Below are 105,510 nucleotides of genomic sequence, written 5' to 3'. Positions count from 1 at the left end.
GGATAAGACAGGAAGGACGCCGTTAGAGGAAGCGGAGGCAATGCATGATCCAGAGATATTGTCGGCCTTAAGGTCAAAAGGAAAGGTAAAAAAAGAAGCGAAAAGAGGTACAAATAAAGGAAGGGACAGAAAAAGTCAGTAACTTTTTTCCTACAGACAGGGAAGCCTCTCCTATATCCCTTATTTAGGCAAGACTGCTGCAGGGTTGGAGGAGGTGATCCGCCTTCTCCAACCTTGCCAATTCCAATGAACACCATGGAGAGAAAACGTGACCGAGGAAACAACTCCTGAGAAGATCGCCTCAATGGACTTCGTTCTTCGAGCGAAGAGGGGACGCGAAAAGATCCCCGTGACGTTGTGTTTAGGAAAGCCCTATAAAGATGAAAAGTCGGGCTGGTGGGAATGCCCGTGTTGGATAGAGCCAGTATGGCCACCGCGCCAAACTCAAGTGGGAATAGGAGAAAATGCTATCGAAGCAGTTCAGGATGCACTTAAACTTCTAGGTCTACTGATATGCTCTAGCTGCCGGCTTTACAAAGTAAAGCTAACGAAGTCGGACGCCGATACGCTCTATTTTCAGTTTCCTGAGGCATTCGAGAGCAGATTTCCTGAGGAAGCTGCCGAGATAAAGGAGGATCTAGCAGAGATAGCGAGAAAGAATGAAGAGCGGGAGCGGTGCAAAGCGATGAGGCGGGGTTCTCTTTCAGAGCCACTCTATTGAGCGGTGGGTTCTCGTGGCCGTGTGCCATAGGTTTGCGGGGCTGTTATGGTGGGGGTAGAGGATAAAGGATATCCTCAGGTAGGGGTTGATAGGCAACAGCGGGGATGAAGCCTCCTGCTCGTTGGGGGAGAGCGGTGCCTACCTTCTCTGTGTGGGGTAGCCCTTGTTGTGGGATGCAGGTTGCCCTTTTCCCTTCTTTTGGGCTGGAGGGAGGCCTTGTAGAGAGGCACTCGTGGAAGGGGGGCAAGAGCCTCCAGATCCCGTATCGTCCAGCAGGGCTGCTGTTGGATGTGGAGGGTTTGGATTTCAGCGGACCTCCGATAGCCTGCCCTGCGTATGCCAACAGGGACTTGGTACTACAACCGATGTGTACAGGAAGAAAACGGCGAAGGCCGCCCCACAAGCCAAAACCGCCTCATCCGCACCTACACCCACCCAAAAAGCCGGCGCCACCGACGTTGCCAATATATCATCCAACTCCAATCCCGAACCCATTTGGTGGTATTGGCCAATTCAATTTCGGTTTTAACCAACTACCTCCTTGTAAGCATTGGAGCGGCTGTAATAGCGATATGTGGAGACTATGTGAGGAGAGTTGCGAAAGTAGAGCAAGAGTAGAAGGAGCTACAATTGGCTATGCCATAGGCTGTATTTACTGTTGGCCACCAGACCCGTATGAGGGAGTATATTGTGCGTGTCGTTTAGAAGAAATATGGTAAGGAGAACCGAGTATGTTCGAGATGGCGCTAGTGAGAATTCATATCAAGCCGGATCTTTCCCGTCTTCCGGTCTACCGCAGGGCGGCAGAGCGGTATCCAACCGATGGGATGATCCAGTCCCTTTACAGCCTAGCATTACGAATGAGCGGGCAAGAGGAAGAGGCAAAGCGTGTTTGGGATGCCTATCAAGAGCGCGTAGCGCAAAGTGAGCCGGTTCCAGCTATCCCTCATGGGCTATCCTGTCCTGGCTCAACGAAGTTAGGGGATCAGAGCCAAGACTCGCTAAAGCGCTATGAGGAGCTTTTTGAACAGATTGAGGAGGAGATGCGGCGCGAGAAAAGTACAACAGAAAGAGACTGCGAAGATGAAGGGACTGAGAGCTGATAACGGACGGGAGTGGGAACGTGCTATCGAGTAATGAGGGGAAGGGCGTCGGCCTTGGGTACGACCATTTCGGGGTGAGCATGTACACGAGCGGTAGCGCCCAGAGCCCCTGGAGGCCAGCTAGCGGCCAGCTGGATCATGTATAGCTAATATAGCTAAATGCTTGGAGAGTCAAAATCCATCTTCTCCTTCACCTCCTGAGGGTGGAGGCGGGTATCCTCAGCCTCTCCCTGGTGGTTGTGGCCGCGGCACTTCGTGGCTTGTCATTCGCTGTAAAAGTGGGACAGCAGCAGGCTGCTACAAGATCGGATGGGTAGGATGCTGTTTGCGAGATAACGGGAAGGGGGTGCCCTACCCTCTCTCGAAACATGGAAATGCTTTTAAGAGATGATGGAATTGCAAAATGTCGTTCTTAAGGAAACGCTATGAGCTTCGGCTCAGCCTTTCGCCCTTGAGCCTGCTGATAGGTTTTGTCTTAGGAGGCCTTCTGTTTTCTGTGGTTGAGGCCTGCTCGGCCCCTTGGAGATAGGGCAAGATAGTGTTCTTTTTTTGCTTCTAACGGGCTGGCACCAAGGCTTCCCTCTTCTGTCTTGCCTTTTTATAGGTCAATCTCCTACGACAGACGCACGCGGCAAGCTATCCGCAAAGGGAGAGATAGGTACCGCTACTCCTTCTCTGATGCTCGTTCGGTTCATGAGAGCCTCTCAGCCGAACGGACAGTTGAAAGCGTTGAGCATCATGGGGCTAGGTTTTTCTGATACCGACCCATCGAAGGCAGCTCCCGCCTTGGGATTAGGAGAGGCTCCAGGGATAGAGTACATGCTTCAGATGCGGCGTATCCGTTTGGAGGTAGTGGGCAAGCAGAAGGTATCCCAAGTGGAGATGGAACACTTCATCCCTCCGCAGCTAGGTTCCTTCGATAAGTAGCTGCTGTTAGGAGAAGACAGCCGTTGATTGGAGCAACAAGTCTGTGAACCGTGTGGGAACTAAGAGGAGCATCTGACTCCGTTCCTATCTCTACATGGCTCATAACGAAAGCAATAAACATCCCTCTCCTCCGATCCCCTCTGCTGCAGCGGCAGAAGAGCGAAGGAGAGGGGGTATTAGGCTTAGATCCGAGCTTTAGTCTCGCGTGAACATGGCGTCGGTAACCTGTGACTGATGCAGAGGTTTCACATGCCCGTCACCCCATACGATGTTCGCTAACCCGTACTCGGTAATGGTCTGCGTCTGAGTGTTTACGGTTTTGTGCGAGTCAACATGGCGGAAATCCATCGTTGGGGTGCCGTACCACTGACTTGGCGGGTCAATGGCAGGAGTCTCCACCATCTGGCCGTTTCCGCCGTACCAAGGGGCGTTGTAGTAGCCCGAATCGGAGAACACGATCTTGTCAGCAGGGGCGCTAAGAGAAGCTAAGGAGGCTGGGTTGACCGGTGGCCATAGTTGTCCGCTCATGCAGGCGGTGTTCATGTAACAGTCCGAGCCGAGATAGCCCCAGTTGTAACCGTAGCCGATGTCGGCCCCGTAAAGCAGCTGTCCTGTCCAATCGGGGCAGCGCTGCATCTCCTTGTTCTTCATATAGGGATAGAGAGGGCCTTTGGTTAGGTCGCACGTTTCGTTAGGATAGGTGCCGGTAATGTGGCCCATCCAGTATTCGGCACCCGTGGCATCGTAGTAAACGTAGAGGGGAAAGGTTTCATCGTAGTCTTCGAGGTACATTTGGGTGGCAAGGCCAATTTGGCGCAGATTGGAAGCGCAGCTGATCTGGCGCGCCTTTTCCCGCGCTTGCGCGAAGACGGGAAAGAGAATAGCTGCTAATATAGCGATTATCGCTATAACAACTAGCAGCTCTATGAGGGTGAAGGCGCTCTGGGCGCTCTTCGCAAAGGGTTTGACTTGCATACGGTTCGCTCCTTTCGTCGTTTTGAGTTTCGTTCGGTCTGGCCTCGGAAGAGGCAGATCGGACTTCGAGGAGCGAGGGGATGCTCGAGGGATGTACTAGCGAGGCTAAAGGAGCCAGAAATCGAGTTGCCGGTACACGTTCGTGCATCACACCCTCTCTCTCGAAGGGCTTACGTGATGCGTCGCAGGCGGGCATTCGGGCTTACCCACGTCCGAGAGGTCGGAGTGGGATACCGCAGCGGGACTGCGCCGGATTCTCACCGGACTTCCCCCGTATTTCAGCCACGCGATGACGCGCAGCCACTGCGACCGAAAAAATTGTCAAGGGGCTATATTATGGCGAGGTGAAGGGCCATCTGTCAAGGGGTGAAGAGCCTCTTAAACACGAGGCCTTTTCAAAGGAGAGGCTTTTGAGGTAATTTAAATGGTGCGTGCGCCTGTAGCTCAGTGGATTAGAGCACCAGTCTTCGGAACTGGGTGTCGGGGGTTCGAATCCCTCCAGGCGCGTTCTTTCTTCATAGAACCTGTTGCTTTCCTCGGTAAGCACGGCAGCCCCTAGATCGGGAAGCATCGGTAGGTGTGGATGCCGGTAACAGACCCATAGATGGCCCAAACGCTGCCGGTAATGTAGTCCCCTAAAATAAGCCCGATGAAGAAAGGCAGATAGCGCCGATAAGAGCTCATGCCGCCATACCGAATGATGAGCGCTTTCAGTAGCCAACCGACAAGGGTTGCACACCACAGCCACGCCATGGTGAATGTGCCTGAGACCGCATAGCCTATCGGGTGAAACGGCCACCAAACAAACCGAGAACGCATAAAGATAAGAAAAGCGGTTACCAACATGCCGACCCCTACCCCCTCCATGCGAGCAAGGTTGGGACGCACGGGGTTGTCCAGCCAGTCTTTCATGGTCGTCCAAGGCACTTTGCCCATGTAGGTACGCCAGTCGTTGACCTTGGCCGTGGCAGCTCCATACTGATAGTAGCAGGTGAGCACAGCAGCCCAAGAGGAGAGGGTGCCCACCACAATCGCCACCATAATGACTGCGGCCACATGGCGCAGATTCATTCGTGTGCTCTCCCCGATCTTCATGGCCTCTAAGTGATTGGGCATCTGAGTGGTGCGCATATCAAGGTCTTGCCACAGCAGAATATTAAGCCCGATTTGGTTGGCAGGGGTAAATGCCTGTGTACCGCCGGCGGCTCGCATGAGGTTGTGTACGTTCATATCCGGCCCAAATCCCCATGGCAGGCCGGCCTCCGCTCGCATCCGAGTAAAGGTGATGACGTAGAAATAAAACAGAATGAAGAACAAAACCGGCACCCACCAACTCATTCCAATGGCCATGCCGAAGACCACCAAGAAGATCAGCCCTCCAATCGTTCCCACTAAGGCAAGAGGATAGGGCAACGGTTCGTTGGCGTCGTCGAGTTGCCGTCGTTGAACCCTGGAAAAGAGGCTCCGCGCCGCCGCTTTAATATGCCGCCTAGCTCCGTAAAGCGCGAAAAGCGCCACCATAATAAACGCACCTGCGGACTGCTCCCCTAAATAAGGCATATCGGCGGCGGCCATGCTAGCACCGGGCTGGTGGTAGCCGAAAGCGGTAGCCATCACATTCTCCATTTTGCCAAAGAGATAGAAGAACCAGAGCGAAAACGCCACATCTAAAGGCAAAAAGTAGGTTAGCCCGATGACAAGGGGGTAGAAAGAGAGTTGCAGCGTGCCAACCCCATTCCAGGGAGGATTGCTAAACAGAGGCGTGAGATCGAGCCGCGGATCGCTTGGCTTAATGGGGATGAAAGGGATGTTGGGGTACAGGTAGTTGAGCGAGGCGAGCGACTCCAGCACGACGGGAATAAGAAAACCTATCCAGAGCAAACGATTAGAGAACAGATCGCTCGCCCATCCCTCCTTGCTGATTTCGAGGGGCAGCTGCGTGATAGGAAAACTCAGTCGCTCCTGATCGGCCCACTGCCGCCGAAAAAGCGCCGCCATGCAGAGCATCACTCCCAGCAAAACAACGATATAAGCCGACCATACCAGAATGGGAGAGAGCCAACCTAGAATGTGATCGAGGCGCCAAAAGCTCGATTGACCAGTGAAGTAGGCTTTAACCACGCTCTCCTTCGGGAGTAGCCAGGGTCTCACTGCAGGTAGCAGCTTCTCCTTCCAGTGGTTCTCCGGGGTGCCATAGTAGAAGACATCCGCTAAAAAGGTATTGAGAAACTGCATCATACCGATGCCAGAGATGCCAATGGAGGTCGTCTGCATGATGTAGATGTACATGATCTCGGCCTGGGTGAGCGCATATTTAGGCAGATAGCGTTTGAGCATAAAGTTGATAAGTAAAATAACGAAAAGAGCAAAAACAACAGCAATGATCAGCGACATGGCGGCCAGGTCGGTGGCCTGTGCCACGATCTCGGTGTACTCGTTCCAAAAACACATGAGCGGAATCAGCAATACCCCGATGACGAGAGCGCGACGCGTAATGCCGATTCCTCGTTGAGAACGAGGAGTAGAAATTTGTGCTGTCGCCTTAGCGCTAGGCGGTAAGGTTTCGGCGCTCACGAAAGTCTCCTACGTGACTTGGGGAATTAGGGAAGATTTTAGCACACAACCCATTAGACCGTTGCCATAAAAGGTCATGGAAAGATAAACAGAAAATATGGTCCCGTCAAGCGTTTGCAAAACCGGCGCAGAACGCTTGACGGGAAGCAGAATACTCATACACGATGGGCTTTCATTCCTTTGGAATTGGCCAAAGCCTGCTCCCACAGCGCACACCATTTCTCGTAGTCCCATAGCACGCTTTGAGGGTTTTTGCGGCTTCTTACCACAAAATCGGGATGGAAAGGGCGACCAGTTGGCTCACCGGTAGGCTGATAGCGTAGATCGAGGCTCCAGCGCACCTGGTCGGTGTAGTTAGGGGTAGAGCGGTGTGGGGTATGGCGGTGCATAATCACCATGCCGCCCTTGCGCACAGGTACCGGTCTGGGTTGGATGTTTGGAAGGCACTCCGGACGAATCGTGGTACCTCCTTCGGCCTGATGAGGAAGGTAGCCAAGTTTCCATGCTTTGGGCATCACCTCCATACAGCCGTTTTCTACCGTGGCATCGGCTAAAGGAATCCAGAAGGTGATGATGTTGGAGCTGTCGGCTTCTTCCCAAGTAACGGCGGCATCCTGATGCCAGGGCACGTTGTAAAAGCCACTTCCTTCTCCTGTAAGCGCTGCTGGTACTTTAGAGCGGATATGTTGAATGGGATTACAGGTGATTTCCGGCCCGATAAGCTGCTCAGCGATATCGAGCAGGCGCTCATTATGAAGAAACGTGAACGTGGCAGGCCCTCGGACATACATGATATCCAACCCTTCGGTAATTTGAGGGCACTGTGCGTAGAGAAGGGCGATGCGGCGTTCGAAGGGGGCCTCAGGGTAGAGGTCTTTGATTTTGCCTTCCTCTGCAAGCTGTTTGGCTTTCCGATCGATCCAGTCGGCGTACTCCGCTATAACTGGGGCGAGATCTGCTTCGGAGAAGACGTCTTCAACGACCAGAACCCCTTCTTCTCGGAAAGCTTCGATCTGTTCTGTTGTTAACAATCTCATAGATAGACCCTCCGTCTGTATGGCGTCTATACGATCGTTTCGAGAACGCACTAGGGTTTTCCTGGCCCGAAATTTTGATGGCTACGAATTTGGTTGATTGCTGCGGCTTTAGCTGCCGGTGGGATGTGAGGGTTGTTTTCTATTTGTTGAATTTGCTGATTTGCGAGGCTACTGGCCCCGTTAGATAGCTTTTGCTTAGAGGAGTCGATATAGGCGTTATTGCTGCCGCTGCAGCCGGCTAGAAGGCCGAAAAGCACTAAGGCAAGGCCGAGTCTATAGATAGGATATTGCATTTGAACGTCCCTCCTAAGTGGAATGCAAGAAGAGAATGGGGTTGGCCATCCAGAAGGCCAACCCCTATAGCCTACTCACACGTTTTAGTAGGGTTCATAGATGGTAGGCCCAACACCGGTAGGCCCGGGATAGATGTTGTAATACCAGTTGATGCTTCCACGGGTCATCGCTTTTGCGTGTCCGTCGCAGAAGGCTACGTTGGTGGTGTTGGTATGCCGGTAGCGTGGGAAGAGGCCACACCCATCCCAAGTCCCTGAGCCATTGGTGTTTGTATAGTCGCAGTCGTGATTCATGCTCTGGTCAAGATCATAGTGGGGGCCGTTGTGCGTGGGAACACCGTTTACCGGCGCCACATAGTCCGTCCATGCCCACTCGGCAGAGTCGAATACCGCAAAGCCCCAGGGGGCGTCATTTTGTCCTTTTTCCGCGATCACAATGGTGGATGCCGGGGTGGGCAGCGCTGCTTCGGTGGCGACGTGCACGTTGCTCGGAGGGTTCCAAGGGCACCAACCATCATTGGAGATGCTGTTGTTGATGCCGTACTGTCCGCTTTGGTTGCTAGGGAAGGAAGGACAGTGGAAGATGCCACCCTGTCCCCAGGTCACCAAGTTACCGGCCGCGTTGGCATAGCGATCGCCGTTTTTGATGTAGGGGTAGATCGAGTCGTGCCAATAGTGTTGATCTTTCCAGGTTCCTGGGTCAGAGAAGTACTGATCCATGGGGTAGGTTTCATCATAATCCTGTAGGTACATCATAAGCCCGGTACCTATTTGCTTCATGTTGGAGAGGCAAGTAATGGCACGCGCCTTTTCACGGGCTTGGGCAAAGACGGGAAAGAGAATAGCTGCTAATATCGCTATAATCGCGATAACCACGAGCAGCTCAATGAGGGTAAAACCTCGCTGTTTAGGGTTCATAGAGACCTCCCTTGGTTAAAATGATAGAAGAATCGAAACGGTTCGCTTTTTGCGGAATCGAACCGCTTCGTATTAATATTATACCACAAGTTTCAAAAGGGAGTTTCCCGTTTCTACTAAAATTTTGCGAATCCTACACTAGAACAGCAACTGATGCTTGTGCACGGAGATGCTCTCTAACAGCCCAATGCTAAATAGGGTAACCAATACGTTGCTTCCTCCGGCAGAAATTAGCGGCAGAGGAACGCCAGCTACTGGCACAATTCCGACGTTCATTCCGATATTCACAACCACATGGAACGCGATCATGGTCACAACGCCGGTTGCTACAAGTTTCCCATAAGTGTCCTCATCTACCTCGGCAATGATCTTATACCCTCGCCAGAGCAGTCCCCCATACAACAAAATCACCCCAATACCCCCTACCAATCCTAACTCCTCACCGATATCGGTAAAAATGAAGTCTGTCTGCTTCTCTGGAATGAACCCCCCCTTCACTTGGGTGCTATGCAATAGCCCCTTGCCCCAAATGCGACCGGAACCTATGGCGATGCGGGCTTGCACCACATGGTAGCCCGATCCCGACGGATCGGCCTGGGGGTCAAGGAAGATCGTGAGGCGCTCTTTTTGGTAGGGACGAATGATCTTGTTGGAATGCCATACGAGGGCAAAGAGCGCCACACCGGTGAGGGCAAGGACACCTATCTTGCGCGGATCGGCCCCAGCAAGGAACACCATGCCCGCCCAAATAGCCACAAGCACCAGCGATGTGCCGAAATCGGGTTGTTTAAAGATCAGCAGGGTGGGTATAAGAATATGACCAAGCGATGCAAGCAGCGTACGCCAGCTACCTATGGTCTCTTGATGCCTCGTAAGGTAGGTTCCTAACGTCAATATCGTAAAGAGTTTTGCCGTTTCGGAGGGCTGAAACTCGAAGCCGGCGATCCGTATCCAACGGGCAGCTCCATTCGTCTTATGCGCAAAAATGAGCACGAGAGTCAGTAGCAGCAGATTCACCACATAAAAATGGCGTGCCGTTCTCTGGTAAATATGGTAGTCTATCCATGTTGCCGCGATCAGCCCACCATATCCTAATACCATCCACAGAATCTGCTTTTTATAGGCGGGACTTGGATCGGCATGGGTAACGCTGTAGAGGACAACAAGTCCCACAACCGTTAGAAGAGATGTAAACAGCAAAAGAGGCCAATCCAGGTTCTTTCGCAGGCGTCTTTCTAGCATAAAGTTGTTTACCTCGTTTCCTTCCAGTGACCTCTGTGTGGTCACCAAGGCTATATCGGCAGGAGGTGCAACCGTGAGATGTCTTTACACGATAACCCTGCTGCTTTTGGGCGGTTGGCTCTGCTTACCGGCTAACGCTCAAAACGATCCGTTTCTCGGCCCTAATCGCTATCCGCAATACCGTAATCTATCTGGGCTGGCAGGTGGAGGGTTTGGCGTGGATGCCGAAGGCTATCCCTCGCTGGTAGGGCCAACAGCTTACTCTACCCCCATCGCCTATGTGCCCGGACACGATCAAATACGGATATTGGGCGCAAAAATGAGCTTCACAAGCCTGCCAGATGTTCGCGTCGGTCACACAAACGGTAGCGGCGTTTTCCTCTATGGGCACACCTTCGGTCGCATGAACGTCGCCTTCTCCGACCTCATTAAAAGCTCACAATGGGATCAAGCGCTTAACCTACAGCTTGGCTGGATACCTTCCTCTCCTACCGAACCTGCTTTCTCTGTGGGCGTTCAAGATATCTTTGGGCATGGCGGAGCCGCCGGAGAAGGAATTCCCGGCGATGCCGCCTCCACCCGCTCTGTGTTTGCCGTTGCCACATGGTGTGTGCCCTGGCACCATCCGCTCTATTTAAGCGCTGGCATCGGCAGCTGCCGATTTCGCCAGGGGTTTGCATCCGCAAGCATGCCCTTAAGCCGCGGGCTACGCGGCTGGATCGAATACGACGGATTCGGATTCAACGAAGGTCTCCTCTTCGCGACCTGGAAAACGAAGATGGGCGTCCGTGCTGAGACGGACTTCACGGTGGGCTTTATTCGCGGCCGCTATTTTCTTTTAGGTGCCGGCATCGGGTTCTAAAGGCCTCGCTTTAAGGAGCGGGCGCACCGCCGTTAAAAGCCGGTCGGCCACAGCGCTTTTCGGCAACAAAGGTAGCGGCTCCTGACGCCCATCCGGCCACAGCAGCGTCACCACGTTGGTGTCCTTCTCGAAACCGGCCCCTTCCTGGGTGACGTCGTTGGCAACAATGAGATCGAGCTGCTTTGCCTCAAGCTTATGACGGGCGTGCTCTAGCAGGTTTTCTGTTTCGGCAGCAAAACCCACCACGACCTGGTGGGGGCCTTTTTGCCGAGCCAACGTGGCCAAAATATCGGGGGTGGGGCGTAGAGTGAGAACGATATCGCCATCTCTCTCCGATTTTTTGAGCTTGTGGGGTGCCCTTTGTGCCGGGGTATAGTCCGAAACGGCAGCTGCGGCTATGAAGAGATCGCACATCTGGAAGTGGCTTTGGCACGCTGCAAGCATCTCGTGGGAGGTCTCTACCCAAACCACGTTAACGCCAGGCGGCACAGCAAGGCTGGTGGGGCCGCTGATCAGGGTGACCTTTGCCCCACGGCGCTGGGCGCGCTCCGCGATGGCGTAGCCCATCTTGCCGCTCGATCGGTTAGAGAGGAATCGCACGGGGTCGAGTGGCTCACGTGTGGGACCGGCTGTCACCAAAACATGAACGCCCGTGTAATCGCGCAGCGGGAGCAGCGTGTCCACTACGCGCCGAACAATGGTGTCCGGCTCGGCAAGCTTGCCGACACCTACATCCTGACAGGCAAGCAGGCCATACTCCGGTTCGATCATGTGAACTCCACGCTCTTGCAAGAGGCGTAGATTGGCCTGTGTGGCCGGATGCTGCCACATCACCGTGTTCATGGCCGGAGCCACAAGGAGCGGCGTAGAGGTAGGCACGGCCAGAAGGCAGGTGGTGAGCATGTCATCGGCAAAACCGTGAGCCATGTGCGCCAAAATATCGGCGGTGGCCGGTGCCACCAACACCAAATCGGCCGATTGTGCCAGCTCAATATGGGCAATGCGGCGCGCATGAGGCTCCTCAAACACGTCGGTAAGGACGGGATTACGGGTGAGGGCGCGAAAGGTGGCCGGCCCAACAAACTGCGCCGCTGCTGCAGTAAGAACCACGTGCACGTCGGCCCCCAGTTTCCCGAGACGACTGCAGATATCGGCCGCTTTATAGGCGGCGATGCTTCCGGTAACCCCTAAAAGAATCGACTTTCCCGCAAGCCACGTCTCTTCGGTGCTCATGCGTTTCGTATCCTTAAGCGTTCGGCGAGGACGATAGCACGGAGTCCCTCGCAGGCCGTTTCCACGAAGTCGTTGACCACATAGTAGTCGTAGCGCGGCCAAGCCGCCAGCTCCTCAAGGGCGATGCGAAGTCGCTCTTCGATGCGCTCCTCGCTCTCTGTCCCTCTTTGAGTCAGGCGACGCCTCAGCTCTTGCAGAGAGGGCGGAGCTATAAAAATCAGGATCGCATCCGCAAATAGCCGCTTTACCTGAAGGGCTCCCTGCACCTCGATTTTCAATACGACGTCTAAGCCCTGTTGAAGTTGCTGTTCCACCGGCGCTCTAGGGGTTCCGTAATAGTAGCTTCCGTAGCGCGCATATTCCAAAAACTTTCCCTCCTTGATGGCCTCTTCGAACTGCTGCGAAGAGAGAAAGAAATAGTCTTGGCCGTCTCGTTCTCCCTCGCGCGGTGGGCGTGTTGTGGCGCTGATGCTGCGGACGACCCCGGGCGTTTGGTTCAGAACCTTCTCAATAAGGGTATCTTTCCCTACTCCGGAGGGGCCAGATACCACAAGAAGGTTCCCACGCCGCCGGGGCGGCAACAAAAGCGCCTCGCTGGTTGGTTCGTCGTCTCCCATGATGCAAGCAGTATAGCACAATCCGAAAAAGGGGTGCACGAGCTTTCACCACTTGACAGAGCCGACGTTTTGCGCTACATTGAACCTTGGCGATGGAGGCCGCCAGGGCGCTTGTTTTTGCTGCCCAAACCGCTCTCTTTTGAGCTGATGGCTCCTAGCTCACACTCTGATCAATGGCCTTGTGGTGGGCCTAGGAGGAGAGAATGTTAAAAAGGCTGCGTCTTGGTGCCGCCTGGCGGAACATCGCCTCTTTGGTGCAATGGCGTCTCCGAAAGCGCCGTGTGGATAAGCATCTTCTGTTTTACGATCTCTTCTCTGCAGTCCAGCAGCCAGGATGTCCCCTCTGCCGTCTCGTTGCCGATGCTGGGGCGCGTCGCCTCGCTTACCTCTTTCATGAGGAGGTAAACGACCCGCCCACACGGCTACGACTGCGCGCTTCCCTCGGTTTTTGCCCACGACATGCCCGACAATCCGCCCACCCTGGAAACGCGCTTGGCTTGGCTATCATCTATAAAGACCTGGCGGAACGCGCTTTAGAACGCCTTCAAAGCCGAGATCGCTCCCTCTTTCAGCAAGGTTGCCCAGAATGTGAGGAGGAGCAGCGCGACGAGGAGCGCTTTACGCAAGCCCTTGCTATCAGCTTGCTCGAACCCGAACTGCAATCGGCCTACCTCAAAGGGGATGGGCTGTGCATGCCCCATTTACAGCTGGTTGGTCGCTGGGCCCCGCCGGAAAGCTGGCGTTTTCTGCAGAGGGCGGAGCAAGAGCGCTTGCACCGACTGGCCGAAGAGCTTGGCGAGTTCATTCGTAAAAACGACTATCGTTTTAAAGACGAGCCGATGGGCTCCGAGCGTAACGTGTGGCTGCGTGCGCTTTGTAAGCTTTCAGGCCTGCAGCATAAGGAGGGAGATGCACTGTGAGCCACTCGCTCTTCACCTCCACATTTCGCCTGGCCTGCAGCCAGCCGTGTTGCCCTTTCTGCTGGATGCAAGACGAGGATGAACGGCGCTATCTACGCTCCCTCCTTCATGAGTACACGCTCGCGCCCGATATTCATGCGCGTCTGTCGGCCTCCGCCGGCTTTTGCCTGCGTCATGCACAGATGCTTGTCGAAACAGAGTGGGCCATGGAGAGAGATGGTCTAGGCACAGCAACCCTCTATGAAAGCGTGCTGAGGCAACTAGAAGCCGTGACGGCACTGGCGCTCGAAACCTCCTCGAAGCGCCCGATGCTCCGCAAATCGGAACCAGATGAGACGATCAGGCGCATATTGGCAACGCTACGCCCGCAAGAAACCTGTCTAGCATGCCAACACGGTCGCCAAAATGAGCAGTTTGCACTGAAAAGTTGGGTCGAGTATCTCTTGGAAGAGGGGCTTGAGGCCAACTTAGCCCAAACCTATCTGCAGGCGTGGGGCGTCTGTTTTCCGCATCTACTGCGCTTGTTAGAACAAAGACCCTCCTTGGAGGTTGCCAGGTGGTTGTTGAGCGACTTTCAAAGCAAACTCCGGCAGCGTTCTGAGCGATTGGAAGCCTACATTCATAAGCATGACGTACACCATCGCCACGAGCTAAGGGAGGAGGAACGCCTTGCATGGATAGAGGCCGTTGCGCTAACGGTGGGCGACTTCCATAAAAACCTCAGAGGTGTTCTATGACCGACGGACATAAGCGTCACCTCATGGCGACACTTTTGGCGATAGAAGAGGCAAGTCGTCAAATCGAGCAGGTCGCCCGTGAGGGGCGTAGCCCTTCTGGCAATAACAGGCTCACCCCCCTCGATCCTGCCTCTTGGGCGGTTTTTGCCGACGCGTTACAGCATATGTACGTCGACCTACAGGCCTGCATAAAACAGCTTTTGCCGCAGGAGCTGGCCGAGCAGGAACATCGGGAGGGGTTGTCGGTAACCCTCTACTGGCTTTCGGTGCTGTTGCTGCATCTAGACGAAGAGATCGTTGAGGATCTAGACCCCAAAAAGACGATACCAAAGTTCGGGCCTCTGGAGCCGGCAGAGCGTGAAGCGCTTGAGGCGGTTGTTGCCCGCCTCCATGAGGCCGTCGAGCGGATGCGCCGGCAGATTGAACGCCTTCGGCACCCATCCGAGCAGGAATAGCACACGGTGGGGATGAAAGTAAAAGAGAGCTTAGAAAGGAGGAAGAGCGTTCCGAAATTGAAGACCTATCGCGTTGGAGTGGCCTGCATGTCGCACGACCATGTGTGGGGCGAGCTGCGCCTGTGGCAACAGCAGCCCAATGTGCAACTGGTTGCAGGCGGAGATGACGAGCCAGAGCTTTTGACCAAGCTGGAGAGGGAGTTTGGCGTGAAGCGCCTTTATCCTTCATGGCAGGAGATGCTCGATGCCGAAGAGTTGGACATTGTGCAGATAGCAGGAGGCAACAGCGAGAGCGCCGACATCGTGGAGGCGGCAGCGCAACGCGGCCTTCATGCGGTTGTGGAAAAGCCGATGGCCGCCACGCTTGAACAGGCCGACCGTATGTTACAGGCCGCAGAGCGTGCCGGTACCTTGCTGCTTATCAATTGGCCAACCGCTTGGGCCGCCTCGTGGCAAGAGTTAGAACGGCGCGCTTTAGCCGGCGACATAGGCGAGATCCGCTATGTGCGCTATCGTAGCGCCCATAACGGCCCCATCGCCATAGGGTGCAGCCCCAACTTCGTGCGCGACCTTACCACCCCAGAGATCAACGGGGCCGGCGCCCTTATGGACTACTGCTGCTATGGTGCTAATTTGGCCGCTCGCCTGCTGGGGCGTCCGGAACAGGTAACCGGACTGCGAGGGGTTTTTGGTACAGAGCCGGCTTATGCCGCCTCCGACGACAACGCGGTGATCGTAGCCCGCTACCCCCACGCCTTCGCCGTCTGTGAGGCGAGTTGGACGCAGCCCGTAGGCTATATCGAGACCAACCCCCTGCTTTATGGTAGTGAGGGTGCCTTGGGCGTTTGGCATGGAAAACTGATTCTTCAACGGCCGGGCAAACCGCAAGAGACCATTGAGCCTCCACCAACAGTCGCTCCACGTCGTTCGGCCCCAGAGTATCTGCTGCACTGCCTTGAAAATGGGCAGAAACCAGAGGGCTTCTGCTCGGCAAAGGTCAGTAGGGACGCGCAGGAGATTTTGGAGGCCGGTTTGCGCGCTGCAAATAGCGGCCTACATCAATCGCTGCCGCTTTAGGTAGTATCTTTGGTTGTTGCAACCTCTTTTCTAGCACCTGCGGATGCCGCATGTGCCCATCGCCTCGCAGCACGGCTTACCTTCTAGGTGATACGGCGTCTCTACATCGTTTCCACGCAAGGTGGCCCGCTCTCGGTTGCGCCGCATAGTGCGAAGGACGGTTAGGGAAAACGCATAAGGTCAACAGGACATTCGCGCGAATAAAAAGGCGTAGGCTGGCTCCTTTGAGGGGTTCGATGAGAAGAGATGGCTAAATAACGTCACGGCGTTCAAAGAGCACCACTCCAAGTATAAAGAAAGCGATAAGGTAAAGTAGTACATAGAGGGCATCGAGGCGCGGAAAATGGAGGTGCTGTGCTCCCCACTCGGTGAGAAAGCGCGGCGATGACCAGGTGCGAGGCCCTCCGGAAAATACGATGTCCGAGGTGACATCGTCTACCCAGTAGCCAACATAGCCCTGCGGCACGATGAGGCCGGCGATGATGGCGAGACGGTGAAGCACGTCAATGTTAAAATTGACGCTAAGGCCTTCCATAACTCCATCGAACCAGGCGATAGCGCAGAGCGCGATCGCAAAAACCGTGCCGAGCAGGCGAGGGGCCACGGTGGAGAAGGCGAGGGCGATGGTGCTGACTAAAATCGGATAGAGGCACAGATAGAACCCCGCTATCAGCAGTGCAGTGAGCGATAGATGGGTCTGAAGGGTAAGGGAGGTCCACGCGATGAGCGTCCAAAAGAGGGTGCTGCCGCAGAGAAGAAGGTTAAGTCCAAGCCACTTGCCGGCCACGATCTGCCATCGCGGGTAGGGCCGTGGAAGAAGAAGGGCCATGACCCCCGTTTCAATTTCGCCCGATATGGCGCCGCCTGCCAGAACTGCGGCGAAGAGCGCCCCAAAAGCCTTGATAGCGCTTAAGCAGAGCGCGGTGATGCTGCGACGTACAAAGGGGTAGCGTATGGCCTCCTCTTGTGGGGACCACCGGCCGATAGCGACAAAATGCTCCATGCGCATATGGGCGATAGCTAAGAGCAGGGTGATGCCCAATACTAAGAGACCGCCAAAGAGGATGGCCCAAAGCGTTTTTCTGCGGAGAGCCTCCTTGAGGGTTAGCGTGGCAAGGGCGGCAACGGCCATGGATTCGATGTTCCTAACAGAGCTTGCGTTATAGGTTCCATCCATTTTACCCTTTTTATCCTACCTAGAGGCGTGGCTTCTTGCAGGACGCTTGTCGTTGCCGACTATGTTGGCCTATTTTGGATGCTGGGTGTGACGTTAGTGAGCACCCCCTGCAAAGCACGGTCAAGTCGCTTCAACGCTCTCTGGCAGGAGGGGAAGTCTTGCAGGACCAGAAAGGGGGCGGTCGCCCGTATCTAAATCTCTCTTTTCCCAAATTTGATGGAAGCGGACCTCTTTGTTTCGTTATAGAGTAAACTTGTTTAGAGTACAATAGAGACGGCTAGCAAGGATAGGAAACGGTATGCCATGGGATCCCCCCTAAAGAGAGGGCTGTTGAGAGCCAATAATTGCCAAAAAAGGAACATCTTCTCCGCTCGGCTCCGAAGGCTGCAGTATCACACGGAGGTGAACGAAGGTGTATCCTCTAATAAATTCCGCGCCACGGAGGGCTCAAAATGCTGGTGTTAACTCGCAAGCCCGACCAGTCTATTATGGTCGGCAACGACATTGAGATCACCGTTCTTGAGGTTCGCGGCGAGCAAGTCCGCCTAGGAATACGCGCTCCGCGCACCATCGCCGTACACCGCAAGGAGGTGTATGAGCAGATACTCCAAGAGAACCGCAACGCCGTTTCCGCCCCAGTTCTGCCCGACCTTAACCAGCTCCTTTCGACCCCAGAAGACGAGTAGGCGTTACGTTTGTGGGGTTCCGCGCCACCAGGCCACACCAAGCCGCTCCAACATGTGGCCTAATGTGCAGAGGGGAAGCCCCACGACGTTAAAGAAGTCACCATCTATCGCCTCGATATAAGGAGCAGCGTAGCCCTGTGCGCCGTAGGCGCCTGCCTTATCAAAAGGCTCTGATGTGGCGATATAGGCCGCAATCATGTCGTCGCTGAGCTCTCGAAAACGCACGCGTGTGCAGACGACCTCTTGTAAAGGCTCCTGTGGGCTTCCATCCACGACCGGCACAAGCGCCAATCCGGTATAAACGTAGTGAGTGCGTCCGGACAGAGCATGCAACATAGAGGTGGCCTCTTGAGGGTTTGCCGGCTTACCGAGGGGCAGCCCCACATCGCCCTCCAACGACACCTCCGTATCGGCCCCTAAAACAAGCCCTTCCTCAATGCGGTGTGCGACCTCGTGCGCCTTTGCTGTGGCAAGCTCCACGACGAATCGGGGTAGCGAGACGGGCGAGGTAGGAGACGAGGGCTCTTGGTAGTGGCTTGGCACAACCTCAAAAGGAAGGCGTAAAAGCGCCACTAACTCGCGACGGCGAGGGGAGGCCGAAGCCAAGATGATCTTTGGCCTCCCTATAGGAGAATGGGGAAGGGTCATTCTCTAGTGACTAAAGACGGCTTTCTTCCTCATAGGAGTTCAGCGGCCGTAATGATAGATTGGGCGATCTCCCGCATTTTTTTATTTTGATTGCGAGCTTGAAAATGGATGCGTTTGAAGGCCTCTTCTTCGGTCATGTGGTGTCGATCCATAAGAATTCCTTTAGCCCGTTCGATCAGTTTACGGGTCTCTAGGCTCTCTTTCAGCTCTTCGATCTGTTTCGCTTGAGACTGCATTTGCCGGAATCGGCGCACAGCTATTTCCAGGGCAGGGCCTAGGTCCTCTTTACGGAACGGCTTCATCAGGTAGGCAAGGGCACCCGTCTCGCCCGCCTGCTCTACCAGCTCCTCTTCATTGAAAGAGCTCAAAAAGAGGATGGCACACGGGTTTTCCGCCATCACCTGCCGAGCCGCCTCGATGCCATCCATCACCGGCATCTTGATGTCCATCACGATCACGTCGGGGTGGTAAAGCCGCGCCGCTTCCACAGCTTGCAACCCATCGGCAGCTTCGGCCACCACCTGATGCCCCAACTTTTCGAGACGGGCGCGAACAATGGTACGTGTCAACTGTTCATCATCGGCAATAATCGCTCTCAGAGATTGCATAAGCGCTCTCCTTATCCCTCGCGGCGCTATCGTTTGATGCTCTCAAAACCCTTTTTGCGATCTTGAAAGCCTCCCATCGCTCAAAGGGATGTGTCAACGTCTTGGTCGAAATCGAGCTTTTGGCAAAGATTCTTCCTCTTCTGCACTCTGTTTGGACGGAGCGGGCAGCGACCCTGCGGGGCGCTGTGAAGGAGCAGAGCCTCCACGATGCCCTCCTCGATCTTGGGAACGGCCTGTGCCACGTGGTTCCTCATGCCGTCGAGCCATGCTGGGGTCGAAGGGCTGATCGAGGTTAATAGCTGAGAGGTTCACGCGTCCTTGGCTATCTACCTCAATAACACGGACGGTTATTTCGTCGCCTACTTTCACCACCTCTTCTGGCCGGCGCACGGGCGGAACACGCAGATGGCTTACATGAACAAGGCCTTCCTTGCCGTGTAGAAACTCCACAAAGGCTCCCATTCCTATAACGCGCGTTACGCGCCCGGTGTATATCTGGCCGACCTGCACCTCAGCAACAAGGCTTTGGATGGTCTCCGCTGCTTTCTTTCCGGCCTCCTGATCCACCGCCATAATATAGATTTTGCCGTCCTGTTGAATATCTATCTGAGCACCCGTGTCGGCGATGATCTTCTTGATGGTCTTGCCGCCAGGGCCGATGATATCTCCAATCTTCTCCGGGTCTACTTCAATGGTAAAGATAGAGGGCGCGTACTTGCTGAGGTGCGGACGCGGCTCCGGAATGACTTCTCTTATTTTATCAAGGATAAACAGTCGTGCACGACGAGCCTGTTCCAACGCCTCTTGCATCACGTGCCTTGGCAAACCCTGAATTTTACAGTCAAGTTGGATGGCGGTAATGCCTTCAGCGGTTCCGGCCACCTTAAAGTCCATATCGCCGGAGAAGTCTTCCATACCTTGAATGTCGGTGAGAATGGCGTACTTATCGTCAAGAGTCATAAGCCCCATGGCGATGCCGGCCACTGGAGCCGTTATCTTTACACCGCCATCCATCAAGGCGAGCGTCGAGCCACACACAGAGGCCATGGAGGTGGAACCGTTGCTTTCCAGCACTTCGCTCTGCAGTAGCAGCGCGTAAGGGAACTCCTCTTCGGATGGCAGCACAGGCAAGAGGGCGCGCTCGGCGAGCGCACCGTGGCCTATCTCGCGCCGTCCAGGGCCGCGAAGGGGACGTACTTCCCCTACCGAATAGGGCGGGAAGTTGTAGTAGTGCATATAGCGCTTGCGCTCGTCCTCCTCGGTAAGCGTATCGAGCATTTGAGCTTCGCTCACCGATCCGAGAGTAAGGGCAGTAAGCACCTGCGTTTGCCCGCGTGTGAACATGCCGGAGCCATGGACGCGTGGCAGGAGACCCACCTCACATGTGATGGGACGTATCTCATCGAGGGCGCGTCCATCGGGCCGTATGTGTTCGTTAACCACCAGATTCCGCACCTGCTCTTTAATGGCCTTTTCGGCCGCCTCGGCTATTTCGGCCTCACGCTCCGGAAACTCCGGGGCCAACTGTGCCACGATCTCCGCTTTCAGCTCCTCGATGGCGTTTTCCCGGGAGGCTTTGTCAGGGTTCAGAATGGCCTGTCGAATGGCATTATCCATGCGCTCGTGGATAATGCGCAGGATTTCGGGATCGGGCAAGAAGAGAGGTACTTCCGCTTTCTGTGTGCCGACCTGTTGGGCTAGAGCCTCTTGCAGATCGCACTGCGCTTTGATCACTTCGTGGGCGAGGTCTATGGCAGTAAGCAGATCCTCCTCTTTCACGAATTTCGCTCCGGCCTCGATCATCAGCACGGCCTGTTTTGTGCCCGCCACCACCAGGTCGAGATCGGACTGCTCGATCTGATCGTAGGAGGGGTTGATGAGATACTCTCCGTTAATACGCCCTACGCGCACAGCGCCGATGGGGCCGTTGAAGGGGATGTTGGAGACGGTAAGGGCTGCGGAAGCTGCCACAATGGAGAGCACGTCGGGCGGGCACTCCATGTCTACCGAAAGAGGCATGGCAATGATCTGCACATCGTTGCGCATGCCGGCGGGAAAGAGAGGGCGCAGGGGACGATCGATAAGGCGCGAGGTGAGCACCGCTTTTTCGCTGGGTCTGCCCCCACGCTTCACATAGCCTCCAGGAATACGTCCTACGGTATATTTACGCTCCTCATAATCACAGGTGAGAGGAAAGAAATCAATCCCTTCGCGCGGCTCTTTGCTCATCGTGGCCGTCGCCAAAACGATGGTATCGCCGCAGGTCAGCCAAATAGCCCCATTCGCCTGCTTGGCTACCTTGCCAGTTTCTAGGCGTAGCGTTCGTCCGGCCAGTTCGCGTTCAACTACGTGGATCAAGTTATTCAATCTCCTAATTCTCTTGTTGGTTTTCTTACGTTAACTCTTTACCAAACCGTTCAGGTAAGAGAACGACCTTTTGCTGTTCGGTCGCAACACCGATTGCAAAAGAAAAGGGCAGGCATTCACAGAAGGCCGGAGAACTTCGAAGGGGTCAGAGAAAACGGACTTCCACTCGTTCGATAAGGAAATCCCCTTACTCTGAACCCTATGCGCCGTTCCGACATCCCTTCTGCTGTGCCTGCCCTCATAGGCATCGAATCCGTAACGATGTGCGGCGCTTCATGGTCGAAGCACCAAACCTCTAGATTTTGCTACGAATACCTAAGCGCGCCACAAGTGCACGAGCCCGATCGAGGTCTTTTTTACTTAGGTACGCTAACAAACGGCGACGGCGTCCCACCATCATAAGCAGACCACGACGAGAATGGTAGTCATGCTTATGAACACGAAGGTGCTCTGTAAGCTGGTTGATACGGGCCGTAAGAAGCGCTATCTGCACTTCTGGCGAACCGGTATCGCCCTCATGAGTGGCGTGCTCTGCAATGATCTGCTGGCGAGTTTCCCTCTTTAACGGCACAGAACTGTTTTTCCTCCTTATCAATGCAACCAATTCTACTTCTTAGTTTATCCGCTTTTGAGGCTTTCTGTCAAGCAAGGCAGATTTTTCAGCTTTTAGGAGAAGACTCCTCCGCAACAGCTAAAAGCGGTTCGGAGCTCCCGTCGTTAAACTGCGCCGCATAGAGGCGCGCATAGGCGCCGTTTTGGGCAAGCAGCTCTTCATGACGACCCCGCTCCACAATGCGTCCCTTTTCGATCACAAGAATCTGATCGGCCGAGAGAATGGTCGAAAGCCGATGGGCGATGGCAATGGTGGTGCGTCCGGCGAGCAGACGCTCTAAGGCCTCCTGGACGAGCCGTTCAGAATGCGTATCTAGCGAGGCGGTGGCCTCATCGAGAATGAGAATACGTGGATTCTTGAGAATGACACGTGCAATAGCGATTCGCTGTTTCTCACCCCCTGAAAGCTTGTAGCCTCGCTCTCCTACCACCGTTTGGTAGCCCTCCGGCATGGCCATAATGCGATCGTGGATGGCAGCCGCCCGTGCGGCCTCAATCACCTCCTCTTCGGTAGCGTCGGGCTTGGCATAGCGCAGATTGGCCATAATGGTGTCGTGAAAAAGGTAGGTCTCTTGCGTTACCATTCCGATGATCTGAGCCAAAGATTCAAGTTTAATTTTGCGCACATCGTGGCCATCAATGAGAACGCGCCCCGATTCCACATCGTAGAGGCGCGGAATAAGGTAGGTAATGGTGGTTTTACCAGCCCCGGAAGGGCCTACCAGCGCAAGCAGCTCGCCGGGCTTGGCACAAAAGCTGATGTCGTGCAAGGCGTAGTGGGGTTGCTGCGGGTCATACCGAAAGAAGACATGTTCAAAAGCCACCTCGCCTCGCACCTCTTCTGGTTTTAGCTCAATGGCATCGGGCGCATCAACGATGTCGGGCTGCAGGTCGAGATACTCGAAGATGCGATCGAAAAGCGCCATGGCGCTGCTAACCTCCACCTGCGTGTTGAGCAGGTTGGTAAGGGGAAAGAAGAGGCGGGCTTGCAGGGCTGTGAAGGCAACGATGGTGCCGATATTGATTGGATGACCAAGGTGGCGCACGGTGATGTAGCCGGCAAGCCAATAGACCAGCGAGGGTGTGATGGAGAACGTGAGGCCGATGAGGTTAAAAAAGAGGCGCATGATCACGTTAAGCTGCACCTGCAGTTTGGTGAGCTGTTCGTTCTGCTCTTTAAAATGTTCGAGCGCATAGGCCTGACGCCCGCTCACTTTCATCAGCAGCATTCCAGATACTGAGAGGTTCTCCTGCATAATGGCGTTGAGATCGGCCAGCTTTTGTTGGGTGCTTTTACGAATGCGCCTCAGCATGCCCCCCACTTTCGCGGCGATCAGCGCAAAAAACGGTAGAATGCCCACGGAGAGCAGAGTAAGGCGCCAATCCATATAGATCATGGCGACCAGGGTGGAAAGCACGGTGGTGATATTGGAAAGCGCGTTGGCCGCCGTGTCGCTCACCACATTCTGTACACCGGCCACATCGTTGGCGAGGCGCGACTGGATCTCTCCGGTTCGTGTGGAGGTGAAGAAGCGAAGCGACATTTTTTGGAGATGTGCGTAGAGCTGATTGCGCAGGTCGCGCATGATCTGCTGCCCTACCAGCGTGCTCAAGTAGTTATAGAAGATCGTAAAGGCTGTACCGGCAAGCGTGGCCCCGACGGCGTAGAGCGTGTAGACTGTAATGATGGGCAGGTCGTTGCGCTCTAGGCCCTGGTTGATGAGTGTGCGCAGAAAGAAAGGCGAGAGCAGCCCAAGTGCCGCTGCGAGGAGCACGGCTATGGCCGTTAGCGCCACCTCCCATCGGTAGGGACGGAAGGTAGCGACCACCCGTAGAACGGTCTCCCGTTTTATTGGGCGCTTTGGCCCCTCGTAGTAGGCTGCACGCATCATATGTCCCATTGCCCTTTAGTCCCTCCCCATCAAGCCGTCGTGGTTTCAGATGTTTCGGTTATACAAATAATACCAAAATCTACAGGATTTCTATGTCTCTTCTGCATTTTCTGCTACCGTGTAGCTGCGTGGTGCCCTCCACTTGGTCCAACACGGCTTGCCACAGCCTACCTCGCCGTCATACGAACCAGAAAATGTGTATTGCCGAGGGCATACAACGTATCCCGGTACCAGCCGTAACAGCACAGTTTTGGTATGGGAGTGACAATTTTGTGGAGGAGTGGCAGCTCCTATTGACGGTTACACCGTTGTACAGCTAGAATAATCCGATTTTTTAGCTTGCATCCCTTAGCGCAGCTTAGGTTAGGTGAAAGTAGACTATAAAGGAGAACCTCGATACAGAACGCTATGCAACAGGCATCTGCTAACCGAGTGGAACGACTGGTACAACAGTTTAAAGAGCTGTACGGTGTGGCGCCGGAGCTGATGGTGCGTGCTCCGGGAAGGGTAAACCTTATCGGAGAACATACCGACTACAACGAAGGCTACGTGTTTCCTGCAGCCATTGAACGAGATATTCTCATTGCGGCCTCCGTGCGACCCGATAAACAGGTGCGCCTCTTTTCGCTCGATATGGGCCTCTCCGCGACCTTTACCCTCGATGCTATCGAAAAGGCCTCCATTGAGGAGGAGCGTTGGAGCAACTACCCGCGTGCCATGGCGTGGGCGCTGCAAAACAAGGGTTTTTCCCTGCGTGGTGTGCAGGCTGTACTTCAAGGTGATATCCCACCAGGAGCCGGGCTCTCCTCATCGGCGGCTTTGCTCGTGGCTTGCGGGCTGCTGTTACTGGCTGCCGCTCACCAAACGCTAGACCTCGTGGAGCTGGCTCTCTTGGCACAGCAGGCCGAGCGAGAGTTCGTTGGGGTAAATGTGGGGATTATGGACCAGTTCATCTCCGCACTCGGCCAAAAAGATCATGCCCTTTTTATTGACACCCGTACCCTGCACTACGAAGCGGTGCCCCTGCCCACATCCGGCGTCTTTCTTGTTATTGCTAATACCAATAAACCGCGCGGATTGGTGGATTCGGCCTACAATCAAAGGCGTGCGGAGTGTGAAGAGGCTCTGGACTGTCTAAGACGCTTCCTTCCCTCCATTCGTGCTCTCCGTGATGTAACCCTGGAGGAGTTCACTCGATGGGAAGCAAGGTTGCCGGAGGTGCCGCGCAAACGAGCACGTCATGTAATCACTGAAAATGAGCGCGTTCTGCAAAGTGTGGATGCGCTGAAAAGAGGAGACATCGCTCTGTTTGGCAGTTTGATGAACGCCTCGCACCGTAGCCTTCGAGATGACTATGAGGTCAGCTGCACAGAGTTAGATGCGCTTGTGGAGGCGGCATGGGCTTTGCCAGGGGTCTACGGTTCCCGAATGACGGGCGCCGGCTTTGGTGGCTGTACCGTGAGCCTGGTGGCAGAGGAGGCTTTGGAGCGGTTCTGTAAGGAGGTGCCAGAGCGCTACCAGGAGACGACGGGAAGAGAGGCTTCCATTCTTATTACACGCGCTGCACAGGGTGCCGAACGAATCCTTTAGAGGCTGTCCGTCCAGGCCGGTACAAGAAGGCCGAGAAAATCTTATGATTTGCTAGGACAAGGCGCCCGTCTCTTCAGACAGCATCGCTCTTTTTACAACACTGCGCACGCGCGGATCGGGGTCGAACTGCAGCGCCCGCAGCGTAGCCTGCACAGAGGGCTGTTCGGCCTCCTTCACAAGACGTGCAATCGCCAACGTGCGCAATTCGGGTGCGCCGGCACGCGATAGGTAGATCAGCTCATGACGCTGCACCTGGCTCAGCGGCCTTTGGGCCGGAAGCAGCAAAGCTCGCTCGACCTCGTGCGATATCTGGAAGGAGAGACAGGCGGCTTCGACGACGAAGGAGTAGGCCGTAGATATCTCCGTTTCGGTACGCCCCTCTGAGAGGAGCTGTGCAGCCCAACGCAGACGGTTCGCCATACGATGCCGTTTTTGGCCTGCTAGCTCCTGCAGAAACGCCGCTGCTACATGCCGTATGGGCAGATCGAGAGGTGCAATGTACGGGAGGCGACTGGGAAAGGCCACGATAAAGGCGGCATAGCGGCGCAGCGCCTCCTGTAGATGCCGTGAGAGCCGGCCCTTGCGTGCCGCCCTCCGCAAAGAGAGCAGAAGCAGAAAAGGGGTCGTCCTTAACGCTGCTTCAAGTTTTATAGTGGGAAAAGGCACCACGTCCAACCTTGAGAGGCAGTGTTGGTATAGAAGTGGCGAGGCAACGGGTGGCAAAGGGGGAGAGAGCTTTTGTGCGGTCTCGCTCGACTCTTGCGCCTCCTCCGGATAGAGCGGTGGATCGGGCTCTGGGCCGCTGCCAAACCCGAAGAGGACTTTTGGGTGTTGACCCAGATGCCGGCGCAGTTTGGCCATAGTGCACGGTGTTGTAAGGGCGGTGAGGCGGCCCTCTATGCCCAAACCGGCTAGGCCGGGAAGCAGTCCTAAAGTGACGTCTTCAAAGAGGAGATCGGCATCGGCTTTAAGCGCTATCTCACCTGTCAGTCCAGCCCAGATGGCCAAGGGAACATGCGGGGACAGAAGGTGCTGTGCCGCCTGCCAGACAGCAGGCCACCGAGTTACGTAGGTTGATTCAGCGGGCATTTGCACTGGGAAGAGAACCTTTGTTACCCCCAAGGAAAGGAGTCGGACTAGAGGGGGCATCTCGTTCAGGGTAGAAAGGGAAACCACCTTTGGAAAGAAGCTTCCAAAGGTGGTGCTATTAAGCGAAGCAGGAAATTTACCAGGCGTACTCTTCCGGAGCGGTTTTATAGCCTGGGAAGATGGCCTCGATGCGTTTGTTGGTCTCCTCGTCCAGTTTAATTTCAAGCGCGCGCACGATGTCATCGAGCTGTTCGATGGTGCGCGGCCCAATGATAGGCGCGGTGATCGCGGGGTTTTGCAGCATCCAGGCAATGGCCACGTTCGCCGGCTTCTCGCCAAGCTCTCGGCAGAGATTCTCCCAGGCCTCTAGCTTCTCACGGTGTGCCTCCACCTGCTGTTGCATGCCCTCAGAGGCCCTACGGCCTTCGCTTAACTTCTGCAGCACGCCGCCGAGCAAACCCCCACCCAGCGGGCTCCAGGGGATGATCCCCACACCATAGGCGACGCAGGCAGGGATCACCTCCATTTCGATCTGTCGGCGAAGCAGATGATAGATGGACTGTTCCGATACGAGCCCAAGAAAGTTACGACGCTTGGCTGCCTCGTTGGCCTGCACAATGTGCCAACCTGCGAAGTTGGAGGAGCCGAAGTAGAGGACCTTGCCCGCAGCGTGAGCCCATTCGCAGAACTCCCAAATTTCGTCCCAGGTGGCCTCGCGCCAGACATGGTGGAACTGATAGAGGTCAATGAAGTCCGTTTTAAGGCGGCGCAGGCTGTCGTCAAGTGCTTTGCGCATATGTAGCTTTGAGAGGCGGCTGGTATTCGGCCAATCGCCCATGTCTCCATAGACCTTTGTGGCGATGACCACTTTGTCGCGGCGTCCTCCACCCTGTGCCCACCAACGGCCGATGATCTGCTCGGTAACGCCCTCTCCCTTTTTCCAACCGTACACGTTGGCCGTATCGAAAAAGTTGATACCGAGCTCTAGCGCACGATCCATAATAGCATAGCTATCCTGCTCGCTGGTGAGAGGGCCGAAGTTCATGGTGCCGAGGCAGAGGCGACTTACCTTGAGAGCCGTACGTCCGAGGTTGACGTATTGCATGTTCGCACTCCTTTCTTTGTATTTTGTATTCGCATTTGGCGAATGCCAAGCTTAGAGCCTACCGAGTTACAGCCCGTTTCACTACCTGTTCTTATGGACAGGTCGTTCTTCAGAGTCTACCCTATAGGGCTCATTCAGTAAAATGGGCTGTTGGGGAGATGGTTGTTCCGAACAAACACCCTCCGTAGCATAGACTGCCGCAAAGCGCCTCTATTGCCAATGGGAAGAGGTTTTTGATGGTAGACCATGCAGAATGGGCAAAGAGAAGGTAAAATAGAAAAGATAAGAAAGCAGCATGAAAGGGAATGGCTGTTTGCGTCGCAGATTGTGATAAACGTCACAAATTCGCAAAATGGCAATCTCTCGTCGAAGCGCAGCGTAAACAGATAGGGAGGAGGCTTAGGAAACGGTGGATAGCTATATCCCTGTTTTCGTAATGATCGTTATTGGCGCTCTGATCGCGTTCGTCATGGTTTTTGGATCTGCCTTGCTCGGCCCTAAAAAGCCTGGCGCGGTGAAGGCCTCTCCGTACGAGTGCGGAATGACGCCGGTGGGTAGCGCCCGTGAGCGCTTCCCTATTAAGTTTTATCTGGTCGCCATGATCTTTATCGTTTTTGATGTGGAGACCATCTTCCTCTACCCTTGGGCGGTGAACTACCGTCATCTGCCCTACGCGCTCAAAGCCTTTAACTACATCGAAATGGTCATTTTTGTTGCTATCCTTTTCGCAGGTTATCTCTATATTCTCGGCAAGGGCGCCCTTGATTGGGGTGAAGAGGAGGCTGTGGCGGAGGCCTTAAAGCGCGATCCGATCGTGCTTGCCCCACGGCCTGCCATTCGGTTTGGGAATGAGAACTCCGGGCCTGTAGACCTTGAAAAAATACCGGTTGGGCCTCGGGTACCTGTGTATGGGGCGAGCGCACAAGAGCTTTGCCAACCCCTTGAACAGACGACCGTACGACTACTACCGACGGGAGAGGAGCGATGACAGAGGCGGCCGAGGTAACAACAGAAGAGCTCCTGGAAGTTCAGAAGATCCGCCAGCATTTCCCCGACGCTATCCTTCAGGTACAGACCTTTCGCGGAGATACCCGTATCCTTCTGCGCAGAGAGTATATTGTGGAGGTTTGCCGCCTTCTGCGTGACGATCCCGACCTACAGTACAACTTCTTCTCGGAATGTCTAGGAGTAGACTATCTCGACAAGTACCCCGATCACCGTTTTGAGGTTGTCTATAACCTCTACTCGGTGCGCTACGAACAGGGTGGGGTGCAAAAAGGAACCGGTAGGCGAATCTTTCTTAAAGTTCCGGTGCCGGAAGAAGACCCTGTGGTGCCGAGCGTCACCGAGGTCTACCCAGGGGCGAACTTTCCAGAACGAGAGATTTTTGACATGTTTGGCATCCGCTTTAGCGGACACCCTGACCTACGCCGCATTCTTATGCCGGAAGACTGGGTGGGGCATCCGCAGCGGAAAGACTATCCGCTGGGCGGAGAGCGCGTGCAGTTTCCGGAGCGGCGATTCGGCCCCTCGGTGGGCGAGCCTCTGGTAGCACACCCCGGCGAGTCGTATCATGGAAAGACCGGGGATGTGCTCGGAGAGGAGACGACGCCAACTCGCCCCCTCCCCGAATCCGAGCAGATTCAGGCGCGTTCACCGTTAGAGATTCAGCAGCTACCGCCTGAGAGACCTTAGCGTTCGAAAGAGGTGGGAAAGGGCTTCTATGTGCGCCAGATTGTGATAAATTGCACAAACTAGGCCTCTGCTTCGCTCTCGCTACAAGGGCGTGACGTGAGCACAAAGGGATAAGAACCATGCGAACCGAAATAGAACAGATGCAGCGGACGTTTCAGCACAGCGCAGCCCTCGCGGCTCAAGGGGTACAGCTGGATGTGCTCGACGACCAGACCATGGTGATGAACATGGGGCCGCAGCACCCAAGTACCCACGGCGTGCTGCGGGTTGTGCTAGAGCTCGACGGCGAGATCATCGTGCGGGCAACTCCCCACGTGGGCTATGTGCATACGGGCATTGAAAAAACCATCGAGTACAACAGCTACCTCAAAGCGGTTCCTCTTACCGATCGCATAGACTACGTCTCCGCCCTCATCAACAATGCGGCCTATTCGCTCGCGGTGGAGAAGCTCCTCGGCATTGAGATACCGCCGCGCGGACAGGCCCTACGCGTGATGCTGATGGAGCTGCAGCGCCTTGCCAGCCATCTCGTGTGGCTTGGCACCCATGCTCTTGACATCGGGGCGATGACCGTCTATTTCTACGCCTTTCAGCAACGCGAATACATTCTTGACCTCGTAGAGATGATCTCCGGCGTGCGCATGATGCCTTCTTGGATCGTTCCCGGTGGGCTGCGCGGCGATGCTCCCGATGGATGGTTGGAGCGTGCCGCTGATTTCATTAACCAGTTCCCAAGCGCGTTAAAGGAGATGGAAGACCTCCTTAGCGCCAACCCAATCTATCGCGAACGCACGCAGGGCATCGGCGTGATCAGCGCCGAAGAGTGCCTTGCATTGGGTGTAAGCGGCCCCACATTGCGCGCCTGCGGCATCGCCCACGATGTGCGCAAAGCCGAGCCTTACTGCGGCTACGAGCACTACACCTTCTACGTGCCTACAGCGGAGTTCGGCGATGTGTACGACCGCTATCGGGTGCGCATTGCCGAGATGTATCAGAGTCGCGAGATCGTGAAACAGTGCATCGAAAACATGCCGCCTGGCCCCATTAATAGCGACGACCGCAAGGTGGTGCCACCGCCACGGCAGGAGTTGGATAACAGCATGGAGGGCGTAATCCATCACTTCAAGCTGTGGACAGAGGGGTTCCATCCGCCGGTGGGAGAGGCCTATGTCCCTCTCGAATCGCCAAAGGGCGAGATAGGGTTCTACATTGTAAGCGATGGCTCCAACTGTCCCTATCGTGCCCATCTTCGTCCCCCCTGCTTTATGAATCTGCAGGCGCTTTCCAAGATGTGCGAGGGACGCCTCATCGCCGATGTGGTCGCCATCATCGGCAGCATTGACATCATTCTCGGAGAGATAGATAGGTAAAGGGCCTATGTCTGCAAATAACAACCGACTAGGTGGCGGAGGGTACGCCCCAAGAGAGGAAGAACCCGTCTTTGAAAAGCGTTTCTCGCCTGAGGCGCTGGCCGAACTAGAGGAGATCGCCAGTCACTATCCGGAGCGCAAGGCGGCTTGCCTGCCCGCCCTCTGGATAGCACAGAGGGAATATGGGGGCCATCTTACCCCATCAGCGATTAAAGAGGTGGCCGAGCTGCTTGACATGCCCTGTGTGGAAGTGGAGGGAGTTGCCAGCTTTTACACCATGTACAACTTGCGCCCGCGCGGCAGACACCATATCGAGGTCTGCACCTGTCTTACCTGTGCTGTGTGCGGTGCCTATGATGTCGTGCATGCTCTGGAACACGAGTTGGGCATACGTGTGGGCGAAACAACGGAGGATGGGGAGTTTACGCTGTCAGAGGTAGAGTGCTTGAACTACTGTGCGGGCGCTGTGGTGGCTCAAATCGGCGATCGCTACTTTACCCATCTTACCCCCAAACAGGTGCCCGATCTCCTCGCCATGTTGCGCGACACATCGAACTACACGCCTGAAAAACTGGCCGACTCCATCGTCAAGCTTCACATCCCTGGCAGTAGCCAAAAGCGCGGTGGCAGTTGGCGCGTAGAAGAGGTGCCGCCATCCCAGACTTCGGAGGTGGAGTGAGCCATGGGAATACGCAATCTGTTGTTTGCCCATCGCGATGTGGAGGGCATTGACCATATCGAGGTCTACGAGGCGCACGGCGGTTACACCGGCCTGAAACGAGCTATTGAGATCGGGCCGGAAGCCACCGTGAACGAGATAAAAGTTTCTGGCCTTCGAGGGCGTGGAGGCGCCGGGTTTCCTACCTGGATCAAATGGAGTGGCGTGCTTTCGGACAAATCGGGGAAGCCGCACTATGTGCTCTGCAACGCAGATGAAGGGGAGCCAGGTACCTTCAAAGACCGTGAACTAATGCTTAAGCTGCCCCACCTCGTGGTGGAGGGCATCGCCATTGCCGGTTTCGCCACAAAGAGCCAGAAGGGCTATATCTACATTCGTGGGGAGTATGTGGAACCGGCTTGGCAGATACGTAAGGCGATAGACCAGGCCTACGCGAAAGGCTATCTTGGCAAGAACATCCTCGGCAGCGGGCACGATTTCGACCTCTATATTCACATGGGTGCGGGAAGCTATGAGTGCGGTGAGGAATCGGCCCTTATGTCGAGCCTCATGGGCGAGCGGGGACAGCCACGTCTCAAGTTCCCCCATGCTCCGCTTCCAACCGTGGAGGGTGTATGGCAGGCGCCCACTCTTATCAACAACGTGGAAAGTTACTGTGCAGCCTCGTGGATATTGCAGCACAGCGGTGCAGAGTACGCCTCTTATGGCACCGAGAAGAGCAAGGGCACCAAGATCATGTCGGTCAGTGGCCATATCGCTCGACCCGCTAACTATGAGGTGGAGATGGGCACACCGCTGATGGAGTTAATAGAAGCTGCAGGAGGGGTGGTCAACGGACGTCTTAAAGCGGTTATCCCCGGCGGTTCCTCTGTGCAGATCATGACAGCCGCCCAGTGCGAGAAAGTCACATTGGACTATGAGGGCTGCATGGCCGCAGGCACGCTGCTTGGCTCTGGAGGCTGTATGGTATTTAACGACACCACCGATATCGTGTTGCTCATGCGACGCACCGCCGAGTTCTATATGCACGAGTCGTGTGGCAAATGCACCCCCTGTCGTGAGGGAACCCGCTGGATATTCAAAACGCTCGACCGCATCGTCTCTGGGGGAGGACGCCCTGGTGACGTGGAGCTGCTGCTCGATATCTGTAAGCAAATAGATGGTCGCTCCTACTGTGGCTTAGGAGATGCGGCCGCTTGGCCCATTGTTGGGGCCATCAAAGCCTTTCGTGAGGAGTTCGACTACTGGATCGAGCACAAGCGTTCGCCCGTTGGGGCCCACTGTGTGCCGAAACTGCCGGAGTTCTCTCAGCAACTTCTATCTCTGCTGCCGGCAAGATAAACTGATCTCGACAACCTAAGTTTGCCGAAAGCGGCTCTATAAAAAGGAGAGAGATTCGAGGTTGAAACCTATCTGGCTCTATCTTACACAAGAAGATATCGCAACGGAGCGCCTGCAGTGCGAGCAAGAGGGAAGAGATCTTAGTACGCTTGAAGAAGAGTTCGCCTACGTTCAATCTCTTGACCTCGAAAACCTTGCCAACCAGCCGGCAGCGCAGGCCTTGCTCGATAAAACCCTTCAGGCCCCCATCCGCCCCGATTTTCCGTTTGAGGAGCCGTCTGACCTACAAGCTATTCGTGCGGCACGGCCTAAAACAGCTCCCTCTCTGCCCAAGCTACAGCTTAGCGATGCGGCTTTAGAGGACAAGGTTTATGGTGCCTGGACAGGGCGCGCTGTGGGCTGTTTACTCGGCAAGCCCGTAGAGGGTTGGCGCCGACCACGTATGTGGGGCTATTTAAAAGACCTTGGGCGCTGGCCGCTTTCCGATTTCTTCCGTTACCATGTGCCGCAGGAGGTACAGGAGAAGTATCAGCTTTCGGAAAGGGCTCCGTTTGCCGACCTTGTAAGCGCCATGCCGGAAGATGACGATCTGAACTACACCACCACGGCACTGGCCATTATGAAGCGCTTTGGGCCGGATTTTACCTCTGAGCAGGTGGCCCAGTTTTGGATGAGCGATATCCCTATTCTGCACACCTGCACGGCTGAACGGGTGGCCTATCGCAACTTTTGCAACCTTGTTTCTCCACCGGCCTCCGCCTCCTTCCGAAATCCCTATAGAGAGTGGATAGGTGCTCAGATTCGGGCCGATTTTTGGGGGTATGCTGCTCCAGGCAACCCGGAGCGCGCGGCAGAATGGGCTTGGCGCGACGCCTGCATCTCCCATGTGAAAAACGGCATCTACGGGGCTATGTGGGTTGCCGCTATGACGGCTGCAGCCTTCGTTACGGAGGATATCCCCACGATCATTCGCGCAGGGCTGGCTCAGATCCCGGCAAACTGCCGCCTGGCCGACGCCATCGAAAGCCTTTTCGAGTGGCAGGAGGTGGGCGTGGACTACGATACGGCGGTCTATCGAGTTCATGAGCTGTGGGATGAGACACGTGCACATGATTGGTGCCATACCATCTCCAACGCCCTGATCGTGGCCGTCGCCCTGCTGTGGGGTGAGGGCGACTTCGCAAAAACCATCTGCCGTGCGGTGCAACCCTGCTTCGATACAGACTGCAACGGCGCCACCACCGGCTCCATTTTGGGCATCCTGTACGGCAGAAAGAACCTACCCACCCACTGGACGGAGGGAATAAACGATACCCTCCATACCGGTGTGGCAGGCTATCATACGGTGAAATTGGCCGATATGGCACACGAAACGATGCGACTTATCGAAACCTTGCGGTAAACTTTACGGCGGCGTGTGAACTGCCGCCCAAGGCCAGAGGACGCTATGGCTGAGTATAGACTAACACAAACAGAACCCTCGTTAAACCCTCCTTCGCAGGAGTTGGTAAATATCACCATTAATGGTATCGAGTTGAAGGTGCCAAAAGGTGAAAACATCATCGAATCGGCACGGAGAGCCGGCATAGATATCCCCTACTTTTGCTACCACCCACGCCTCTCCAAAGGGCAGGCGGCGAACTGCCGTATGTGCCTCGTGGAGGTCGCCACGAAGGCGCCGGACGGCTCCGTGCGTAAAATGCCTAAGCCGCAGACCAGCTGTACCCTACCCGCCTCGGAAGGCCTGATCGTTGAGACCGAAACCGAGCAGGTGGCCAAAGACCGACGCGGTATTCTCGAATTTTTGCTGATCAACCATCCGCTGGACTGTCCGATCTGCGATCGAGGAGGCGAATGCCCGCTCCAGAACAACACGCTCTTCTACGGGCCGGCCACCACACGCTATATTGAGGAGAAGCGTCACTATCCCAAGGCCTATCCTCTCTCCGACTATGTTGTGTTCGACCGAGAGCGCTGCATTCACTGCGCGCGTTGCACCCGCTTCACCGAAGATATCAGCGGCGATGCACAGCTCAACTTCTTGAAGCGCGGTGCCGACATGGAGGTGGCGACCTTCGCTCAAACCAAATTCCATAGTCGCTTCAGCGGAAACGTGATTGAGCTGTGCCCTGTAGGCGCTCTCCTATCACGCACCTATCGTTTCAAGGCGCGCCCATGGGATCTCTTCACCACCCCCTCTATCTGCACAAAATGCGCCAACGGCTGCAACGTTAAGCTCGACTACCGCATGAGCACGTTGGTTAGGGTGAATGCCCGCCTCAATGAGGAGGTGAACGAGGAGTGGACATGTGATAAAGGCAAGTTCGGGCACGACTATGTGTCGTCCGAATCGCGCCTTAAAACCCCTTTGGTGCGTCATGGAACCGAGTGGCGCCCCATCTCTTGGGCCGATGCCTATCAGCTACTGACCATGCATATGAAGATGGCCGGCAAAAGTATCGGCGGCATTGGGGGGGCACGCTGCACAAACGAAGATAACTTTTTATTCCAAAAGCTTTTCCGTGAGGTACTAGGCGTTAACAATCTCGACTCTCGCACGGGGCGCTGGCAAGGACCTACCAACGCTCCCCTCTACGATCGTTACGGCTTTCACAGCATGGGCAACGCCATCGCCGAGCTTGAACAGATGAAAACGATCTTCGTGTTCGGCTCGGAACTGGTGGACGAGCAGCCCATCATCTACCTGCGCGTACGTAAGGCCTGGCGCTATAAGGGGGCTACCGTGTTAAACGCCAACTCCGCACCGCCTACAGGCGATCCGCCTCACGTACGTGACTTCGCCAAAGTAGACCTCCTCTACAAACCGGGAACCGAGATCGCCCTGCTGAATGGCCTGCTGCACGTGCTGTTTGAAGAAAACCTACTGCCGGTACATGAGGAGAAGCCCTTTGTCGCCCTTCAAAAGAGTGTGGCGCGTTGGACACCCGAGCGGACAGCCAAAGAGACCGGGGTCTCAGAAGAGGCGATTCGCAAGGCCGCTCATCTGCTAATCGGCAAACCAATGGCCATCATTGCTGGGCGTACGGTGATGGAGCACCCCTTCTACGCAGATGTTGTGGCCGCTCTTGGCAACCTTCTGCTTGTCACGGACAACCCAGTAACTAACCTCAACGTGCCCGTTCTCGAATGCAATGCGCAGGGTGCCATGGATATGGGTGTATTGCCGGACGTAGGCCCTGGCTATCGGCCGCTGGAAAACCCTGGCCTCAACACGCACCAGATGCTGGAAGCGGCGGCGAGGGGGCAGCTGCATATGCTCTGGATCGTTGGGGCCGATCTCATGGCCAAATATCACGATGCCGACCTGGTGCAAAAAGCGCTCGCTAACTGCCCCTTCGTGGTAGTGAACGAATTAACGCTCACGCAGACGGCTCTGCAGGCGCATCTGGTCTTACCTGCCGCCAGTTTCGCCGAAAAAGACGGCACATTCACTAGCTGCGAACGCCGCGTGCAGCGAATTCATCGCGCCTTCGAGCTGGCGCCGACCATCAAGCCTGATTGGCTTATCTTCGCCGAAACGGCCGATATCCTCGGCCATCCAATGCCCTACGTCTCCGCAAGAGACATTCTTCGCGCCATCGCGGCAGAGGTTCCGCTCTATTGCGATATAAACCCGCAGACGTTAGGGGAGGGTGGCCGACGGTGGGAGTATCCGGCTGGGCAAAGAACCGCTCCCGCACCTATTCCGGTGGATTATCACGCGAGCTGAAAGCGATGAAGTAACACCAAAGCGATTTTTCGTTCAAGGTAGGCGCCGTATCGCTCCATGTGCAGGAGGGTGCGTGCGCTGCTTAGGAAGTTGACAATGACGACACAAGCCGGTCTTCTACAAAAGTGGTACAACCTATTTATCTTCCCTGAGTATTGGCACGGCATCCATTTACCGAGTCTCGTGCCTTATCTGGGGCTAGTAGGCATTCTTGCCTTTGCTCTCGGCATGTTGCCCTTCCTCATCTGGATTGAGCGTGTGGTGGTGGCGCTTATGCAAGACCGTATCGGGCCAAACCGTGTTGGTCCGCGCGGCCTCATGCAGCCTGCCGCCGACGTAATAAAGCTCTTCTTTAAAGAGGATATCCGCCCACGAGACGTAGACCGATTTCTCTACTTTTTGGCGCCCTTTCTCAGTATGACCATTGCGATCTCTGCTGGCGCCGTGTTGCCTTGGGGTTCCATAGCCTTCCGCGATGCAGCTGGACGGGTTTTTCTTGTCCCTATAACCGCGGGCAACATCAACGTGGCGCTGCTGTATGCTCTCGCCATGTCCTCTCTGAGTGTCTATGGGTTGGTGTTGGCCGGTTGGTCCTCCAACAACAAGTACTCCTTGCTAGGAGGGCTACGAGCCTCGGCTCAGGTGATCAGCTATGAGTTGGCGATGGGCGTGGCTCTGCTATGTGTGGTGCTATTGGCCGGTTCACTAAATTTGGGGCAGATCGTGGAGGCACAAAACCAGCTACCTTTTGGGTGGCATCTGCCGGCCCTCTTTAAGGGCAGCCTCTTTTCCTGGTTCTGGCTGCAGTCGCTTGTCGTGCCCGTGGTTATCTACACGATCGCTATGGTGGCAGAGACCAATCGCCCTCCCTTCGACCTTCCCGAAGCCGAATCGGAGCTTGTAGCCGGTTATCACACCGAATACTCCGCCATGAAGTTCGCCACCTTCTTCGCTGCGGAGTACATCAACATGTTGCTTATCAGCGGGCTTAACGCCACCATCTTCTGGGGGGGCTGGCTTCCCCCATTCAACTGCGTGCCCTTCACCCTCATCCCCGGCTTTGTGTGGTTCGGCATCAAGATCATGATGGGCATCTACCTTTATGTGTGGTTACGGGCCTCCTTGCCCCGGCTGCGCTACGACGCCCTTATGCAACTCGGTTGGAAGCGCATGTTACCTATAGGACTTATTTGGCTCTTCCTGCTCGGCGGTTATAGCCTCCTCCGTACACCGAAAACCGGAACCGCTCTGCCAGCCCCAACGCCCTCTATCGTGCCAACACCGCCAACCCCTCGACACTCCATTCAATTTATGCCCATCTCTGCACGACAAGGAGGAGGAAAATAGGCATGACACCTGCGCTCGTGGTCTTCTTCATTTTGGCCGTCATCGCTGTAGGCGCCTCCCTCTACATGATCGCCACACCGAACCCCGTTCGTAGCGCGCTAGCGCTGGTGGTTACCTTTTTGTGTGTGGCCGTCTACTACATCACGCTTTCGGCGCAGTATCTCGCTTTTGTGCAGATCATCGTGTATGCCGGCGCCATCATGGTGTTGTTCCTATTTGTCATCATGCTTTTAAACCTAGGAGCACCACAGGCGCTGCAAGAGAAGCGCTCTGTGCAACCTTTGGTGGCCCTTGTGCTCTGTGTGGTGCTGATGGGGGTGTTGTTACAGGCCGGCGTGTTCTTCAATCTGCCGCGATCTACCACAACGCCCCTAATCGCCCACGATTTGGGCACCGTAGAGAGCGTTGGACGCCACCTCTATGCGCCCTCTGAGCCATGGCTGTTTCCTTTCGAGTTAACTTCGGTGTTGCTGCTGGCGGCCATGATGGGCGCCATCGTCATGGCGAAGCGCAAGGTGTAGCCCATAGAGAAAGTTTTGAGGAGATTGCAATGGTACCAACTTCTTACTATTTAGTGCTTTCGGCACTCTTGTTCATTATTGGGACGGCGGGTGTGCTCGTCCGTCGTAATCCCATCCAAATCTTTATGTGCGTGGAGCTTATGCTCAATGCAGCAAATATCGCATTTGTTGCCCTGGGTCGCCACTTTGGCCAGATCAACGGGCAGATGTACGCCATCTTTTCGTTGGCCGTTGCCGCCGCCGAGGTCTCTGTGGGGCTTGGCATTATCGTGGCCATTTTCCGTCTGCGTGAGACCATCAACATAGACGAAGTAAATCTCCTGAAACAGTAAGGATGGGCATGTCATGATGAGCGCATCTTTGGCAACTTGGGTGGTTCTGCTTCCTTTAATCGGGTTTGGCTTCAATGCGGCTTCCGGCCTGCTGTTCAAAGATCGGCAGCTACAGAAAAAGATGGTGGCCTATGTGGCGCCTGGTGTGGTACTGCTTGCTTTTGTGCTCGCTTTGGGGCTTCTCGGCGCCCTAGCAAGCGCCCCCGATCATCGCCTTTTTGCGCCCCTTGTCCCCGGCACTTCCTTACAGCATCCGTGGCTATCCATTGCCGGCTTCAAAGCCGATTTCACGTTGGTGGTGGATCCGCTCTCCGTGCTCATGGCGCTTATCATCACAGGGGTTGGAGGACTTATTCACGTCTACGCCACGGGCTATATGGCTGAAGATCGCGATCAGCCGAGGTTCTTTACCCATTTTAACCTTTTTATCTTCATGATGCTTCTGTTGGTTATGGCCAATAACTTTCTGCTGATGTATGTTGGGTGGGAGGGGGTTGGCCTCTGTTCGTATCTGCTGATCGGGTTTTGGTACGTGAATTCAGATAATGCGCGAGCGGGAAACAAGGCGTTTATCGTGAACCGAGTAGGCGATCTCGGCTTCACTTTGGGGGTTCTTGCAACCTGGTCGGTGTTCGGCACCATCTCGTTCTTTAACCCCGCAGGGGGTGGGGTTATGCAGATGGCTGCCCATGTAGGTGGGGCGGTAGATGCATTGGGGCATCCCGTTCCCCAAGCCATGCTCACGCTCATCTGCCTACTGCTGTTTGTGGGGGTGGTTGGAAAATCGGCTCAGATACCGCTGTTTGTATGGTTGCCCGATGCCATGGCCGGCCCCACGCCTATTTCGGCACTCATTCACGCGGCCACTATGGTGACGGCGGGGGTGGTGCTGTTAGTTCGCTGCTCTTGGCTGTATGTTCAGTCACCTTTGGCGCTTCACGTTGTGGCGTGGGTGGGGGTGCTCACAGCCTTTATAGGGGCCACTATTGCCCTTGTACAAACCGATATCAAGCGCGTGCTGGCCTACTCCACCGTTTCCCAGCTCGGCTACATGGTACTGGCCTGTGGTGTGGGCGCTTTTAGCGCAGGCATGTTCCATGTGCTAACCCATGCCTTTTTTAAGGCGCTGCTCTTTTTGGGTGCCGGTGCCGTTATTCATGCCATGCTCGGCGAGCAGGATATGCGCCGTATGGGTGGGCTCCGCAAGTATCTGCCGGCCGTTTGGGGGGTTATGCTGGTGGCCACCTATGCCATCGCCGGCGTGCCTCCCTTCTCCGGCTTCTTCAGCAAAGACCCCATTTTGGATGCGGCCGCTCGCGCTTTCTCTGGCGACGGCGCTGCTCTTTACGCCATAGGGCTCTTTACGGCTCTAATGACCGCCTACTACATGAATCGGCTCATGTGGAAAACATTCTATACCGAGCCGCGTTTTGTAGATGGGCAACTGCCCGACAAACACCCCACCAACTACCCGGAAGAAAAACACGAAGGCGAGGGACACGGACATCTCCATTCGGTTCCTCCTTCGATGATGATCCCACTCTACATTCTCGCCGTGCTTTCGGCCATCGGCGGACTGGTTTTGGGGCCGACCGGCGTTTTCGAACGTTTTCTTGCCCCCTCGGTCGCCCCTCTAAGCTTGGGAGGCCTTCAGGAGGGTCAGCCCCTCTTCTCCACAACCGTGGGCTACATCGTCTCGGCCATTGTGGCTATCGTTGGGCTTTCGATAGCCGCCTACCTCTATCGGCAACACCTGCAAACCGGAGAGTTGTTACCAGAGGAGGCAAAACGCAGCAATCTGCTCTATCGTTTCCTGGACGCACGCTGGGAGTTCGATGCGGTGTACGAATGGCTTTTCGTACGAGGCGGCGCACAAGTGGCCCGCTTCCTGTGGAAGAGTTTGGATGAGGAGATCATTGATGGCATCGTGGATGGCATCGGAGCCCTTGTCGCTTGGGTGGGGCGCACGGGGAGGCGTCTACAAACCGGTTATGTGCGCAACTATGCGCTGATCATGTTTCTCGGAGGCGTTATCTTGGTGATAGGACTACTTGCCGGATTGATGAGGTACTGAGATGCAACCGATTTCGGGTCTACTGAGCGCGCTTATTTTTCTGCCGGTTCTTGAGAGCATCATCATCATGCTCTTGCCCCGTCCTGGCACCGAGCAAAAAGAGGGGCAGCTGGGGCCGGGCGGTTTCGACTTTGCACGCGATCTGCTAGTGAACTCCGCCCTTCTGTTTACAACTATCAACCTTTTGTTGGCCATCGTCCTCTTTGGGGCCTACCATCCCAACCCTCTTGCCCTTCCGGTACGAGGGCTTGGGCCGGTAATGCAGTTTAGAGAGCGTCTGAACTGGATTCCTTTAGGCGGGGGGCACTGGGTAGAGTACCACCTGGGCGTAGACGGCATTAGCATTTTGCTGATTCTACTGACCAACTTGGTGATCCTGGTAAGCGCGGTTTACGCCTCACAGGCCAAGCGGGGGGCGCGTGAGATGGTAGCCCTGCTGCTTCTGCTGGAGGGTGGGCTTATTGGCGCCTACAGCGCGTTAGATCTGGTGCTGTTCTATCTTTTCTACGAGGCCACCCTCATTCCCACCTACCTCATTGTGGGGCAGTACGGCGGGCCAGAACGCGGCAAGGCGGCGATTAAGTTCTTCCTTTACACGTTTTTGGGCAGCGTGCTGATGCTGGTGGCCATTGCAGCCATCTATCACTACACCGGTACGTTCGATATTCTGGCGCTCTCCAATCCGAATTCAGCAGCCTTCGCCGCCCTACATAGGCTAAGTCCGCATCTGCTTATGCTGCTTTTTGGCGCCTTCGCGTTAGCTTTTGCCATAAAGACCCCTCTGTTTCCATTCCATACCTGGCTGCCCGATGCGTACGTGGAGGCGCCGGCGGTTGGGAGTGTGGCGCTCGTGCTATTGAAGACGGGTGTCTACGGCTTTGTGCGTATCTGCCTTCTTATCTTCTCTGCACAGATAAACCAACTTGCCCCCTTCTTCATTGTGCTTGGAATCATCGGCATCGTCTATGGCGCTATTGTGGCAAGTATTCAGAACGATGCCAAGCGTCTGGTGGCCTACTCTAGCGTCTCTCACATGGGGTTTGTGGTGGTGGGCATCTTCAGCCTAACGCGCATTGGGCTGATGGGCGCTCTGTTGGCCAATCTAAGCCATGGACTGACCACGCCCCTCCTCTTTTTAGGTTTAGGCATGTTAGAGGAGCGATGCGGCACCCGCCTTTTCCGCGATTTGGGTGGTTTACGTAAAGTGATGCCCACCTTAGCGACCCTGCTGCTCATTGGTACTTTCTCCAGCATGGCAGTGCCCTTCTTCAGCGGGTTTGTGGGCGAATTTCCTGTTCTCCTCGGCAGTTGGATATCCTCGCAGACGGCCACAGTAGGAAATTTTTGGCCTACCGCTGTGGCGGGCACCGGTATGATCTTTTCAGCGGTCTACATCTTATGGTGGTATCAACGGCTGATGCTCGGCCCGCTGCCAGAAACCTATCGGAAGCTGCCCGATTTGGGGCGTTACGAATGGCCGGTGCTCGTGCCTCTGGCCGCGCTTATCTTCTGGTTGGGAATTGGGACGCACTATTGGGTTCGCCCTATGAGCTTACCCGTGGAGCAGACGATTCCGGCTTCCTCCGAGGCTGTTCGTGATGACTTGCCCGTCGCCACGTTGCTGAACCAACAGTGGATTGAGGAGACCTACCAAGCTCATCGGGAGCATGGAACGATCCGTCTGGCGCCCACAGGGATCCCTACTCACTTTCCACCTGGGGTGCATCCTCCCTCCTCCATGATGCCACCTGGTGGGCGCATTCCTGCGGGTTTGTCGCCTAATCCGCAGCGCCGATCGGTGCCTCAGGGGTTGCCGTTCAGCAACTCTCGTTTCTCTAGACCCATGGTATCGCCGCCCAAAACGCCTCGCGCGACGACACCGGCTGTGCCTTCAGGAGGTAACGCGAAGTGATGACGAATTCGCAAAGCCTACACGCCCTTCTGCCCGTTCTCATTGTAGGAATAACCGGCATTCTTGTGATGATTGCCGAGCCTTGCATGTCTTGGTGGTGGCAAGACCGACGCGCTCCCTCGCGTTGGCTTAGCAGTAGCCTCAGCCTTATCGGCATTGGCCTTGCTGCCTGTTATGCCGTCGCCCAGATCAATGCCTATGCGAGAAACATCTACGCCTTCAACGGAGCTTTGGTGATCGATCATTTTTCCCTATCGGTGAGCCTTGTGCTGCTAACGTCGGCCGCTTTGGCCGTCCTGCTAGCCATGAACTATCTGGAAGAGCACAAGCTGAACTTGGGAGAGTACTATGCTCTCATCCTCTTCTCGACGGTAGGGGGAATGCTGATGGCGATGGCCAACGATCTCATCGTGCTGTTTGTGGCCTTAGAGACCCTATCGTTGGCGCTCTATGTGATGGCCGGTTTCCTGCGAACAAGTGCGCGCAGTGAGGAGGCCGCCTTGAAATATTTCCTGCTCGGCGCCTTTGCGGCAGGCTTTTTCCTCTATGGAACGGCGCTTATCTATGGCGGCTCGGCACAAGCGGCAGGTATGGGTGGCACTACATCGCTTTCTGAGATAGCCTTTCGACTACAGCACGGTGAACCGACCTTCCTGTTGATGGCCGGCATGGCGTTAGTGCTTATTGGTTTGGGCTTTAAAGCAGCCCTTGTGCCCTTTCATATGTGGACCCCCGATGTTTACGAGGGTGCTCCCACGTCGGCTTCGGCCTACATGGCCTGCACGGCGAAGGTCGCGGCCTTTGCAGCCCTGCTCCGTTTTCTATGGGTTATGGCGCCCGCCCATGCCTTTTGGATTGGAGCTGTGGAGATCATCGCGGTGCTGAGTATGTTTGTGGGGAATCTGTTGGCCATCACGCAAGAGAACGTTAAGCGAATGTTGGCCTACTCCTCCATCGCCCATGCGGGCTACTTGACCACCGCCTTAGCGGCCATTACCTCTACCTCGGCGCAAGGTGCTGCCTTCAGCGCAGCGCTGTTTTATCTTCTGGCCTATACCCTCATGACGATGGGCGCTTTCGGGGTGTTGGTCTATCTCTCTCGACGCGGGCACGACTGCCAAACCCTTACTGATCTGCGGGGCATTGTGCAGCGTGAGCCCATTGCGGCCTACCTGCTGGCCATTTTCATGCTATCGTTAGGCGGCATACCGCCAACCATGGGGTTTGTGGGCAAGTGGCTCCTCTTTGTGGCGACGCTGCAGGCGGGGTTGCCAGGCTTAGCCATCGCGCTTGCCTTGGCCAGTCTCATCGCAGCCTACTACTATCTACGGGTTATCTGGGCCGCTTGCTTTCAAGAGCCGCTCGAAGCAGCCCCAGCCTCTTCCGAGCCATTGCCGACTTGGGCAACCGCCTCGATCTGCATCTCTGCCGTCTTTACGCTACTGCTAGGTATCGTGCCGGTTTTCGTTAATACCTTAATGACAGCGGGGCGCTCTATGTTTCGCTAGAGGGCCAATGACGGCGAGGTTGGGCGGCAGGGCATCTAGCGATTCCGGAGCTCTTAAGAAGAATCTTCTATCTTTGCCTCCCGATAGTATCAGGATACGCCCAATGGTCGCTTCTTGACTGCATAAGACGACGGCTGCTATTTCCCCTTCTTCAATCTCTTGCGTACAAAAAAGAGCAGCAAGCTCCTGTTACCGCGTGGTGGACAAAACGCTCTTTACGGCCGGTAGGCTAGTTGGCATTTAGGCTTTGTTGCCAAATAACCTGCCGTGTTTGGGAATTGTGATATAATATAACCAGCGTGTCGAACGGTATCTTAAGTTCGTTGCCCCCCAGAACTAACCAGCAGGTTTTTTGATAGATTATTGCGAAACTAGACAGTGAAGAGCGCATCCCCCATGCCTCAAACTACGAAAAGGATGCCGCTGTGCCGAGAGCGTGGAAAAGGGGCTATGTTCTCAGTTCGTAAAAAACCTTCTACATTGGTGATGGCTCTTCTTTGTATGGAACCCGTGCTGGCCAAAGCGGGAGATACCGCACCTGCGGCCCCACCACAACCGGCGGCCACGCAGTCGGCACCACCGACCCGTGCCTCCACGGGCTCCGCGCCTCGTCTGCCTGCGTTCTCCGTTGCACCACGCACCCTTTGGGAGGCCATGCGCGCTCTGGACATCGCCAGCAAATACGGCAATGGTGGGCAGGTGCTAGACACCACCCGTATGGGACCACCGAACGTGCAGCCAGCTCGCATCCCACTCGGTGTCTTACCAGGCTTTACCCTGCCTGCCGCCACTGCTGCAGCTGCGTCCTCTACATCAGCGAAGCCCCGAACCCAGGGCTTTCTAGGCTCTTTGGGAAGCTGGCTCGCGAAGCTGGGCAAGGAGACCGGATCGGAGATCAAGATCAGCGGCCACTCAACCTTCACCTTGCGCGACGACAACATACGGGGAGGAAATCAGGCTAGCAGCGCGTTCTATAGCGATGAGTACTTTGGCCGTGGAGGCGGAGGGTTCTACAACGATACCGACATTACCATTGATGCCACTCTGTTTCACGCCTTGCACTATCAAACCCATATCAGCAACTATCTTTACCAAAGCCCCGATCAAAACCGAGTTCAGATAGATTATAAAACACCCTCTTTGCATCTGCTTGCAGGCGATATCAACGCCGGCATTCATGGCAACTCTCTCATAGATTTCAATCGCTATCTCAATGGGGTTGAGATCACGAACGACTGGTCGCGCCTATGGCATACGACCACCCTTTTCTCTCACAACAAGGCGACCCCTAGAACCCTGGTGATCCAGGGCAATAACTCTTCTGGCCCCTACTATGTGTACACCGGTCAGATAGTGCAGGGCAGTGTGCAGGTGCGGGTAGATAACAAGCCGATGACGCTTGGGAAGGACTACACCCTCGACACCGATACTGGAGAGCTGCAGTTTCTCAACGGATTGATCATTCCGAGCTCCTCCACCATAGCCGTCTCCTATGAGACGCTAGACTACGGTCAGAGTAGCGGGTCTATCTACGGTTTTCGCCTAGAGTACACTCCGCATAGCAGCGACCACGTTGGCTTTACCTATCTCGCTCAATTGGCCCCCGGAAGTGCCAGCCTCGCGCAGCGTACCCAGCAGTTCTACGGAAATCCTACCCCGCTGTCACCTTATGTGTTGGACTACCCAATAGATACCTCTAAACCGATCATCGTTAAGGTGAACGGGGTTCCTCAGGTGCAAGGAGTGGATTTCACGATAGACCCCGTCTATCGTAACCAGATTCACCTGGTCGCCGGCGTTCCCACCAGCGAGGTAGTCACCATTCAATACACTCCTCTCAATACCAACCCTATCCCCAGCAATCAGACGGTGCTCGGGCTCGACGGCGGTTTGGGACTAGGACGTCTTGGCAGTCTCACGTTGGAAACCGCCATGTCTGGCCTTACCCTTTCCGGGCAAGGCGTTCAAGGCAAGGCCGTACAACTACGTGCCAGCCTTAATCCGCTTCGCTCGCTTCACACCGACATCACGGTGCGCGACATCGGCGCGACCTTCTCGGCCATCGCAAGCCCAGGCTTCAATAGAAATGAGAAGTCCATCGAGATCGCATCGGACTACACGCCCTCAAGCCGTTTGCATATGAACTTCGACTGGCAAACTGCCAAGCAACCCTCCTACACCTCCGCGATCTATCAACCTGGCTACTCAGCTATTCTGCCCACTGGGAACGACAACTATCACCAGTTCACCGGCAATATCAACTATAACTTCGCCCGAAACGGCACTCTAAGCTTAAGCCACAGCACCATGAGCACCCTTTTCGCTCAGGGGGGAAGCAGCTCTAACCGCACCGATAGCCTGCAAATGAACTATACTCTGGGCACATTGGGCTTTCAATTGGGTGTCTCTTCCAATGCCAATCAGTCTCAGTCGCTCTATTCGCTTTTGGCAGCTACCACCTCTTCTAGCAACAGCGGGCAGGGCACCTCCACCCAGCTTGTTAACAGCAGCACCAATGTGCTTTCGGAGAACTTGGGGATCAACTGGAATCCTAACCATTGGTTCCACCTAAATACAAGCCTTACGAACAGCCAGGTGAGCAACCAAGGTCTCTTTGCGGGCAACTCTGTAGCGCGGAATGCGCAGATCAATGCTACCTTCAATCTTCATCACGGCATCTCCCTTCAGTACGGCTACTCTCTTTCCGACACGGGCAGCATCAACACCTCCCCTACAACCTCCTCTTCGGGCACATCCTCTTCTGGATCTTCATCGGGCACGGCTACGGGCGTTACTAGTGGCGGGACAACCGTGTCACGAGGGCTGCTGCCCCTTCTTGTGCCAGCCCGATTTCTCGCGGCTAACGCCCTTATGCGCGACATTACCACGGGTGGTGGCAGCACCACGCCTACGCTCGGCTCTGGTTTTACAACGGGGCTTCCGATCACTAGCTATTTGGGGGGCGGCTATAACAGCAACCTTGGAAGCCTGGGCAACTACAGCGGCATTCTTACCGGAGGCACCCTTTCGGCCTATAACGGCATCGCAAGCCTGAGCGGAACCAGTAGCACACACCATCTCACTCTATCTTACAATCCCAACGACCGATTCCACTCCTCCATCTCTTTTCTCACCTCCTCCAGCATTGGAAGCTACCTCTATAACAGCAACCGCACCGACACACAGCTGCAGCTTGGTTGGAACCTGCGAGGAGGGCTGCAGGTCAATCTCAACTACGATATGCAAAATATTGGCTATACTGGCGGGCTTGGCAACTCCAGCATCAATACCCTCGCTCTCGATGTGGCGGGAAAGCTCTTCCGCAAACTCAATTTTCGGCTAGATGCTCTCCTGCTTTCAAATAAAAGTCTCTTAAACGCTTCCTCCCTTACAACGACATCCGGCTCCGGCAGCACAACAAATAGTCTCACCAATACCAGCTCAAATACCGTTTCCTATCTTTTGCATTTGGACTACCCTCTCAACGCAAAGATCGGCCTCTTCTTTGACTACTCCGACTCGCTGACGGCGGGTTATTTAGGCAATAACCAGCTGAACCTACGGTTTGGGCTAGACTACTACATCGCTCGCCCGATGAAGTTCTCGTTGGGTTGGCAAATCTTGAGCACCACCAACTCAGACCCTTCTTTATCCGGTTACAACTACCATGTTAGCTCCCTCATCGCCCAACTCGGCTTCGAGTTTTAGCGCTTAACACGGTGCGTGCAGGCTCTTTAGGAGCTTGTTGGGTCTCCAGCACAATAGCTCCACGTGGTCCCAGCTGAATCTGCAAAAGATTGTCTTTCCATGTGGCCCTCGCACGATTTGTGGCAAGGAGCGTACGAAGGAAGTTGTGCATAGAGGAAAGCCGGCTTTGGGGTGGTTCGTTGAGAGGGAGGGTTTGCTGAAGGCTCCGGTCGCTTCGATTGAACAGCACGAGAACGCGACTCCGCTGCCAAGTGCGCTCAAAGCCGAATAGCCCACTGGCATCATCAGCGATGATCGTCCGATAATCGCCATAGCGTAGGGCAGGAGTATTGCGACGTAGGGCAATGGCCTGTTTAAAGAACTGAAGGATGGTGCGGTTCCACTTTTTCGGGTTCCACTCCATGCAACGTCGATCGTCGGGATCTTTACCGCCCTCCATGCCGATCTCGTCTCCGTAGTAGACACAAGGCGTGCCGGGGTAGGTCATCTGGAAAAGGACGGCTTGGCGTTCCTTAGGCCAATTATCTTGGCAAAGCGTGCGAAGGCGCACGGTATCATGGCTGCCAAGCAGGTTAAAGAGAACGGCATTAGCGGCAGGTGGGTAGGAATCGCGGATTTGAGCAAGCTGTTGGTCGAAGCGAGAGGGTGAGCTGGTGTCGAACACAAAGAAGTCGAGCACGGCGGCACGCCACGGGTAGTCCATCACGCTATCGAACTCATCGCCCTGTAGCCAGGCATGCGCGTCGCCCCAAATTTCGCCCACAAGATAGGCGTTGGGATTAGCACTTTTCACCGCTTTACGAAACGCTTTCCAGAAAGAGGGCACCACCTGGTCGGCAGCATCGAGACGCCAACCGTCTATATGCGCCTCGCGTATCCAGTAGGTGCCAACATGCAGGAAGTAATCGCGTGTGGCCGGGTTCGCCTGGTTCAATTTAGGTAGCCAAGGCACTCCGAACCAGCCTTCATAGGTTCGCTGTCCTTCGGCAACTACAATGGGGAATTTGTAGATGAAGTACCAGTCGCGGTAAGGGGAGCGCGGGCCCTCCTCTCGAAGGCTTTTGAATGCAAAAAAGTCTATGCCGGTATGATTGAATACCCCGTCGAGGATCACGTGCCAGCCCATGGCGTGTACCCTATCCACGAGCTTGCGGAGCAGAGCGTTAGTACCAAATCGTGGATCAACATGGTAGTAGTCGGTAGTATCATACCCATGGTTGCTGCGCGCGGTGAACAGGGGATTAAAGTAGATAGCGTTAATGCCTAAATCTTTGAGATAGTCAAGGTGCTGTAAAACGCCCATCAGGTCGCCGCCCATGCGATTGGTTCCGGTAGGTTTAGAGCCCCACGGTTGCACATCGGGCCCGTCGTTGGAGGGGTCGCCATTGGCAAAACGGTCGGGGAAAATCTGGTAGAAAACGGCGTCACGAGGCCATAGGGGCGTTACCAGAAGAGGGTAGGCAGTAGGTTGCAGAGTAAACCAACGTGGGGGTGTGTTTGCAGCCGCCAAGTGTCCGGAGGCATCGTAGCGCAACGTGGTAGGGCCATCCTTTAGGAGAAAAGCGTAGTGTATCGGTTTAAGAGATGGAATGTCCACGCTGCCCCTCCAGCGGTCGTATAGGGGGTCTTTAAGCACGATCTCCATAGGATGAGCGGTGACCTCACCATTTGCCTTCTCGAGGAGAACAAAACATTGGGCCACATCGTTATGGCGTGTGCGAAGCGCAAACGCAAAGCGGCGCTCTCCAAGCCGAGTGATGTCGGATCGATCGGGGTGGTGGAGAACGGCGGAGGGGGTGATGACACCATCGCCTACGCGAGCTGGATACCGATCGTAGTCTTCTGGTTCTACTACGAGCAAGGAGTTGATGTTGGAGTTGCCATCGTCTACGCCGGGGGCATTAGGGTCGCTGACCCATGTATCACCGTTAATAACGAAGCGGTAGTAGTAGACCCCTGGCGGAATGGCGTAGGTGCCGACCCATGTTTTGCCATCTGGCTGGAGTTTTAGCGGGTAGGAGGACTTATTCCAGTCGTTGAAGGTGCCGGCCACGCACACAGTTTGAGCCGGTTGGGTTGGGACGTAACGGAAAGTAATGGCACGTGTAAAAGGCGCTTTGGAAGGGGGCATGGCTTGTGTTGTGACTTGTGGGTGATGCAGGGCTTTTACCGGCTGTAGACCGGCTTGTGCCAATATCCAACCGAGCGTTGCTCCTTGGGCAATCGCTACAAAGCGGCGTTTCGGAAACCACTGCTGATACATGAAGATATTGTACCAAAGAGAGCGGTACGAGAACAAACCGGTGGCATCTACGTTCCAACTCGGTAACCTGAAAGAATTCTCAGATAGCTTTAGGGTTCTTCTAAGAGATGCTCTTATATAATGGATAGACCATCCGAAAAGAAAGGAGTCAATTAGGGTGTCGTTACGATCGACTCTTGGGTTGATGTTTACCTTTGGAGCGGCGATCATGCTCTCTACGGTTGCGCTTGCGCAAAAACATCCTACTCGTACAAAGCATGCTGCCCCTATGGCCAAAATAAGCGCGGCTCAAGCAAAACAGATCGCGCTGAAACGCTATCACGGCCGCGTCGTCGGTAAGGTAGCTTTGGAAAATGAGGAGGGAGTTTGGCAGTATAGCGTGATGGTGCGCTCGGGCAAAACCTTGCGAGAGGTGATGGTGGATGCGAAGACGGGCAAAATAGACAGTGTGGAGGTAACAACGGCTGCCAAGGAAAGGGCAGAAGCGAAAGCGGATAAGGCTAGAGCCAATGCCCATCGCTCTCCAAAATCCCCGAAAAAGCCCTAACTCCTCTCCATTCACGCGTTGTGCAAGCAGATGGGAGGGTTCCCATCTGCTTTTCTCCATAGTAAGCATGAGGCGGGGCCTGTGCGTTTGAGGTGATATGGAGAGTGTCCTCCATATCAGTCCGATTGTCTCAGCCATCGTGCGCTAGACTTTCAAGTTAACGCTGCCGTCAATGCCGCCTTAAAGGGGGCATTGGCTGCCCTATCGGCCGGGCATCATGTTCCGAGGGAGCATCCCTCGATTCTCTCAAGGGACAAGCTGTCTCTTAGAAAGCAGTAACCGACTTCTTGTTATGTCCCTATTGACAGATCGGTTCGATCCCTCTATAATGACTCTCGTAGGTTCCGCTCGTAGAGAACGGAGTTTTTAGCCAGAACAAGGAGTAAAAGAGATGAAGCTTTGGTACAGCCTCGGGGCGGTTCTCCTCTGTTTTACACTGGGAACCGCAGTCAGTAACGCAACACCGCATGGAGCAAAACCTATGAAGCACCTTTTGGTTGTTACCGTCACTAAAGGCTTTCGGCACGATAGCATCCCCGTGGCGGAGCAGGTGATCCAGATGTTGGGGGAGAAGACCGGTGAGTGGGACACCGATTTCGTGCGCACCGATGAGGAGATGCAGGAGAAGATGACTCCGGAAGCCCTCAAAAAGTACGACGCGGTGGTGTTTGCCAACACCACCGGTGTGCTGCCGCTACCCGATCCGCAAGGTTTCCTCGACTATATCAAAGACGGACACGGATTTGTGGGGATGCATTCAGCCAGCGATACCTTCCACACTTGGCCTGGCCAGCAGGATGGGGTTTCGGAGTACATTCAGATGTTAGGTGGTGAATTCCTCACCCATCATGCGCAGAGTGTTGCCGATATCCACATTGAAGATACCCACTTCCCCGGCATTCGCGAGCTGATAGCGGAGGGAGAAAAGGCTGGTGGAGGGCCTAATACGCCGGTTGAACAGCTGCAGCAGGGCCATAGTGTGGTTTACGACCACACCTGGCTCGTCTTTGACGAGATGTACATTCTCAAGAACAACGATCGCACCAAAGTACACGTTATTCTCTCCATGAACCACTACCCGAACGATGGCAGCCCCGATGCCGGTAAGCCGGGCGACCATCTCATCGCATGGTGCAAGAGTTACGGCAAGGGGCGTGTCTTCTATACCGTGCTTGGCCACCGACAAGAGATGTGGCACGATCCGCTCTATCAGCAGCTGATTTTAGGCGGCATTCGCTTTGCCCTAGGTCTTGCTCACGCCAACACAAAACCCAGCCCCCCTCTTTCTACAGCAGGGAAATAACACCATCGGTTTGTGAGCGGAGGGCCGAAAGGCCCTCCTTAACTCTTTAGGAGGTGAGAGATATGACCCTATCTGCTGCAACTTTCCAACCCACAACCATGCGCGTGGAGGATATTGAGCTGCACGCCGATACGCTCGACCCGCAGAAGGCGGCAGCTCTTTACCACACGCACGGCTGTTTCGTAGTTCGAGGGCTTATGAAGCCCTACTTGCTCGAGATACAACGGGATATCGAAGCGGCCGCACAACAGGCCATTGCGCTGCTGGAACAGGCGGTGAAGGTTCCTGAGGGATGGGTAACACCCGATGGAACCCTCTTTCTGCCAGCCCCGCCCAACTTCCCGCGCGATAAGCAGATCATGGTTTTGGCGTTCAACTACACCACCAGTGCCGCTTTTTTCCGCAGTGCTTTCGACGAACGTGTCCTAGATATCGCCGAGGCTATTCTTGGCCCTAACATCGAGCTGTTCATAAACGGACAGTGTCTCTATAAAGAGCCGGTTGGCGGGCATCCTAAAAACCTTCATCAGGATTCGGCCTACTTCGAGCATCGTTACGAAGGGCCTGTGGCCTGTTTGAGCTATGTGGTGGATACCGACTTGGTTAATGGAGCTTTGCATGTGGTGCCCGGTTCGCATCGGCTAGGTACGCTGCCCCACATAGACACCTTTTCCCATCTCGGCCTTGACGAGCGCGATTGGCCATGGGAGCGCACGCTACCCATTATCGGGGAGGCAGGCGATTCCATCTTCTTCCACGTGCGCACTATTCACGGCTCGCAGGTGAATCGCTCCAACAAGCCCCGCCCCGTGTTTATCCATCGTTACCGCGCTGCCGAGGACTATGTGATTATAGGGGCAACGACGGTAGAGAACCGTCAGGAGGCCGAAAAGCGCGCTGCCGAGGCACGCAAAGAGAACCAAAAGGGTCTAATGGTACGCGGCTTCCGCACTTATCATCCCATGCGCAGCTAAATCTGCAATAGGAGGCAAATGAGTTGGTATGAGAGCTTTTAAAAGGAGGAAAGGCGGTTGGAGAGGATCATCCACCTGGTTTTCAATGCCCATATAGACCCCGTTTGGCTATGGCCTTGGCAAGCTGGACTGGATGAGGTGCTGGCGACGTTACGGAGTGCCTGCGAACAACTTGAGGCGCACCCTGATCTGATCTTCACACAAGGCGAAGCATGGGCTTTCTACCAAGTAGAGCAGATAGACCCAAAGCTGTTTGAGCGAATCCGCCTTTATGTACAAGAGGGGCGTTGGGAGATCGCCGGAGGATGGTGGATTCAACCGGACTGCAATCTGCCGAGCATTTGGGGGCTTGAAAAACAGATCGTTCTCGGCAGGCGCTACTTAGAAGAGAAGTTCGGCTTTTTCCCGCGTGTTGCTTATAATATCGACTCCTTCGGCCATGCCGCCACGTTACCAAGACTCTTGAGGAAATTCGGCCAAGACTGCTATGTGATGATGCGTCCTCAAGAACACGAGATGCCCCTGCCTGCCCGTCTTTTCCGTTGGCGTGGGTTTGAAGGCGATCCGGAGATTACGGTCTTTCGCATTGCGCGTGCTTATACAACGCGCGATATTACTTTGGAGCATGTGAAGGCCGCGCTCTCCGAACTACCGGATGGCATAGAGCACACAATGTGCTTTGTGGGTTTGGGCGATCATGGCGGCGGCCCCACAGAGCGCCAAATTGCCTGGTGTAGGAAGCACGCAACAGCCATCTCTGGCTGGCGAATGATCTTCTCTTCTCCTCGTCGGTTTTTTGAGGCTATATCTGCGCAGCGCGAGCGTCTACCCCTTGTAACCGGCGAACTTCAACACCATGCTATTGGCTGCTATAGTGTGTATCGGCCTATTAAAACTGCTATTAGGAGAGCCGAGCATCGCTTGCGACAAGCCGAGCTCCTCCTAACAGATTGGCAGGAGCCTCGAAACGGCGCTTCAAGCGCGCAATATGGGCGCGCTTGGCAGCGCGTCTGCTTCGCTCACTTTCACGACACCTTAGGAGGTACGTGCATTCCTTCCGCTTATCCAACGATCCTCGAACAGGTTGGAGCGGCTACGGCTGATGCGGAGGAAGCGCTGCACATTGAGTTACGCAAACGCCTTCAAACGTTTGCTGCAGATGAGTGCCAAAGAGTTATCGCGATGAACGCCTCCGATAGTCCCTTCGAGGGCTACATCGAGCATGAGCCTTGGCTCGACTGGCAGGCATGGCCTGCAAATATGCAGCTTGTGGATACGGAAGGACAGCCGATCCCCTTTCAGCTTATGGAGCCAGAAGCCTGTTCACACGGGCTTACCCGCCTGCTTTTTCGGACACGTTTACAGCCGTGCGAGGTACGAACCGTCGCACGCATCGTGCCCAATGCAACACCTGCTGCAGTAACATCGGGAATTACGATAAGCGAACATGTAATTTGTAACGATTGCGGGGTGGGCTGTAGCGCTAAGCGCCTTCAGTTCAACGACTCTCTATCGTTACGAGCGCCCGATCTCGACCTTTTGGAGGATCCTACAGATACGTGGTCTCATGGAATCGACCGCTATGTCGAACAGCCTATCGGAAAAGCGTTATGGGAAGAGCCTGTCGTCTTGGATCGAGGACCTCTTCTGGGGTCGTTCCTTCAAGAGGGGCAACTTTGCTCAAGTCCTATAAGGGCCGAGTGGCGTGTATATGTAGGAGAAGAGTTTGTGGAACTACGTCTCAGCCTCTGTTGGATGGAACCGAGGAAGGTGCTTAAACTTGTTATCCCCCTTCCTTGCCCGGCAGTAAGGCGATACGATGGTATTCCTGGAGGATGGTTAGAGCGGGCGAATGATGGAGCTGAACGGCCGATCCGTGATGCCATGTTGATTCTCCTTGACGATGGTTCCCAGTTAGGAATCGTCTGTCCGGACGTTTTTGCTGCCGATGCCACCTCGGAGCGCGTACGACTAACCCTCCTACGCAACGCGCTTATGGCGCACCACGATCCGCATCCTGGTACCTCTGCTCGTGCCGAACTGTCAGACAGAGGAGTCCATCGGTTCCGGTTCCGCTTTTTTTACAAATGGGGCGATCTCTCTTCTTATCCCGATCTGACCTTGAGGCAATTAGATAGCCACGCCCTGATGCTCCATCGTCCGCCTTTGCTAGCCGATCTGACTCGAGGAATGCGTCGGGAATGTTAATGCCCCGTCAAAACGGTGCGTTTTCTCACCCGGAGATCGCCGTGCGTGCAGGAGAAAAGGAGATGACGTTGAATTAAAATAAAAAGAGAAACCTGCGAAGAGGAGTGAGGGAGTTTATGGCTTCGACGGAACCGGTGCGCATCGGAATCATGTCGTTTGCGCATCTTCATGCGGATAGTTACGCCCACTGTATTGTCTCGCGCCCCGATACGGAGCTTGTTGGGATCGCCGATCACGACCCAGAACGGGCGCGCAGGAAAGCGGAGCAGTTTCAAACTCAGGCCTTTCCCGATTATGAAGCGCTCTTGGCCGATTCGCGCGTGCAGGCTGTCGTCATCTGCAGTGAGAACGCTCGCCATCGCAAGCTCACCGAGATGGCGGCAGCAGCGGGCAAACATGTGCTCTGCGAAAAGCCCATCGCGACCTCGATGGCTGATGGCGAGGCCATGATCGCTGCCTGTAAAGCAGCTGGAGTGCAGCTGATGATCTCCTTTCCCTGCCGCTACTCTCCGGTGATGCAGCGCCTAAAAGCTCGCCTCGATCGAGGGGATGCCGGCACGATCCTGGCCTTTCGGGGCACCAATCGTGGGCGCAACCCTGGTGGATGGTTCAACATTCTCTCCGAATCGGGCGGTGGGGCCACTATCGATCACACTGTGCATGTGGTAGACCTTATGCGGTGGCTGACGCACTCGGAAGTTAAGCAGGTCTATGCAGAGATCAGCAACGGCATAGAGCATAAACCGTTTGACGACGTAAGCTTTCTAAGCCTCACGTTCGATAACGGCGTCTTTGCTACCCTAGATGCCTCCTGGTCACGCCCTAAATGCTTTCCCACTTGGGGTGACGTTACCTTAGAGGTAGTTACTGATAAGGGCACTCTTTCAATGGATATGTTTAGCCAAAACCTTGTGCTCTATTCAGATCGTGACAGAAGCATTACCTGGCATAACTGGGGCGGCAATATGGATGACGGTCTGATTGGCGCTTTCGCCGAATCCGTTCGCGAGAACAAGCCAGCTCCTATTACCGGTGAGGATGGTTTGCGTGCCGTTGAGGTGGCCTTTGCTGCTTACCGTTCCGCAGAGCGTGTAGCCCCTGTAACCCTGCCACTTGAAGCCTCCTGAAAATGGTTACATAGCTTTACCTTAAATTCTTCAAGGAAGAGGGTCAATCAACTGGCTCTCGGTTTTCTTTCCTTCACTAAACCTTCCACTGAACGGAGCGATGAGTTGCTCCGTGTGTTTGTGGAGCTCAGAGCGAGGATGCGTAACGGGCTTGCGCGCCGTCCCCAAAAATGGAATCGACCCGGAGTAGAGACGTTGTGCTGCCGCCTTACTGCCGGAAACCGTGAGGCTAACGCCGCAGTAGGCCGTTTTCATGGTGTTAATGTCGGCTTGGGAAAGGCCAGTAAGGTTATAGACGTTGGCGCTAACACTCATCACATCGGTATCGTTGGGACTGTGACCTGCTAGCCCCAACGCATGGCCAAACTCATGCGCTGCCACCGGTGCGATGTTAGGCACGCTGGTTAGGTAGGTCATATTAAAGGTGATGGTGGCATTTTGCATCTCGCCGTTCCCGTTCACCGTGTAATTGGTGATAGCGCCATAGTTCGTTAAACCCATATTCTCAAACTGTACGATGATGTTGGCCTGTGTGGAGCTATTCACCAGATTGAACTTTCCTATCACTCCGAGGGCCTGTGACCACCAACTGAAGCCATCGGTAGCTTGGGTAATACGATCGGGCGTAGCCAAATTACTGCTCACAATGTAGACGTTAAGCGGAAAGTGAGTCCAGTGATAGAGATGGTTTGGCAACCCTGTAGCGGGGTCATCCGCCGTCGCAAAATTGGGAAGATAGGTAGAATCGGTGCATCCCCCGCTGCTTGGAAGGACGGTAACGCTGCCTGCTGAGGTGTTACCGGCTTGATCACCGGGAAGTCCAATGGTGGCGTTTGAACTAAAGAGAATGGAGCCTGCTCCTCCGCTCCCACAACCAGCTCCAAGGATTAAAAGTAGACAACACCCTAGCATTATCCCTAAAAGATACTTCGTGCTCTTTATGGAAACCATTGCAAACCTCCGAAAAATATCAGCCTGATTATCGGCTATCGGCAGAGAAGCATTAGGGGGAAAATGGGGCGATCGAAGCCCTAAAATTGGATGGTGGGCGGATAGAGGTTTTCGGCGTCTTTATGTATGGCTTTGGAACACCCCTTTCAGACAACCGCCCTATTTTCGACATTGACGATGGTCAGATGGGTGTGATGGGAATTCAAGAGATCGCTTTTAATGCACCTACGTATAATGTTAAGGTGCGTGAACGGCGCGGTAATGAGACGCGAATTTCGCCTTAAACCCGGCGAGCACGGTCGGATAGGCTGGGCGCTTTACAGCGGCTGGTCAAAAGGGAAGTTCGGACGCTTGTAACTCATCTCTGCTGCCTGTGAAGTTGGCCTAAAAGACCACGAACCGTTTCCCTAAACTTTTTTGGCGTAAACTGGCTTTTAAGATGTAAGATGGCAAAATTGTATCTAGATAAATAAGTTGGTATCTATCAACACGCAACAAAAGCAGCATGGTTTTGGAACATACGTGCTGTGGGAGACCTTGGAGACTAAGCAGGATATTGGAAGGGTTTGGCGAATAATAGGTAGAAAACTCTGTACCAAAAAGGAGTGTTTATGGTAACGCTGCAGCCGTGGCATAACGGTTTGCTGCAGGAGTTTCTGCTTACGGTGCCTGCCGACTTAGAGTGGGAAGAGGCCCTTGCCCAGATAGAAGCGCGACTCGAGGAGGTAAAACCCTCCATGTCGGTACGAGGAGTGCAGATCACCATCGAGTTTGGCGTGCGTCAAGTTAGTTACGAGCTACTGCAAGATTTAGTGGCACTTTTACGTGATCGTTACGGGGTGTTGGTTGTGGCCGTTGTAAGTACCGACATGCACACGCATGAGGCCGCCCGTCGGCTAGCTCTGGGCGTCTATCTTATGGCTCCAGGCGCGCCCCTTAGCACCGAAGCGAGTGTGGACGCCGCAGGAAACAATGCGCTTTACTATGCCGGCACAGTGCGCTCCGGACAGAGACTCACCCACCATACGCACCTGATTGTCGGTGGCGATGTAAACCCGGGAGCAGAGGTGATTGCTGGTGGAGATATTGTGGTTCTAGGGACGTTGCGCGGTTTAGCGCATGCTGGCTGCTATGGAAACGAGGGAGCACGCATTATAGCGGGCAACATGCGTCCCCAGCAACTTCGCATTGCCGGCCAGATCGCTCGCGCGCCTGAGGAAGAGACTCGTGTTGCGACTGCTAGCCCGCGTCCCGAAGTTGCACGTATTGTAGATGGCATCATTCAAGTCTCACCCCTTTGAGAGATCACCAGCCCGTTTCAAGCGCTTGGCGTGCATGGCTATGTTTTAACAGCCTTCGATGATGGGGGAGGCTTTTTTACCTGCGCTTTGTTGGATAGAAGAGGGCTTGCTTCCTTTAAGCTTGCTTGTTCTACTGATGCGCTCTAACTATGGGGTACCTACAGCCTCTACCGCCCAAAAAGAGAAGCTTATTCTGCGGCCTCAGCTCATGACCCGAGCAAAAAGCGGCGCCAGAAAGGGGCAGCCGGTTTCGGTGTGCTACTGAGGCTTCCGTCGTCTACAGCCGCTTCTTTAGGCATCATCTGAGGGGCGGTAAAAAAGGCTTGGGCCTCCTCATAGGCCACTACGGCGCGGATAGAGAGCACAAAAACCGTAATATTATCGCGACCTCCACGCGCATTGGCAAGTTCAACGAGCTGTCGTGTGGCCTCAGAGGGCGCATGCGTCCCAATAATGTCAGCGATCTCGGCGTCCTCTACATGGCCGGTGAGACCGTCCGAACAGAGGAGCCAGATGTCGCCCTCTTGCACGCTTTCGTCATAAAAGTCGGGCAGGACGTTTGGGGTTGCACCGATGGAGCGCGTGATGACATTGCGGAAAGGAGACAGCTCGGCCTCTTCCCGTGTGAGCACGCCCGCCCGTACCTGTTCCTCTACCCAGGAGTGATCGACCGTTACCTGCCGAAACTGTCCACGACGCCATAGATAGGCACGGCTGTCGCCTACCTGCACAATAAAAACTCTATCTTCAATAAAGACAGCCGCTACCAGCGTGCTGCCCATGCCGTTTCGTTCGGGAATGGCCTGTGCTAAAGCGTAGATGTAGTTGTTTGCCTCTAAAATGGCCTCACGCATGGCCACATGCGGATCGTCTGCCGGATGATCGTAGTAGGCCGAAAGCAGGCGCTTAAGGGTAAGCTCACTGGCGATCTGTCCAGCCAAAGCGCCCCCCATGCCGTCGGCGACCGCATAGAGGCATCCGCGCTGCGCAAGAATAGCTGGCTCTTCCGGCTCGTAAAAATCGAACTTATCCTCGTTGTTTTCGCGAACCTGTCCCATGTCCGTGCGGGCAGCAAACTTGATGAGGGGGAGACAACGCGGCGCGCGCGGGGCGTAAGAACGCCATCCTCGCACCAAAACCTCACGCTCAAATTTCGCCGTAGGCTCTTGGCCTCCCTGCGATGTAGAATACGTCTCTGTCATCGGTAACGGTTTTTCACCTCATTCAGAATAAAATCTGCGATCTCCTAACTTCCCTCACACAAGAGCTTACCTATCCTTCTTATGTCTCGGAGGCATCGTTTGCCTCTTCATTTGGTTGTTCTACTTGAGGCTCCCGCATATCCTGTGGGGGCTCTTCGGGCTGAGACGGCTCGACCCACTCAAAACGGTAGCTTGTCTGCCCGATCTTCACCTCATCCCCATTTGCCAAAAGCTGTGGCTGATTGGGAGTTAGCCGCGTTCCGTTGACAAAAGTGCCGTTGGTGCTACCGACGTCCATGAGCCACGCCTCACCGTTTTCAACCCGTATCTCCGCGTGCAAACCGGAAACATAGGCATCACCAGTAACGATTAGCTCATTGGTTGGACGCCGTCCGATGCGCGAAACCCCGGCAGGCACGGACAGCTCGTTGCCTGGCCCCTCCAACTTTCTGAGCCGAGCTACGGGTGAGGCGGTCTCTTCCGGCTGCGCAGCGGACGCAAGCAGCGTTGTCTCGGAGGATGGGGCCGCTATGGCCACCGTCTTCTCTGCAGTTTCGCCTCCGCGCACTTCGAGGCGAAGCTGAACGTTACCGAAACGGAGCAGGGTACCACTCGTTACAGAGACTGGCTGGTTGGGGGTAAGGCGTAGATCGCCCACCTTGGTGCCGTTCGTACTGCCAAGGTCTTCAACAGATATCTGCCCATTCTCCACGTGAATACGCGCATGGTTTCGCGATACCGTGGCATCTAAAAGCAGAACATCGGTTCCTTGCCGCCCTACCGTGTTATCTCCTACGCGTAGGCGGTAGCGGCGTCCCGTTTCAAGCTCCACGAGCTCTGCAGGAGGTGCCTCTTCCAAAGCAACCTCTAGGCTTTCTGGAACAGGCCCTGATAACAGAAAACCACATTCGCAACAGTAGCTTTCTAGTGCAGGAGTGGTGGCATGACACACGGGGCAAACGGTGGTGCCGCCCATCTGTGTGCGTAGGGGGTCGGCCTCCGGTGTGGCTAATAGCGTTTTCTCCGGCCCGGCCGGAGAGGCCATCATACGGGTGGGTTCATCGGTCATCGTCTGGTGTCCTCCTTATCGTTTGCCCTGTTCGATGTCTACAATGGTGCCCATGAGGGTTTTCTCCACGTCGCCACTCCCTCGCTGAAGCGACTGCATGGCCGCCTCCAACTGTTGAGCCTTCTCTGTTTGGCCTGTTTGCATAAGGATGGTGCGAGTGCGTTGCAGTTCGGAAAGAGCTCCCATGGCCGTGAGCTGTTGCGTACGCATCCCCATGATGGTGCGTTGTAGATTCTGGGAAGCCTGCGCTATTTCGATCTCGTTACGCACAATGGGGTTAACCCCTTGTGCCAAAAGCGACGCGTCCTTGGTGAACTCAAAAACGCAGTCGGCTTGTGCCTGACCGGGTCGGTTCGCAAGAAGGTCCTCGTAAGTGACCACAGCCTTCGCTACACGGAAAATCCCTACCGGATGACGCTCGAACTCCAACTCTACCAACACCGTGCGCGAGGTACCTCGCTCGATGTCGGGCACGGTTACCTCGATGGTGCGCGGGCCGAAAGAGGGTTGCAGCCCGTAGACTTGGCGTAGGTTAACCCATCGTGATAGGTGGAGACGCACCTGAACGTTTCGAGCGACAACCGACATCACCGTCTCCAGTTCGCGCCGAAACACCTCGGGGATGAGGTCGGGGCGCTGAATGTAATAATAGTTGCCTCCACTTCGTTTGGCAATTCCTGCCAGAAGCTCCTCGTTGTACTCTGGGCCAAAACCCAATGCCGTGACGGTAATGCCCTTAGCGCGCTGTTCTGCAACTTGTTGCACAATGGTGCCATAGTCTTTGATTCCAACCGTCGGTTCACCATCGGTAAGCAGCAACACGCGTGTGACATAGCCTTGTGTTTGGGGCAACACGGCGGCGATCTGCATGAAGGCGGCAACTAATCCATCGTAAAGGTTCGTGGTATTGCCCGGCTCAATGCGATGGATATGCTCTTTGATAAGCGCCTTGTTCACCACGCGGCGAGCCGGCATCAGCACGTCTACATGCTCTTCAAAGGTGACGATGGAAAGAATATCGTTCGGCTCAAGCATATCCACCACATAGTCGCACGCCATTTTCACATACTCTAACGGAGGCCCCTCCATGCTGCCGGAGCGGTCAATGCAGAGACATACGTTGATGGGGGCACGCCGTCCAAGCTGTTGTCCGGTGGCCTTAAGCACAACGAGAGCGTGCTCGCGGGAAATGTCGCCGGCAAGAGCATAACGATTGCCCGACATACACTCCACTTCAAGAGTTTGGAGTGCAGTTCCCATCTGTGTTTGCGCCATTCCCATTTGGGTGGGCATGGCGCCCATCTGCGTAGGTGGTGCGCCTATAATCTGTGTGCGATCTTCCATGTTCCTGCCTCTTTTCTCACGGCTCTCAGAGCCGGTGCAACGGTTTTCGGTGTAACACTTTCTTTACTCGAAGCGAAAACGGCTCGAACCGAACTGCACGATGTCTCCTGGGTGCAGCTCCTGAATGCTGATGCGCATCCCGTTGACGAACGTGCCGTTGGAGGAGTTGTTATCTCTTACCATCCAAACTCCGTTCACGTAGCTTAATTCCGCATGAGTGCGCGAAACGGTGGGGTCGTTGGCGATCACAATGTCTCTACCGGCCTCACGTCCTATAGTGATATTTGGTTTCTCTAGCGGTATGATCTGCCCAGCGATAGGCCCCTCTATTCCTACAAGCCGACCTAAAATCGTCCCTACCCCTGCCGTCGGAGCGGAGGCCCCTAGGCTGCTGCCATAAGCCATGCCTCCTAGTGGGTCTGTTACGGGCATGGGTGCTGAGGGCGTCACCGTACATCGGCAATTACCGGCCGCATCTTTAGGCGCGCCACAGTAGGGGCAAAGATGCGATGGCATAGGCGAGAGCGGATTGCCAGCGGCGCTGCGCGGTGTCTCCACTCCGATCGGCCGCACTTTGGAGGCGGTAGCGCGTTCTCGAAAGAGGATGCGGTGCATTCCAATCTGAATCATATCGCCGTCGCGCAACACCACTTTTCCGTTCGGAGGCACGGGTTGGCCATTCACCACCGTGCCTGTGGGCGTACCCGCATCCACCAAAACGTGCCGATTATCCTCTTTGCAAATAGCGGCATGCTGAATGCCAACACTTGGGTCGCCGTAAAGAGGCACGTCACAGCGCTCGTCGCGTCCTAAGATGTTTACCGGCCTCTCTAAAGAGAAATCGCGTCCTTCATTACGACCCACCAGCACACGCACCCAGGCCTCTTTCAAAAGCTCTTCCACAATGCCCACCAAAAGGCCAGTACAGGTAGCGATGGCTGTAAACCCAATGATTCTACTTAACCCACCCGCTTCGTAGCAAGCGCCCGATTTAAGCGGGGCCTGAAGAGGCGCAGCCGTCACCGCAACAAGATCGAAGACAAAGCCGCCGATAAATCCACCAAGAAAGCCTCCTAACGCTCCACGCCCAATCCGCTTTGGGTGTAGCGTGCTGATGGCGGCACCGGTCCCAATGCCCGCACCCAGCAGCGACCACCCAAAAGCTCGCGCGATGACCTCATGGAGAAAGCTTCCTAAGCCCAGGCGGGAGCTCATATCTGCCGGGCCGCCAAGCAGGTTGTACAGCATATTGCCAAACATCATACCTATGTAGCCCAACAGGAAGCCACCTATCAGCCCGACAACGATGCCTCGCAAGAGTTTACGGGAGTTCCCTTCAACAACCCCATCGGCGGTTCCCAAAAGCATGCCCGGAAGCCCGCCTACGCAAAAGGCTAGAAGCCTCACCTGCCCCGGAGTGGGAGGAACCGGCAAACAGTCACCAGATATCCCGCGGATTACCTGGTAGTGGATAAGGGCCTCTTGAAGGAGCGCTCCGACCAAACCACCTACCAAACCGGCAAGCGTACATACGATGATACGTGAACGCATGGCGTTAGATCCTTATGTCTCAAAGCGAAAGCGCGTCATACCCACCTGAATCTCATCACCGGGGCGGAGTGGATGAGGGGTTTGCGGGGGAATGCGAGCCCCATTGACAAACGTTCCGTTAGAGGAGCCGTTATCCACAATGACGAACTGCCCACCCTGGTTTTGAATACTGGCATGACGCCGTGATACGTTGCTATCCTGCGAGAGAACCACCGTGTTAGAAGGCTCGCGGCCGATATCCACCTGCGAGCCCTGCAGTTCGAACATTTGCCCCGCGTAGACGCCGATAGTGCCCACTAGGCGCGGCCGACTTCCCACGTTGAGAGGAGAGCCGGCCACACCGCTAAGTCCGGCAAGGGGGTCGGCGGTTCCTTCGGTGATCGGCGGAAGAGGAGGTTGCTCCGGCTTCTTAAAAGGTTGTAGGTCTGGCTGAGTCTGGGATTCGGGAATATGCATGCCGATTCCCTCAAAAAAGCGCCTCAGATGGCCCTGCTTATAGGCCCAAACAATCCCATAGCCTATTCCCCCGATGATGGCAAGCCCAATAAGGGTCGAAACGATGTCGCTTATCGGGTTCGACGTCGGCGGTGGTGTGACGCTGGGAGGAGATGTGGTTGGTGCCGCTGGTGTGGTAGGAGCAGCCGGCAAGGGGACACTATGGGCATCCGGCCAAGTGACGGTGATCGTTGGCCAATGATAGCCCTCTGCGGGCGGATTCGTTGGCAGCGTTTGGGTTTGGCTGATAGGAGGGTCATCGTCGTTCTTTACCGTAACGGTGAGGGCCACACCCATGGGAACGTTAGTAAACTGAGCGACACCTTTATCTGCTGCCTTCAGTAGCCAACTCGCCTTATATTTTCCGTCGGCGCTGGTAAGGGTAACGATCGCATCGGTGAGGCCTCCCTTACCCTCCACCTGAACAGGCACCATCACCGTTTGCACAAGGGTGAAATCGGCGTCTGTGAGGGCGGTGACCCCTTTGGTTTTGACCGGCAAATGCGCCACTCTACCAGTGGTGCGATCAATGATCTCTAAAACTGCATTTTGGGGCAAGTTTGCAGGTAGCGTAACAGCTACGGTCTGGCTGGCATCGGTGGGGGTTGGCAGGGGTACAGGCGCTGTGGGGATACCGTTAGGGAGAAGAAAGCGATAAAGCAGATCTCCGCTCACTTGCCGTTGAATCTGGATCGTGGGCTGAACGGGAGCCGCCGGCTTAGACGATGTAGAAGGGGCCGATGGAGAGGAGGTGACAGGCTTTTGAGCGTACGCCGCAAGGCTGCAGAACAACAAGCTTCCTAGAATCGCCACGGTTGCACGAGCACAAACCGCCTCAGTTCCCCTGGGAATCGCTCTTCTCAACCAAGCCTCCTGATCGCAGAGATGAGGGAGGTCAGGGCTAAAGACCACTTCGATGCCTCCTAAAAGAATTCCGTAGTGCACGGACTCGGTTCAACGAGCCGTTGTCAAACACCATCTCCTGGGAGTGCAGACGTCCCGTCTACAGGTGCAGGCTACACGGCCGTCTCCTCGTGCAGACGTCTCGTCTGCAAGTGCAAGCTACACGGACTCGGTTCCACGAGCAGTTTGTCAAACGCCATGGGCAGATGGTGAATGATATCGCCTGCCGTCAGTGCCGCCTCACCTAGGGTTTGGCAGGCCAGGTCTCCCGCTCGCCCGTGCAGATAGGTGGCTAGCGCCACGGCTTCGACTAGAACATCCATTCTATCTCTTATATCGGTTTTATTGCGTTCTTGCGCAAGGACTTGAGCTAATATACCCCCTAAAATGCCTGTTAGGCTATCGCCACTGCCACCTGTAGCCATGCCCGGGTTCCCTGTAGTATTTACGAATAGCGTGCCATCAGGGGTAGCAATGAGCGTATAGCGCCCTTTTAGCAACGCTATCGCGCGAAAACGAGAGGCCAGCAACTTGACCGCTCCTACACGGTCGGACTCGATCTCCTGCGTTGTTGTTCCTAAAAGTCGAGCAGCCTCCCCTGGGTGTGGGGTAAGAATAAGGGGGGAGCCTCTTCGGGGCGATCTCGCAAGCACTCAGGGTTTTGGGCGAGGGCGTTCAACCCATCGGCATCGAGCACGATGGGTTTGTGAAGCACGCCCAGCAGATGCTGCACCAGGGCAACGGTTTGGGGGTGTGTAGTGAGGCCAGGGCCGATGCAGAAAAGAGTGGCTTTTGGGGCAAAACGGAGAATGTCGGGCAGGGCCTCTTCGTTAAGAGCGCCCTCCCCATCGGCAAGCGGCAGCGTCATCTGCTCATCGAGTTTAGCGGCCAGCACCGGCTGAATGCAGCGGGGTGTCAGCACGGTTACAAGCCCCGCCCCAGCTCGTTGAGCCGCTCTTGCAACCAAAGCCGGAGCCCCTACCATGCCTTGGGAACCGGCGAGCACCGCCACGTGGCCAAAGTGGCCCTTATTGGCATTGGGATGTCGAGGCCCGCATATGGTAGCAGCTACTGAGGAGGTTTGAGGGGAGAAGAGCCTGCCGGTGGAGGGCAACTCGAGCGCGTCCCAGCAGAAACCAATATCGCTCACATGAAGCTGCCCCACGTAGTCGGCCGCAGGAAAAAGGAAAAGCCCCATTTTGGGGCAGGCCAGGGTAATGGTGTGAGTCGCGCGCACGGCCTCTGCTGGCACGGCGCCCGTATCCGAGTCGATGCCGGAGGGGATATCCACCGCGTAGATGGGGCATGCGAGCCGATTCATTGTGACGATGGCCCCACGAATCGGTTCGCGAGGTGCTCCTTTACTTCCGGTTCCCAACAGGGCATCTACTGCTAACGCGGTGTTCGGATCGATGACCAGCTGATGGGGGTCGGCGCCAGCCACCACGGGCAGGCCCATACGTCGCAGCACCTGAAGATGCGTAGCGGCATCTGCCTTCAGGCTCTCTTCCTTACCAAAGAGGTAGACGGTAGGATGTGCGCCCAAAAGCGCTAGCCGTCGCGCCACCACAAAGCCGTCGCCGCCGTTATTCCCTCCGCCGCAAAACAGCGCAACAGGAGCACCTGCTAAAGCTCCATGGGTTTGTGCGATGACCTGGGCAACGGCGGCACCCGCGTTCTCCATAAGCACTGCGCCAGGAAGGCCTACCTGCTCGATAACGTAGCGGTCGTATTCCCGCATCTGCTCGGAGGTCACAATGCGCATGGTGCCAACGGGTTACCCCCTCTCCACATCCACCACACAGTTGTTTTCCCAGCTTTGAATGGCGGCCTCGATGATCTCTTGCACGGCCAAACCGTCTTCGCCGCTCGCCTCGATCTGATCACGAGGCACCCCTGCGTTTACCTGCTCTATCCAGCGTCCTATGCGTCGATCGAACGTCTGGTCGAACCCGGTCATGCCGCCCATAATGCTATTGCGGATAACCGTCAGTTCTGGGCTACGACGAGGATAAAACGTTAGCTCCTCATAAAGGTTTTCCAGAACAAAGCGTCCCTCCGTACCCATCACCTCGCATCGCTCCAGGTTATGGGCGGGGTTGGCATCGTAAGAGCCAGTAAGGTGCCCTACCACATCGTTTTCGAACAGCAAATTTACCTGAACGTTCGACCAGCATACCCGCTTGCCGCCAGGCCCGTCCGACTTCGGCGCGCGATTGAAGAAGGCATGGACTTTTCGCACTGGCCCACAATAGTATCGCATAATATCGAGCGAGTGGGGATGAAGCGCCCGAATATGGAACCATGGCGAGCTTTCATTGGGGTTATCTATCCACATGGTCATATTCATGAGGAGGAGGTGTCCCAATTTTCCGCTCTGTACCCACTCCTTGGCCTTAGCTGCCGGCGGCGTAAAGCGGTGATTCAGATTGATTCCAAAATAGAGTCCTTTTTTACGCGCTGTCTCCACCATTTCCCGTGCGTGATGGATGTTGTTGCTGATGGGTTTCTCGCAAAGCACATGCAGGCCAGCCTCGAAACACTGCATGGTCGGCTCGTAGTGATGCCCGCCGTTCTCTGGGCCGGCCGTACAGACCGATACGGCCTGCAGCTTGTCGCCCACATCCGCCAGCATCTCTTTAACGCTGTGCCAACTTTTTACGCCATCGCGTGCAGCGAGGCGATCGGCACGAGCCGCATCTATATCGCAATAGCCTAGCAGCTCGGCATCTGGGTGACGCATATAGACCTGTCCATGCCGCGCTCCGATGCCTCCAGCCCCAATCACGGCCACTTTCAACGTCATGACATCGCTCCTTCGGTTCGAAATACTTTTTATTCATTGGAACTCTACACCGTTTCAGGGTGCGATTCCTTCTTTTTCGGTTTTTAAACAGGAGGCCAGGGAAAAGGGTTCCGTACGCGTACTATAGGGGTAGGTTTCAAGGTAGACGTAGGTCAAGGGCAGATGTAGAGGTAGGTTCAAATGGCAATGTTGTGGAGGTAGATTCAAATGTGGATGTAGGGGCAGGCTCGGCACCTGCCCCTACAACCCCTACTGTTGCTGTTGGGCAAGGGCGACGTCGTCCAGGGTGTTCGGGTTAAAATAGAAGGGTTTGCCCAACAAAGTTTGCCACTGCGCGCGCTGCTCGGGGGTAAGAACGGCAAGCGCCTTGTTACCATATTCGATACGTGCCTTATACATTTTTGCTTCGGCTTGCTTAGCACGATCGGACAGTGTGGCCATGATCTGTTGCAGTTGAGCCGGATCAAAACGAGGCGGCCCCTGAGGACCTGGAGTGGACGGCTGCTGACCCGGCACGGCCCCGTTCGCCGCTACCTCATTCGTGTTGTTGGGTTGGAAGAGAGCCATCAACGTTTGCCTCTGCAGCTGGCGAAAGTCGTTGGCAATCTTTTTAATGGCCGCACGTTGGTCCGGCGTGAGATTCAGCTTATCGGCCACCTTATCGTCCGACAACGCCATTGCAGTTCTCCATTGGAGGTCGAGCTGATGAAGGCGGTTCTTTTGCCAGTTATCAAGAACGGCCTCAAGCTTAGCATCCTCCTGATCGGTTATTTTGGCTACCGTAGTCTCCATTTGTTGACCCTGCTGCTGGAAGAAGGCTCTCCGCTCCTCTGGGGTCATGTCACGAAGGTTCTGCCGGTTCTGCTGGATGTTTTGGCGCCATGCGTTGGCGACTTGGGTAAACGTATCGCGCTGAACGCCTATGATAAGCTGGTTCAACTGGTTTTGCTGATCGCCGCTGAGCAGCAGCTCATGGCGCACGTCATCGCGTCGTAGTAGAAGGGCTTCATTCGAGCGCGTGGGGTCAAGGAACAGCGGCCCTTGCTGAGGTAGCTGGCTCATAATATTCTGGAACATCGCAAAGCCGGCCTGGGCTCGCAGCCTAAAGTTACCGTTGCGCCCCTGAAAGTTCCCTCTTTGTCTGCCGAAACCCTGATAGGGCGCCCCAGGAGTCCCTTGATACGGATAGCCCTGGAAGTAGAAGTTGGGATAGTTGTAGTAGCCTCCGAAAGGCACAGCCCAAGGCAAGAAGAAACCCGTGGTCGGCGTCCAATAGCCGTTGAAGGGCACCGGCGTGTACACATAGGAATTTTTATTTCCATTTGGCGGCGGTATGATTTTTTGCGCCTTCGCCACCGGCATACCAAAAGCGATGCCGATCCCAAGGAGGGTAGTGGTAAGTAGGCACTCCGTTCTTTTCATTTCTGCTCTCCCTCCGCAGCTCATAGCGGTTCGGTGTAAAAATGCGCTAGAAGATGCGTTTCTACTTTATTAGACGATTCGGAAGCGAAAAAGTTTTCCGTAGTTGCATGGCCTCCATTCAAAGATAGAAAAAAGCGTTCTATGCCCCCTTTATTAATTCTCTTGTGTTTTAATGGCAAAGATTGTCTCACTCCAAGCGACTGGCGATTTGAAAGGTTTAGCGAAAAGAGGACCACCGAAGTGCTCTTCAGATAAATAAACCTACGGATCGCCTCTCTAGCAAATGGAGGAAAGGGAGAGATGGGTTTAGCGCGACACTTCAAACAAGGGCATGCTAGACTTATAAGGGGATACACCGATAGACCGACTGTCAGAGAAGCTTCATGCCGATGCAAGCGAGCTGTCGATCCCTATATGCTAAGGCGGATCCCCCCAATCGGGGACGGAGAGCACCTCTCCGTCTCGTAAGGCGGATTTATGGGCGATAACCCCGGGCGCTGTATAGCGCACCGCCTCCCAAGCATGGATCGAAGGGCGGCGCCCCTGCTCCAGGGCCGACACGAACTCGTGTACCAAATAGCCGTGGGAGCCCTCATGTCCCAAGTAGGCCTCGGATACAGAACATCCCTCCACATAGGTGTTCCAAACTTCTGTGGGTAGGGGATCGCGCATCTCCTCCGCGGTAAGAGGTTGTGCTCTCTCTTTCGCATACCAAATGCCGTTTTCATAGGAGCCATCGGTGCCATAGATGCGGAAGGTCTCGCGTAGAACGCTGCAGTGACGGTGTTCACAGATGCGCAGGGTGGCTCCGTTGCTCATGTTAAATAGGGCTGTCACGTTGCTAAAGGGAGTCAGTCCCTCGCGAAAGTAGGAATCGCTGGATGGCGTGCCCCAAGCACTTACTTTAACGGCATAGGCGCGCATAACGCTGATAGGTCCAGAAGTAGAGTGGGTAGGATAGTGCATTGGGCTATCCTGTGCGCCTTGTTGTCGGTACCTTTCTAACTGTTGAAGCCACTCCTTACCGGCCTGACTCGCCAAGCGATGGGCCATGACCGCTCGAAGATCACAGCCTGGACTATCGAAGCTGTGAAGATATTCGCCTTCCGCATAGATGAACGTGCCGAATGCTCCCTTTGCCGCCTGGCGCCTACAGAACATCGCTCCAGGATGGAAATAGGTGGTCTCTCCAAGCATGTAGCTCATATCGGTTTGCCGACAGGTGGTGATGAGGCGTTCGCACCACTCTAATATCTCGTCGCCGGAGGGAACGGAGATAAGCGGCACGGCACTGTAGACGTGCTTGCCTCGCTGCATGGCGTAAATGGCCTGTGGGGCGTGAAGCCAGGGCTGCGTGAAGATGGCGACGGCCTCTACCTCGCTGTTGCAAAGCGCTTCGAAGCTTGTGAACCCATCCTGCGCACGAAACTTCTTTTGAAAAAGAGGTTGTTTGGCAAGACGAGCGATACGATCGGGCTCGCGATCACATAAGGCTACCCGCGAAACCGCTGGGTGACAGCAGAACAGTTCGGCAAATAGACTGCCAAAGCTACCCAAACCCACCACCCCGATGCTTAAGCTCATAAACGCCACCCCCCCTGTGCTTAGCTTGGAAATGGATTAGCGATACGACGCTTTGCGGGTAACCTGGTCGAGAAGCACCGCCAAGAGGATAAGTACCCCCATAACCACCTGTTGCCAGAACGAGCTAACGCCGTGCAGGTCAAGACCCATGCCGATGATGCCGATGATGAGCGCCCCGATCACGCTTCCGATGACCGAGCCTTGCCCACCAAAAAGGCTGGTGCCGCCCAGCACCACCGCCGCAATGCTATAAAGCTCGAAGCCCGAACCAGCTGTAGGTTGACCGCTGACCAGTTTGGACATCAATAAGATGGCTGCAATGCCGGACAGAAGTCCTGACAATAGGTAGACGACCAACAGAATTCGTTTCACGTTGATGCCGGAGAGACGTGTGGCCTCCAAGTTCCCGCCGAGCGCATAGACCTGTCGTCCAAAACGAGTTTTGCTAAGGATAATATGTCCAACAACGACCGTGATCAGCGCGACTAAAGCGGAAAGGGGTAGCGGGCCTACATAGCCCATACCGAGCATGGTGAACTGATGTTCCAGGATGTTGTTGCGCAACGAGGCGAGTGGGGTGCCGGGCATGGCGGTGCCAACAGGAGAGCCATTAGTAAGCACTTCGGCCAGGCCTCGCAATATCCACATGGTGGCCAGTGTAGCGATGAAGGGTTGGATGTTGAGGAAGGCCACGAGAAGACCGTTGAGAAGCCCGATGAGAATTCCAGCGCCGGTCCCTGCCAAAACGGCCAACACCATCACACCGCTTCCGAAACGGGCCACGAGGGGCGGGGCCATAAGCACCAAAGCCGTAACGGTGCCCACTAGCCCTTGCACCGAGCCTACCGAGAGGTCTATACCCGCTGTAATGATAACAAACGTCATTCCCACAGAGATGATAACGTTAAGGGAGACCTGCTGCAATAGATTTTGAAGGGTAGAGACCTGACGAAAGCTGGGTGTTGTAGCCCAGAGCGCAATAACCAGCAGCACAAAACCCAGCATAACGCCGGGGTTAACCCCAAAAAAGGCAAGCTTCCAGCTAAGGGAAGAGGGGGTCTTCTCTTTGCGTGACTTAGGCACAGAAAGAGGCTGCATGGCGAAAACCTATTTCTTTATGAAGCTGGCCTGAGTTACAAGACCGGTAGGAATGGCGATTTTTGGGGGCACCGTTCCGCCGTTGAGCACTTTGACGACCGCATCTATGGCGGTTTTGCCGATGAGGTGCGGGTATTGTATGGCTTCGGCTTTCAATTGGCTGCCAGAGGCGATATAGTTTTGTGCTTCCGGTCCAGCATCGAAACCCACAACCATCACCGCTTTGTTGTTGAGCTGCTGCAAGGCGGAAAGCGCCCCCAAGGCCACCGGATCGTTGATGCCAAAGATCAGATTGATGTGCGGATGCGCTGTAAGGATATCGGTAGCCACCGGCAGCGCATTTTCGCGTTTGGCGCCGGGAACATCCTGGTCGGCCACGATCCGGATCCCCGGATACTGCGCAATGGCCTGTTTAAAGCCTCTTACCCGATCCTGCACAGAGGTCACCGTGGAGAGATCGAGAATGGCCACCTCCCCTTTTCCATGCAAGAGGTTCTTTGCTGCATACTCTCCAACAAGCCGTCCACCCTGCACATTGTCGGAAGCTATGTAAGAGACGATCTTGCCGCCGTTGCTGGTGATGTCGGCAGTGAAGACGGGGATGTGCGCATTATTGGCGAGGGTTACCGCGGAGATCACGCCTTGGCTATCCACTGGACACAGGATAATAGCGTCGTACTTTTGGGCAACAAAGTTCTGCACCTGGTTGATCTGTTTGTTTAGGTCTTTATCGCCCGATTCCACCGTGAGTTGCACGCCCTCTTTAGCCGCCTCCTCTCGAAGTCCTTTTTCGAGGGTGATGTAGAAGTCATCGTCACGGGTAAGCAAGCTAACCGCAATGCGATAGGGCCGTTTGGCAGGGCTGGAGGGAATGGCGATAGCTGGCTCCGGTGGCTCCGGAAGGTTGAGCGTGTAGTGCGCGGATGCAGAGGGAGACGAACCGCTTGTCGCCTCCGATGTGTGCGGAGCGGCCGCGGGATTTCTGCAACCGGCCAGCCCTATGGCAAACATGAACAAAGCGATGGCTTGAAAAAATCGAACAGGGGAGCGCGTCATTGGTTTCTCTTCTCGCTACAAAGAAAATCTCTTTCAAACGGCTTTATAATACCCTTAGAGGGAACGATTTCGTTTTTCTGGCGAATGGCGAACGGAGAGTAGTTTGCTATTCCCTCTTGGCGGTTCATTAGGCTGTTACTTCGAAGCCGATCATTTTCCACGAGATGGCGCCACGATTGCCTCCATTGCCCGGGTCGCTGTAGTAGCCCTCAGCTACGAGGTGATAGAGGCGATGGAGGAAATATCTAGGGTGAAGGGGCCAGGTGAGCGCGTGCTGACCCCCTTCAAGGCGCGCGAGCAACTCTTCGCGTTGTTCTACGGAGAGATTGGGGAAGGAGGCTCCATAAAGCATGTCGGTCTCCTCATTCAGCAGATCGAGGCAGAGCCGATAGGTAGCAAGCTGCCCTCTGAGATCGGTAGAGAAGATTCTTTTTAGGTAGTGATCGACACCAGCCTCGATAGCGCTCGGATAATCGTCGGCTGGAATGATCGTGTCGGCCAGTGCGCAGAGGGTGTGCCATTGAAGCGCATTAAAGAGAGGTGTCACATCGCTTGTCATAGACCTTTCCTCCAGCAGCTACTGAGGCTGCTCTCCGACAGCATCGAGGCGTCGTTTTGCCTCCTCGTAGATTTCAGGCGGTAGAGGGCCTTTTTCGGCAGCGGCTACATTCTCTCGCAGGTGGTCGGGATTAAGAGTACCGACAATAGTGGTATGAATGTGCGGGTGCGCAAGGAGAAACCGAAGTAGAAAAGCCGTTCGCGATTCGCCCTCCCCGCGTAGTTCGTCGAGTTTGGCGGCCTCAAAGGTTTTCCATCGGTCGGGGTTGCCCAAACCAGCCCCTGGCTCTCCGCGTGCCACGCCACCGCGATCGATGATGCCGGCTCCTTTTTGCGCGGCCTCCGTGATCACGTTCTCATGCGCACGCTCCAAAGCCGAGTAAGGAATCTGAAAAACGTCAAAAACATTCCACTCGATATAGGTGCGGATGTGCGGCAATGTGGAGGAGCACCCAATCCAGCGCACCTTACCCTGCTGCTGCATCTCCTTTAAAACGTTGACCAGATCGCCCTGTTGGCACTGTTCCACGGTAGGGTTGTGAAGCTGCATGATGTCTATATAGTCGGTCTTAAGGCGTTGAAGGCTTTCGTGCAGGCCTCGAAACAGGTTTTCACGAGTCCACTCATGAGGAGTGTCGTCCGTGTTCTCATCCCGATAGGTTACCTTGCAGCCGCATTTGGTGGCGATGTAGAACTCGCTGCGCCGTTTAGAGAGGTATTTCCCGATGAACTCCTCACTACGGCCGTAGTCGTTTGCTGTGTCAATAAAGTTGATGCCCGCGTCGAGCACTGCATTAAGAATGGTCTCGGCCTGCTGTTCGGTCACGGGGCGACCGCCCCAGATGCGGGGCCCACGAATCTCCATGGCTCCATACCCCAATACCGTGACCTGTAGACCGGTGCGGCCCAACGCTCTTTTGGTTAAGGACATAAGTTCTTCTCCGAATAGATGTGTTTTTCAATACTATTCGCCGTCGCCGCGCGTTTCCCTGCTTGGGTATTGCTGAGGCCCCCTTTGAGCCATGATACACTCCAAACTTCAAGCAGGAGATAACGAGCGTTAGGGCGAATCCTTGAATAGAAGAACAGCTATGCCAGATTATGACGCGGTAGTAATTGGAGCGGGTGCAGCCGGTGCGATCGTGGCCTGTCTGCTGGCTGAGGCCGGCAAGCAAGTGCTTTTGCTTGAACGAGGTCCCAACCTCGATACAGGCCAGATCGGACGTGACCATCTGCGCAATCAACGACTTTCGCAGTATGGCCATAACGCCGGGCCTGATAGCGATGGTCATCCGAGAGTAGCGACAGGGCTGTTTGGAGAACGCTACCTGGTGCGTCCTCATGAGGGGGGCTATCAGAACAATGCGGCCTGTGTGGGCGGAGGAACGCGCGTTTACGGTGCCCAAGCCTGGCGCTTTATGGAAGAGGATTTTCGTATGGCCAGTCTCTACGGTGTGCCTGAGGGCAGCTCGCTGGCCGACTGGCCTCTCTCCTACAACGACCTTGAGCCTTACTACGAACGCGCTGAATGGGAGCTGGGCGTCTGTAGCGATTCCGAGGCTCATGCTCCTCCGGTGCCTCGCAGGAAAAGCTACCCGATGCCACCGATGCCCCTTACCCGCTCCGGCCAGGTTTTGGCGCGTGGGGCGCAGGCCTTAGGATGGAAAACCTGCACCCCGCCGTTGCTCATCAACAGCGTGCCCTACAACGGAAGGCCTGCCTGCGTGCAGTGCCAGCACTGCGTTGGGTTCGATTGCCCCTCCAATGCAAAAAACGGCACACATAATACCCTGCTGCCCCGTGCTCTGGCCACCGGCCTTTGCACCCTAAAAACCCGTGCTGTGGCTGAGCGCATCGAGACGGATGGACGCGGCAACGTGACAGGCGTCTCTTACATTCTAGAAGAGAACGGCCGGCTGGAACGCCACACGGTCACCGCCAAACGCGTTGTGGTATCGGCTGGGGCCATCGAGTCGGCTCGTCTGCTTCTGCTCTCCGCCTCCCCTCATCACCCAAACGGCCTTGGCAACCGATATGACCTTGTGGGGCGTAATCTTCAAGGACACTACTATCCGGGGGCTTTTGGGCTTATGGAGGAGCCGGTTTACGACGGTATCGGCCCAGGTGTCTGCATTGCCACTTGCCAATTCAACCACCATAACCCCGGCATCGTTGGAGGTGGCATGTTGGCCAACGAGTTCATCAAGCTCCCTATCATCTTTTGGAAAAACGCCCTGCCACCCGACCTCCCTCGCCGCGGGTTGGAAAACAAGCGTTGGATGCGAGAGAACTATCGGCGTACTCTCCATGTGATGGGCCCTGTACACGAGATTCCAAACCCGAACTGCCGTGTGACACTCGACCCCGATGTACGCGATCGTTATGGCCTGCCGGTGGGGCGCTTCGAGGGGGTAGCCCATCCCGAAACGGTGCGCACCGCGCACTACATGTGGGGACGCGCCAAAGAGTGGCTACTGGCCAGCGGGGCCATAAAGGTGTGGGGTGACCCGCCAGGTTATCACCTAAGCGCTGGACAACACCAAGCTGGTACCTGTCGCATGGGGCACGATCCGAAAACCTCGGTTACCGACCCATGGGGACGCGTACATGATTTCGATAATCTCTTCGTCATAGATGCCTCCTTGCATGTCACCAATGGCGGCTTCAACCCTGTGCTTACCATTATGGCCCTCGCGTATCGCTGCGGGGAGCACCTTGTGCGGAGCTTTTAACCCATGGCCGACACCAAGGCGTTATCGCTTATTCGCGAACTGGTAGCCCTTCCCGGCCCTCCGGGGCAAGAGGAGCCTGTGCGTGAGTTTTTGAAAGCACACCTCACCTGCTTCGGCTACCATCTCCAGACCGACTCAAAAGGCAACCTGGTGGTAACGCTGCCTGGCGATCCGACACGTCCATCGGTGGTAGTTACTGCCCACATGGATGAGATCGCGCTGATGGTAACCCGCATTGAGGAGGATGGGACGCTGAAGGTGGCGCCGTGTGGGGGCATCTATCCATGGAAATGGGGTGAGGCACCTATTCAGGTGCTAACTCCCACAGGGCCGCTGCCGACGATTCTCTCTTTCGGCTCCGTGCACACCGAACATGAGGCCAGCGTCGCCCATCAGGCACGCAAAGGCCCGCTGGAGTGGGAGAAGGTTTGTCTCTTCACCGGCCTTTCGCCCGCCGAGCTTGAAGCGATGGGCGTGCGGCCGGGATTGCGCGCCGTTCTAGACCCCTCACGACGCACTATTACAAAGTTCGGCAACCACATCGCAGCCTATTTTTTGGACGATCGGGCTGACCTCGCCGTATGGCTTTTGGCTTTGGAAGCGCTTGCACAGCAACCTCTGCTGAACCTCGGCCCTCTCACGTTTCTGGCCACCACCTCGGAGGAGGTAGGTGGGGAGGGCGCGCGTTTTTACCTCCAACGCCACCCAGCCGATATCTGCATTGCGCTGGAGATCGGCCCTAAGACACCGGAGGCCAACTTCGTTATCAACGCACAGCCGACCATCTGGGTGCGCGATAGCTACGCCGCCATGGAAGCCATAGACGGCCAGCTGCTTACGGCCTGTTGCCAAACCCTGGGTCAGCAGCCACATTGGCAGTACTTGTCACGTGGTGGCAGCGATGCCTCCTGCTGCGCCGCCAACGGCCTAGTAGCGCGGCCGGTGACGTTGGGCTTGCCTGTGGAAAACTCTCATGGCTACGAGATCATGCATTGCCAGGCCCCCGATGAGCTCCTTCGGCTGCTTCTGGCCTACCTGCGTTCTCTTGCCGAAAACTAAGTTTCGTGTGACTAACTTCCCTGTCCTAGGAGAGGGCGGCATGCCTTGTCCCCTACACTGACGGTTCCCTTTGGACACATTCGTCTCGAACTAAGCATCTCTTTGGGAACCTGCCTCCCCACGCCTACCGTAGTCCAAAAAGGACGTGGTACAATAGAGCATATGGAAGATAGCGTGCAAAAAGTAGCAACCGCTCCGTTAAGAGAGCAAGTTCAAGTCGAAGCCCAGCGGGTACGTGCTTTACGACCGGTCTACTTCTACCTTATTGTCTCTATTGTCTTTTTTAGCGATCAGCTCAGTAAACATTGGGTTCAGACGCATCTTATTCCTGAGGGCCCCTCCCGCCCCATTTTCGGCAGTGCGTTTCTGCTGACGCTTACCCATAACACCGGCGGCGCCTGGGGCCTGCTGCCAAGAGGCAATCCGCTCTTCATCATTTTTGCCATTGTGGCGGCCATTACCCTGCTCTATGCCTACCATCGCATGCTCCATGTCGATCTGCTGGTGGGCACTTCCTTCGCCCTTGCTCTCGGCGGCGCGCTTGGTAACCTCACCGATCGCCTGAGCCTAGGTTACGTTGTGGACTTCTTCGATGTGCGCATCATCCGATGGCCTATCTTCAATATCGCCGATTCGGCCATCACGTTGGGTATTACCCTGCTGCTTATCCATTTCCTTGTGTCGCTCTGGAACGAGAAGGCCCATCCCCACACGCCTCCTGCTGTTGAGCCGACAGAAACCGCTTGCTCCGAGCCGATGCAGACCGAGTAGACTCTATGCACCCGATTCTGTTTCATATTGGCCATTACGCCGTTCACTCCTATGGCGTGCTGATTATGTTAGGAGTGTTGTTGGCCACGCGCTACGCCATGCGGTTGTGTGACTACCGTATGCGCGTTTGTCCCGTAGGTTCTCCACGCCGCATTCATCCGGATGTGATATTTGATGTCGCCTTTTTCGGTGTGATATTCTCTATCATTGGGGCACGCCTCGTATTCGTTTTGCTCGACTGGGGCGACTATGCGGCTCATCCGCTGGACATATTTCGCATCTGGATGGGCGGCCTTTCTATCCATGGGGCTCTCCTTTTTGCCATTTTTACCCTGCTTTGGATATGTCGAAGTCGAAAGCTCTCGTTCTATGCTGTTGCTGACATCGGGGCTACCGCATGGCCGCTTGGCTATGCCATCGGGCGCATTGGCTGCTTGCTAAACGGGTGCTGCTATGGCGCTCCTACCTCTCTGCCTTGGGGCATTCGCTTTCCTGATGAAGACCACCCTGGCCAGCTTACCCCGCCGAGCCACCCTATTCAGCTCTACGCCACCCTTATCAATCTAGGGTTCTTTTGGTGGCTTACCCGCTGGCAAAAACGCTCGCGTCGTGATGGAGAGCTGTTTTGGGCCTATATCGCCATGTACGGTGCCTACCGTTTCGCCGTGGAGTTTCTGCGTGCCGGCGCCACATCCACCTATCGCATCCCGTCGTTGCACATTACCGATACCCACATCGTCAGCGTCCTGATGATTCTTATTGGGTTGTGGGGTCTTTTTGCTCTAAGACGCCGATACCAGGCTTACGCAGATACAGAGTTGCCTCCCGAAGTTGCTACGGCGCCATTGCCCAAAGGCTTGTCGGAAGAAAACGTGAGCGCCGACCCAAGGGAGTCGGTAGCTACCGCATCCCAGCAAGAAATATCTCCTTCTTTGGTCAATACCTCTGTAAAGGAGAAGCCCTCATGAGCCGAAAGGTCGTTGGAATTACCTGCGGTATAACGGAGGCGACGGGGACATCGGGCCCTCGCCATGTTCTTAATGATGCGTATGTTCGCGCCATCGAGGAGGCCGGCGGCATTCCGATAGTTCTTCCCAGCCTTTCTTTGCCTTCGCCGGAGACATGGATGGGCTATCTAGACGCAATAGATGGCCTGCTGCTAACCGGTGGGGCCGACATTGACCCGACCTTTTATGGGCAACCCCGCCACGAAAAGCTTGGCGAAGTGCAGCCTGTGCGCGATGCCACCGAGATTCCGCTTGTTCAGAAGGCGATAGAGCGGGACCTGCCTATCTTTGGCATATGTCGTGGCATTCAGACTCTCAACGTGGCCTTGGGAGGCACGCTGTATCAAGACCTGCCAAGCGAATTTCCTTCTGAGATTCATCACCGACAGACCGACTTGGGGTACCGTCGCAGTGATTTCAGTCACTCCATCACCATCGAGCCAGATAGCCGCCTTGCTGCCATTGTGGGCTGCACGGAGATGCCGGTGAACTCGTTGCACCATCAGGCGGTGCGCGATGTGGCGCCTGGCCTAAGGGTGGTTGCTCGTGCACCCGACGGCGTAATTGAGGGACTTGAGTCGGATCGGCACCATTTCATTCTGGCTGTGCAGTTCCACCCAGAAGAGACAGCCGTTCACGACCCGCGTTCCAAACGTCTTTTTGAGGCCTTCCTCGCCGCCTTATGAGCCTAAACCGGGCGCGCGCTTCTAGATAAAGGGCAGTTTGCAGGGCAAGCTGACGCGATTCTCTTTCTATCACTTTCTATCCCGTCCTTTCCGTCCCTTCGCAGATGGCGCAGTTTAAAAGAGAGGAATCATCTGTCTGAAGAGACTGCCGATAGACTTGTTGATGTGTTCCCGCTCTCGAATCGGAGGATGGGTAGATAAGCTAGCCAACCACGTTGGCTTCAGCGTTGTCCGGCGTCCTTGTGAGGTATCCTATTCCAAATGCGTTGGCAGTTGGGAGGTCAAGTCATGTTGGATTCGGTACATCAGGCGATTCAGGGGCAGATTGAGAGGGTATTGCCCGAGGTGACTCAGTGGCGCCATCATCTCCATCAAAATCCTGAGCTGAGCTACCAAGAAGAAGCGACTTCCCAATGGATTGCTCAAACGCTGCGACGCCTCAGTTTAGATGAAGTGCGCGAAGGCGTAGGTGGTTTTGGAGTCATTGGCTCCTTAAGGGGAACCGCCGAAGGGGCTGCCGATGGCCCAACCTTTGCGCTTCGTGCCGATATGGACGCCCTACCCATTCAGGAGGAGAACGAGATACCCTATCGGTCTTGCCGTGATGGGGTGATGCACGCCTGCGGTCATGACGGCCATATGGCCACGCTCCTAGGTGCGGCTATGGTGCTTTCTGCTCTACGCCCCCTGTTGCGTGGAACCATCCGATTTATTTTTCAACCGGCGGAGGAGGTGGCTGGTGGCGCCGAGAGGATGTGCGCCGATGGTGCAATGGAGGGCGTAGATGCGATCGCTGCCCTCCACGGATGGCCCGGGCTAGAGGTAGGACAGATAGGGGTGCGCTCCGGCCCCATGATGGCCTCTGCCGATACGTTCGATATCGTGATCGAGGGGCGGGGCGCTCACGCGGCTATGCCGCACAGTGCTGTGGACCCTGTGGTGGTGGGGGCACAGATCACCTTAGCGCTTCAAACGCTCGCTTCGCGCGAGATCAACCCTATTGAACCAGTGGTGGTGACCGTCGCTCAGTTTCATGCGGGTACTGCTTACAATGTGATTCCCGGCAAAGCCACACTACAGGGAACTGTGCGCTGCCTAGATCCCGAGCTTCGCAAAACCATGCCCGAACGCCTCGAGCGCGTTGTGGCTGGCATCTGCAGCGCCTTGCGCGCGAAGTACCGTTTTACCTACGATTTCGGCACACCGGTCACCAACAACCACCCGGCCATCGTTCACTTAATTGAAGAGGTTGGGCGAGAGCTTCTCGGGCCGCAAAACGTTATCACGCTGGAAGCGCCCTCTATGGGAGCGGAAGATTTCGCCATCTATCTGCAGCACGCCCCTGGCGCTATGTTTCGCCTTGGTGTAGGCAAACAGGTCACCCCCCTGCACACCCCCACCTACGATTTCGGCGATGCTCCCTTGCCTTACGGCATCGGCGTGTTCTGTCATCTTGCCTTTCGTTATCTCCAAGATGCGCCCCTTAGCGCCGGAGGGCTTTAGTTGGGGATGCCTTTGGAACGCCTACTTGATCTTACAGAAAGCCCTGTATCGCCAGATCAACTCTATCAGCATATCGTCTTTCCAGCACCACCCGAGCATCGTCCCTATGTCTACATCAACATGGCCTCTACGCTCGACGGTAAGATCGTGGTTGGAAAGCCTCACGGCTCGGCAGTGGGCGTTGGGGGGCCAACCGATCAGCAGCTCTTTCGACGCCTGCAACGTACCGCCGACGCCGTGATCATCGGTGGCGGCACCCTACGGGCCGGCCCCGTTATCTATCCTCCCAACCTTCCACGCTATGTGGTTACGCGTACGGGCGATCTCCCCCTCGAAAATCGTTTCTTCGAGACCACGCTGGAGCAGACCTTCGTAATCGCTCCCAAAAAACTGCCAGCTGACGCCCAAGCTCGTCTCCGGTCGGTAGCCACGCTCCTTTTGTGTGGTGAAGAGGAGGCGGATCTGGCGGAAGCCTTCTGGCGTATGCGACAAGAACAGAAGGTGCGCTATCTTCTTTGTGAAGGAGGAGGGCTTTTGAACGATGCGCTGCTCCGTGAAGGTTTGGCGGATGAGCTGTTTCTTACCCTCGCTCCAAAACTAAAGGGAGGCGCGCATCTGCCAACGTCGGTGGGCGGAATCGGCTTTCCACCCGACTTCTATCTCCGTGCTCACCTCCTTTCCGTTTATAGGGATGGAGATGAGCTATACTTGCGTTATCGGCTAGAGCATACGCCCGTCTCCTGGCGGGCAGTGGAGTAGCGATTTCAATCCTCGCGAAGGGAGAGCCCGCCCTACCGCGATGGCGACTAAGTTCTCTTTGCTTCCTCTTGCCGATACTCTGCCGTAACGACCGAAGAGAACCCTCCACGTACGTTAAACTCCCCGCGCACCGTCATGCGACGCGGATGGCATACCGAGACCAAATCGTCTAAAATGCGATTCACCACCGCTTCATAATAGATGCCCTGATTTCGGTAGGAAAAAAAGTAGAGCTTTAGCGCTTTGAGCTCCAAGCATTTCCGATCCGGCACATACTCAATGGTGATGGTAGCAAAGTCTGGCTGACCCGTCTTAGGACATACCGAAGTAAACTCTGGGCAGGTGTGTACGATGAGATAGTCCCTTTCCGGGCGTGGGTTATCGAAGGTCTCTAAAAGAGACACCTGTTCCTCACGGCTCATCTCTCCGCGCAATAGTCGTGTTAAATCCATACCTAGGTACCCCTTCCTCTTATACTTCGCTCGCAAGAAAAAAATTGTACCCCGTAGATCTCTGCACCGTCCGTTGACACGATAGGGAAAAAGGTGTACAATGGCGAAAGTCTACTATCTAAGTCCAGATTATCAACTTAGTGTCCAGGTCTCGTCTGAGAGGTGCCAAAATGCGTTTACAGCCCGATCCTACGTTCTATCCTTCACCGCGCATGGCCATGCAAGCTCCCAAAGAGCGTGTGGCTTTCGTTGCTGGATTGAGTGTGCATCCGAACGAACACCCTGATGCCCTCTTCGTGGTAGATGTAGATCCTAACTCCGCATCTTACGGCCAGATCGTAGGGCAAGTGACCATGCCCAACAAGGGCGATGAGCTGCACCATTTCGGTTGGAATGCCTGTAGTGCTGCCCTTTGCCCCTACGCCCCTCATCCCCATGTGGAGCGTCGCTATCTAGTGGTACCCGGACTGCGCTCTTCACGCATCTACATTCTCGACACGAAGCCTGACCCCCGCAACCCCCAAATTGTCAAGATCATCGAGCCAAACGAGGTGTTTCTGCGGGCAGGTTACTCGCGGCCCCATACCGTCCACTGCGGGCCGGACGGCCTCTACGTAAGCGCGTTAGGCAACCCAGATGGCGAGGGACCCGGCGGTGTCTTTGTGTTAGATCATGAGACATTCGAAGTGCTGGGTCGCTGGGAAGTGGATAGAGGCCCTCAGTACTTGGCTTATGACTTCTGGTGGCATCTCGGCTACGACGTCATGATCACCAGCGAGTGGGGCACGCCCAAAATGATCGAGGATGGTCTAAACCCGGAACTGCTCCTCAACGCGCAATACGGCCACTCACTGCATTTTTGGGATTTGCGACGACGTCGCCATCAACAGGCTGTTGATCTTGGCAAGGAACATCAAATGGTGCTGGAACTACGCCCCGCTCATGACCCCACCAAGCCCTACGGTTTTGCTGGTGTGGTGGTCTCGTTAAAAGACCTCTCGGCCTCCATCTGGCTTTGGCAACTTACAAAAGAGGGCTGGACAATCCAGAAGGTCATTGAGATACCTGCCGAGCCGGTAGAAGATGTTGCTCTGCTGCCGCCACTTCTCCAAGGGTTCAAGGCGGTACCGCCCCTTCTTACCGACATCGTTCTCTCTTTAGACGACCGCTTCCTTTATGCCTCCTGCTGGGGAACTGGCGAGTTACGCCAATATGATGTTTCAGATCCTCTGCATCCAAAGCTCACCGGCTCTGTTCATTTAGGCGGGATCGTGCGCAGAGCGGCACACCCCAAAAACCCCAACAAGCCCCTAAACGGCGGCCCGCAAATGGTGGAGGGAAGCCGCGACGGACAAAGGGTCTACTTTACGAACTCGCTCTATCGCACTTGGGACGACCAGTTTTATCCCGATGGTGTTCGCAGCTGGATGGCTAAGGTAGATGTGTTGCCTGAAGGCGGTATGAAACTCGATCCTAACTTTTTCCTCGAGTTCGATGAGTCGCTTCGTGCCCATCAAATTCGCCTTGAAGGTGGAGACGCCTCCTCCGATTCCTACTGCTTCCCGTAAACCATTCGGAGCCCGATTATGCGCGGGCTCCGAACCCCGACGTTACATGGTGAAAGCGAGACCCTTGAAGAGAGCGATTTCTGTATAAACATTATTTCTATGAGTCCCTTTTCTATTTGGCTCTCCCTGTTTCTCATGGGAGCTTACCATGGCCTAAACCCCGGAATGGGGTGGCTGTTTGCGGTGGCGCTTGGGCTGCAAGAACAGAACAGCCGAGCCGTGTGGCGGGCTCTTGTGCCATTGGGGCTAGGGCATCTACTTTCCATTGGAATCGTTGTGGGGCTTTTGCAACTGCTTAGCTTCAGTTTGCCCTTGCCTTTCTTACGTGTGGCAAGTGCCGTCGTGCTGATCGGCTTTGGGCTTTATCGCCTCTTACGGGTTCGTCATCCGCGTTGGGTGGGGATGAAGGTTCGTTTCTGGGACCTCACCCTCTGGTCTTTTATCATGGCCTCGGCGCATGGAGCTGGGCTTATGCTGATACCCTTTCTCCTTCCCCAACAGAAGCCGCACCCAATGCCCCACATGCATCACGCCATGCCGCAGCCAACGTCCTCTTTCCACCCTCTTCAGGGTTGGATTGGGGTCGGCTTTCACACGCTCGGCTACCTCATCGTAACAAGTGGGCTTGCTCTTGTGGTCTATCACAAAATAGGGCTGGCCATTTTGCGGCGCGCTTGGCTGAACTTCGACTACCTGTGGGGGTGGATGCTCGTCGCTATTGGCCTCCTCGCGCTGTTTTGGTAAAGTAAGTCACAATATCTTGACATTGCAATCGTTGCGTGATACAATTGCCAAAGAGGGCTAGCAGAAAACGCTCTAGCGACCCTCCTGGAGGTTCCAGATGTCTCGAATAGTCAACGCCATTCTGCTAAGTTCTGCGCTGCTCGGTCTTACCGTGCACGGAGCCGCTCTGCCCAGTCAACCTCCAACCTCTCGAAATGCAGTAGCTAGCCAAAAAGCCAAAGCAGCTGCCATTCTGCAGAAGGTGCATGAGGCCTATGCTCAATTGAAAACGTTTCAGGCACGCTTCACCAACTACATGACCATGCAGTTTCAGCAGCAAACCATTAGTAGGGTTAGTAGGGTCATGAATGGAGAGGTGGCCTTCAACAGCCCAAAGCACTGCGCGTATCGTATACAGGTGGCCGGTTCCAACGAATCCCCATTACCGGCACCGATCGTGGTCAGCGATGGCAAACAGGTATGGATGGTCGTAGGGAATAGGTACCTACAGAAACCTGTCAGTGAGGCAGAAGGGGTGATGGGGCTGAGCATGGGGTTTACAAATAACTCCCTATCAGAACCCAACCAGATCAAATCACCTCTTGATATTTTTGCCCCTAACCTAGCAGCAGGCCAGATACCCAAGGACATCCGCCTTGTTGCCTACAAACCGCTCGATGGGAAGCCGGCTTACGTGCTTCAGTTTACCGAACCGCTTCCAACGCCCGCCTCTGCTGGCATGAACCTTACTGTCCAAGTTTGGGTGGATGCCGCCACTCACTTTATTCGGCGCCTGGTTGAGCGTGGGCGATTTCAGGGGATTTCTATGAAGATGGTGGAGGATATCCAGCCTCTACCGGTAGACAAACCCCTGCCCGATTCACTGTTCACCTATCAACCTCCGAAGGACGCCCAGAAGGTGGAGACCGTTGCAGAGCTGTTGAATCTACCCAACCCGGGCAGTACCCCAAATGCAGCCACCAATGACTCCTCCCAAAAACGTGCGGCCAAACTGATTGGCAAACCCGCTCCAGACTTTACCCTAAAGACGATAGACGGTAAAACCGTTTCGCTGCACGACCTGCGCGGCAAGATCGTTCTTCTCGATTTCTCCACCTCTTGGTGACCCGCCTGTAATGCGGAGGCTCCGCATCTACAAAACGAGATTTGGCCTCAACTGAAGCAGCAGGGCGCCGTGCTTCTCCTTATTGATGGTGGTGAGAAGTTGCAACCCATTTTAGACTTCCGCAAAAGGCACAAACTCACATTTCCCATTCTCGACGATGCAGACAACAAGGTAGATGATGCCTATCTGATCGAGGCCATTCCCACCAACGTGGTGATTGACAAAGAGGGCATTGTGCGTTATTGGGCGGAAGGCTTTGACCCCAATGCGCTTAAAAGCGCTCTCAAGCAACTTAATATCGAGCTGAAGTAGCAGAAGATGCCTACTTCCCCGGCGGTTTGTTACCTCCCTTTGCGGGAGGAAGAAGCGTTGAGTTGGAGGGAGAAGGGCTGGATTTGGAGGTCTCTTCCTCTTCGCGGGTGCCTTCGATGGTACCTCCAACGCCGCTTATCGTCTCCTCGCCCTCCTTCGTTCCAATGACGATAGGGGCATCGAAGTGGGCAGTTGTACCCTGATTGTCTTTATAGTCCACGGGAGGGTAGAGGGTCAGTTGCTGCGTCGTGTCGTTGTACTTAGCATAGGCTGCAGTAAGGTTACGCTCTATCAGTTTGCCATCCGAGTCGGTAAAGCTCTGGATGGCATGCAAGTTACCGGTAAGGGTAAATAACTTGGTCTGCGTATCTTCCACTACCCGATCACAGTAGAGAGTAACCCCATGTACGCGAATGTCGTTGGCAGGGGTATCGGTAGGCTGGTTAGCATTTTCTGGTGTGTTGCTTGCGCTGGCAACGCTCTTGTTGGGGGCCGGTGGGCTTGATTTCGGCTTCAGCTTCAGCACCACATTGCCTTCAAACACATCTTGATGGGCTTTATCGTCAAGATGTGCTCTATTGCACGAGCCGAAGTACTGAGGGCTGTCGTAGGTGAGGTGACCCGTGGCGTCAATCTGATCGGTTTTGTAGTTCCAAACAAGCTCATCACCGGAAAGAGTGAAATCTTTCTCTTTATAGACGAAGTTATGCACAATACGCGTAGATGTTTTCGCTGAGTCGCTCCAAGGGCCTGTCCAGGTTAGCGTAAAAGGAACTTTGGTTGTGTTTTGCGAGGGTTTTGCCGTTTGGGGAGCCGAGGCCGCTGTGGAGGCCAAGGCAACGAGAGCCACCGCAGTTTTACCGTTGAAAGAGCGCAGCACATGAATAGGCATTGGTTTTACCTCGACATCTGTTTTGGAAAGGGAAGGGGCGGCATTGGGTAGCGAAATCGGTAGATCGGCGCTTATTGTGCCGCCGCTAAGTCCGGTTAGCAGTTGGCGTTTAATATCCACCGCCACATTTCGTGATGCAAACTGAATGCCCTGCCATAGACCCGTAACCTCGTTGGGAAATCGCAGAGTCTGATCGGGCAAAGACCAAAAGGCGCTATCTGATCGCAGCACATGAGGAGCTTCATGCGGATCTGAAAGCGTAAATTCCACTCCGTCGTGGCAGTCCGCTGTACGCGTTTGCGGGTCGAAACGCAGTTGGGCGACCTTTATCTGTGCGTTCTTATAGAGCAAGGTAGCTCCCTGATGGCAGAAGGCCAGTAGTTTAGGGTTACCAAATGGGCGTGGAACCAACTGAAGTAGAGTGATGGAGGGAGCCGTAAGCTGCTCGCCTCGTTGCATCTTCACCAGTACATGCCCCTCTAAGCGAAACTGCCAGCGTACATAGTAGCGTGTCTGCAGCCCTATCGGCAGGCTTGTGTTATCCACAAGTGTGGAGTAGCGTCCTTGATCGGCAGAAAAGGAGGCTAGGGGAGGCTTGGTCGGCACAAGAGGATTAATGGCTGGAGGGCGCGGCGGTAGGAGAGCAGGTGATGGCGAGGTCGCCGTGTTGACCTGGTAGAGCTTGCCATCGCGGATGCCTACAATAGTGGCATTTTGTATTCCTCCATTGAGCGTGCCTCCCGACGGCGAATAGACCTCCACGCGGTCGGCATGAAGCGACCAGTTGACGACGCCATCTAAAACGGCCACAAAGGGTGCGTCCGTTAGCAGAAGCGCTGGGCCGGAGGTAACCTGTGGGCGTGGGGCAAACAGGTCCCCCGGCGAAGGCTCGGCCCAGCGATAGGCGAAGTAGAGGCCGCCTATGAAGCCGAGCGCGCTTAAGACGCCCGCAACAACCCGAACCCAGTTTCGATAAATCGCTTTCATTTTGGCTTATCTATTTCCGAACTTTTGCCGGATCGGCAAAGATCTCCTTCTGGGTTTTTTCGCCCGCCCATCACTTCGATCATCTCATGGAGTCTCGCCTCCGTCTTGACAACCCGTCTGCGTTTCGCTCTTGACAGTGCTGTTGACAAACGATCTACCTTCTTGACGACGATCTTCAGGCAGACCTTGCCCGTTGTGCGACGGATTTCAGGTATCGGCATCATCCTTACACTTATACCTGCTCTCCAGTGGAGCATGAGGAGTGCCATCTTTCTTGAAATACGTTAGGTAGGTGGAAACGTTCTCTTCGTGCGAACGAGACAGGCCGAACCCACCTATTCATTGATCACCGCCTTCCACCAGATTGCTTATAGAAACATGTTTCTCACCTTAACCCTTCACAAATTTCCTTCTGCCCACCGCTGCTGGGCAGTATAATGATAGAAAGATTGTGATTCGGAGAGGGTGAGGTGTCTGAAGAGAAAACGCCGGGTGGCAATAGAGGGGGGAGGCAAGGGCACAACTCAGCCAAAACCATATCTTTAGAAAAGCTGCTTGGCCCTAACGGGCCTCTTGCCCGCCATTTGAAAAGCTACGAGTTTCGAGCCGAACAGCTTGAGGTGGCTACGGCCATAGAGCAGGCTATGGAGGAGGGTAAGGTCTGTTTGGTTGAGGCGGGCACCGGCGTTGGCAAAACTTTGGCCTACCTTATTCCTGCCGTACGGGAGGCGCTGAAAGGGCGCATAACGGTTATCAGCACGCACACTATCGGGCTACAAACTCAGCTGATTCAAAAGGACATTCCTTTAGCGCTCAGTCTTTTCCCAGGAGCCAAAGATCGGGTTCGCGCCACCCTCATGAAGGGACGTGGCAACTACCTGTGCAAGCTCGAATTAGAGAACGCGAAACATAACCTATTTCTCCTTGGCGATCCGCTCTTTAAACAGGTGGAGCGCTGGCAGAGCCGACCTGGGTGCAGCGGCGATGTGGCCGACCTTCCCTTCCCCTTCTCCGCATGGAACGAGATCGCCTGCAACGTAGATACCTGTCGGGGCCAAGAGTGCCGTTTCTATGAAGAGTGTTTCTACTACCGTATGCGCCACGAGGCCACGGAGAGCGAGATCATCGTGGTGAATCACGCGCTGTTTTTGAGCGACCTTGCGCTTCGCTACACCGAGCCGGAGGCCGGTATTCTACCGGACTACCACCATGTAGTCCTCGACGAAGCCCATCACATAGAGGACGTTGCCACGAAAACCTTTGGCATTGAATATAGCGCGCGGCGACTGTCGAATCTCCTCGAACGCATTGGCTATCGCAACGACCTCGACATTGATAAAACCCGTCTGCAGGCGTTGGAGCAGATGAATGCCGAGCTCTTTACCCTACTTGCGCAGGGTAAACGCTCAGAGTACCTTCTGGAAGAGGGGTTGGATGAGCAGAAACTGCAGCAAGCCAGCGAACTGGCGGCGCTGCTGCAGAATAGCCTACGGGCTTTGGAGGGGGAGCTGCTAGATATCGCTCGTCAAGATGAAAGCCTACGTGATGTGGCTGAAGGGCTCGGCCATCTCTGCGGCAGAGCACGTGAGGAGCTGCAACTTCTTTTTTCAGAACAACAGGAAAACCACATCCGATGGGTGGAGGTTTACGGGGAGACCGTACGTACCGCGAAAGCAAGGGAGGCTCAAAGCAATATCCCCCTGCCACGGGTGGTATTACATCGTACCCCTGTCTCCATTGCTGAGGTACTGGACAAAGCCCTTTGGCAAAGCGAGCGCCTACTGCGTCGCACAGGAAGCGTCACCCTCATCTCGGCGACGCTGGCCACATCCGGCTCGTTTGAGTTTTTGAGAAAACGCCTTGGTATTCCTGAGGATGCTATCGAGCGCATTGTAGGAAGTCCCTTCCGATATAAGGAGCAGGCGTTACTCTACGTGCCCGCACATCTCCCTGAACCGACTTCCCAACCCTCCCCCTGCTATATCGAGCAAGTTGTGGAAGAGATCGTTAGGATTTTGAATCTTACAGAGGGCCGCGCGTTTCTTCTGTTCACCTCCCGCGCCATGCTCGACGCCGTGAAGGAGCGGCTGCGTCTGTTGGTGCCCTACCCGCTCTTCGTGCAGGGTGAGATGCCTGCCGGCATGTTGTTAGAGGCGTTTCGCAACAGCCAAAACGGATGCCTCTTAGGGTTACAAACGTTCTGGGAAGGTGTAGACATCCCCGGCGATGCGCTCTCCTGCGTCATCATAGACCGCTTGCCCTTTGCGGTACCTGACTCGCCGATCATGCGCGCTCGCCAAAAAGAGATCGTTGAGCAAGAGGGCGACTGGTTTCGCGATCTCGCCATGCCCATTGCCCAGATCAAGCTGAAGCAGGGCTTCGGCCGGCTGATTCGCTCGCACTCCGATCGTGGCATCGTCTGCATTTTAGATACTCGCCTTATTAAACGCGGCTATGGAGCCGAATTTGTGCGCCATCTGCCGCCCGCCTCGCGTGCTAGCAAATGGTTTCGTGTGGAACGCTTTTGGAGAGAGGGGAGAGTTTAAAAGCTCTCCCCCTCCACCCGCTATCGCTGGGCAGACTGTTGAGATGAGGCCGGCACCGTGGCTGCCGTTACCGCGAGCAGCACGGGCACGCCCACGCGATCAGGGCCGTACTCCAGATCGATCGAGCTTATCTCCACGTTAGGCCGTGGGTTGTTCCACTGCATGGAGTAGGCCACCGCATAGGAGCCATCGGGATAGCGCCCTTCCCACGCGATCTGAGCACCGGCAATCGGCGTTGGCTGCGCCTGCTGGTAGTTCTCTACGTCTATTTCCGAATAGATAGGAATCTTCACTGTTTGCCCATCTGCGTAGTGCACCACATAGTCCGCCATTTCGAACTGCTTGCCCTGTCGCAGCTCATCGCTGTTGCGACGCCGGTCAATGCGTGCGGTTTGTAGGAAGAATAACGCATCGGCCTTCTGACCGACAGCGATGCCTCTTACCGCCTCTGGCAAATTGCCCGATACCCCGTTGCCTCCCAGCATGATGCAGTTAGGTACCGGTGAGGTAGGAAAGTCGTATACGTCGTAGAGCACACCAGCAAAGGTATGGCGCCCTGTGGGCAGGTTGGCGAACGTGTGATTCTTGTCGCCAAACCACTCGCTTCGGAACTGGTTGGCCTGCTTCGCAATAGAAATGGGGTTGTAGGCCAGGGGTTGTCCGGCGATAATGGTTGGACCAGTGGCAAAAGGAGCGTTGAGATTGCGTAGCAGGACGGCTAGCAGCCGACGCTTCTTCTCCACGTTTTCGGGAACCGACTCGACATCCTTGAAAAGGAGGTTGCAGAGAAGAATGCCGCCCTGTCCTTGCGGGTACTCCATCATGCCACCTATATTGAGCAGGGGCTTTACTTTTTGATAGAACTCTGGGCTGCGTTGAGCATACAGATAGATGTTATCTACACCAATAACAGGCTTTACCCCCGGAAGAACCTTCCATTTCGCCAGTTCAAGAGTAATATGCTGGCCGGTACGCGGTGGAACGATGTCGTAGGTATGGGGGTTATTGTCAGGTGGTGTATCTATGGTGACCATATGGCTGCGATCGTTGTCGAAGATAAGGTTCACCTGCGTTGTTGGGTAGTAGAAGGTGTTGCCTATCCAGGTAAAGCGTACAATGGTTTGTGGTTTCGGTAAATCCATCTCGATGTCGAGAGGGCCGGACTTGGGAACCGGCACATCCACAATGAGGGGCCAACCGTCTGCCGAGACGAAGCCGTTAACGATGTTGTAGTAGAAATCGTTATTGAATTTGGCGAATGGGGCGACCTCGTCGTAATCTACCACGTAGCTGAACTCATCGGAAACCACATAGTTTCCCTCCGTCCATGGAAAGATCCGCTGATCGGAGTACATAGTGATATCCGAAGCGCTCATGCCAGCGGTTAAAGGGTTTCGGGGGTAGGCGAAGGTAACCCGTTCGCGACGGAACGGCCGGATCATATGGTCGAAGCCCACAATGCGGTTGTAGTCGCTCAGCCCCTCTGGAGTTAGCCCATTGAAGACGATCCACCCACCAGCTTGGGTAAAGGCGTGAACGGCATCGAGGTTATCGGCTAGTTTCTTCAAATTATCCGGGCTAGCTTCAATAAGCGCCAAACGGTTGCCAGGCGGGGTAATGGCTTGCAAGGGATCATCCACCTGGGTATAGAGGAGACCCGTTGCTTTCACCGCATGCTCGAATGCCGAGTTCGCCTGCGCTGTGAGCGTTACCTGGCGATAGGTCTGTTTGTAGCTAGCTGCGTAGGCCAGCAGATTCCAAAGCAGATGCTGTGCTACCGTGTTGTCGGCCAGTTTACTTTCTAACAGCAGTTGGCTTAGCAGCATCAACCCCTTTCCAACCGGAATCTCCACAAGAGCAGTGTTCGTTAGCCCGGCTCCGCACTCGATCAGAGAGCGTGCCGCTCCGGTAGATGGCTTTGCATAAGCGTTTTGGTAGACGACCTCGTCGTTGCCCCAGGTGAAGAAGTCCTTATCTTCAAGGCCTTGCACCACGGGATGCGCTGTGTTTTCAATGAAGGCCACGCGCCCGTCGTTCTCTTGAGCCTCCATCGGCACCGGCAGGCCCTGATACTTCAAGGGGTTGCGCTGTTCTAGCACGATCACTCGCCCACCATCGGCAGCAAATGCCGCTAAGCGACTTGAGGTGCTCTCCTCCAATGTCAGCGCGTCCTTTCCCACCAACAGCACGCGGCAATCCGAGGGAATTTGGGACAGGCTGGTAAGAGGTGTATAGGCGATCCCGTTCTGCTGTAGAAAGGTGGCTACCGCACCAGAAGGGTCGTAGACGGCGAAGTTTTGCGAGGAAAGCGCGTGCAACGCCTGTTGCTCTTCGTTGGAGGGTTCTGCTGGCAACACGGAGACCTGCTTCACATCCTGGAAAACGGGCTGCCCGCCCACCAGCAGCGTTAGAAGCAGCTTGCCCTCGGCGCGTTGGGTTACTTGGGGCATCGGCAGGCTTATGGTGAACACCTCGCGATCGCCAGGAGCTACGTTATGTACAGAGCTAGAGGAAGCTGTTGTTTGGTTATTGAACTGAAGTTCCCATTTAAAGGTAATCGGGGAGCTATCGTGGGTATCGTTGAAAATGCCCATGGTACGCGAGACTTTTTGACCGGAACGGAACGTCCAATCCCACTGCCTACAAAAGACAGCACGAGGCGAGAAGGAGTTGTGCGCAAGCCCTGCCGTGTCGGCGTTGCCCACATAAAAATCCCAAGCGGCATAGTTGCCCCACCGATAGCCTTGTTGAAGGATGGTCTCCATTAGCCCGCAGGCTGGGATATTCCCATCCTTGCCGCTAAATACCTGCTCCCCGCCGATATAGGACAGTTCTGGATGAATCCCGGTGAAAAAGTAGTCCTCACCGAGAAAGCGGGGTCTTTTTTCATCCCAAACCCAACGCCCGCGGCCACCCCCTTTCGGGTTAGCCTGATACGCCATGTCGGGATAGGCCGTAATGCCACCAGGGTTGTCGAACGCCACGTAATGGTTTCCAAAGACGGGGAGCGTGTTGGCGAGTGTGGCGCCACCACCATCGCTCATCACCGGGCGGGTTGGGTCGGCGGCCTCGACCGCTTGGGCGACCTCCGTTTCAATGGGCTCCCAAAAGTCGCAAAGCCCCATGTTGATCACATTGATGTAGAGCCATTCGTTTTCGATAGACCAGATCATGATGGAAGGGTGATTCCGCTCGGCTCGCACTTGAGCTACTATCTGACGCTTCCAGTTTTGGGGCAGCTCCGCTTTTACAAGCGCGTTGCCGGCATCGTAGTTCATAGCTTCCCCATCAAGAATTCCGCACCGACGCACTACCACGCCGTTGCGATCCATAAAATCTAGGGCTTGATCCGGCGTCATTCCGAAGAATGGACGATAGCCTCCCTGAGACACTCCATAGAGCCGATACATGGTCTGATGTGTCTTGCGATAGTTCTCGAGCCACTCTTCTGGGGTATTGCCGTCTACGCCGTCCTCCCATCCGTGAAAGACCACACCGTTCAGCAGGAGATGTGTTCCTTGAATAGACCACTCGCGGAACCCAAAAGAGGTCTCTGATACATCAACGGGCTTGCCATCAAGTTTCACGATGGTGCGCAAGAGATAGAGATGTGGATCGTCCGGCCACCAAAGATGAGGGTTCGGCCAACCGCCCCCTAGTGTGAGCGTTTGGTCGGCCTGGGCGGGGAGATGAAAAGACTGCGCAGGGAACGAGCGCGCAACGGCGCCTGTAGAAGCGTCTACCGCTTCGGCAACAACGGTGCCTTCCATGGGCTTTGCAGCATCGTTCCGAAGAGTAACCTCCACATCCAAGCGCTTTTGGTTTACTGAGGGTTTACAGAACACGTCTTCAGCGTAGACACGGCCGGCCGCCACCAAAGAAGGCGTTGCGAGTATGCCGGACTCGAAAGCGTGCCCAATAGGATAGGCAAGATGCTGAAAGCCCATATAAGCGAAGTTGATGGGCACATTGAACTGCTTGCGTAGCACCATAGGGTCTTTCGGGTCGGTTACAAATCCGTACCATGCATCTCTTATGCCCACATCTATCGTGTTAACTTTGCCGGGTTGAACGCCGCGTGTGATGTCTAGTTGGAAGTGAACAAATGGGTTAGGGTTGAAACCACAGTAGACTCCGTTGACGTAGACGGTTGTATTGAGGTTGTTTTCCGGAAAAACGAGGTAAAAGGAACGCCCAGCATACGTGGCAGGAACAAAAACTCGTGTACGATACCAGAGGCGATGGGCGAAGAGCAGGTCAGGACGCGCCTCGTTTTTGTCGCTCGGCACAGGAATGGCTGTCCAAAAGGGGTGTTTTGGTGGATAGTCTCTGATAGGAGCATCCACAACAGTAGGCAAGGCTTCGTCGTCACGACAGACCTCCCATAGGCCTTTCAGCGCTATCGTTACCCTCTCGCTTGATGTTTGGGGGTTTGGCAGAGAGAAAACCTGATGGGCGGCCTGAATATCCTGTGGTGTGCGCCAGTCTTGGCCTGGGCGGTACTTTCCGTTCGGGACGAAGTGACCTGGGTAGATACAGAGCGCATCTGAGGCGTAGAGGATGCGCTGCACTTTGCCGTTTGCATCGTGGATAACAGGCAGATGGATTTGCAGGATATGGCTGCCGGCCGCCAAAGGAAGCGTGCCCATCTTCAGCCAAGCAACCTCATTCCAATCTTGCAGCTCCATGAGGTCCGTTGTTAGCCTATTGGGTGAAACGGTGGCCCAAGGACGTCCATCAATCCGCCATTGGAAAGGAGAACGCACAAACTCATAGCCAATGCGGTTCCAAATCTCATAGGTGGCGGCATGGGATAGTGCGAAGCGATAGGAGATGGTAATGCCGTTGGGCACAGTGCTCTCAACTTTATTATCGTCTATGGAAATCTGTAGCCATTTGTTATTCGAGAGAAACTCGGCATGCCCCCACCCTGCAATGGTGGGTTTAAACGAGGAGGGGGTGAGATCGGTGAAGTTCTCTCCTTCTAGCCACACGTAATCGGCTGCAGAGGCTTGCCTGGCTAGGAAAAAGCCCATGCAGCCGAAGAGAAGCCCGATCAGAAGATGAGTAAAGCGCTTTACTAACATGGAGTATCCTCCCTCTTGCTTGAAACTTTTGGGAAATCGGTATATTGTAACAGAAAGTGACCAACTTTTAGTTCCCTGACCGCTCTAACGGCTAGAACACCATCCCAATCGTCTGTTTCTCGCTTGCGAGATGAGCTTAGGATGGTTTCGTGATGCCAATGTTACCGCAGCATGCGGTGCCGGATACTTCCAGAAGCCGTAGCACTGCCCCCCGACCCATAGCATGCGCGTCTTAGGATCTACCCGCAGCCACTGCGTTTCATGGGGGCCACCAGGCTGTAGTCCGTTACGCAGAGGCGTGTGAACAGTGAGGTTTTGCCATGTACGCCCCCCATCGAAAGAGGCGATAACCGCGTTCGTGCAGGCATAGAGATCTGCACGGCAACCCACATATACATTGTTAGGGTCGCCCGGGTCGAGAGCAACGCTGGCCGCATGCACATTGCCGTACTGATCTTTCGGTAGCTCCACTTCGCTGAGGGTGCCGTTGGACTGTAGGCATTTCAGCCTATCGGCGGAGACGACCCAAAAAAGATGTCTTTTCCCATCGTAGGCGAGGTCGGTTATGCCTCCAGGCACCTCTGCTACGCGATGCCAAGTAAGCCCATGATCGATAGAAAAGACGATGGCATTACCCTGTTTTCCAAAAAGCTGATGCGGCGGTAAGGGGTTGGCGATATAGACCCCATCGCAGCCTTGCATGGGCGCCCAGGTACGCCCTCGATCCGTGCTACGCCAGTTCGAAGCGAAACAGATAGAGGGATTTGTTGGGTCGCTATAGCTAACGTCGGCGCCAGCGAAAACGACTTTCTGCCCCTCTCGGGTTTGGGCAAACTGCCAGGTTTTGCCGCCGTCGTAGGAGATCTTAAGGGTACGAGGCCCTGTCCATGAGGGCGCATCGCCCGACCACATAACCTGCCCATCAGGAGTATATCCGCCATACTCGAACCCACCCCATCCCTGTCCGGAGACGTTGCAGTACGTCCACGTGAATCCGTCATCTAGCGTTACGGCGGCATTATAGTCCTGAAACGAGGTAAACAGCTTTCCAGGCGCTGTGGGGCTAAAGTTAAAGGAGCTACCCACCATAACCGCGTTTTCTCCGTTGCTCCACCAGTGATAGGTAGCTCCTCCATCGGTGCTACGGACTACCCAGCCGCCCAAAGCATCGGAATAGACAATACGGGGGTCGCTAGGGCTGTAGGCGCAGTGCATATCCGGCTGCGTAAAGGGCAGGAAGGCCAGGGTATTATCCCAGGTAGGTTTGTGCCACATGTTACCCCCATCTTGGCTATAGTATACATAGTGCTCCCACCACTGTTGCCCTCCATGAAGGCACGACATCTCATTGGGGTCTGCCGGGCTTACCGCAATGCTAAGGATGGGGACATCCGTTGGCAATCCAATGTTTTTCCCTACCGGATGAAAACTCTGTCCTTCATCGGTAGAGAGAAACACCCCTCCCTTCCGCGCAATGTAGATGTAGTTAGGGCGCGTGAGGATCACGCAGATGCCGTAGATGGGTTCCGCGCTAAGTCGTTGGAAGCTCTGGCCTCCGTCCTCACTCCGATAAAGGCCGGGGTGTTTGGCATCGCTACCGGCAAGGTAGACAAAACCTTTTGTAGGATGAACTGCCACGTTCATATCGCCCATATCGGCGTTGACGAGCGTCCAGATTGTGCCGCCATCGGTCGTTTTATAGAGGCCGCCATCGCGTGTATCAAAATAGGCAACTTTACAAAACCCTTTTATCGAATCGTAGCTACTGGGATCGTAGGCCAGAGAGATTCGGTTACCATCGTTGCCCTCCTTACGGGGCAGCACCTCTTGCCAACTTGCGCCTCGATTGGTGGAGAGATAGAGCCCATTGGAATCGCTGAAGTCGTTTGAGTTGCCTCCGGTACCCAAAACACGGTCTGCATTTCGGGGGTCTATTGCAAAATAGTTCCCTCCTCGTGCGTACCAGCCGACCATGCATACCTGCCAATGTTTTCCGCCGTCTAGAGTGCGGTAGATGCCCCCTACGTCTGTGCCCATCATAAGGAAGTTCGGGTCGGTTTGGGAAATGACGAGGGTGCGGATCATCTGGGCGCCCTCTCCACCAGGTGAAACCCCAGAATCGCGCATCGTTTTCGTAATAAGGGGTACTGGAATCCAGGCGGTGTTGTCGGTAGGGGCTGATGTTGCCTCTAGAGGCAGCAATAAACAAAGTATCAGCAAAGCTCTTCCCAGACCGAGCGGCTTGCTCCTAGGCTGTTCGAAACGCGGGTGCATCCTAATTAAACCCTCAATCGCATATCAATTTAGCTGGTCTTCTTGGTTTCGTCTCTTTCGTAGCCAATGAAATCCCCTTCTGGCTGTTTCTCATCGCCTGTTGGCTCCTTTTCTTCACCGGTGAGGCGTTTATCACGCGGCAAGGCGGCATCCATGCGCCCAATCCGCCGTAGGGGAATGGGTTGAATAGGCAAGGGATCGGGCAGCCCTGTCTCCTCCACGCGGCGGGCTACCCAACTCTCCAGCTTGGCCTTCAGTTGCTCGGTCACTTCCGGATAGGTGTTGGCCACGTTGGTTAGCTCGCCTGGGTCGTTGGTTAGATCGTAGAGCTCGATCTCGGAGCGGCCGTGGAGGTCGGGGATTTCCAGCGGAACGATTAACTTCCACGTTGCGGTGCGGATGCCTCGTTTTTTCATCCAAGTGTTTTCTGTGAGGTGTATCCAGTCGGTAGTGCCGCGTTGGGTAGAGGAGGGGGAATGAATGAGCGGAATAAGGCTTCTGCCCATCATGCCCTCGCGTTCGGCGAGGTCGCTCAAGCCGAGGATGTCGAGAATAGTGGGGGCGAGGTCAAGCATCTGTGTGAGCCCGCCGATTCGCACGCCGGCCGGCAAGAGTGCAGGGCATCGAAGGATCAGCGGGATGTGTACGTTTGTGTCGTACAGGCCGTGATGATCGAACCAACAGCCGTGCTCATCGAGCTCTTCGCCGTGGTCGGCCGTAATGACAAGGCAGGTATCCTCGCTCAATCCGAGGGCGTCGAGGTGGGTCATAAGATGAGCGAGGCAGGTATCGAGGTAGGCGATCTCGGCATCGTACTGCGCTTTCGGAAACTCGATATCGGTAACGTCCGGCATCCACTCAGCAAAGTAGCGATTGAAGGCTTCAAACTCCCAAACTGCATCCATGCTAGGGTTATTGGGGGCTTTTTCATCCCCTGCATAGAACATGCGGCTAAATGGCGGCGGCGGGAGGTAAGGGGTGTGAGGGTCCCAGAAGTGAAAGAAGAGGAAAAAAGGCTTATCTTGATTAGCTGCGCGTGTGAGCACGCGAAGAGCCGCGGCCAACACGGCTTCGCCTTTACGCAGCTCGTTGCGATTAGAGGTATCCCAACCGTAAGGCTCAATATACTCGAAACCTCGGGCAAACCAGCGCCCTAGATTGTCGGCGGCTGCCGTAAAAAACCCTTGTTCTTGTAAGATTTCCGCCAACATCCGCACGCCCTGCGCCGGCTCGGGTTGCGTGGCCTGGCTTGTTATCTGATGCGCATAGATATCCTTTCCGGTCATCATGGTGGTATGGCCGGGGAAGGTGGGGATATGCGGACTAAAGAAATCCGTAAAAAGCACCCCTTCAGCAGCGATCTGATCGAGATGGGGGCTCGTTTTTCTATGATAACCATAGCAGCTGAGGTGGTCTGCGCGCGTAGTGTCCAGACTGATGAGAATCACGTTTGTCATAGCGAAGGCTCCTTCTAGAAGGGTACACAAGGGGTTGTTATATAATTCGCCTAACAGGCGCTAATAACCTTCAGAGCGATCTTCATATTCTGCAGAGCACGTTCCTCCATCGTTTGGCTTACAGCAGATAGCCTTTGCTGATAGGCAGCCCGCTGGTCTAGCAGCTCTTTCACCTTTTCGGCAACGTCCTGCGGGTCGAAATCGTGCCAGTGGGCGATGTTCTGTTCTAGCCCGAAGAGGCGCATCTGGCTTTCAATTTTTTGATCGTAACGAAGAGCAAACGGCGGAACGGCTGCACGGACGGCAAAGATGAGTGCGTGCAAGCGCATGGCGATCGTTGCCTGCATATGGGCGATAGCACTTAGCAGTTGATGAGGGGAGATGGCCTGTTCGAGGAGAAGAGGCGGTTGGGAAAAGCTGCCTTGATGGATGAGAGCACGCGCAAAGGCGACATCTTGCGGCTGTTGCATGGGGATAAGGATCGGCTGCGCCGCACACACGGCCTCTAACGCCGAGAGCAGTTGGAGATAGGGTCGGGTGGTCTGCTCACCGGCGGCCCCCCATGGGCGTAAGGCGACTCCGACAAGTGGTCGCTTGCATGCCGCCAACTCGCCAAGCAGCGGCTTGGCAGAGGCGTCGGGGATAAGGCAAAAAGCGGGGTCGGCAGTAACCTCGATGGAAGTATGATGCACACCGATCTTCCGAAGCAGGTGGGCTGATTCCTCATCGCGCACGGTGATGAAGGCCGCGCGCTCGGCGGCGGCGCGTACGAGTCGTCGTGAGATGCCGCGATGAAGCGGTCCCAAACCCTGCGCAAAGAACATCACCGGCTTACGAAGGCGTAGTGCTAGCGCTATGACCAATAGATAGTAGATCAGCGAACGTAGACTGGTAGCGTCCTGCAGAAGGCTGCCGCCTCCACAGAGCAACATGTCGCTTTGTTGTAACGCCCGCTTTACAGGGGCGAGTTGCATTCGGTGCACCGCGTCGAGGTTGTGGAGGGCCGCGGTCGCCTGCGGGTTTTGCGACAGCACCAGCAGTTGCACCCGATCGCCTGCTAGCCGTTGAAAGCCTGCCTTAATGCCAGCAAGCACCGCCTCATCGCCCGCATTGCCGCAGCCATAGTAGCCGGAAAGTACGAATCGGCACGGCTTCATCATCACCGTTTACGAGACGGGGAGAGAGGCTTTGGTCGGTTCTGCAGGCCGCCCGTCCGATGTCACCGTTTCAGAGCGCTTCACCAGCTCGGAAGGTTTTAACGGGAAGAGCGCTTCAACCACCAAGAAGATGGCCGCGCCGATGAGGCCCCCTAAGAGAATACCCAGCCCTCCCCGCCATGCCGAAACGATGAGTGGAGTATGGATGTGACAGAACGTGTTAAGCAAAGAGACCTGCCCGATGCTGCCCACCACAAAAGTGGGTAAGGCCAATCGCCTTCTCCCTCTCCACCACCAAGCAAAGGCCAGCACAAAGGCAGGATGCCCTATGAGAAACTCTTTCGTGCGCGGGCGTACGGGCAGAAGATGGTCTAGCAGAGCACGGAACTTCAGCTCCAGCGGGCTTACCCCCACGGCGGCATCGTTGCCTGTACGAACAAGCATAATGGCCAGCACAGCCAAAGCCACGATGCTTAACAACAGAATGCTGTAGCGTGCAGGCTCATTGAGATTTCGGCGCAGCCCGGTAAGGGCACGCTCCTTCCAAACCGACCAACTCTCTCCTATACGCGCCTTTCCGCCCTGCAACAGCACGAGAGCGATCAGCAGAATGGGGATAGCGTGCTGTGCCTTGATGCCAAGAAACTGATCGGTTTTTGTAAGAAAGATACGTGAGGCCAACAGGCCGACAACCAACAGGATGCCGGGAAGGGTGAGCAAGCTCGCCTGCAGCAGGGTGCGTATGGCACGGCGTAGAGAATCTCTATTCGAGTAGATCGAGGTAGCCGGTTCTAGGTTGGGCAAAAAGGTAAGACAAGCGATGGCTGGAAACGCGATTCCTGCGGCTAGCGCCGTAAGCTGGCGCCCCTTGACATGGACGAGAGCGAGAAGTCCAAACACCACGGCTAAACCCACGGTCAAGGCCAGATCCTGGCGTTTGGAGAGCGGCACAATAAGAGCCAGCATCCAGGCTACGCCGGCGCCTACGGCAAGCCCCATAAGAGCAAAAAGCCCTACGGGCAGCTCTAGTCGTTGAAAGGGATGCGCCGGTCCGAAAACAAAGCCTCCGCCCGTCCACACCCCTCCATGCTCGATGCGCCGTGCGATCCGTTTGATATAGAGCGCATTCTGGGCTACCGCATTTGAGCCCGCATCGGTTAGCAGATGGATGTAGCAGAGTCGGATATTGCGCTCACGTACCGCAAGGCCGAACCGTTCCACCATGGCCGAATCGGTCATTTGTCCCATCTCTGCCGGCAGAATGCTGTGCACACGCACATAATCTCCTTTTAAGGCCTGCGTGAGGTCGGCCACTCCCTTCTGCTTTCCGAACTCGATATCGCCGTAGACGATGCCGTGAGCCGGTCGAAGCAAAGGTGCGATAGCCTTCTCCTGCCCACGATATCCGAGCACCTCATCGCCATTGAAGATCACCACCGAGGCGCCTTGGGCAACAAGGCTCTGTAAAACAGCAGCGGCTGTAGCTGTCGAGACCCCTGGAAAGTTGGCGATACGAGCGACGATCTGTAGGCCCGCCTGTTTGGCTGCGGCAACCCCTAGGGGCGGTAATCCGATGCCGAGCGTTCGCAGATGGGCATAATCTAGGTTAGCCTCCAAGGCGACACTGTGGCGTGCAACCTGAGGGTCCACAATAAACCGAGTGATGCCGGCGTGCGGTTCGGGAAACGACTCTGGGGAGGGATAGTCATTGACCGTAATCCCTCGGGCGCGCAGTGCCGCCCCAATGCGGGTAAGAAGGTCCTCACTGCGCACCACGGCCAGCGTGTAGGAGTGGCCATCCGGCAACGGCTCGTAAATAGGGCGTATGGCACCGGTGGTCTCGAGCAGCATGGGGGTGTCTTCAGTAAGAATGAGCGCGCTGAGTCCCTGACGTTTGAAGTCCTGTAAAACGCTCGCCAGTGGAACATTTGCAAAGCGCGCAAGCTGATCCACCTCTGCATACTCCACACCCAACGCCACACGCCGATTGGCCATCTCCACATGGAAGCGTCGGTGGACGGCAATGAGTGCGGCAAGTAGACCAACGGTCAGTAACAGCCAGGTAATCGGTGATCGTCTCATGCTCAGTTTTACGGTATTTTTCAAGGGCAGAGTGCCTCGCACCCTGCCCCTCGATAGACCATTAGATACTAAACTTATCTCGCACGCCTCGGTTCCACGGTCAACTTAATAGTAGCCTCGACTTGCCAAGGCGTCTGTGGTTGGAGGCCTTATTCTACTCGAAGGAAGAGGAAAAATCAATATGGAGCGGTCTTCATAGAGAAGCTCCGCCGACGGACGGATGGGCCAACGTCCATCGGCGGAGCGCAAACAGATTTTCGGCAGGACATTTCCTGCCCTTAAGAGCAAAGGGAGATTTTTTCCAAATATGCCAGCTGTAGCAGCCCATGAAATTTTTTTCTTCCTTAACACCAAAACTCATCGCCCAAAGCGCCAATGCGAGGGTATAATAGAGGGCGGGTTTCGATGCTGTAATCGTTTCGAAGCAATTTGCCAATAAAGGATAAAAACAGCGTTGCGCGTGCTCGTTACTGGTAGCGAAGGTTTTATTGGACAGGCACAGGTGGCCGCTCTTTTGGAAGCTGGCCATGAGGTGCGAACTTTCGATCAGCGCTCTGCGCGTCAGCGCGAGTGGGAGCATATCCCCGGCGATATTCGTGACATCTATGCCCTACGTAAAGCGGTACAGGGTATGGACGCTATTGTCCATTTGGCAGCTATTCCCAACGACCGCCATGGGGGTGAGGCGGATGTGTTGGATGTGAACGTGCGCGGCACCTTGAATGTGCTTATTGCAGCGCATGAGGCCGAAATCGGGCGGGTCGTGTTCTACTCTAGCATCAACGCCATCGGCTGCGTTGGCCGATTCGGCAAGGCGCACTACCTGCCGGTAGACGACTTCCATCCGCATCACCCTATGACTCCCTACCAGCTCTCAAAACATCTGGGGGAGGAGGCCTGTCGCTCCTACTCGGAGCGTTACGGCATCGTGACCGCCTGCTTACGTCCCACCTTTGTGACTCGTGAAGACCACTATTCTGGTCATTGGTTTCCAGCTGAGGAGGGGCGTTGGCCGAGCTACAGCATTGAGCTTTTTGCTTATGTAGACGTGCGCGACGTATGCCAAGCTGGGCTGCTCGCCCTCACCGCGCAAGGCTTTCTGCATGCTGGATTCCTTCTCACTGCCGACGACACAGGCCTCCCCATCCCCACGGAAGAGGCTGTCAAGCGCTTTTTCCCCGATCATCCTTGGCAGCAGGATAGGACAGCCTATCTTGCTGAAAACCCTTATCGCTCTCTTGTAGACTGCAGTCAGGCAAAATGCCTCCTCGGTTGGCAGCCCAAACACTCCTGGCGCAACTACCGTTCGAACTCTTAAGTCAACCTCATGATAATGGCACCCATAGAAGGCATTGCCCTATCAAAGCCTCACTTCCTGTGTGCCGGCAAACAGCGGTTGCTCTCGCCCGCCCCATATTAGCGTGCCTTTTACCCCTTCAGGCAGTGCCACACGCCCTTGGAGTTTGCCATCGGTAAAAGTGAAATCGGCCTCTATAGACCCTTTTGGATGGACGAGCACTCCCGCAAGCGAATTTAACGGCCCAGGCTGCGGTGCTATGCGCACGCGGTCGAATCCAAAACGTGCTGGCCGAATGCCTAGCAGTGTAGCGAAATAGTGGTAAAGCGGATGCGCTCCCCAACCATGGCAGTCGGAGCGGGTTGGTTCAGGCATCTCGATAGTGGTGCAAAGCCCCAGCGCTTTGAGGTCGAACCAAAGCGCCAGCCGTTCCAGAAGCGCATCGGGTCGCCCCAGAATGCGATAGGCTTCGAAAAGATAGTGGGTAAAGGAGATGGTTGTTCGGTGCAGATCGGGCAAGGCAGAGGATGTGGAGCTTGACGTAAAAAGCGTTTCCCCTAATCGCTCATAGCGCTCCTGAGGGACTAGGCCGCTAAGCAAAGCGAGACACTGTGCATGTTCGGAAAAAGAGGTGTGCGCTAGATCGTCGGCATAAAGACCGCGCGATTCGTTCCAGAAGTGCTCGTCCGTTGTATGAGCCAGCTCCTCTGCAAGTCGCTTATAGCGCGCCGCAAGCTCCGGTTCATCCAGCCAGCGTTCAAGGGCCTCCATCATCTTAAGCGCCATAACCAACTGCCAATTCAACGGCGCGCTCGCTCCCCACTGTCCATCTGGTGGGATTCCGTGCCTCCATGCCGGCACCCAGTCCAAAAAGTTCCAACCGAGCGGCCCGCGCATAAGACCATCAGCCCCTCGATGCGCCAGAAAATACTCGAGAACGCCGCGGGCGCCAGGAAGGAGCGAACGAATGAAGGATGGATCACCTCGCCATAAAGCGTAGTCATAGATCATCGCGACCCACCAGAGCGAAAAGGGCGGAATAATCTGTTGTACGCGTGATGGGTAGCGCGATTGCGTTAATCCATTCAGAAGACGGCTGGCATCGAAAAGCTGAAGCGCCTTGCGCGGCAGACGATCGTCTCTGGTAAGTACGTAGGTCACCAAAGCCTCTAAGCGTGTGTCGCCCACGTACATCAGCTGCTCGTAATAGGGGCAGTCCATATAGGTCTCATGGGCGCACATCTGCAGCGCCCTCAGTGCCAACGGCGTCACCGTTTCTAAACGCGCATCGGAACAAGAGAACTGGCTCTCCATCTCTAGAGGATAGCGCGTTTCATGGAGCCGAAGGCTCTCCAATAAAAGCGGCTCGTCCTTTGTTTCGACGGCGATCTCAAGGTAGCGCCCTGCCTGCCACCATAGGGTATCGAAACGGCGTGAACGCCCCCCATCGGGCAGAAACGTATCGCCGACACCCTCTTTTAAATGCCAAAGCGTTACAAAATATTTGCCCTCAATGGCGTTCCGGTCGCCTTTCGTTTTGGCATCCGGTTCGTTGAAAAGCGATTCCTGCCAATGGAGGCGTAGGGTCG

General features: G+C 55.3%; 82 protein-coding genes, 1 tRNA gene, 1 pseudogene and 2 riboswitches (1 of these 86 cut by a window edge). Of the genes and pseudogenes, 44 read left to right on the top strand and 40 right to left on the bottom strand.

From position 1 onward, the window contains the following. Window positions 1-268: 268 nt before the first annotated feature. From CCALI_RS08885 to CCALI_RS08875, 4 genes are all read left to right on the top strand, one after another. A complete protein-coding gene (locus CCALI_RS08885) occupies window positions 269-721 on the top strand; it encodes a hypothetical protein (protein WP_016483148.1) in 453 nt (150 codons plus the stop codon). A 232-nt stretch (window positions 722-953) separates the two neighbouring features. Beyond that, window positions 954-1,250, top strand: coding sequence for a hypothetical protein (locus CCALI_RS16370; protein WP_156412954.1), 297 nt, complete (start codon window positions 954-956; stop codon window positions 1,248-1,250). Between the two features lie 202 nt (window positions 1,251-1,452). Further along, complete coding sequence (locus CCALI_RS08880; RefSeq protein ID WP_016483146.1) at window positions 1,453-1,824, top strand: hypothetical protein; 372 nt, start codon at window positions 1,453-1,455, stop codon at window positions 1,822-1,824. 738 nt (window positions 1,825-2,562) lie between these two features. Continuing rightward, window positions 2,563-2,751, top strand: coding sequence for a hypothetical protein (locus tag CCALI_RS08875; protein WP_156415868.1), 189 nt, complete (start codon window positions 2,563-2,565; stop codon window positions 2,749-2,751). A gap of 195 nt (window positions 2,752-2,946) precedes the next feature. Here CCALI_RS08875 and CCALI_RS08870 read toward each other — a convergent pair whose 3' ends face one another. Further along, window positions 2,947-3,726 (bottom strand): type II secretion system protein, encoded by a 780-nt coding sequence (locus tag CCALI_RS08870; RefSeq protein WP_016483143.1) that lies wholly within the window; start codon window positions 3,724-3,726, stop codon window positions 2,947-2,949. Window positions 3,727-3,896: 170 nt separating this feature from the next. Further along, window positions 3,897-4,048: riboswitch (cobalamin riboswitch) on the bottom strand. A 111-nt stretch (window positions 4,049-4,159) separates the two neighbouring features. Here CCALI_RS08870 and CCALI_RS08865 point away from each other — a divergent pair. Then, window positions 4,160-4,233, top strand: a tRNA-Arg gene (locus CCALI_RS08865). 48 nt (window positions 4,234-4,281) lie between these two features. Here CCALI_RS08865 and CCALI_RS08860 read toward each other — a convergent pair. The 5 genes from CCALI_RS08860 to rodA all read right to left on the bottom strand — a co-directional run bounded on the left by CCALI_RS08860 (window position 4,282) and on the right by rodA (window position 9,790). Beyond that, window positions 4,282-6,300: a DUF6785 family protein gene (locus tag CCALI_RS08860; protein WP_016483142.1), complete on the bottom strand. Its 2,019-nt coding sequence runs from the start codon at window positions 6,298-6,300 to the stop codon at window positions 4,282-4,284. 155 nt (window positions 6,301-6,455) lie between these two features. Beyond that, window positions 6,456-7,337, bottom strand: a complete 882-nt coding sequence (locus tag CCALI_RS08855) for a phytanoyl-CoA dioxygenase family protein (RefSeq protein WP_016483140.1) — start codon at window positions 7,335-7,337, stop codon at window positions 6,456-6,458. 50 nt (window positions 7,338-7,387) lie between these two features. Then, entirely contained in the window at window positions 7,388-7,630 is a 243-nt protein-coding gene (locus CCALI_RS08850; protein ID WP_016483139.1) for a hypothetical protein, read from the bottom strand. 84 nt (window positions 7,631-7,714) lie between these two features. After that, a complete protein-coding gene (locus tag CCALI_RS15190; protein ID WP_016483138.1) occupies window positions 7,715-8,548 on the bottom strand; it encodes a DUF1559 family PulG-like putative transporter in 834 nt (277 codons plus the stop codon). A gap of 138 nt (window positions 8,549-8,686) precedes the next feature. Then, window positions 8,687-9,790, bottom strand: coding sequence for a rod shape-determining protein RodA (gene rodA / locus CCALI_RS08840; protein ID WP_016483137.1), 1,104 nt, complete (start codon window positions 9,788-9,790; stop codon window positions 8,687-8,689). 73 nt (window positions 9,791-9,863) lie between these two features. Here rodA and CCALI_RS08835 point away from each other — a divergent pair, with 73 nt between their 5' ends. Continuing rightward, a complete protein-coding gene (locus tag CCALI_RS08835; RefSeq protein ID WP_016483136.1) occupies window positions 9,864-10,652 on the top strand; it encodes a hypothetical protein in 789 nt (262 codons plus the stop codon). On the opposite strand, the gene coaBC is transcribed toward CCALI_RS08835, so the two are convergent. Further along, on the bottom strand, window positions 10,629-11,885 hold the full coding sequence (gene coaBC / locus CCALI_RS08830) for a bifunctional phosphopantothenoylcysteine decarboxylase/phosphopantothenate--cysteine ligase CoaBC (RefSeq protein ID WP_016483135.1): 1,257 nt from the start codon (window positions 11,883-11,885) through the stop codon (window positions 10,629-10,631). The genes CCALI_RS08835 and coaBC overlap by 24 nt on opposite strands. Next, entirely contained in the window at window positions 11,882-12,502 is a 621-nt protein-coding gene (gene gmk / locus CCALI_RS08825) for a guanylate kinase (protein WP_016483134.1), read from the bottom strand. Before gmk ends, coaBC begins: the two co-directional genes overlap by 4 nt. A gap of 79 nt (window positions 12,503-12,581) precedes the next feature. Further along, window positions 12,582-12,666, top strand: a riboswitch (Fluoride riboswitch). Between the two features lie 39 nt (window positions 12,667-12,705). Here gmk and CCALI_RS15185 point away from each other — a divergent pair. The 4 genes from CCALI_RS15185 to CCALI_RS08805 are packed head-to-tail and all read left to right on the top strand — an operon-like array spanning window position 12,706 to window position 15,691. Beyond that, window positions 12,706-13,422 carry a DUF6062 family protein gene (locus CCALI_RS15185; RefSeq protein ID WP_016483133.1) on the top strand — a complete coding sequence of 239 codons (717 nt, stop codon included), beginning with the start codon at window positions 12,706-12,708 and terminating at the stop codon, window positions 13,420-13,422. After that, the gene (locus tag CCALI_RS08815; RefSeq protein WP_016483132.1) at window positions 13,419-14,159 is read left to right on the top strand and encodes a DUF6062 family protein; all 741 of its coding nucleotides are present in this window, start codon (window positions 13,419-13,421) and stop codon (window positions 14,157-14,159) included. The genes CCALI_RS15185 and CCALI_RS08815 overlap by 4 nt, the downstream gene beginning before the upstream one ends. Next, window positions 14,156-14,614 (top strand): hypothetical protein, encoded by a 459-nt coding sequence (locus CCALI_RS08810; RefSeq protein ID WP_016483131.1) that lies wholly within the window; start codon window positions 14,156-14,158, stop codon window positions 14,612-14,614. The genes CCALI_RS08815 and CCALI_RS08810 overlap by 4 nt, the downstream gene beginning before the upstream one ends. A gap of 57 nt (window positions 14,615-14,671) precedes the next feature. Then, on the top strand, window positions 14,672-15,691 hold the full coding sequence (locus tag CCALI_RS08805; RefSeq protein WP_172636646.1) for a Gfo/Idh/MocA family protein: 1,020 nt from the start codon (window positions 14,672-14,674) through the stop codon (window positions 15,689-15,691). Window positions 15,692-15,941: 250 nt separating this feature from the next. On the opposite strand, the gene CCALI_RS08800 is transcribed toward CCALI_RS08805, so the two are convergent. After that, window positions 15,942-16,823: an ABC transporter permease subunit gene (locus CCALI_RS08800; RefSeq protein WP_016483129.1), complete on the bottom strand. Its 882-nt coding sequence runs from the start codon at window positions 16,821-16,823 to the stop codon at window positions 15,942-15,944. 497 nt (window positions 16,824-17,320) lie between these two features. Here CCALI_RS08800 and csrA point away from each other — a divergent pair, with 497 nt between their 5' ends. After that, entirely contained in the window at window positions 17,321-17,554 is a 234-nt protein-coding gene (csrA, locus tag CCALI_RS08795) for a carbon storage regulator CsrA (protein ID WP_016483128.1), read from the top strand. Between the two features lie 3 nt (window positions 17,555-17,557). On the opposite strand, the gene CCALI_RS08790 is transcribed toward csrA, so the two are convergent. The 5 genes from CCALI_RS08790 to CCALI_RS08770 all read right to left on the bottom strand — a co-directional run bounded on the left by CCALI_RS08790 (window position 17,558) and on the right by CCALI_RS08770 (window position 23,690). After that, on the bottom strand, window positions 17,558-18,202 hold the full coding sequence (locus CCALI_RS08790) for a Maf family nucleotide pyrophosphatase (protein WP_044949053.1): 645 nt from the start codon (window positions 18,200-18,202) through the stop codon (window positions 17,558-17,560). 29 nt (window positions 18,203-18,231) lie between these two features. Further along, entirely contained in the window at window positions 18,232-18,810 is a 579-nt protein-coding gene (locus CCALI_RS08785; protein WP_016483126.1) for an ANTAR domain-containing response regulator, read from the bottom strand. Between the two features lie 93 nt (window positions 18,811-18,903). Next, window positions 18,904-21,168, bottom strand: coding sequence for a polyribonucleotide nucleotidyltransferase (locus CCALI_RS08780; protein WP_016483125.1), 2,265 nt, complete (start codon window positions 21,166-21,168; stop codon window positions 18,904-18,906). A 304-nt stretch (window positions 21,169-21,472) separates the two neighbouring features. After that, window positions 21,473-21,748 carry a 30S ribosomal protein S15 gene (gene rpsO / locus CCALI_RS08775; RefSeq protein ID WP_016483124.1) on the bottom strand — a complete coding sequence of 92 codons (276 nt, stop codon included), beginning with the start codon at window positions 21,746-21,748 and terminating at the stop codon, window positions 21,473-21,475. A gap of 88 nt (window positions 21,749-21,836) precedes the next feature. Then, complete coding sequence (locus CCALI_RS08770; RefSeq protein ID WP_016483123.1) at window positions 21,837-23,690, bottom strand: ABC transporter ATP-binding protein; 1,854 nt, start codon at window positions 23,688-23,690, stop codon at window positions 21,837-21,839. Window positions 23,691-24,089: 399 nt separating this feature from the next. Between CCALI_RS08770 and CCALI_RS08765 the strand changes: the two genes are divergently transcribed. Continuing rightward, window positions 24,090-25,271, top strand: coding sequence for a galactokinase (locus CCALI_RS08765; protein ID WP_016483121.1), 1,182 nt, complete (start codon window positions 24,090-24,092; stop codon window positions 25,269-25,271). A 51-nt stretch (window positions 25,272-25,322) separates the two neighbouring features. Here the strand turns inward: CCALI_RS08765 and CCALI_RS08760 are convergent, their stop codons facing one another. Continuing rightward, window positions 25,323-26,366, bottom strand: coding sequence for a hypothetical protein (locus CCALI_RS08760; protein ID WP_156415940.1), 1,044 nt, complete (start codon window positions 26,364-26,366; stop codon window positions 25,323-25,325). A gap of 130 nt (window positions 26,367-26,496) precedes the next feature. Beyond that, a complete protein-coding gene (locus tag CCALI_RS08755; RefSeq protein WP_016483119.1) occupies window positions 26,497-27,465 on the bottom strand; it encodes an aldo/keto reductase in 969 nt (322 codons plus the stop codon). A gap of 409 nt (window positions 27,466-27,874) precedes the next feature. Between CCALI_RS08755 and CCALI_RS15765 the strand changes: the two genes are divergently transcribed. The 14 genes and pseudogenes from CCALI_RS15765 to CCALI_RS08685 all read left to right on the top strand — a co-directional run bounded on the left by CCALI_RS15765 (window position 27,875) and on the right by CCALI_RS08685 (window position 47,682). Continuing rightward, complete coding sequence (locus CCALI_RS15765) at window positions 27,875-28,453, top strand: NADH-quinone oxidoreductase subunit A (RefSeq protein WP_016483118.1); 579 nt, start codon at window positions 27,875-27,877, stop codon at window positions 28,451-28,453. Then, window positions 28,450-28,974, top strand: a pseudogene (locus CCALI_RS08745) (NADH-quinone oxidoreductase subunit C); the annotation flags it as partial. The gene CCALI_RS15765 and the pseudogene CCALI_RS08745, both read left to right, overlap by 4 nt. Window positions 28,975-29,279: 305 nt before the next feature. After that, window positions 29,280-30,530 carry an NADH dehydrogenase (quinone) subunit D gene (nuoD, locus tag CCALI_RS08740; protein ID WP_016483116.1) on the top strand — a complete coding sequence of 417 codons (1,251 nt, stop codon included), beginning with the start codon at window positions 29,280-29,282 and terminating at the stop codon, window positions 30,528-30,530. A 7-nt stretch (window positions 30,531-30,537) separates the two neighbouring features. Beyond that, window positions 30,538-31,209, top strand: coding sequence for an NADH-quinone oxidoreductase subunit NuoE family protein (locus CCALI_RS08735; RefSeq protein ID WP_016483115.1), 672 nt, complete (start codon window positions 30,538-30,540; stop codon window positions 31,207-31,209). 3 nt (window positions 31,210-31,212) lie between these two features. After that, window positions 31,213-32,550 (top strand): NADH-quinone oxidoreductase subunit NuoF, encoded by a 1,338-nt coding sequence (gene nuoF, locus CCALI_RS08730; protein ID WP_016483114.1) that lies wholly within the window; start codon window positions 31,213-31,215, stop codon window positions 32,548-32,550. Window positions 32,551-32,611: 61 nt separating this feature from the next. Further along, on the top strand, window positions 32,612-33,952 hold the full coding sequence (locus tag CCALI_RS08725) for an ADP-ribosylglycohydrolase family protein (protein WP_016483113.1): 1,341 nt from the start codon (window positions 32,612-32,614) through the stop codon (window positions 33,950-33,952). A gap of 45 nt (window positions 33,953-33,997) precedes the next feature. Next, window positions 33,998-36,280 (top strand): NADH-quinone oxidoreductase subunit NuoG, encoded by a 2,283-nt coding sequence (nuoG, locus tag CCALI_RS08720; protein ID WP_016483112.1) that lies wholly within the window; start codon window positions 33,998-34,000, stop codon window positions 36,278-36,280. 96 nt (window positions 36,281-36,376) lie between these two features. Then, window positions 36,377-37,627: an NADH-quinone oxidoreductase subunit NuoH gene (nuoH, locus tag CCALI_RS08715; RefSeq protein ID WP_016483111.1), complete on the top strand. Its 1,251-nt coding sequence runs from the start codon at window positions 36,377-36,379 to the stop codon at window positions 37,625-37,627. A gap of 2 nt (window positions 37,628-37,629) precedes the next feature. Further along, complete coding sequence (locus tag CCALI_RS08710) at window positions 37,630-38,148, top strand: NADH-quinone oxidoreductase subunit J (protein ID WP_016483110.1); 519 nt, start codon at window positions 37,630-37,632, stop codon at window positions 38,146-38,148. A 29-nt stretch (window positions 38,149-38,177) separates the two neighbouring features. Then, complete coding sequence (nuoK, locus tag CCALI_RS08705) at window positions 38,178-38,480, top strand: NADH-quinone oxidoreductase subunit NuoK (protein WP_016483109.1); 303 nt, start codon at window positions 38,178-38,180, stop codon at window positions 38,478-38,480. A gap of 13 nt (window positions 38,481-38,493) precedes the next feature. Continuing rightward, window positions 38,494-40,554, top strand: a complete 2,061-nt coding sequence (gene nuoL, locus CCALI_RS08700; RefSeq protein WP_016483108.1) for an NADH-quinone oxidoreductase subunit L — start codon at window positions 38,494-38,496, stop codon at window positions 40,552-40,554. Window position 40,555: 1 nt separating this feature from the next. Further along, window positions 40,556-42,466: a complex I subunit 4 family protein gene (locus CCALI_RS08695; RefSeq protein ID WP_016483107.1), complete on the top strand. Its 1,911-nt coding sequence runs from the start codon at window positions 40,556-40,558 to the stop codon at window positions 42,464-42,466. After that, window positions 42,466-43,974 carry an NADH-quinone oxidoreductase subunit N gene (locus CCALI_RS08690; protein WP_016483106.1) on the top strand — a complete coding sequence of 503 codons (1,509 nt, stop codon included), beginning with the start codon at window positions 42,466-42,468 and terminating at the stop codon, window positions 43,972-43,974. The genes CCALI_RS08695 and CCALI_RS08690 overlap by 1 nt, the downstream gene beginning before the upstream one ends. Before the next feature lie 450 nt (window positions 43,975-44,424). Further along, a complete protein-coding gene (locus tag CCALI_RS08685; protein ID WP_156415941.1) occupies window positions 44,425-47,682 on the top strand; it encodes a hypothetical protein in 3,258 nt (1,085 codons plus the stop codon). On the opposite strand, the gene CCALI_RS15180 is transcribed toward CCALI_RS08685, so the two are convergent. Further along, entirely contained in the window at window positions 47,654-49,945 is a 2,292-nt protein-coding gene (locus tag CCALI_RS15180) for an alpha amylase N-terminal ig-like domain-containing protein (protein WP_016483104.1), read from the bottom strand. The genes CCALI_RS08685 and CCALI_RS15180 overlap by 29 nt on opposite strands. 157 nt (window positions 49,946-50,102) lie before the next feature. Here CCALI_RS15180 and CCALI_RS08675 point away from each other — a divergent pair, with 157 nt between their 5' ends. The 5 genes from CCALI_RS08675 to CCALI_RS08655 all read left to right on the top strand — a co-directional run bounded on the left by CCALI_RS08675 (window position 50,103) and on the right by CCALI_RS08655 (window position 56,104). Further along, window positions 50,103-50,492 carry a PepSY domain-containing protein gene (locus CCALI_RS08675; protein WP_016483103.1) on the top strand — a complete coding sequence of 130 codons (390 nt, stop codon included), beginning with the start codon at window positions 50,103-50,105 and terminating at the stop codon, window positions 50,490-50,492. Window positions 50,493-50,973: 481 nt separating this feature from the next. Continuing rightward, a complete protein-coding gene (locus CCALI_RS08670) occupies window positions 50,974-51,795 on the top strand; it encodes a ThuA domain-containing protein (RefSeq protein ID WP_172636645.1) in 822 nt (273 codons plus the stop codon). A gap of 62 nt (window positions 51,796-51,857) precedes the next feature. Next, window positions 51,858-52,769 (top strand): phytanoyl-CoA dioxygenase family protein, encoded by a 912-nt coding sequence (locus CCALI_RS08665; RefSeq protein WP_016483101.1) that lies wholly within the window; start codon window positions 51,858-51,860, stop codon window positions 52,767-52,769. Between the two features lie 57 nt (window positions 52,770-52,826). Continuing rightward, window positions 52,827-54,977, top strand: coding sequence for a glycoside hydrolase family 38 N-terminal domain-containing protein (locus CCALI_RS08660; protein ID WP_016483100.1), 2,151 nt, complete (start codon window positions 52,827-52,829; stop codon window positions 54,975-54,977). 116 nt (window positions 54,978-55,093) lie between these two features. Next, window positions 55,094-56,104: a Gfo/Idh/MocA family protein gene (locus tag CCALI_RS08655; RefSeq protein WP_016483099.1), complete on the top strand. Its 1,011-nt coding sequence runs from the start codon at window positions 55,094-55,096 to the stop codon at window positions 56,102-56,104. Between the two features lie 30 nt (window positions 56,105-56,134). On the opposite strand, the gene CCALI_RS08650 is transcribed toward CCALI_RS08655, so the two are convergent. Further along, window positions 56,135-57,055 (bottom strand): matrixin family metalloprotease, encoded by a 921-nt coding sequence (locus tag CCALI_RS08650; protein ID WP_016483098.1) that lies wholly within the window; start codon window positions 57,053-57,055, stop codon window positions 56,135-56,137. 611 nt (window positions 57,056-57,666) lie between these two features. On the opposite strand from CCALI_RS08650, the gene minC reads away from it, so the two are divergent. Then, on the top strand, window positions 57,667-58,356 hold the full coding sequence (gene minC / locus CCALI_RS15175) for a septum site-determining protein MinC (protein ID WP_016483096.1): 690 nt from the start codon (window positions 57,667-57,669) through the stop codon (window positions 58,354-58,356). A 206-nt stretch (window positions 58,357-58,562) separates the two neighbouring features. Here the strand turns inward: minC and CCALI_RS08640 are convergent, their stop codons facing one another. The 14 genes from CCALI_RS08640 to CCALI_RS08580 form a co-directional block, all read right to left on the bottom strand. Next, window positions 58,563-59,558 (bottom strand): Stp1/IreP family PP2C-type Ser/Thr phosphatase, encoded by a 996-nt coding sequence (locus tag CCALI_RS08640; RefSeq protein ID WP_016483095.1) that lies wholly within the window; start codon window positions 59,556-59,558, stop codon window positions 58,563-58,565. A gap of 79 nt (window positions 59,559-59,637) precedes the next feature. Continuing rightward, window positions 59,638-60,627, bottom strand: coding sequence for an FHA domain-containing protein (locus CCALI_RS08635; RefSeq protein WP_016483094.1), 990 nt, complete (start codon window positions 60,625-60,627; stop codon window positions 59,638-59,640). 15 nt (window positions 60,628-60,642) lie between these two features. Further along, on the bottom strand, window positions 60,643-61,971 hold the full coding sequence (locus CCALI_RS08630; RefSeq protein ID WP_016483093.1) for a vWA domain-containing protein: 1,329 nt from the start codon (window positions 61,969-61,971) through the stop codon (window positions 60,643-60,645). A 63-nt stretch (window positions 61,972-62,034) separates the two neighbouring features. Continuing rightward, entirely contained in the window at window positions 62,035-63,522 is a 1,488-nt protein-coding gene (locus CCALI_RS08625; RefSeq protein WP_016483092.1) for an FHA domain-containing protein, read from the bottom strand. 12 nt (window positions 63,523-63,534) lie between these two features. Further along, window positions 63,535-64,929 carry an FHA domain-containing protein gene (locus CCALI_RS15170; protein ID WP_016483091.1) on the bottom strand — a complete coding sequence of 465 codons (1,395 nt, stop codon included), beginning with the start codon at window positions 64,927-64,929 and terminating at the stop codon, window positions 63,535-63,537. A gap of 104 nt (window positions 64,930-65,033) precedes the next feature. Next, entirely contained in the window at window positions 65,034-65,573 is a 540-nt protein-coding gene (locus CCALI_RS16755) for an ADP-dependent NAD(P)H-hydrate dehydratase (RefSeq protein ID WP_081648342.1), read from the bottom strand. After that, window positions 65,498-66,685 carry an NAD(P)H-hydrate epimerase gene (locus CCALI_RS08615; protein ID WP_052572364.1) on the bottom strand — a complete coding sequence of 396 codons (1,188 nt, stop codon included), beginning with the start codon at window positions 66,683-66,685 and terminating at the stop codon, window positions 65,498-65,500. The genes CCALI_RS16755 and CCALI_RS08615 overlap by 76 nt, the downstream gene beginning before the upstream one ends. 12 nt (window positions 66,686-66,697) lie before the next feature. After that, complete coding sequence (locus CCALI_RS08610) at window positions 66,698-67,726, bottom strand: Gfo/Idh/MocA family protein (protein ID WP_016483090.1); 1,029 nt, start codon at window positions 67,724-67,726, stop codon at window positions 66,698-66,700. Window positions 67,727-67,975: 249 nt separating this feature from the next. Then, on the bottom strand, window positions 67,976-69,148 hold the full coding sequence (locus CCALI_RS08605; RefSeq protein ID WP_016483089.1) for a Spy/CpxP family protein refolding chaperone: 1,173 nt from the start codon (window positions 69,146-69,148) through the stop codon (window positions 67,976-67,978). 417 nt (window positions 69,149-69,565) lie between these two features. Beyond that, window positions 69,566-70,732: a Gfo/Idh/MocA family protein gene (locus tag CCALI_RS08600; protein ID WP_016483088.1), complete on the bottom strand. Its 1,167-nt coding sequence runs from the start codon at window positions 70,730-70,732 to the stop codon at window positions 69,566-69,568. Between the two features lie 36 nt (window positions 70,733-70,768). Next, window positions 70,769-71,830 carry an ABC transporter permease gene (locus tag CCALI_RS08595; protein ID WP_016483087.1) on the bottom strand — a complete coding sequence of 354 codons (1,062 nt, stop codon included), beginning with the start codon at window positions 71,828-71,830 and terminating at the stop codon, window positions 70,769-70,771. 9 nt (window positions 71,831-71,839) lie between these two features. Further along, complete coding sequence (locus CCALI_RS08590) at window positions 71,840-72,886, bottom strand: substrate-binding domain-containing protein (protein ID WP_016483086.1); 1,047 nt, start codon at window positions 72,884-72,886, stop codon at window positions 71,840-71,842. Between the two features lie 127 nt (window positions 72,887-73,013). Beyond that, window positions 73,014-73,445 carry a gluconate 2-dehydrogenase subunit 3 family protein gene (locus CCALI_RS08585; protein WP_044949044.1) on the bottom strand — a complete coding sequence of 144 codons (432 nt, stop codon included), beginning with the start codon at window positions 73,443-73,445 and terminating at the stop codon, window positions 73,014-73,016. Between the two features lie 18 nt (window positions 73,446-73,463). Further along, window positions 73,464-74,375 carry an aldo/keto reductase gene (locus CCALI_RS08580; protein WP_016483084.1) on the bottom strand — a complete coding sequence of 304 codons (912 nt, stop codon included), beginning with the start codon at window positions 74,373-74,375 and terminating at the stop codon, window positions 73,464-73,466. Window positions 74,376-74,535: 160 nt separating this feature from the next. Here CCALI_RS08580 and CCALI_RS08575 point away from each other — a divergent pair, with 160 nt between their 5' ends. The 7 genes from CCALI_RS08575 (at window position 74,536) to CCALI_RS08545 (ending at window position 81,961) form a co-directional block, all read left to right on the top strand. Further along, a complete protein-coding gene (locus CCALI_RS08575) occupies window positions 74,536-76,176 on the top strand; it encodes a GMC family oxidoreductase (protein ID WP_016483083.1) in 1,641 nt (546 codons plus the stop codon). Window positions 76,177-76,179: 3 nt separating this feature from the next. Further along, window positions 76,180-77,235, top strand: a complete 1,056-nt coding sequence (locus CCALI_RS08570; protein ID WP_016483082.1) for a M42 family metallopeptidase — start codon at window positions 76,180-76,182, stop codon at window positions 77,233-77,235. A 45-nt stretch (window positions 77,236-77,280) separates the two neighbouring features. Beyond that, on the top strand, window positions 77,281-78,006 hold the full coding sequence (gene lspA / locus CCALI_RS15160) for a signal peptidase II (protein WP_016483081.1): 726 nt from the start codon (window positions 77,281-77,283) through the stop codon (window positions 78,004-78,006). Between the two features lie 5 nt (window positions 78,007-78,011). Next, window positions 78,012-78,974, top strand: a complete 963-nt coding sequence (gene lgt / locus CCALI_RS08560) for a prolipoprotein diacylglyceryl transferase (protein ID WP_016483080.1) — start codon at window positions 78,012-78,014, stop codon at window positions 78,972-78,974. Then, the gene (locus CCALI_RS08555; RefSeq protein WP_016483079.1) at window positions 78,971-79,699 is read left to right on the top strand and encodes a gamma-glutamyl-gamma-aminobutyrate hydrolase family protein; all 729 of its coding nucleotides are present in this window, start codon (window positions 78,971-78,973) and stop codon (window positions 79,697-79,699) included. The genes lgt and CCALI_RS08555 overlap by 4 nt, the downstream gene beginning before the upstream one ends. A gap of 288 nt (window positions 79,700-79,987) precedes the next feature. Next, a complete protein-coding gene (locus CCALI_RS08550; protein ID WP_016483078.1) occupies window positions 79,988-81,202 on the top strand; it encodes a M20 metallopeptidase family protein in 1,215 nt (404 codons plus the stop codon). A 6-nt stretch (window positions 81,203-81,208) separates the two neighbouring features. Further along, window positions 81,209-81,961 carry a RibD family protein gene (locus CCALI_RS08545; RefSeq protein ID WP_016483077.1) on the top strand — a complete coding sequence of 251 codons (753 nt, stop codon included), beginning with the start codon at window positions 81,209-81,211 and terminating at the stop codon, window positions 81,959-81,961. Between the two features lie 47 nt (window positions 81,962-82,008). Here the strand turns inward: CCALI_RS08545 and queF are convergent, their stop codons facing one another. Beyond that, the gene (queF, locus tag CCALI_RS08540; RefSeq protein ID WP_016483076.1) at window positions 82,009-82,413 is read right to left on the bottom strand and encodes a preQ(1) synthase; all 405 of its coding nucleotides are present in this window, start codon (window positions 82,411-82,413) and stop codon (window positions 82,009-82,011) included. A gap of 170 nt (window positions 82,414-82,583) precedes the next feature. Between queF and CCALI_RS08535 the strand changes: the two genes are divergently transcribed. The 3 genes from CCALI_RS08535 to CCALI_RS08525 all read left to right on the top strand — a co-directional run bounded on the left by CCALI_RS08535 (window position 82,584) and on the right by CCALI_RS08525 (window position 86,142). After that, a complete protein-coding gene (locus CCALI_RS08535; protein ID WP_016483075.1) occupies window positions 82,584-83,981 on the top strand; it encodes a selenium-binding family protein in 1,398 nt (465 codons plus the stop codon). Window positions 83,982-84,080: 99 nt separating this feature from the next. Beyond that, window positions 84,081-84,725 (top strand): hypothetical protein, encoded by a 645-nt coding sequence (locus tag CCALI_RS08530; protein ID WP_044950158.1) that lies wholly within the window; start codon window positions 84,081-84,083, stop codon window positions 84,723-84,725. Between the two features lie 97 nt (window positions 84,726-84,822). Then, window positions 84,823-86,142, top strand: coding sequence for a redoxin domain-containing protein (locus CCALI_RS08525; protein WP_231730022.1), 1,320 nt, complete (start codon window positions 84,823-84,825; stop codon window positions 86,140-86,142). 10 nt (window positions 86,143-86,152) lie between these two features. Here the strand turns inward: CCALI_RS08525 and CCALI_RS08515 are convergent, their stop codons facing one another. Continuing rightward, the gene (locus tag CCALI_RS08515; protein ID WP_016483071.1) at window positions 86,153-88,021 is read right to left on the bottom strand and encodes a hypothetical protein; all 1,869 of its coding nucleotides are present in this window, start codon (window positions 88,019-88,021) and stop codon (window positions 86,153-86,155) included. A gap of 470 nt (window positions 88,022-88,491) precedes the next feature. Here CCALI_RS08515 and CCALI_RS08505 point away from each other — a divergent pair, with 470 nt between their 5' ends. Further along, window positions 88,492-90,567, top strand: coding sequence for an ATP-dependent DNA helicase (locus tag CCALI_RS08505; protein ID WP_016483070.1), 2,076 nt, complete (start codon window positions 88,492-88,494; stop codon window positions 90,565-90,567). 20 nt (window positions 90,568-90,587) lie between these two features. Here the strand turns inward: CCALI_RS08505 and CCALI_RS08500 are convergent, their stop codons facing one another. From CCALI_RS08500 to CCALI_RS08480, 5 genes are all read right to left on the bottom strand, one after another. Next, on the bottom strand, window positions 90,588-95,654 hold the full coding sequence (locus CCALI_RS08500; protein WP_016483069.1) for a glycoside hydrolase family 2 TIM barrel-domain containing protein: 5,067 nt from the start codon (window positions 95,652-95,654) through the stop codon (window positions 90,588-90,590). Between the two features lie 84 nt (window positions 95,655-95,738). Further along, entirely contained in the window at window positions 95,739-97,874 is a 2,136-nt protein-coding gene (locus tag CCALI_RS08495) for a hypothetical protein (protein WP_044949039.1), read from the bottom strand. An 83-nt stretch (window positions 97,875-97,957) separates the two neighbouring features. After that, window positions 97,958-99,385, bottom strand: a complete 1,428-nt coding sequence (locus CCALI_RS08490) for a sulfatase family protein (protein WP_016483067.1) — start codon at window positions 99,383-99,385, stop codon at window positions 97,958-97,960. Between the two features lie 50 nt (window positions 99,386-99,435). Continuing rightward, entirely contained in the window at window positions 99,436-100,545 is a 1,110-nt protein-coding gene (gene csaB / locus CCALI_RS08485) for a polysaccharide pyruvyl transferase CsaB (RefSeq protein WP_016483066.1), read from the bottom strand. Window positions 100,546-100,551: 6 nt separating this feature from the next. Then, on the bottom strand, window positions 100,552-102,624 hold the full coding sequence (locus CCALI_RS08480) for a DUF5693 family protein (RefSeq protein WP_155850516.1): 2,073 nt from the start codon (window positions 102,622-102,624) through the stop codon (window positions 100,552-100,554). 460 nt (window positions 102,625-103,084) lie between these two features. Between CCALI_RS08480 and CCALI_RS08470 the strand changes: the two genes are divergently transcribed. Further along, entirely contained in the window at window positions 103,085-103,942 is an 858-nt protein-coding gene (locus CCALI_RS08470; protein ID WP_231730023.1) for an NAD-dependent epimerase/dehydratase family protein, read from the top strand. 42 nt (window positions 103,943-103,984) lie between these two features. Here CCALI_RS08470 and CCALI_RS08465 read toward each other — a convergent pair whose 3' ends face one another. Next, window positions 103,985-105,510 carry the 3' portion of an alpha-L-rhamnosidase-related protein gene (locus tag CCALI_RS08465; protein ID WP_016483063.1) on the bottom strand. Its footprint extends 904 nt past the window's final position, so the window shows 1,526 of its 2,430 coding nt (coding positions 905-2,430); its start codon lies off the right edge, out of view; its stop codon occupies window positions 103,985-103,987.

The sequence above is a fragment of the Chthonomonas calidirosea T49 genome (assembly GCF_000427095.1).
GTDB lineage: Bacteria > Armatimonadota > Chthonomonadetes > Chthonomonadales > Chthonomonadaceae > Chthonomonas > Chthonomonas calidirosea.
Note: the sequence above shows the minus strand (reverse complement) of the source record. Positions and strands in the feature narration are given on the sequence as shown.

Excerpts from the sequence above, each read along its gene's own strand:
- gmk (WP_016483134.1), bottom strand. The coding sequence starts at position 12,502 with ATGGGAGACGACGAACCAACCAGCGAGGCGCTTTTGTTGCCGCCCCGG.
- CCALI_RS08875 (WP_156415868.1), top strand. The coding sequence starts at position 2,563 with ATGGGGCTAGGTTTTTCTGATACCGACCCATCGAAGGCAGCTCCCGCC.
- CCALI_RS15190 (WP_016483138.1), bottom strand. The coding sequence starts at position 8,548 with ATGAACCCTAAACAGCGAGGTTTTACCCTCATTGAGCTGCTCGTGGTT.
- CCALI_RS08650 (WP_016483098.1), bottom strand. The coding sequence starts at position 57,055 with ATGGTTTCCATAAAGAGCACGAAGTATCTTTTAGGGATAATGCTAGGG.
- CCALI_RS08685 (WP_156415941.1), top strand. The coding sequence starts at position 44,425 with ATGTTCTCAGTTCGTAAAAAACCTTCTACATTGGTGATGGCTCTTCTT.
- CCALI_RS08665 (WP_016483101.1), top strand. The coding sequence starts at position 51,858 with ATGACCCTATCTGCTGCAACTTTCCAACCCACAACCATGCGCGTGGAG.
- CCALI_RS08590 (WP_016483086.1), bottom strand. The coding sequence starts at position 72,886 with ATGACGCGCTCCCCTGTTCGATTTTTTCAAGCCATCGCTTTGTTCATG.
- CCALI_RS08800 (WP_016483129.1), bottom strand. The coding sequence starts at position 16,823 with ATGGCCGTTGCCGCCCTTGCCACGCTAACCCTCAAGGAGGCTCTCCGC.
- nuoD (WP_016483116.1), top strand. The coding sequence starts at position 29,280 with ATGCGAACCGAAATAGAACAGATGCAGCGGACGTTTCAGCACAGCGCA.
- CCALI_RS08550 (WP_016483078.1), top strand. The coding sequence starts at position 79,988 with ATGTTGGATTCGGTACATCAGGCGATTCAGGGGCAGATTGAGAGGGTA.
- CCALI_RS08610 (WP_016483090.1), bottom strand. The coding sequence starts at position 67,726 with ATGACGTTGAAAGTGGCCGTGATTGGGGCTGGAGGCATCGGAGCGCGG.
- CCALI_RS08630 (WP_016483093.1), bottom strand. The coding sequence starts at position 61,971 with ATGGAAGATCGCACACAGATTATAGGCGCACCACCTACGCAGATGGGC.
- CCALI_RS08670 (WP_172636645.1), top strand. The coding sequence starts at position 50,974 with ATGAAGCACCTTTTGGTTGTTACCGTCACTAAAGGCTTTCGGCACGAT.
- CCALI_RS08695 (WP_016483107.1), top strand. The coding sequence starts at position 40,556 with ATGCAACCGATTTCGGGTCTACTGAGCGCGCTTATTTTTCTGCCGGTT.
- CCALI_RS08770 (WP_016483123.1), bottom strand. The coding sequence starts at position 23,690 with ATGGGACATATGATGCGTGCAGCCTACTACGAGGGGCCAAAGCGCCCA.
- CCALI_RS08785 (WP_016483126.1), bottom strand. The coding sequence starts at position 18,810 with ATGCAATCTCTGAGAGCGATTATTGCCGATGATGAACAGTTGACACGT.
- CCALI_RS15180 (WP_016483104.1), bottom strand. The coding sequence starts at position 49,945 with ATGTATCAGCAGTGGTTTCCGAAACGCCGCTTTGTAGCGATTGCCCAA.
- CCALI_RS08585 (WP_044949044.1), bottom strand. The coding sequence starts at position 73,445 with ATGACAAGCGATGTGACACCTCTCTTTAATGCGCTTCAATGGCACACC.
- CCALI_RS08640 (WP_016483095.1), bottom strand. The coding sequence starts at position 59,558 with ATGACAGAGACGTATTCTACATCGCAGGGAGGCCAAGAGCCTACGGCG.
- nuoK (WP_016483109.1), top strand. The coding sequence starts at position 38,178 with ATGGTACCAACTTCTTACTATTTAGTGCTTTCGGCACTCTTGTTCATT.
- CCALI_RS08625 (WP_016483092.1), bottom strand. The coding sequence starts at position 63,522 with ATGCGTTCACGTATCATCGTATGTACGCTTGCCGGTTTGGTAGGTGGT.
- CCALI_RS08545 (WP_016483077.1), top strand. The coding sequence starts at position 81,209 with ATGCCTTTGGAACGCCTACTTGATCTTACAGAAAGCCCTGTATCGCCA.
- CCALI_RS08480 (WP_155850516.1), bottom strand. The coding sequence starts at position 102,624 with ATGAGACGATCACCGATTACCTGGCTGTTACTGACCGTTGGTCTACTT.
- csaB (WP_016483066.1), bottom strand. The coding sequence starts at position 100,545 with ATGATGAAGCCGTGCCGATTCGTACTTTCCGGCTACTATGGCTGCGGC.
- CCALI_RS08615 (WP_052572364.1), bottom strand. The coding sequence starts at position 66,685 with ATGCGCATTGTGACCTCCGAGCAGATGCGGGAATACGACCGCTACGTT.
- nuoL (WP_016483108.1), top strand. The coding sequence starts at position 38,494 with ATGATGAGCGCATCTTTGGCAACTTGGGTGGTTCTGCTTCCTTTAATC.
- CCALI_RS08600 (WP_016483088.1), bottom strand. The coding sequence starts at position 70,732 with ATGAGCTTAAGCATCGGGGTGGTGGGTTTGGGTAGCTTTGGCAGTCTA.
- CCALI_RS08880 (WP_016483146.1), top strand. The coding sequence starts at position 1,453 with ATGTTCGAGATGGCGCTAGTGAGAATTCATATCAAGCCGGATCTTTCC.
- CCALI_RS08605 (WP_016483089.1), bottom strand. The coding sequence starts at position 69,148 with ATGAAAAGAACGGAGTGCCTACTTACCACTACCCTCCTTGGGATCGGC.
- CCALI_RS08765 (WP_016483121.1), top strand. The coding sequence starts at position 24,090 with ATGCAACAGGCATCTGCTAACCGAGTGGAACGACTGGTACAACAGTTT.
- minC (WP_016483096.1), top strand. The coding sequence starts at position 57,667 with ATGGTAACGCTGCAGCCGTGGCATAACGGTTTGCTGCAGGAGTTTCTG.
- queF (WP_016483076.1), bottom strand. The coding sequence starts at position 82,413 with ATGGATTTAACACGACTATTGCGCGGAGAGATGAGCCGTGAGGAACAG.
- CCALI_RS08595 (WP_016483087.1), bottom strand. The coding sequence starts at position 71,830 with ATGCAGCCTCTTTCTGTGCCTAAGTCACGCAAAGAGAAGACCCCCTCT.
- CCALI_RS08490 (WP_016483067.1), bottom strand. The coding sequence starts at position 99,385 with ATGACAAACGTGATTCTCATCAGTCTGGACACTACGCGCGCAGACCAC.
- CCALI_RS08790 (WP_044949053.1), bottom strand. The coding sequence starts at position 18,202 with ATGACCCTTCCCCATTCTCCTATAGGGAGGCCAAAGATCATCTTGGCT.
- CCALI_RS08855 (WP_016483140.1), bottom strand. The coding sequence starts at position 7,337 with ATGAGATTGTTAACAACAGAACAGATCGAAGCTTTCCGAGAAGAAGGG.
- CCALI_RS08530 (WP_044950158.1), top strand. The coding sequence starts at position 84,081 with ATGAGTCCCTTTTCTATTTGGCTCTCCCTGTTTCTCATGGGAGCTTAC.
- CCALI_RS08755 (WP_016483119.1), bottom strand. The coding sequence starts at position 27,465 with ATGCAATACGTCAACCTCGGACGTACGGCTCTCAAGGTAAGTCGCCTC.
- CCALI_RS08570 (WP_016483082.1), top strand. The coding sequence starts at position 76,180 with ATGGCCGACACCAAGGCGTTATCGCTTATTCGCGAACTGGTAGCCCTT.
- CCALI_RS08810 (WP_016483131.1), top strand. The coding sequence starts at position 14,156 with ATGACCGACGGACATAAGCGTCACCTCATGGCGACACTTTTGGCGATA.
- CCALI_RS08535 (WP_016483075.1), top strand. The coding sequence starts at position 82,584 with ATGCGTTTACAGCCCGATCCTACGTTCTATCCTTCACCGCGCATGGCC.
- CCALI_RS08735 (WP_016483115.1), top strand. The coding sequence starts at position 30,538 with ATGTCTGCAAATAACAACCGACTAGGTGGCGGAGGGTACGCCCCAAGA.
- CCALI_RS08575 (WP_016483083.1), top strand. The coding sequence starts at position 74,536 with ATGCCAGATTATGACGCGGTAGTAATTGGAGCGGGTGCAGCCGGTGCG.
- CCALI_RS08870 (WP_016483143.1), bottom strand. The coding sequence starts at position 3,726 with ATGCAAGTCAAACCCTTTGCGAAGAGCGCCCAGAGCGCCTTCACCCTC.
- CCALI_RS08580 (WP_016483084.1), bottom strand. The coding sequence starts at position 74,375 with ATGTCCTTAACCAAAAGAGCGTTGGGCCGCACCGGTCTACAGGTCACG.
- lgt (WP_016483080.1), top strand. The coding sequence starts at position 78,012 with ATGCACCCGATTCTGTTTCATATTGGCCATTACGCCGTTCACTCCTAT.
- CCALI_RS15185 (WP_016483133.1), top strand. The coding sequence starts at position 12,706 with ATGTTAAAAAGGCTGCGTCTTGGTGCCGCCTGGCGGAACATCGCCTCT.
- nuoF (WP_016483114.1), top strand. The coding sequence starts at position 31,213 with ATGGGAATACGCAATCTGTTGTTTGCCCATCGCGATGTGGAGGGCATT.
- CCALI_RS08555 (WP_016483079.1), top strand. The coding sequence starts at position 78,971 with ATGAGCCGAAAGGTCGTTGGAATTACCTGCGGTATAACGGAGGCGACG.
- coaBC (WP_016483135.1), bottom strand. The coding sequence starts at position 11,885 with ATGAGCACCGAAGAGACGTGGCTTGCGGGAAAGTCGATTCTTTTAGGG.
- rodA (WP_016483137.1), bottom strand. The coding sequence starts at position 9,790 with ATGCTAGAAAGACGCCTGCGAAAGAACCTGGATTGGCCTCTTTTGCTG.
- CCALI_RS08690 (WP_016483106.1), top strand. The coding sequence starts at position 42,466 with ATGACGAATTCGCAAAGCCTACACGCCCTTCTGCCCGTTCTCATTGTA.
- csrA (WP_016483128.1), top strand. The coding sequence starts at position 17,321 with ATGCTGGTGTTAACTCGCAAGCCCGACCAGTCTATTATGGTCGGCAAC.
- CCALI_RS08655 (WP_016483099.1), top strand. The coding sequence starts at position 55,094 with ATGGCTTCGACGGAACCGGTGCGCATCGGAATCATGTCGTTTGCGCAT.
- nuoH (WP_016483111.1), top strand. The coding sequence starts at position 36,377 with ATGACGACACAAGCCGGTCTTCTACAAAAGTGGTACAACCTATTTATC.
- CCALI_RS08500 (WP_016483069.1), bottom strand. The coding sequence starts at position 95,654 with ATGTTAGTAAAGCGCTTTACTCATCTTCTGATCGGGCTTCTCTTCGGC.
- CCALI_RS08515 (WP_016483071.1), bottom strand. The coding sequence starts at position 88,021 with ATGAAAGCGATTTATCGAAACTGGGTTCGGGTTGTTGCGGGCGTCTTA.
- nuoG (WP_016483112.1), top strand. The coding sequence starts at position 33,998 with ATGGCTGAGTATAGACTAACACAAACAGAACCCTCGTTAAACCCTCCT.
- CCALI_RS08635 (WP_016483094.1), bottom strand. The coding sequence starts at position 60,627 with ATGACCGATGAACCCACCCGTATGATGGCCTCTCCGGCCGGGCCGGAG.
- CCALI_RS08850 (WP_016483139.1), bottom strand. The coding sequence starts at position 7,630 with ATGCAATATCCTATCTATAGACTCGGCCTTGCCTTAGTGCTTTTCGGC.
- CCALI_RS08710 (WP_016483110.1), top strand. The coding sequence starts at position 37,630 with ATGACACCTGCGCTCGTGGTCTTCTTCATTTTGGCCGTCATCGCTGTA.